This window comes from Bacillus sp. 005/A4HT-01/001 (assembly GCF_004634445.1).
Classification (GTDB): Bacteria; Bacillota; Bacilli; order Bacillales; family Bacillaceae; genus Bacillus; species Bacillus altitudinis.
In genome coordinates this window covers 633038-747898 of sequence record NZ_SEIZ01000001.1, presented here as the reverse complement: position 1 = coordinate 747898, position 114861 = coordinate 633038, and the positions used below count along the sequence as shown (strand labels likewise).

Annotated in this window: 127 protein-coding genes (1 of these 127 running past the window's edge); 93 read left to right on the top strand and 34 right to left on the bottom strand. The window is 42.3% G+C overall.

Going from position 1 to position 114861, the window contains the following annotated elements:
- Positions 1-153: 153 nt before the first annotated feature.
- Both ES896_RS04000 and ES896_RS03995 read right to left on the bottom strand, forming a co-directional pair.
- A complete protein-coding gene (locus tag ES896_RS04000) occupies positions 154-963 on the bottom strand; it encodes a bifunctional hydroxymethylpyrimidine kinase/phosphomethylpyrimidine kinase (protein ID WP_008343648.1) in 810 nt (269 codons plus the stop codon).
- 126 nt (positions 964-1089) lie between these two features.
- Positions 1090-1395: a general stress protein gene (locus ES896_RS03995; RefSeq protein ID WP_060781538.1), complete on the bottom strand. Its 306-nt coding sequence runs from the start codon at positions 1393-1395 to the stop codon at positions 1090-1092.
- Between the two features lie 127 nt (positions 1396-1522).
- Between ES896_RS03995 and ES896_RS03990 the strand changes: the two genes are divergently transcribed.
- Both ES896_RS03990 and ES896_RS03985 read left to right on the top strand, forming a co-directional pair.
- Positions 1523-2350 (top strand): glycosyltransferase family 2 protein, encoded by an 828-nt coding sequence (locus ES896_RS03990; RefSeq protein WP_007497795.1) that lies wholly within the window; start codon positions 1523-1525, stop codon positions 2348-2350.
- Positions 2347-3033, top strand: a complete 687-nt coding sequence (locus ES896_RS03985; protein ID WP_017360124.1) for a uracil-DNA glycosylase — start codon at positions 2347-2349, stop codon at positions 3031-3033. Before ES896_RS03990 ends, ES896_RS03985 begins: the two co-directional genes overlap by 4 nt.
- A 26-nt stretch (positions 3034-3059) precedes the next feature.
- Here ES896_RS03985 and ES896_RS03980 read toward each other — a convergent pair whose 3' ends face one another.
- On the bottom strand, positions 3060-4418 hold the full coding sequence (locus ES896_RS03980; protein ID WP_135226445.1) for an aldehyde dehydrogenase: 1359 nt from the start codon (positions 4416-4418) through the stop codon (positions 3060-3062).
- 172 nt (positions 4419-4590) lie between these two features.
- On the opposite strand from ES896_RS03980, the gene ES896_RS03975 reads away from it, so the two are divergent.
- From ES896_RS03975 to ES896_RS03965, 3 genes are all read left to right on the top strand, one after another.
- Positions 4591-4923, top strand: a complete 333-nt coding sequence (locus tag ES896_RS03975) for a YwdI family protein (RefSeq protein WP_008343634.1) — start codon at positions 4591-4593, stop codon at positions 4921-4923.
- Between the two features lie 33 nt (positions 4924-4956).
- Positions 4957-6267 carry a purine/pyrimidine permease gene (locus ES896_RS03970; protein WP_007497786.1) on the top strand — a complete coding sequence of 437 codons (1311 nt, stop codon included), beginning with the start codon at positions 4957-4959 and terminating at the stop codon, positions 6265-6267.
- A 67-nt stretch (positions 6268-6334) separates the two neighbouring features.
- The gene (locus ES896_RS03965; RefSeq protein ID WP_135226444.1) at positions 6335-6706 is read left to right on the top strand and encodes a DUF423 domain-containing protein; all 372 of its coding nucleotides are present in this window, start codon (positions 6335-6337) and stop codon (positions 6704-6706) included.
- A gap of 42 nt (positions 6707-6748) precedes the next feature.
- Here the strand turns inward: ES896_RS03965 and ES896_RS03960 are convergent, their stop codons facing one another.
- The 3 genes from ES896_RS03960 to ES896_RS03950 all read right to left on the bottom strand — a co-directional run bounded on the left by ES896_RS03960 (position 6749) and on the right by ES896_RS03950 (position 9136).
- Positions 6749-7366 (bottom strand): cupin domain-containing protein, encoded by a 618-nt coding sequence (locus tag ES896_RS03960; RefSeq protein ID WP_007497783.1) that lies wholly within the window; start codon positions 7364-7366, stop codon positions 6749-6751.
- Positions 7367-7497: 131 nt separating this feature from the next.
- A complete protein-coding gene (gene gerQ, locus ES896_RS03955) occupies positions 7498-8040 on the bottom strand; it encodes a spore coat protein GerQ (protein ID WP_007497781.1) in 543 nt (180 codons plus the stop codon).
- A 421-nt stretch (positions 8041-8461) separates the two neighbouring features.
- Positions 8462-9136: a YIP1 family protein gene (locus ES896_RS03950; RefSeq protein WP_048001141.1), complete on the bottom strand. Its 675-nt coding sequence runs from the start codon at positions 9134-9136 to the stop codon at positions 8462-8464.
- A gap of 175 nt (positions 9137-9311) precedes the next feature.
- Here ES896_RS03950 and ES896_RS03945 point away from each other — a divergent pair, with 175 nt between their 5' ends.
- The 12 genes from ES896_RS03945 (at position 9312) to ES896_RS03890 (ending at position 20349) form a co-directional block, all read left to right on the top strand.
- Complete coding sequence (locus tag ES896_RS03945) at positions 9312-10082, top strand: glycosyltransferase family 2 protein (RefSeq protein ID WP_167764445.1); 771 nt, start codon at positions 9312-9314, stop codon at positions 10080-10082.
- A 6-nt stretch (positions 10083-10088) separates the two neighbouring features.
- Complete coding sequence (locus tag ES896_RS03940) at positions 10089-11501, top strand: capsular polysaccharide export protein, LipB/KpsS family (protein WP_099496925.1); 1413 nt, start codon at positions 10089-10091, stop codon at positions 11499-11501.
- Between the two features lie 21 nt (positions 11502-11522).
- Entirely contained in the window at positions 11523-12701 is a 1179-nt protein-coding gene (locus ES896_RS03935) for a DegT/DnrJ/EryC1/StrS family aminotransferase (protein ID WP_135226442.1), read from the top strand.
- Entirely contained in the window at positions 12698-13573 is an 876-nt protein-coding gene (locus tag ES896_RS03930; protein ID WP_135226441.1) for a GNAT family N-acetyltransferase, read from the top strand. The genes ES896_RS03935 and ES896_RS03930 overlap by 4 nt, the downstream gene beginning before the upstream one ends.
- Position 13574: 1 nt before the next feature.
- On the top strand, positions 13575-14699 hold the full coding sequence (locus ES896_RS03925; RefSeq protein ID WP_057078902.1) for an N-acetylneuraminate synthase family protein: 1125 nt from the start codon (positions 13575-13577) through the stop codon (positions 14697-14699).
- Positions 14689-15429, top strand: coding sequence for a cytidylyltransferase domain-containing protein (locus ES896_RS03920; RefSeq protein ID WP_017360114.1), 741 nt, complete (start codon positions 14689-14691; stop codon positions 15427-15429). The genes ES896_RS03925 and ES896_RS03920 overlap by 11 nt, the downstream gene beginning before the upstream one ends.
- A complete protein-coding gene (locus tag ES896_RS03915; protein ID WP_135226440.1) occupies positions 15426-16454 on the top strand; it encodes a glycosyltransferase in 1029 nt (342 codons plus the stop codon). The genes ES896_RS03920 and ES896_RS03915 overlap by 4 nt, the downstream gene beginning before the upstream one ends.
- Positions 16455-16456: 2 nt before the next feature.
- Positions 16457-17197 carry a sugar phosphate nucleotidyltransferase gene (locus ES896_RS03910; RefSeq protein ID WP_079919333.1) on the top strand — a complete coding sequence of 247 codons (741 nt, stop codon included), beginning with the start codon at positions 16457-16459 and terminating at the stop codon, positions 17195-17197.
- Entirely contained in the window at positions 17194-18159 is a 966-nt protein-coding gene (gene rfbB, locus ES896_RS03905; RefSeq protein WP_098680519.1) for a dTDP-glucose 4,6-dehydratase, read from the top strand. Before ES896_RS03910 ends, rfbB begins: the two co-directional genes overlap by 4 nt.
- Before the next feature lie 3 nt (positions 18160-18162).
- Positions 18163-19017, top strand: a complete 855-nt coding sequence (gene rfbD / locus ES896_RS03900) for a dTDP-4-dehydrorhamnose reductase (protein WP_135226439.1) — start codon at positions 18163-18165, stop codon at positions 19015-19017.
- The gene (locus ES896_RS03895; RefSeq protein WP_135226438.1) at positions 19010-19465 is read left to right on the top strand and encodes a dTDP-4-dehydrorhamnose 3,5-epimerase family protein; all 456 of its coding nucleotides are present in this window, start codon (positions 19010-19012) and stop codon (positions 19463-19465) included. The genes rfbD and ES896_RS03895 overlap by 8 nt, the downstream gene beginning before the upstream one ends.
- A 92-nt stretch (positions 19466-19557) precedes the next feature.
- A complete protein-coding gene (locus ES896_RS03890) occupies positions 19558-20349 on the top strand; it encodes an SDR family oxidoreductase (RefSeq protein WP_276320956.1) in 792 nt (263 codons plus the stop codon).
- Positions 20350-20364: 15 nt separating this feature from the next.
- On the opposite strand, the gene ES896_RS03885 is transcribed toward ES896_RS03890, so the two are convergent.
- The 6 genes from ES896_RS03885 to ES896_RS03860 all read right to left on the bottom strand — a co-directional run bounded on the left by ES896_RS03885 (position 20365) and on the right by ES896_RS03860 (position 26466).
- Positions 20365-21558, bottom strand: a complete 1194-nt coding sequence (locus tag ES896_RS03885; RefSeq protein WP_205687761.1) for an aminotransferase class I/II-fold pyridoxal phosphate-dependent enzyme — start codon at positions 21556-21558, stop codon at positions 20365-20367.
- Between the two features lie 17 nt (positions 21559-21575).
- Positions 21576-22997: an alanine--anticapsin ligase gene (bacD, locus tag ES896_RS03880; protein ID WP_135226435.1), complete on the bottom strand. Its 1422-nt coding sequence runs from the start codon at positions 22995-22997 to the stop codon at positions 21576-21578.
- Positions 22998-23011: 14 nt separating this feature from the next.
- Positions 23012-23773: an SDR family NAD(P)-dependent oxidoreductase gene (locus ES896_RS03875; RefSeq protein WP_008343608.1), complete on the bottom strand. Its 762-nt coding sequence runs from the start codon at positions 23771-23773 to the stop codon at positions 23012-23014.
- A complete protein-coding gene (gene bacB / locus ES896_RS03870) occupies positions 23770-24477 on the bottom strand; it encodes a 3-((4R)-4-hydroxycyclohexa-1,5-dien-1-yl)-2-oxopropanoate isomerase (RefSeq protein WP_135226434.1) in 708 nt (235 codons plus the stop codon). The genes ES896_RS03875 and bacB overlap by 4 nt, the downstream gene beginning before the upstream one ends.
- A gap of 1 nt (position 24478) precedes the next feature.
- Complete coding sequence (locus ES896_RS03865) at positions 24479-25084, bottom strand: bacilysin biosynthesis protein BacA (protein WP_008343604.1); 606 nt, start codon at positions 25082-25084, stop codon at positions 24479-24481.
- 149 nt (positions 25085-25233) lie between these two features.
- Positions 25234-26466: an MFS transporter gene (locus ES896_RS03860; RefSeq protein WP_135226433.1), complete on the bottom strand. Its 1233-nt coding sequence runs from the start codon at positions 26464-26466 to the stop codon at positions 25234-25236.
- Between the two features lie 145 nt (positions 26467-26611).
- On the opposite strand from ES896_RS03860, the gene ES896_RS03855 reads away from it, so the two are divergent.
- On the top strand, positions 26612-27091 hold the full coding sequence (locus tag ES896_RS03855) for an Lrp/AsnC family transcriptional regulator (RefSeq protein ID WP_008343601.1): 480 nt from the start codon (positions 26612-26614) through the stop codon (positions 27089-27091).
- A 15-nt stretch (positions 27092-27106) separates the two neighbouring features.
- Here the strand turns inward: ES896_RS03855 and ES896_RS03850 are convergent, their stop codons facing one another.
- Positions 27107-28267 (bottom strand): MFS transporter, encoded by a 1161-nt coding sequence (locus ES896_RS03850; RefSeq protein WP_135226432.1) that lies wholly within the window; start codon positions 28265-28267, stop codon positions 27107-27109.
- 67 nt (positions 28268-28334) lie between these two features.
- Positions 28335-29105 (bottom strand): hydrogen peroxide-dependent heme synthase, encoded by a 771-nt coding sequence (gene hemQ, locus ES896_RS03845; protein WP_046526757.1) that lies wholly within the window; start codon positions 29103-29105, stop codon positions 28335-28337.
- 239 nt (positions 29106-29344) lie between these two features.
- Between hemQ and pta the strand changes: the two genes are divergently transcribed.
- The 19 genes from pta to ES896_RS03750 all read left to right on the top strand — a co-directional run bounded on the left by pta (position 29345) and on the right by ES896_RS03750 (position 43536).
- Positions 29345-30316: a phosphate acetyltransferase gene (gene pta, locus ES896_RS03840; protein ID WP_135226431.1), complete on the top strand. Its 972-nt coding sequence runs from the start codon at positions 29345-29347 to the stop codon at positions 30314-30316.
- Between the two features lie 136 nt (positions 30317-30452).
- Positions 30453-31304, top strand: coding sequence for a MurR/RpiR family transcriptional regulator (locus ES896_RS03835; RefSeq protein ID WP_058213482.1), 852 nt, complete (start codon positions 30453-30455; stop codon positions 31302-31304).
- Between the two features lie 142 nt (positions 31305-31446).
- On the top strand, positions 31447-32118 hold the full coding sequence (locus tag ES896_RS03830) for an RraA family protein (protein WP_081375101.1): 672 nt from the start codon (positions 31447-31449) through the stop codon (positions 32116-32118).
- Between the two features lie 11 nt (positions 32119-32129).
- A complete protein-coding gene (locus ES896_RS03825; RefSeq protein ID WP_135226430.1) occupies positions 32130-33008 on the top strand; it encodes a prephenate dehydrogenase/arogenate dehydrogenase family protein in 879 nt (292 codons plus the stop codon).
- Between the two features lie 43 nt (positions 33009-33051).
- The gene (locus tag ES896_RS03820) at positions 33052-34386 is read left to right on the top strand and encodes a TRAP transporter large permease subunit (RefSeq protein ID WP_135226429.1); all 1335 of its coding nucleotides are present in this window, start codon (positions 33052-33054) and stop codon (positions 34384-34386) included.
- Positions 34387-34399: 13 nt separating this feature from the next.
- Positions 34400-34666 carry a hypothetical protein gene (locus ES896_RS03815; RefSeq protein ID WP_017360098.1) on the top strand — a complete coding sequence of 89 codons (267 nt, stop codon included), beginning with the start codon at positions 34400-34402 and terminating at the stop codon, positions 34664-34666.
- Between the two features lie 174 nt (positions 34667-34840).
- A complete protein-coding gene (locus ES896_RS03810) occupies positions 34841-35239 on the top strand; it encodes a YwqH-like family protein (protein WP_135226428.1) in 399 nt (132 codons plus the stop codon).
- 4 nt (positions 35240-35243) lie between these two features.
- The gene (locus ES896_RS03805) at positions 35244-35522 is read left to right on the top strand and encodes a YwqI/YxiC family protein (protein WP_035389847.1); all 279 of its coding nucleotides are present in this window, start codon (positions 35244-35246) and stop codon (positions 35520-35522) included.
- 11 nt (positions 35523-35533) lie between these two features.
- Positions 35534-37069: a T7SS effector LXG polymorphic toxin gene (locus tag ES896_RS03800; RefSeq protein WP_135226427.1), complete on the top strand. Its 1536-nt coding sequence runs from the start codon at positions 35534-35536 to the stop codon at positions 37067-37069.
- A gap of 11 nt (positions 37070-37080) precedes the next feature.
- The gene (locus ES896_RS03795) at positions 37081-37476 is read left to right on the top strand and encodes a CDI toxin immunity protein (protein ID WP_017360095.1); all 396 of its coding nucleotides are present in this window, start codon (positions 37081-37083) and stop codon (positions 37474-37476) included.
- Between the two features lie 12 nt (positions 37477-37488).
- Positions 37489-37815 (top strand): hypothetical protein, encoded by a 327-nt coding sequence (locus ES896_RS03790; RefSeq protein ID WP_048002985.1) that lies wholly within the window; start codon positions 37489-37491, stop codon positions 37813-37815.
- Between the two features lie 74 nt (positions 37816-37889).
- Positions 37890-38252, top strand: coding sequence for a hypothetical protein (locus ES896_RS03785; protein WP_017360093.1), 363 nt, complete (start codon positions 37890-37892; stop codon positions 38250-38252).
- Between the two features lie 28 nt (positions 38253-38280).
- Positions 38281-38553 carry a hypothetical protein gene (locus tag ES896_RS03780; RefSeq protein ID WP_017360092.1) on the top strand — a complete coding sequence of 91 codons (273 nt, stop codon included), beginning with the start codon at positions 38281-38283 and terminating at the stop codon, positions 38551-38553.
- Positions 38554-38618: 65 nt separating this feature from the next.
- Complete coding sequence (locus ES896_RS03775) at positions 38619-38894, top strand: hypothetical protein (RefSeq protein ID WP_048002983.1); 276 nt, start codon at positions 38619-38621, stop codon at positions 38892-38894.
- A gap of 32 nt (positions 38895-38926) precedes the next feature.
- Positions 38927-39322, top strand: coding sequence for an SMI1/KNR4 family protein (locus ES896_RS03770; protein ID WP_017368244.1), 396 nt, complete (start codon positions 38927-38929; stop codon positions 39320-39322).
- A 233-nt stretch (positions 39323-39555) separates the two neighbouring features.
- Positions 39556-40401 (top strand): octanoyl-[GcvH]:protein N-octanoyltransferase, encoded by an 846-nt coding sequence (gene lipL / locus ES896_RS03765; protein WP_008343563.1) that lies wholly within the window; start codon positions 39556-39558, stop codon positions 40399-40401.
- Between the two features lie 39 nt (positions 40402-40440).
- The gene (locus tag ES896_RS03760) at positions 40441-40926 is read left to right on the top strand and encodes a tetratricopeptide repeat protein (RefSeq protein ID WP_008343561.1); all 486 of its coding nucleotides are present in this window, start codon (positions 40441-40443) and stop codon (positions 40924-40926) included.
- A 103-nt stretch (positions 40927-41029) separates the two neighbouring features.
- On the top strand, positions 41030-43306 hold the full coding sequence (locus ES896_RS03755) for a glycosyltransferase (RefSeq protein WP_135226426.1): 2277 nt from the start codon (positions 41030-41032) through the stop codon (positions 43304-43306).
- A complete protein-coding gene (locus tag ES896_RS03750) occupies positions 43303-43536 on the top strand; it encodes a DUF5970 family protein (protein ID WP_008343557.1) in 234 nt (77 codons plus the stop codon). Before ES896_RS03755 ends, ES896_RS03750 begins: the two co-directional genes overlap by 4 nt.
- Before the next feature lie 35 nt (positions 43537-43571).
- On the opposite strand, the gene ES896_RS03745 is transcribed toward ES896_RS03750, so the two are convergent.
- Positions 43572-44372 (bottom strand): RsfA family transcriptional regulator, encoded by an 801-nt coding sequence (locus tag ES896_RS03745; protein ID WP_135226425.1) that lies wholly within the window; start codon positions 44370-44372, stop codon positions 43572-43574.
- 242 nt (positions 44373-44614) lie between these two features.
- On the opposite strand from ES896_RS03745, the gene ES896_RS03740 reads away from it, so the two are divergent.
- The 3 genes from ES896_RS03740 (at position 44615) to ES896_RS03730 (ending at position 46839) form a co-directional block, all read left to right on the top strand.
- On the top strand, positions 44615-44836 hold the full coding sequence (locus ES896_RS03740) for a YuzB family protein (protein ID WP_003215259.1): 222 nt from the start codon (positions 44615-44617) through the stop codon (positions 44834-44836).
- Between the two features lie 170 nt (positions 44837-45006).
- Positions 45007-46308: an HD domain-containing protein gene (locus tag ES896_RS03735; protein ID WP_007497716.1), complete on the top strand. Its 1302-nt coding sequence runs from the start codon at positions 45007-45009 to the stop codon at positions 46306-46308.
- 30 nt (positions 46309-46338) lie between these two features.
- On the top strand, positions 46339-46839 hold the full coding sequence (locus tag ES896_RS03730) for a YwgA family protein (RefSeq protein WP_024719448.1): 501 nt from the start codon (positions 46339-46341) through the stop codon (positions 46837-46839).
- Between the two features lie 104 nt (positions 46840-46943).
- On the opposite strand, the gene ES896_RS03725 is transcribed toward ES896_RS03730, so the two are convergent.
- From ES896_RS03725 to ssuE, 8 genes are read right to left on the bottom strand one after another with little or no spacing between them, the layout of a single operon-like run.
- On the bottom strand, positions 46944-47687 hold the full coding sequence (locus ES896_RS03725; protein ID WP_041091388.1) for an amino acid ABC transporter ATP-binding protein: 744 nt from the start codon (positions 47685-47687) through the stop codon (positions 46944-46946).
- Positions 47684-48394, bottom strand: a complete 711-nt coding sequence (locus ES896_RS03720; protein WP_024719446.1) for an ABC transporter permease subunit — start codon at positions 48392-48394, stop codon at positions 47684-47686. The genes ES896_RS03725 and ES896_RS03720 overlap by 4 nt, the downstream gene beginning before the upstream one ends.
- Before the next feature lie 16 nt (positions 48395-48410).
- Positions 48411-49253, bottom strand: coding sequence for a transporter substrate-binding domain-containing protein (locus ES896_RS03715; protein ID WP_008343547.1), 843 nt, complete (start codon positions 49251-49253; stop codon positions 48411-48413).
- 17 nt (positions 49254-49270) lie between these two features.
- Positions 49271-50032 carry an amino acid ABC transporter permease gene (locus ES896_RS03710; RefSeq protein WP_008343545.1) on the bottom strand — a complete coding sequence of 254 codons (762 nt, stop codon included), beginning with the start codon at positions 50030-50032 and terminating at the stop codon, positions 49271-49273.
- A 13-nt stretch (positions 50033-50045) separates the two neighbouring features.
- On the bottom strand, positions 50046-50609 hold the full coding sequence (locus tag ES896_RS03705) for a GNAT family N-acetyltransferase (RefSeq protein ID WP_008343543.1): 564 nt from the start codon (positions 50607-50609) through the stop codon (positions 50046-50048).
- 34 nt (positions 50610-50643) lie between these two features.
- Positions 50644-50898, bottom strand: coding sequence for a glutaredoxin family protein (locus ES896_RS03700; RefSeq protein ID WP_135226424.1), 255 nt, complete (start codon positions 50896-50898; stop codon positions 50644-50646).
- Positions 50898-51923: an LLM class flavin-dependent oxidoreductase gene (locus ES896_RS03695; RefSeq protein WP_135226423.1), complete on the bottom strand. Its 1026-nt coding sequence runs from the start codon at positions 51921-51923 to the stop codon at positions 50898-50900. Before ES896_RS03695 ends, ES896_RS03700 begins: the two co-directional genes overlap by 1 nt.
- Complete coding sequence (gene ssuE, locus ES896_RS03690) at positions 51907-52458, bottom strand: NADPH-dependent FMN reductase (RefSeq protein WP_135226422.1); 552 nt, start codon at positions 52456-52458, stop codon at positions 51907-51909. The genes ES896_RS03695 and ssuE overlap by 17 nt, the downstream gene beginning before the upstream one ends.
- 150 nt (positions 52459-52608) lie before the next feature.
- Here ssuE and ES896_RS03685 point away from each other — a divergent pair, with 150 nt between their 5' ends.
- Complete coding sequence (locus ES896_RS03685) at positions 52609-53493, top strand: LysR family transcriptional regulator (protein WP_008343536.1); 885 nt, start codon at positions 52609-52611, stop codon at positions 53491-53493.
- A 38-nt stretch (positions 53494-53531) separates the two neighbouring features.
- On the opposite strand, the gene ES896_RS03680 is transcribed toward ES896_RS03685, so the two are convergent.
- Entirely contained in the window at positions 53532-54860 is a 1329-nt protein-coding gene (locus ES896_RS03680) for an LLM class flavin-dependent oxidoreductase (RefSeq protein ID WP_135226421.1), read from the bottom strand.
- 374 nt (positions 54861-55234) lie between these two features.
- Here ES896_RS03680 and ES896_RS03675 point away from each other — a divergent pair, with 374 nt between their 5' ends.
- Entirely contained in the window at positions 55235-56047 is an 813-nt protein-coding gene (locus tag ES896_RS03675) for a zinc-dependent metalloprotease (protein ID WP_017368236.1), read from the top strand.
- 52 nt (positions 56048-56099) lie between these two features.
- On the opposite strand, the gene ES896_RS03670 is transcribed toward ES896_RS03675, so the two are convergent.
- Positions 56100-56285: a 2-hydroxymuconate tautomerase gene (locus ES896_RS03670; RefSeq protein ID WP_008343530.1), complete on the bottom strand. Its 186-nt coding sequence runs from the start codon at positions 56283-56285 to the stop codon at positions 56100-56102.
- A gap of 107 nt (positions 56286-56392) precedes the next feature.
- Between ES896_RS03670 and ES896_RS03665 the strand changes: the two genes are divergently transcribed.
- Together ES896_RS03665 and ES896_RS03660 are read left to right on the top strand one after the other, a co-directional pair.
- A complete protein-coding gene (locus tag ES896_RS03665; protein WP_135226420.1) occupies positions 56393-57055 on the top strand; it encodes a site-2 protease family protein in 663 nt (220 codons plus the stop codon).
- Positions 57056-57067: 12 nt separating this feature from the next.
- Positions 57068-57586 carry a YwhD family protein gene (locus ES896_RS03660; RefSeq protein ID WP_007497712.1) on the top strand — a complete coding sequence of 173 codons (519 nt, stop codon included), beginning with the start codon at positions 57068-57070 and terminating at the stop codon, positions 57584-57586.
- A 125-nt stretch (positions 57587-57711) separates the two neighbouring features.
- Here ES896_RS03660 and ES896_RS03655 read toward each other — a convergent pair whose 3' ends face one another.
- Positions 57712-59781 (bottom strand): transglycosylase domain-containing protein, encoded by a 2070-nt coding sequence (locus ES896_RS03655; RefSeq protein WP_135226419.1) that lies wholly within the window; start codon positions 59779-59781, stop codon positions 57712-57714.
- Positions 59782-60006: 225 nt separating this feature from the next.
- Between ES896_RS03655 and speE the strand changes: the two genes are divergently transcribed.
- From speE to argS, 5 genes are all read left to right on the top strand, one after another.
- The gene (gene speE, locus ES896_RS03650) at positions 60007-60837 is read left to right on the top strand and encodes a spermidine synthase (protein ID WP_045033908.1); all 831 of its coding nucleotides are present in this window, start codon (positions 60007-60009) and stop codon (positions 60835-60837) included.
- 69 nt (positions 60838-60906) lie between these two features.
- Positions 60907-61779 (top strand): agmatinase, encoded by an 873-nt coding sequence (speB, locus tag ES896_RS03645; protein ID WP_135226418.1) that lies wholly within the window; start codon positions 60907-60909, stop codon positions 61777-61779.
- 76 nt (positions 61780-61855) lie between these two features.
- Positions 61856-62203 (top strand): hypothetical protein, encoded by a 348-nt coding sequence (locus ES896_RS03640; RefSeq protein ID WP_135226417.1) that lies wholly within the window; start codon positions 61856-61858, stop codon positions 62201-62203.
- A 124-nt stretch (positions 62204-62327) separates the two neighbouring features.
- Positions 62328-62750 (top strand): YwiB family protein, encoded by a 423-nt coding sequence (locus ES896_RS03635; RefSeq protein ID WP_008343509.1) that lies wholly within the window; start codon positions 62328-62330, stop codon positions 62748-62750.
- A complete protein-coding gene (gene argS, locus ES896_RS03630; RefSeq protein ID WP_007497706.1) occupies positions 62747-64420 on the top strand; it encodes an arginine--tRNA ligase in 1674 nt (557 codons plus the stop codon). Before ES896_RS03635 ends, argS begins: the two co-directional genes overlap by 4 nt.
- A gap of 643 nt (positions 64421-65063) precedes the next feature.
- Here argS and ES896_RS03620 read toward each other — a convergent pair.
- Positions 65064-66032 carry a S66 family peptidase gene (locus ES896_RS03620; RefSeq protein ID WP_135226415.1) on the bottom strand — a complete coding sequence of 323 codons (969 nt, stop codon included), beginning with the start codon at positions 66030-66032 and terminating at the stop codon, positions 65064-65066.
- 151 nt (positions 66033-66183) lie between these two features.
- On the opposite strand from ES896_RS03620, the gene cls (ES896_RS03615) reads away from it, so the two are divergent.
- The 5 genes from cls (ES896_RS03615) to ES896_RS03595 all read left to right on the top strand — a co-directional run bounded on the left by cls (ES896_RS03615) (position 66184) and on the right by ES896_RS03595 (position 72545).
- A complete protein-coding gene (gene cls / locus ES896_RS03615; protein ID WP_057078924.1) occupies positions 66184-67686 on the top strand; it encodes a cardiolipin synthase in 1503 nt (500 codons plus the stop codon).
- Between the two features lie 105 nt (positions 67687-67791).
- Positions 67792-69507 (top strand): ABC transporter ATP-binding protein, encoded by a 1716-nt coding sequence (locus ES896_RS03610; protein WP_135226414.1) that lies wholly within the window; start codon positions 67792-67794, stop codon positions 69505-69507.
- Between the two features lie 300 nt (positions 69508-69807).
- Positions 69808-70737 (top strand): DUF6731 family protein, encoded by a 930-nt coding sequence (locus ES896_RS03605; RefSeq protein ID WP_135226413.1) that lies wholly within the window; start codon positions 69808-69810, stop codon positions 70735-70737.
- A 36-nt stretch (positions 70738-70773) separates the two neighbouring features.
- Positions 70774-71385 (top strand): hypothetical protein, encoded by a 612-nt coding sequence (locus tag ES896_RS03600; RefSeq protein ID WP_073412998.1) that lies wholly within the window; start codon positions 70774-70776, stop codon positions 71383-71385.
- A gap of 161 nt (positions 71386-71546) precedes the next feature.
- Positions 71547-72545 (top strand): S66 family peptidase, encoded by a 999-nt coding sequence (locus tag ES896_RS03595; protein WP_108611062.1) that lies wholly within the window; start codon positions 71547-71549, stop codon positions 72543-72545.
- Positions 72546-72743: 198 nt separating this feature from the next.
- On the opposite strand, the gene ES896_RS03585 is transcribed toward ES896_RS03595, so the two are convergent.
- From ES896_RS03585 to cls (ES896_RS03575), 3 genes are all read right to left on the bottom strand, one after another.
- A complete protein-coding gene (locus tag ES896_RS03585) occupies positions 72744-72998 on the bottom strand; it encodes a hypothetical protein (RefSeq protein ID WP_008343494.1) in 255 nt (84 codons plus the stop codon).
- Between the two features lie 73 nt (positions 72999-73071).
- Entirely contained in the window at positions 73072-74034 is a 963-nt protein-coding gene (gene uvsE, locus ES896_RS03580; protein ID WP_135226411.1) for a UV DNA damage repair endonuclease UvsE, read from the bottom strand.
- Positions 74035-74046: 12 nt separating this feature from the next.
- The gene (cls, locus tag ES896_RS03575; RefSeq protein WP_135226410.1) at positions 74047-75243 is read right to left on the bottom strand and encodes a cardiolipin synthase; all 1197 of its coding nucleotides are present in this window, start codon (positions 75241-75243) and stop codon (positions 74047-74049) included.
- A 143-nt stretch (positions 75244-75386) separates the two neighbouring features.
- Here cls (ES896_RS03575) and ES896_RS03570 point away from each other — a divergent pair, with 143 nt between their 5' ends.
- The 6 genes from ES896_RS03570 to ES896_RS03545 all read left to right on the top strand — a co-directional run bounded on the left by ES896_RS03570 (position 75387) and on the right by ES896_RS03545 (position 82268).
- A complete protein-coding gene (locus tag ES896_RS03570; RefSeq protein WP_135226409.1) occupies positions 75387-77498 on the top strand; it encodes a (Fe-S)-binding protein in 2112 nt (703 codons plus the stop codon).
- A 102-nt stretch (positions 77499-77600) separates the two neighbouring features.
- Positions 77601-78776, top strand: a complete 1176-nt coding sequence (locus ES896_RS03565; RefSeq protein WP_135226408.1) for an acetyl-CoA C-acetyltransferase — start codon at positions 77601-77603, stop codon at positions 78774-78776.
- Between the two features lie 19 nt (positions 78777-78795).
- A complete protein-coding gene (locus tag ES896_RS03560; RefSeq protein ID WP_058213502.1) occupies positions 78796-79659 on the top strand; it encodes a 3-hydroxybutyryl-CoA dehydrogenase in 864 nt (287 codons plus the stop codon).
- Between the two features lie 11 nt (positions 79660-79670).
- Positions 79671-80783: an acyl-CoA dehydrogenase family protein gene (locus ES896_RS03555; RefSeq protein WP_135226407.1), complete on the top strand. Its 1113-nt coding sequence runs from the start codon at positions 79671-79673 to the stop codon at positions 80781-80783.
- A gap of 16 nt (positions 80784-80799) precedes the next feature.
- A complete protein-coding gene (locus ES896_RS03550) occupies positions 80800-81942 on the top strand; it encodes an acyl-CoA dehydrogenase (protein ID WP_017368220.1) in 1143 nt (380 codons plus the stop codon).
- A 128-nt stretch (positions 81943-82070) separates the two neighbouring features.
- Positions 82071-82268, top strand: coding sequence for a hypothetical protein (locus ES896_RS03545; RefSeq protein ID WP_135226406.1), 198 nt, complete (start codon positions 82071-82073; stop codon positions 82266-82268).
- A gap of 13 nt (positions 82269-82281) precedes the next feature.
- Here ES896_RS03545 and ES896_RS03540 read toward each other — a convergent pair whose 3' ends face one another.
- Positions 82282-82755: a DUF2798 domain-containing protein gene (locus ES896_RS03540; protein WP_370539276.1), complete on the bottom strand. Its 474-nt coding sequence runs from the start codon at positions 82753-82755 to the stop codon at positions 82282-82284.
- A 377-nt stretch (positions 82756-83132) separates the two neighbouring features.
- Between ES896_RS03540 and rpoE the strand changes: the two genes are divergently transcribed.
- Positions 83133-83669, top strand: coding sequence for a DNA-directed RNA polymerase subunit delta (rpoE, locus tag ES896_RS03535; RefSeq protein WP_035389808.1), 537 nt, complete (start codon positions 83133-83135; stop codon positions 83667-83669).
- Between the two features lie 238 nt (positions 83670-83907).
- Positions 83908-85515 (top strand): glutamine hydrolyzing CTP synthase, encoded by a 1608-nt coding sequence (gene pyrG, locus ES896_RS03530; RefSeq protein WP_017360053.1) that lies wholly within the window; start codon positions 83908-83910, stop codon positions 85513-85515.
- A gap of 41 nt (positions 85516-85556) precedes the next feature.
- Here pyrG and ES896_RS03525 read toward each other — a convergent pair whose 3' ends face one another.
- Positions 85557-86087, bottom strand: a complete 531-nt coding sequence (locus ES896_RS03525; RefSeq protein ID WP_008343445.1) for a DUF2529 domain-containing protein — start codon at positions 86085-86087, stop codon at positions 85557-85559.
- 180 nt (positions 86088-86267) lie between these two features.
- Between ES896_RS03525 and ES896_RS03520 the strand changes: the two genes are divergently transcribed.
- From ES896_RS03520 to ES896_RS03475, 10 genes are all read left to right on the top strand, one after another.
- Positions 86268-86642, top strand: coding sequence for a response regulator (locus ES896_RS03520; protein WP_003214681.1), 375 nt, complete (start codon positions 86268-86270; stop codon positions 86640-86642).
- A 178-nt stretch (positions 86643-86820) separates the two neighbouring features.
- Positions 86821-87678, top strand: coding sequence for a class II fructose-bisphosphate aldolase (locus tag ES896_RS03515; RefSeq protein WP_007497678.1), 858 nt, complete (start codon positions 86821-86823; stop codon positions 87676-87678).
- Between the two features lie 111 nt (positions 87679-87789).
- Positions 87790-88428: a fructose-6-phosphate aldolase gene (fsa, locus tag ES896_RS03510; protein ID WP_003215343.1), complete on the top strand. Its 639-nt coding sequence runs from the start codon at positions 87790-87792 to the stop codon at positions 88426-88428.
- A gap of 246 nt (positions 88429-88674) precedes the next feature.
- A complete protein-coding gene (locus tag ES896_RS03505) occupies positions 88675-89964 on the top strand; it encodes a UDP-N-acetylglucosamine 1-carboxyvinyltransferase (protein ID WP_007497673.1) in 1290 nt (429 codons plus the stop codon).
- Positions 89965-89996: 32 nt separating this feature from the next.
- Positions 89997-90962, top strand: a complete 966-nt coding sequence (gene glpX / locus ES896_RS03500; RefSeq protein ID WP_007497670.1) for a class II fructose-bisphosphatase — start codon at positions 89997-89999, stop codon at positions 90960-90962.
- Between the two features lie 365 nt (positions 90963-91327).
- A complete protein-coding gene (gene rho, locus ES896_RS03495; RefSeq protein WP_007497667.1) occupies positions 91328-92611 on the top strand; it encodes a transcription termination factor Rho in 1284 nt (427 codons plus the stop codon).
- 130 nt (positions 92612-92741) lie between these two features.
- Entirely contained in the window at positions 92742-92942 is a 201-nt protein-coding gene (rpmE, locus tag ES896_RS03490; RefSeq protein ID WP_003215407.1) for a 50S ribosomal protein L31, read from the top strand.
- 87 nt (positions 92943-93029) lie between these two features.
- On the top strand, positions 93030-93632 hold the full coding sequence (locus ES896_RS03485; protein ID WP_007497666.1) for a thymidine kinase: 603 nt from the start codon (positions 93030-93032) through the stop codon (positions 93630-93632).
- 279 nt (positions 93633-93911) lie between these two features.
- Entirely contained in the window at positions 93912-95612 is a 1701-nt protein-coding gene (gene malS, locus ES896_RS03480; protein ID WP_061420482.1) for an oxaloacetate-decarboxylating malate dehydrogenase, read from the top strand.
- Positions 95613-95703: 91 nt separating this feature from the next.
- Entirely contained in the window at positions 95704-96660 is a 957-nt protein-coding gene (locus ES896_RS03475; RefSeq protein WP_108611056.1) for an AEC family transporter, read from the top strand.
- Between the two features lie 35 nt (positions 96661-96695).
- Here the strand turns inward: ES896_RS03475 and racA are convergent, their stop codons facing one another.
- A complete protein-coding gene (gene racA, locus ES896_RS03470) occupies positions 96696-97247 on the bottom strand; it encodes a chromosome-anchoring protein RacA (protein ID WP_135226405.1) in 552 nt (183 codons plus the stop codon).
- 210 nt (positions 97248-97457) lie between these two features.
- On the opposite strand from racA, the gene prfA reads away from it, so the two are divergent.
- From prfA to ES896_RS03365, 21 genes are all read left to right on the top strand, one after another.
- The gene (gene prfA / locus ES896_RS03465; RefSeq protein ID WP_008343422.1) at positions 97458-98525 is read left to right on the top strand and encodes a peptide chain release factor 1; all 1068 of its coding nucleotides are present in this window, start codon (positions 97458-97460) and stop codon (positions 98523-98525) included.
- Entirely contained in the window at positions 98515-99402 is an 888-nt protein-coding gene (prmC, locus tag ES896_RS03460) for a peptide chain release factor N(5)-glutamine methyltransferase (protein WP_017368212.1), read from the top strand. The genes prfA and prmC overlap by 11 nt, the downstream gene beginning before the upstream one ends.
- A gap of 137 nt (positions 99403-99539) precedes the next feature.
- Complete coding sequence (locus tag ES896_RS03455; RefSeq protein WP_017368211.1) at positions 99540-100019, top strand: hypothetical protein; 480 nt, start codon at positions 99540-99542, stop codon at positions 100017-100019.
- Between the two features lie 157 nt (positions 100020-100176).
- Complete coding sequence (spoIIR, locus tag ES896_RS03450; protein ID WP_007497652.1) at positions 100177-100827, top strand: stage II sporulation protein R; 651 nt, start codon at positions 100177-100179, stop codon at positions 100825-100827.
- 63 nt (positions 100828-100890) lie between these two features.
- Positions 100891-101334: a GNAT family N-acetyltransferase gene (locus tag ES896_RS03445; protein WP_007497650.1), complete on the top strand. Its 444-nt coding sequence runs from the start codon at positions 100891-100893 to the stop codon at positions 101332-101334.
- A 161-nt stretch (positions 101335-101495) separates the two neighbouring features.
- Positions 101496-102548 (top strand): L-threonylcarbamoyladenylate synthase, encoded by a 1053-nt coding sequence (locus tag ES896_RS03440; RefSeq protein ID WP_081105462.1) that lies wholly within the window; start codon positions 101496-101498, stop codon positions 102546-102548.
- A 60-nt stretch (positions 102549-102608) separates the two neighbouring features.
- Positions 102609-103163: a manganese efflux pump MntP gene (locus ES896_RS03435; protein WP_135226404.1), complete on the top strand. Its 555-nt coding sequence runs from the start codon at positions 102609-102611 to the stop codon at positions 103161-103163.
- 63 nt (positions 103164-103226) lie between these two features.
- On the top strand, positions 103227-103685 hold the full coding sequence (locus ES896_RS03430; RefSeq protein ID WP_017360042.1) for a low molecular weight protein arginine phosphatase: 459 nt from the start codon (positions 103227-103229) through the stop codon (positions 103683-103685).
- A 141-nt stretch (positions 103686-103826) separates the two neighbouring features.
- Positions 103827-104276 (top strand): ribose 5-phosphate isomerase B, encoded by a 450-nt coding sequence (rpiB, locus tag ES896_RS03425; RefSeq protein WP_003214714.1) that lies wholly within the window; start codon positions 103827-103829, stop codon positions 104274-104276.
- 12 nt (positions 104277-104288) lie between these two features.
- Positions 104289-104828 carry a TIGR01440 family protein gene (locus ES896_RS03420; RefSeq protein WP_041091410.1) on the top strand — a complete coding sequence of 180 codons (540 nt, stop codon included), beginning with the start codon at positions 104289-104291 and terminating at the stop codon, positions 104826-104828.
- A gap of 177 nt (positions 104829-105005) precedes the next feature.
- Positions 105006-106253 (top strand): serine hydroxymethyltransferase, encoded by a 1248-nt coding sequence (gene glyA / locus ES896_RS03415; protein ID WP_024718755.1) that lies wholly within the window; start codon positions 105006-105008, stop codon positions 106251-106253.
- A gap of 146 nt (positions 106254-106399) precedes the next feature.
- Positions 106400-107029, top strand: a complete 630-nt coding sequence (gene upp / locus ES896_RS03410; RefSeq protein WP_003214553.1) for a uracil phosphoribosyltransferase — start codon at positions 106400-106402, stop codon at positions 107027-107029.
- Positions 107030-107527: 498 nt separating this feature from the next.
- Complete coding sequence (locus tag ES896_RS03405; RefSeq protein ID WP_007497639.1) at positions 107528-107911, top strand: ATP synthase subunit I; 384 nt, start codon at positions 107528-107530, stop codon at positions 107909-107911.
- Between the two features lie 7 nt (positions 107912-107918).
- Positions 107919-108653 carry a F0F1 ATP synthase subunit A gene (gene atpB / locus ES896_RS03400; protein WP_017360038.1) on the top strand — a complete coding sequence of 245 codons (735 nt, stop codon included), beginning with the start codon at positions 107919-107921 and terminating at the stop codon, positions 108651-108653.
- Between the two features lie 48 nt (positions 108654-108701).
- The gene (atpE, locus tag ES896_RS03395; RefSeq protein ID WP_003214968.1) at positions 108702-108914 is read left to right on the top strand and encodes a F0F1 ATP synthase subunit C; all 213 of its coding nucleotides are present in this window, start codon (positions 108702-108704) and stop codon (positions 108912-108914) included.
- A gap of 120 nt (positions 108915-109034) precedes the next feature.
- A complete protein-coding gene (gene atpF / locus ES896_RS03390; protein WP_017360037.1) occupies positions 109035-109556 on the top strand; it encodes a F0F1 ATP synthase subunit B in 522 nt (173 codons plus the stop codon).
- Positions 109553-110098 carry a F0F1 ATP synthase subunit delta gene (locus ES896_RS03385; protein WP_007497632.1) on the top strand — a complete coding sequence of 182 codons (546 nt, stop codon included), beginning with the start codon at positions 109553-109555 and terminating at the stop codon, positions 110096-110098. The genes atpF and ES896_RS03385 overlap by 4 nt, the downstream gene beginning before the upstream one ends.
- Positions 110099-110114: 16 nt before the next feature.
- On the top strand, positions 110115-111623 hold the full coding sequence (gene atpA, locus ES896_RS03380; RefSeq protein ID WP_008343398.1) for a F0F1 ATP synthase subunit alpha: 1509 nt from the start codon (positions 110115-110117) through the stop codon (positions 111621-111623).
- A gap of 88 nt (positions 111624-111711) precedes the next feature.
- On the top strand, positions 111712-112578 hold the full coding sequence (locus ES896_RS03375; protein ID WP_007497628.1) for a F0F1 ATP synthase subunit gamma: 867 nt from the start codon (positions 111712-111714) through the stop codon (positions 112576-112578).
- 24 nt (positions 112579-112602) lie between these two features.
- Positions 112603-114024, top strand: a complete 1422-nt coding sequence (gene atpD / locus ES896_RS03370) for a F0F1 ATP synthase subunit beta (protein WP_008343395.1) — start codon at positions 112603-112605, stop codon at positions 114022-114024.
- Between the two features lie 24 nt (positions 114025-114048).
- Positions 114049-114444: a F0F1 ATP synthase subunit epsilon gene (locus tag ES896_RS03365; RefSeq protein ID WP_008343393.1), complete on the top strand. Its 396-nt coding sequence runs from the start codon at positions 114049-114051 to the stop codon at positions 114442-114444.
- A gap of 42 nt (positions 114445-114486) precedes the next feature.
- Here the strand turns inward: ES896_RS03365 and ES896_RS03360 are convergent, their stop codons facing one another.
- Positions 114487-114861: the 3' portion of a hypothetical protein gene (locus ES896_RS03360; RefSeq protein WP_035389791.1), read on the bottom strand. 102 nt of this gene lie beyond the right edge of the window; only the last 375 of its 477 coding nucleotides appear in the window; the start codon falls outside the window, past its right edge; its stop codon occupies positions 114487-114489.

Sequence of the window (114861 nt, the reverse complement as noted above, 5' to 3'; positions counted from 1 at the left end):
ATAAAAAGGGAGTTCAACTGTTGATGAATTGTGCAATATTAAAGGAATGACTAGTTTACACATCAATACGCTCTGTAAGTTTTATAAATTACTTTGAAATTTATTTATACATATGGTTTATTGCGTTGCTTCTGTATCCTTTGAGTTTTCAACTTATTTGTCCAAACGATGTGCGGAATGTTTCGTTGGTCCGATGTATTCGTTTAGTTGGAAAGAGCCTTTAATGGCAGCTGTGATGAATTCTTTTGCTGCATAAATGGCTTCTTTCACGTCTGAGCCGTTGGCTAGTTCAGCTGTGACTGCGGCTGAGAATGTGCAGCCTGCGCCGTGTGTGTATTCTGTGTCGATCTTATCTGTTTCAAGGCGTTCGAAGGTTTGTCCATCATAAAGCAAGTCAATCGCTTTATCTGGGCTTAGCTTGCCGCCGCCAGTGATGACCACATATTTTGCACCAAGTTCATGGATGCGTTTTGCGGCTTCTTCCATTTGTTCCATCGTTTTGATCTCGCCAATGCCGCTTAATTGACCTGCTTCGAAAAGGTTAGGTGTGATAACTGTTGCCAGTGGTGTAAGCTTTTCGCGCAATGCTTCAGCGTGCTCTGGATAAAGGACTTCGTTCGCACCTTTACATACCATAACAGGATCAATGACGACATTTTTCAGCTCATATGTTTTGATCGTTTCAGCTGCGAGTTCAATGACGTCAACTGTTGGCAGCATACCTGTTTTTAACGCATCTACACCGATGCCTTCCACGATCGTTGAGAGCTGCGCGCGGATTGTTGATGTATCGATTGGAAACACTTGATGATCCCAGTTGTTATGAGGATCCATTGCAACGACAACGGTTAAAGCTGTCATCCCGTAGACGTTTTTTTCTTGAAACGTTTTTAAATCTGCTTGGATACCTGCACCGCCGCTTGAATCCGAACCTGCGATGGTGAGTGCTTTATTCATAGACATAGTTGCTGAACCTCCAATGTGATGTGTAACAGTTACTGTTCTATCCCTTATTATAATCAGCTTTTCCATTTATCACAATGAAACGGCATAAAAAAGCGTTCCACTCTTCATGGAACGCCTCATTCTTTATCTTTTACAAATCACCAATTTCCCTTTTTTCAGCTCCTCTAAAAGCGTTAAGGCTAATTCTTGATCGGCGCCGGTCGACATGATTTTGGCCATCAGTTCATCATCCCTGGTGCGAATGATATTGGCGATTTGATCTAAAATCCCTTGATCAACAGCTGTCATGCTCTTTGCTTCCGTGTACTCAGTAACGGTATCAGAGCGTTCGGGGTCATACGCAAAAATAAACACATCGTCCTTTGCTGATTGTATCTGTTCAATCGTCTGTTTGGCTTCTTTACTATTCTCAACCGTGAAAAATTCCATCGTCATCACTCCTTTTCATCAAAAATTCCCATTTTATCGATCAATCAAACCGCCTTTTATATCATGAGAAGAAAGCCGATTTATGTTTTAATGAAAAAGACGAATCTATTAAAGGAGTTAGGCCGATATGAAGATTTCTTTACTAATTGTGACACATAACCGGCTGAGCGCATTGTGTGAACTGCTTGAATCCATCTCGAGACAAAGCGTACAGCCTTTTGAAATTGTGGTCGTAAATGATGCAGGAGAGCGAGTGGACGTGATTCAGGAACTCTATCCAGAGCTGCCAATCCGCTTGATTCATTTAGATGAGAATGTCCAGCATGTGAACGCAAGAAATGTTGGGGTGCGGGAGCTGACAGGTGACGTCATTATGCTGAGTGATGACGATGATTATTTTACACCTTGTCATATTGAACGTATGAGCAAGGCGCTGGAAGACGCTGATTTTGTCTTTTCGGATGCGGAAATTGTTTCGTTTGAAGAACGAGGTGCGACTCGTTTTCCAGTATCAAGACGTTTGTTTGCTTATACAGCGGACATTGAGGACATGCGTGTTTTTTCTACATATGTTCCTTCTGGCAGTATGTACAAACGCCGCATACATGATGAGATCGGCTATTTTGATCCAGCGATGCATCACTACTGGGACTGGGACTTTTTCCTGCGTGTTACGCAGCATGCACGAGCCAAACGAGTGCCAGCTGCCAGTGTGATCTATGCGTTCTTTGATGGTGGGGGCAATCAGTCGAGTGATCTTGGTGAAACAAGGAAGAACTATTTAGATGACCTGAGTGAAAAGCATGGGCTCGGTGATTTGCCGACAGCGAACTTTGCTGTCCTATTAGAAGAACCAGCGATGAAAAAACGAGAATCAGAGAGTGAGATTGTATGGGATGGAAAACCGATGATCTCAAGATTGGCACAACAGACAGAAGGAGGACAACCGCAATGAAGCCATTTTTAAATGATAGCTGGTGGGCTGTGATGAAAAGTGAATTTGAACAGCCATATTATCAGGAATTACGTGAGTGGGTAAAGGAAGAATATCGTACGCAGATCGTGTTTCCAAAGCCAGATGACATTTATCGTGCCCTCCATTTGACGTCGTATGAAGATGTGAAGGTCGTGATTTTGGGACAAGACCCTTATCATGGTCCAGGACAGGCACACGGATTAAGCTTTTCTGTTCAGCCTGGTGTCAAGCATCCGCCATCTTTGAGAAATATTTTTCAGGAGCTAAAGGATGACCTCGGCTGTCCGGTCCCTAACCATGGCTCGCTTGTCAGCTGGGCAGAGCAGGGTGTCTTGCTGTTAAACACCGTGCTCACTGTAAGAAAAGGGGAAGCGAACTCGCATAAAGGCAAAGGCTGGGAACGTGTGACAGACCGCGTCATCGACGTCCTGAATGACCGAGATCAGCCAGTCGTTTTTGTGCTTTGGGGCAGACATGCGCAAAATAAAAAAGAACGTATTGATCAAAGCAAGCATTACATCATTGAGTCACCTCATCCAAGTCCTTTTTCCGCAAGAAACGGCTTTTTTGGCAGTCGTCCGTTCTCAAAAGTAAACGCCTATTTAAAACAAATGGGGATCGATGAAATCAACTGGTGTATCAAGGACATCGAATCAAAATAGGACGAGGGAAAATCCCTTCGTCCTGTTTATTTTAAAAATTTGCGGACAATGTCGAGTCCGTTTTTCGCATTTGGATAGCGGAAAGAAAAATCAAAGCGATTGGTCTGGCGCAGGACGCTTTTTTCATGCGTAAAGGTGAAAAAGCTTTCTTTTCCATGATATCGTCCGATACCACTTTCACCAACGCCTCCAAATGGTAAATATGGAGTGGCGACATGCATCAGTGTATCATTAATGCAGCCCCCGCCAAATGAGAGGTTGTCTAGAATATAAGCTTCTGTTTCTTTATTTGTTGTAAATAAGTAAAGAGCGAGCGGCTTCGGTCTTGCCTTAATCATGTCAGCTGCCTCTTGAAGAGAGTCAAATGAGATGACAGGCAAAATAGGTCCGAAAATTTCCTCCTGCATCACAGGGTCTTCCCATGTAATGTGATCTAGAATGGTCGGTGCGATTTTGAGCTCTTGTTCATTGCGCTGTCCACCTGTCACCATCGTGCCATTTGAGAGAAATTGTGAAAGTCGATCAAAATGACGCTGGCTGACATTTTTTCCGAAATGCGGATTTGTTTCAGGCTGGTTCCCGTAAAAGTCACGGATACAGGTCGTCATTTCACGCAATAGGTCCTCTTTGATCGATTCATGAACAAGTAAATAGTCTGGTGCAATGCATGTTTGACCAGCATTTGTGAATTTACCAAAGGTGATTCGTTTTGCAGCGAGCTTGATGTCTGCATCAGGCATGACAATGCATGGACTTTTTCCGCCGAGCTCAAGTGTGACAGGTGTGAGATGTTTTGCGGCCGCTTCCATGACGACTTTGCCGACGGCTACACTTCCAGTAAAGAAAATATAATCAAAAGGCAGTTTCAGAAGCTCTGTGCTGACATCCACACCGCCTTCAACGACCGCTGCAAGATCTTCTTGAAACACGCTTTCCACAATCGTGCCAATCACGTTTGAGACGTGCGGCGTTAATTCTGACGGTTTTAAAGTAACGGCATTTCCCGCAGAAATGGCTCCAACTAATGGCGAAAGGGCCAATTGGAAAGGATAGTTCCAAGGGGCAATAATCAGAACGCTTCCGTACGGTTCCTTAATGATCATACTTTTTGATCCGATATGGGTCAGAGGTGTTTTCGCGCGAGATGGTTTGGCCCATTTGTGAAGATGTTTGACGGTATGATTGATCTCTTCATATACCATGCCAATTTCTGTTGTATAGGCTTCCTGTTCGGATTTATGTAAATCATGGGCTAAGGCTTGTAAGATGTCCTTTTCATGATGTTTAATGGCTTTTTTTAAATCGTTAAGAAGACGGATTCGATCTTGAACCGCTGGTGTTTGCACGTTTTTTTGTTTGTGAATGAGTTCAGTGAGTTTGCTCATCTTTCAGTCCTTTCAAAGACGATATTGTTTCTTTTTTATTATGTGTGAATCTTGGGTAAGGGTCAAATAAGAGGAACAGAAGCACACAGCTTTGAAAAAATGAGCCCATTCGGTTTGTTCATTTGGTAAAATAATGTTGGAAAACGAATTTTTTAGATTGGAGGGTCTACCCTTGAATATTCATATATCAAGTCTGCTTCAAAAAATGGAGGAAGCCATTCAAAAAGCAAAACAAAGTGGAAATGATGAAGAGGTGAAACGTCAAGCGGCGGTCATCTCTTCACTATGTGATGTCATTCTCGACACGTCATCACAGGTGCAAATGCCGCAGTCTTCGGTCATTTCACCACCTCCATCTATACAGACACCATCTGCACCGGCTGTGTCTACGGATCAAGCCATGCTAGAGAAATTGATGGGCACTAGCGGTGCAAAGAAATTTCAGCATAAAGAAGAGGGTCAACAAGAGAAAGATGGCAACGGTGACTCTATTTTTGATTTTTAATGGTCTTGTCACGACAAAGGGAAGGTGATCGGGTTGAAACTATTTTTGGGCGCCATTCAGTGGATGGCATTTTTTATCGCAGCTTCTATTGCTGTGCCGATTGCGATTGCACAAGCATTTGAATTAAATCAAGTGCAGTCGGCGGAACTGATTCAGAGTACATTCTTTTCACTTGGACTTGTGGCGATGGTGCAGTGTTTATGCGGTCATATGCTGCCGATCAATGAAAGTCCAGCAGGGCTGTGGTGGGGGGTATATACCCTTTATGCAGGCATGACAGGGACGATTTTTGCTACATATCCTGAAACCTTGCAAGCGTTACAAGGGGCGTTAATTTTTAGTGCTGCGTTCTTTTTTATTTTTAGTCTTTTTAAAATCATTAATTGGCTTGCGTCTTTATTTACGCCGGTTGTCACAGGTATTTATTTGCTGCTGCTTGTTGTGCAGTTAAGTCAGCCAATCATGAAAGGGCTGATGGGGATCGGCTATCGGGGAAATCAGGTAGATGGGCTTGTGTTTTGTCTATCGATCTTGATTATTGTCATCACCTTCATGATCAGCCGCTCAAAATGGCATTATTTAAGACAGTTTTCTGTGTTATTCGCACTTGCAGGCGGCTGGCTGTTATTTGCTTTACTCGGACTAGCGAAGCCTGTTCGCATTCCTGAGCAGATCATTGAGTTTCCAAAGCTGTTTCCGTTTGGCATGCCGGTCTTTGACAGTGGACTACTTGTTACGTCCTTTTTTATTACGATCTTACTCATAGTGAATATGCTGGCAAGTATTCGAATTGTGGAAAGTTCCGTCAAGGCATTTGGTGAACTGCGTGAGCGGAAACGAGCCAGACCGGCTGGTTTTGTCGCCGCATTTGGTCATTTGCTGAGCGGACTGATTGGTGCGATTGCGCCTGTCCCTATTTCAGGGGCAGCGGGTTTTATACAAACAACCAAAATTCCATCGAGAAAGCCATTTTTCCTTGGCAGTCTGCTCATTGTCCTCATTAGTTTATTTCCATTATTGATGAGCTTTTTCTCTGCATTGCCTTCACCTGTGGGGCTGGCTGTGAACTTTGTGGTGTTCTCTTCTATGATTGGGATTGCTATGTCTGAATTCGATCAGTATGAAAAAGAAGACATCCCGCGCATTCGATTTGTGCTTGGCATCGCTGTTTTAGCAGGCGTGGGCGCAATGTTTGTGCCACAAGGTGCATTGAAAGGCATGCATCCTGTGCTGATTTCTTTATTGAGCAATGGTCTTGTGCTTGGCACGCTGATTGCGATTGTGGTCGATCAAGTGCTACTGCGAAAGAAGAAGAAATCCGACAATCTCGTGTCAGCATCATAGGAAAGTTGAATGTTGGATATGACCCGAGCTATGATAAACATAATTGATGAGATAAGGAGAATGACGAATGAAACTATTTTTCATATTAGGTGCCATTAACGCCATGCTTGCGGTTGGTCTTGGAGCCTTCGGTGCACATGGACTGGAAGGGAAAATTCCTGAAAGGTATATTGAGATATGGAATAAAGGGGTTCAATATCAGATGTTCCATGCCATTGGCCTATTTATTGTCGCCTTTCTGGCAGATAAGCTGTCAGGTGTTTCTCTAGTGCCGACCGCTGGCTGGGTGATGCTGGCAGGCATTCTTTTCTTCTCAGGAAGCCTTTATGTGCTTGCCTTGACTCAGGTGAAGATTTTAGGTGCTATTACGCCAATTGGCGGAGTGGCGTTTATCGCTTCTTGGATCATGCTAGTGATTGCAGCAGCAAAAAATTTATAAGCCAGAAAAACCGATGCTCTCATAGGGGCATCGGTTTTTTTCTTAACTCCAATAAGGAGAATAGTTCGGAGGTGCTTGATAATAAGGTACATAGTGAGAAGGCGGGACAGGGTGCGTTTGTGCCTCTTCCTCCCGGTGGCAGAAAGGTCCGATAAACACACCAGGCTTCACAGGCTGCGTCGCCTGTTTCCACTGCGTTTCGTTCATGCAATAAGTATGTGCCATGATGTGTGAAGGCGTGAGGGTTAGAAGGTCTGAACCTAAGATGACTTCTGGCGTCGATGCGTTAAAAATGGCTAACAAATGGGTTTTGTCCTGCAAGGCGACTTCATAATGCCACCAGCCTTGTGGCACATTGGCTACCTGCCCAGGGGTAATGGTGTAGGTGGACAGCTTTTTTGTAAAAGGGTTCAACATGGATACAGCAGCAGAGCCGGCGATACAATAAACAAGCTCGGCAGCATTTTGATGATAATGAGGCTCTACTACTTTGCTTTTACTCAAATATATATCCAGCAGAGATACTTGATCGAGCGAATTTAATTGTTTTTTTCCTAAAACATTAATCAGATTGTGTTGATCATATTTCACAAGGGGGCTTTGATTCAAATCAAATGAATATTTAACATTCGGCGATGTATAATCCAGCTCAACAGTCATTGATGTCACCTCTAGGCGTTTAATAAAAACTACTAGGCATCTTATGAGCCTTCCCCCGAAGGTGTGTCAAAAACCTAGACAAAAGAAAAAAGCAAGGGCGTCTGCACCTTGCTGCTAATATGACCTTGAGGTTATCTCGGAGAATACGTAGACATCGAGTATGGATAGTCATATTGAATTTCCCCATCAAACGTAATGTAATCAAGGTAGATTGTTAACAATAAGTATCGTGTCCCCGTTTTGTTATCACTAATGATAATGTGATCACGTCCTGCGGCCTCAATGACTCCTCTAAAAATCTTAGAGTTCCATTCTTTACTTGCCTCAAACGTCATATAGATCGTGGCTACTTTGCCGCGGTTTAATCGTAAAATATTTTCAATATAGGACTGCTCAAGCGGCAGCTGACCGGTGACATTCTGCTGATAAATCGGTCCAGAAGGAATTTGATAGGGCTGCCCGCCACTTTGCCCACCTTGGCCTCCTTGTGAAGTACCAGTAGACGGCATTGGCGAATACCCCTGCTGCATTTGACCTTGCATTTGACCCTGCGTTTGGGGAGGGACTGAATAACCCATCTGCTGCGCAGGATACGGATTTGCTCCATATTGTTGCTGGCGAAAATCTTGACCTTCGAAACCCGAACCTTGCCCAAATTGATTTTTCAATTTCATAACGTTCCTCCTCTTTCCTCATGGTGTTCTAAACAGAAGGCGGAAAAGCGCCTGTTGTTTCCATAGCATTCTTTTTCTCTTTCACACTATGAGACAGGAAGAGAGAATATGTACATTGAACGAAAAAAAGGAACTGCTTTGTGCAGTTCCTCAGCGTGTAGACAAACCCTCGCATTCGGTGTCAGTCCTGCGCTTCGGTGCTCACGAATGTCAAATTCGCTCCGCGCCGATGCTCGTCCTTCCTAGACTGCAAAGGTTTTCTATCACGCTGAAAAGAAGACAAAGGGCTAAAATAAAGTTCATTTTAGCCCTTTGTCAACAATCTGAGGAACTGCTTTGTGCAGTTCCTCAGTATTCAGACAAACCCCATATTCGTACTGCCTAGACTGCAAAGGTTTCCAACAATCTAAGGAATGCCTGTTTACATCAACCAATTCATAGCCCGCTGGACGTCATAGAGAAGGGTCATCGTGAGAAAAAATAAGGCGATCGGTGCGATGGCAATGATAAAGGCCTGCCATATTCTCAGCTTCATCACAGCAACAAGGCCTAAAACAGCCATCCCAAATATCCATGCCTTGGTATACGCATCAACCAGTGGTAAAACGCTGAGATAATACCATACTTCATAGTGCTGGTCTAAATAGGGTGAGATTTTCACAAATGTATACGGACCAAGCAACCCCACAGTAAAAATCCAAGTAAGAGCAAATAAGGTGGAAGGAAAAATGACCGTCAGTGTGCAAGCTTTGAGCACATCTCGGTACGGCGCTTTACTGCCAAAAAACAGTCGTCCTAACCACTGTAAAATGAATGAACCGAAAAATAGAAGAAAATTGCCTACTAAAATACCAAAACCTGCTCCGTGTAACAGAATAAAAGGATATGGAATATGATTGCCCATATACTCACTAAAATACCCTTCGTACATCCAGCTTGTACCAGCGATACTTGCAAGGAGTATCATCAGCCACATGGGAATAGAGGTATGTTCATATGAGCGAATAATCGTTTTTGTCGCGACAAAAATTTTAAAGAATCGAAAAAAACCTTTTGCTTCCTCTTCTTGGGAGAGATCACTCTTCATATATTCCAATGTTCTTTACTCCTTTAATACACATAAATGATTACTTATATTACCAAAATTTTTACGTTTTTCAAAGATAGATCATGAAAAAAATCCAATTTTATAAAAAATAGGTCACTCTACAGTCTCTTTAAGAGGAGACACATATGATAACCATAGTTTAAAAGAGACCGAGGTGAAAACATTGACGAAAGTAACGGTCATTATGACGAGCTACAACAAAGCGGCCTACGTTGGCAGATCAATTGAAGCGGTGTTGCAGCAGACCTTGTCAGACCTTGAACTTTTTATCATGGATGATGGATCAAACGAACAAACCCTTGCTGCTATTGAGCCTTTCCGTAAAGATCCACGCGTCCATTTTATCCAAAGCGGGGTGAAAACGCTGGAGGAAAGAACGGCGAAAACCCGCTATGCCGTCCTCATTAATCAAGCATTAGAACAGGCAAAGGGCGAGTATATTTCCTATGCCACAGATGACAATGTCTACGCACCAGACCGTTTAGAGAAGCTCACGAATTATTTAGATGCTCGTCCGAATGAAGAAATTGTCTATTCTAGTTCAAAAGTTATCTATTTAAATAGCGAAAGAGAGCCAGTAAAGGAAACGATTCGACCTGCGCAAAAGGTGCAGTGGAATGCACCTTGTGCTATTGATCACTGTTCAGTTGTACATCGTGCATCCATTTTAACAAAGATTCGAGCTGAGTTTGGATCCTACTGGGACGAGAGTCCGCATTTTTATCGAATAGGGGATGCCCGGTTCTTTTTTAGATTAAATCACTTTTATCCGTTCTACCCTTTTGATGAGGTATTGGATACAAACTACATCACAGAACAGTCTATTCATTATCAGTTGGCAGAAGAAGAGAAAAGCGATTTTATTCAAGCACTTCCTCCGCAGTCTACCTGCAGGGAGCTCCGCCATATATTAAAACAAAGACATGGGAGGTGACCTTAAGTGTCGCATTATATTCATCATTATTGGCAGGTGTACTTTGAGTATGTGAATCTGATGAAAGACTTATCCTATCGCCACATACCCCTTGGATTAATCAGTAATTTTTATCAATACATCAGTCCTGAAGTGAGGGAACGTATGGAAGATGAAGCGTTTGGTGAAGAGCTGACAACGACTTGTCCAAAGCCGCAAGACATTCAGCCCTTTTTTGATCAGCATAAACAGCAGATCAAGCGTACCCCTTATCGTCCGAGTCATGGAAAGGTGCTTCTTCACTTTGAACACTTGCGTTTTACTGAACAAAATTACACGCGGTTTCATCCGAACCAAACAGTGGTGCTCGCGCGCTGGAAGAAGGCTGATTATTTCGGGTTACCGGTGATCAGCAAGCCGGAATTAGCCGGAGAGGTTAATAAAGAAGCCCATGTTGAATATATTGAAAAAGCAAATGCTCTATTGAAACCTTACGCCCAGCATCCTGTCTTTGGCAATGTCTTTTTTAGAGAAAAGCTTCAGAAGGACATTGTGCAATTTATTGATGTGATTGACCAAATAGAAACGCTATTTGAGATGCAGCCTATTGCAGCTGTTGTTGTTGGTACGACGGAGGATGCTTATAGCCGTGTGCTCGCCTTGCAAACCGTGAAGCGTCATCTCACAAGTATTTGTCTTCAGCACGGTGCGCTCATGGGAGACGAAGCCTTTTTGCCGATTTTCACCACCTGCCACGGGGTGTTTGGAAAATATGAAAAGGACTGGTATGTAGACAAAGGCTGTCAGCTTGAGCAGGTGGAGATCACAGGTCACCCGAGATTTGATTTGGTGCAGGAGCGAACACCGCTTCAACAGGAAATGGTCTTTCGTAAATTGAACTTCAACCCTGCCAAAAAGACTGTACTTGTGGCAACACAGCCGTTTTCAGAAGCCTTTTACGGTGATGTTCTTAAAACAATTGCAAAACGGAAAGACATTCAGCTGATTATGAAGCCGCACCCGTGGGAAATCGCTCGAAATCGTTTAAATGACTATACAGCGATTGAGCGCGCGGGGAACCATGTGAGATTAATTAAAAAAGAGATCGACTTGTATGACCTCCTGCCGTATATGGATATGGTCATTACGCTCACATCAACAGTTGGTCTGGAAGCAATGCTCTTTAAAAAGAGTGTACTGATTGGAAAAATGACAGAAGGCAGAAGATACCCTTATTACGAGTCGCTTGGCAGCTGCCACATGGAAAACCCTATTGAGTTGGCCGAGAAAGCGATCCGTATTTTATCGGATGAACAAGAAATGAAGCTGGCGAAACAGCAAGGTGCTCGTTTCATTCAAGAGCATTATCCGCATGCACAATCGACCGATGTTCTGCTTTCTCTGCTCAAAACAAAAACAGGCGTGGATTTTCAGAGATGAAGATAGGGGTGTGCAAGCGATATGGGACAAAAGAGAGCACAATTTCTTCCTTATGCACTGCCTTTTATTGAACAGGAAGAAATTGATGAAGTCATTGGAACATTAAAGTCCGGCTGGTTGTCCACCGGACCAAAAGTGAGACAGTTTGAAGAAGAGTTTAGGCAGCTGACTGGAGCGAAGCACGCAATAGCAGTCAATTCATGTACAGCTGCTCTATTTTTAGCGTTAAAGGCGAGAGGCATTGGAGCTGGTGATGAGGTCATCACAACGCCTCTGACGTTCTGCGCAACAGCCAATACGATCATCCATACGGGGGCAGCCCCTATTTTCGTGGATATTGATCCGGCGACACTCAATCTAGATGCGAAAAAATTAGAAGCGGCCATTACACCACATACGAAAGCGGTTGTCCCTGTACATTTTGCTGGTCAATCGTGTGATATGGACCAAATTTTAGCGATTGCCAAAAAGTATGATTTGTTCGTGCTGGAGGATGCCGCTCATGCCCTTTATACGACCTATCACGATCAACCGATTGGATCAATTGGTGATGCGACCGCTTTTAGCTTTTATGCAACGAAAAACATAGCGACTGGTGAAGGCGGCATGCTGACGACAAATGATGATGCCCTTGCAGTTAGAATCAGAAGGCTGGCGCTTCACGGGATGAGTAAGGGAGCGTGGAATCGTTATGGAGAAAAGGGAACATGGTATTACGAGGTCGAGGAACCGGGCTATAAAATGAACATGTTTGACGTGCAAGCATCGTTAGGGCTCGTTCAGCTAAGCCGGTTGAAGGAGATGCAGACACGCAGAGAACAGATTGCGAAGACATACAATCAGGCATTTCAACATGAAGCTGGTCTCATCTTGCCGCCTGTACATGATGAGGGAAGACATGCGTGGCATTTATATGTGCTACAAGTTGATCCAAAAGAAGCACTGATCACACGCGATGACATGATTGATCAGCTGCAAAAGGAATATAAAATCGGCACGAGTGTTCATTTTATTCCCGTTCACTTGCATCCATATTATGAGAAGACCAACAACTATTCACCAGAGGATTTCCCTGAGGCACTCACTTATTACAAACGAACGCTTTCGCTCCCGCTCTATCCAAGTATGACAGATGAAGATGTGCAGGATGTCATCACCGCAGTCGTGTCAATTTTAAAAGACAAGAAGGCCTCTTCATGAAAGTCGTTCATGCAATAGACGATCAGGTGCTGGCAGCTTGGCTGAAAACATATGGTCATGAAACGGAACGCATGGCAGGATTCAAGCAGTTTGCTCTTGTCAGCGGCGCTAAGCTCAAAGCAGTGCTGTTATACGAATGGTCCAAATGGGAGAGCGGCATTTTTGACAAGCATATTTTTCATGTGAAGTTTGTGGAAGCTGAATCAGCGCTGCTCTTTAAAGAATTGATGGAGAGATTCATCAATTGGATGAGAACAGAAAAATGTGATTTTTTCTTTTTACGTCTTGAGGCGGCTGATCTTGAAAAAAACCGCATTGTTCAAAAACTATCCCATGTGTATTATGTCGGTGGTCTCACTAGGCTTGAGGCACCGCCTGCTCTCATGGAGATGCCATCATCAGATCAAGATGTGGTGATGGGTGTGCCAGATGAAAAGGATTACGATGAGGCGGTCTTACTAGGTGATCAGGCTTTTGTGAAAAGCCGTTATGCCCTTGATCCATATTTAGACCAGCGTGTTGTTCAGCATTTTTATCAGGAGTGGATGAGAAACAACCTACTCGGACGCGCAGATATCAACCTCGTTGCTAAGGTAAATGATGAAGTGGTTGGCTTGATTCAAGGTATGACAAAGGGGCATGAGATGGGGCTTGAGCTTTTTGCGATCAGACCGGATGTTCAAGGGAAAGGGATCGGAAAAAAGCTGTTTATTGAGATGATGAAAGTGTCTCATCACAGAGGGCATCACTTCATTTCTGCGGGGACACAGCTTCATAATACGACAGCCATCCAGCTGTACGAAAAGATGGGGTTTAGAACAACAAATGCCTTTTTGTATTACCATGTGTGGCCGAAAAAAGGAGAGAGGTAAGATGGCGCATTTCTATATCGGAGATCGCAAAGTGGGAGATGATGCGCCTGTCTTTATCATTGCAGAGGCAGGCATTAACCATGATGGAAAGCTGGATCAGGCACTTGCATTAATTGATGTGGCAAAAGAAGCAGGGGCTGATGCGGTGAAATTTCAAATGTTTCAAGCGGATCGGATGTATCAAAAGGAACCGGGGTTATACGAAACGGCCAAAGGAGAAGAAGTGTCTATTTTTTCTTTAGTGGAACAAATGGAGCTTCCGCCAGAATGGCTGCCTGTCTTATTGACACGTTGTAAGGAAAAAGGACTGATGTTTTTAAGCACCGTGTGTGACGAAGAATCGGCTGATTTATTGAATCAAACGAATCCGCCTGCTTTTAAACTGGCATCCTATGAAATCAACCATTTGCCTCTTTTGCGTCATACGGCTTCTTTTCAAAAGCCGATCATTTTTTCAACAGCTGGAGCCACCATTGCAGATGTTCATGAAGCATACGAAACGATTACGAGCCAGCAAAATAAGCAAGTCGCCATCATGCATTGTGTGGCAAAGTATCCAGCGCCTAGAGCATATACGAACCTGCGGGTGATTCAAACCTTAAGATCCGCTTTCCCTGAAGCAGTCATTGGCTTCTCAGATCATAGTGAACACCCGACGGAAGCGCCAGTAGCCGCTGTGAAGCTCGGGGCAGCAATGATTGAAAAACATTTTACAATAGATAAAACATTACCCGGAGCGGATCATTCCTTTGCTCTTGATCCTGAAGAATTAAAGGAAATGGTTCAGCACATTCGAGCGGCAGAAAAGCAGCGGAATCAAGCAGAAATAGACGTTCATTCATTACCAGAGGAGCTTCTTGGCAGTTCTTATAAAACGACAACAGCCATTGAAGGACAGATTCGAGAATTTGCGTATCGAGGAATTTTTACGACAAAAGGCATTGCAAAGGGTGAGACCCTCACGTCAGAAAATGTAGCCGTGCTGCGCCCCGGACAAAAAAATCAGGGATTGCATCCGCGATATATGCCAATTTTACTTGGCACAAAGGCTGTGAGAGACATCCCAGCTCATACAGGCGTTTCGTGGAAAGACGTACTCACGCAGGAGTCTCATGATGATGCATGATGTGCTTTTTGTCATTCAGGCTAGGATGGGGTCAACAAGACTGCCCAAAAAAGTGATGAAACCGATCGGCGGCATGGCGCTGATTGATTTGATTGTGGAGCGGGTGAAGCAATCAGATGATTACCATCACAACATGCAAAACCTTATGATTGCCACAACGGTCGAGCCAGAGGATGACTATTTGGCTCAATATTGTATGTCAAAGGGCTATAAGGTGTTTCGAGGCAGTGAGGCAGATGTGCTTGAGCGGTTTGCGCAGATTGTCCGCCAATTTGAACCTAAAACGGTCGTACGTTTAACGGGAGACAATCCATTTATAGATCCTTCGCTTTTGTCGAAAATGCTTGAAAAACATAGACAGGAAAAGGCTGATTACACATATACGAACGGAACACCACTCGGTATTTCCGGGGAAATGATTGAAGCATCTATTTTATGTGAAATCGACAAATTTCCCCTCACTTATTCAGAACGTGAGCATGTCACGCTGTATATCAGAAAGCATCCCGAGCAATTTTCCCTTCAATTATTCACACCGCCCAAAGAACTTGCATATCCTGCTTATCGATTCACGATTGATACAGAAGAAGATTATGTGTTTGCTACCCGTTTACTAGAGAAAGCTGGTGGTTCTATTGCTGTGCCGACAGCTGAGCTCATTTCCATCTGTGAACAACATCCAGACATTGTTCGTTTGAATCAATCTGTGAGACAGAAGGATGCTGAATGAACAAAAAAATCATGATTGTTGTTTATGGTGGTTTTTTAAGAGGAATGGGTCATGTCGTCAGAATGAAACGTTTGGCAAAAGAACTGCTTCAAGAAGGGAACGACCTATATTTCTATACAAATGATCAGATTTGTGTCGAAATGCTTTCGCACCCAGAGTGGTACGTTCACATGGTGCATGAGTCGAATGCGCTTCTCCAGGTCCAACAAGACATCAAAAAGCTAAAGCCTGACCTTTTAGTCATAGATGTGCTTGATTGTGATCTTCAGTTTCTTCAAACGATCAAAGACTCCTGCGATAGTGCGAGGCTGGTCTTATTTGAGGAAAAAAGAGAGGAAGCCTGTCAGCTTGCAGACACGGTCATAAACGGCATTTATGGCGGTCTGGACGGGAAGCACGAGCAGCTTAATGGCACGGCTTATTATCATGGAACGCCCTATTTATTGTTAGATCACGAGTTTAAACGATTCAAAGACACATATGAGGTTCGGAAAGAATGTAAAAAGGTGGTCATCAGTCTTGGCGGTAGTGATCCGTGCGGCCTGTTATCAAAGGCTGTATCGGCGCTTCTTCAAACAAATCACCTAGACATTTTAGCGGTCGCAGGAAAAGCCTCTCACATCAAAGAGCAAGTAGAGGCGGAACATATCCAATTCATTCAACATACAGATCAACTACCGGTTCTTTTATCAGAAGCTGATGTGGCTATCGTAGCAGGCGGTATGACGTTATATGAGGTAATTTGTATCGGGGTGCCCAGCATTGTCCTATCGCAAGTAGACCACCAAGCAGTGACAGCGAGCATGTTTGCGCAAAAGGGCGCTTGTTTTCACCTTGGATTAGGTGACCTTGTGGAAGAAAAAGACCTGTTGCAAGCTGTTCAAAAACTGTCTGACAGCTATTTTCTCCGCAGAAGCATTCATCTTAATGGACGTTCACTCATTGATGGAAAAGGAATCGAACGAGTGAAAAACATTCTTATACACCTCATGAATTCACACCAAAAAGAACATAAGGATGTGTAGATGTGAAGGGAGTTATTTTAGCAGGAGGAAAGGGATCACGGCTGGCACCATTAACGAAGATTTTCAACAAACACTTGCTGCCGGTTGGTCCATACCCGATGATTTATTGGTCATTATTCAAACTGAAAGAAGCAGGAATTGTAGATGTGATGCTGATTTCACAGGAAGAACAAATTCCGTTGTTTCAAAAGTTACTGGAAGATGATCGTGAACTTGGGATGAACATTGTGTATCAAGTACAGCCAGAAGCGTCTGGTATTTCCGATGGTTTATCCTATGCAAAGCCCTTTGCTCAAGGGGAAAAATTTGTGCTGATGCTTGGTGATAATGTATTTGAAGATTCATTACGCCCTTTTGTCGACGCCTTTAGGCAACAAGAAAGCGGAGCCAAGGTTTTATTGAAAGAGGTGGCAGATCCAAAACGGTTTGGCATTGCAGAAATTGATCCTGCTCATCATCGAATTTTATCAATAGAAGAAAAGCCAGAGCATCCGAGGTCATCTTACTGCGTCACGGGCATCTATTTTTATGATCAAGACGTCTTTCAATATATCGAGGAAATCTCGCCGTCAGATCGAGGTGAACTAGAGATTACTGATGTGAACAATCTCTACATCTCAAATAGCCAGCTGACCTATGATATGTTAAAAGGGTGGTGGATTGATGCAGGAACACATGAATCTCTCCACGAAGCATCAACAAAAATGTTTGAAACGATGAAGGAAAAAGAGGGATACGAATGACGAAGTCTTATTTAATTACAGGTGGAGCAGGGTTTATTGGACTGAATTTTGTGAAGCTGCTGCTTCAAGAATCCGATGTCCGGCTGACCGTGTTTGATAAATTAACATATGCCAGTCATCCAGAGGAGATGGAATATTTATCAAAGCTGCCTCATGTCCGTTTTGTCCAAGGAGATATCACGCTGCAAGACGAACTAGATCAAGTATTTGATGAAGCCTATGATGCCATCATTCATTTCGCAGCAGAATCACATGTCGATCGCAGTATTGAGTCAGCAGAACCCTTTATCCAAACAAATGTCCTTGGTACCTATCGTATGCTTGAAGCTGTCTTAAAGGGAAAGGCGAATAAACTCATTCATATTTCCACAGATGAAGTATATGGAGATTTGGAGCCGGATGATCCTGCTTTCACAGAACAAACACCACTCTCACCGAATAATCCTTATTCAGCAAGCAAGGCAAGTTCAGACCTGCTTGTGAAATCTTATATCCACACCCACCAACTACCCGCCATGATCACAAGATGTAGCAACAACTACGGACCTTATCAGCATGAAGAAAAATTAATCCCAACCATTATTAGAAAAGCGGTCAATGGTGAAAAGATTCCGATTTACGGAGACGGCCAGCAGATCCGCGATTGGCTGTATGTAGAGGATCATGCGAGAGCCGTAAAACAAGTAGTAGAAAACGGAACAGCCGGTCAGGTGTACAATATTGGCGGCGGCAACGAGAAAACAAATCTTGATTTAACCAAAACCATTCTCACACATCTAGGCATCTCTCATGACCAAATCGCGTTTATTCAAGACCGGAAAGGGCATGACAGGCGGTATGCCATTGATGCCAGTAAGCTAAAAGAAGAGCTCGGCTGGGTGCAGGCAACTTCATTCGAAAAAGGTATCGAAAAAACGATCGATTGGTATCGTGCCAAATATGATCAAAGTGAAGAAGGGTAACCGATGAAAGTTTTAATCACCGGTGCAGGCGGCCAATTAGGGAAAGAATTGACGAAACAGCTGAAAGAAAAAGACATCACCGTCATTGCTTTAACAAGGAGTATGCTGAATATCGCAGATCAACAGGCAGTCAGACATGCAATGAGACATTTCCGTCCGGATATTGTTGTCAGTGCGGCTGCTTATACGTCTGTCGATCAATGCGAAACAGAAACGGAAAAAGCCTATCTTGTGAATGGGATTGGCGCCTACTATACAGCGCTTGAAGCTAAAAACGTAGGGGCTGATGTATTACATGTCAGCACAGATTATGTATTTGATGGGCAAGCGAATACCCCTTACCAAGTTGGTGCACAAGCAGATCCGCAAACCATTTATGGAAAGAGTAAAAAACTTGGAGAAGAATTGATTCATCTTGTGTCAGATGAAGTGAAGATCATTCGGACATCGTGGCTTTATGGACATGAGGGACATAACTTTGTGAATACCATTCTTCGGCTGGCTGAAACGAAGGATCATTTGCGCATCGTCAATGATCAGTTAGGGTCTCCTACTTATACAAAGGATGCCGCAGAAGCTTTGATTCACTTGTTTGACCAGAAAGCAGGTATTTATCATGTCAGTAACCGAGCAAGCTGTTCATGGTTTGACTTTGCGACAGAAATTGTGGCAGCAAGCGGTCTGTCTACGACAATTGAACCCATTTCCACTGAAGAGTATGGCTTCCAAACACCTCGGCCCGCCTACTCTGTGTTAGACCTGCAAGCGATTGAAGCGACTGGCTGGAAGCCAAGACACTGGAAAGACGCACTTCACGAATACTTGCAGAAAGAAGGGAGATTCGAGCAGCATGATTGATGGTGTACAAACGAAAAAACTCATGAAACATTGTGATGATCGCGGCTTTTTCGCAGAGCTTATTCGAGATGACGAACCGATGCTGAAGCGCTTTGGGCAGGCGTCGTGGTCGAAAAGTTTCCCAGGAGTCATCAAAGCCTTTCATTATCATGAAAAACAAGACGATGTTTGGTTTTTCCCAGCAGGTCATGCACAGGTCGTTTTATACGATTTGAGAGAAGATTCTCCGACAAAGGATCAAACCGATGTGTATTATATGGGAGAAGATAATCCGATGCTGCTCCTCATCCCAAAGGGAGTTGCCCATGGCTACCGCGTATTAGGGGAGACGCCGCTGCAGATTGTGTATTTTACAACAGAATCGTACGACCCAAAAAACCCAGATGAGAAGAGAATTGCGTGGAATGATGAGTCGATCGGATTTAATTGGGAAACGACATTTAAATAGAGAAGAGAGGCCTTTCGCAGGAGAAAGGTCTTTTTTTGTTGAAATACATTCTATATGTGTCATTTTATGTATATTGATGAAAAGGGATGTGGATGAGTTTGTCTAAAAGAATTGCATTTGTAACAGGGGCAAGTACAGGCATTGGAAAGGCAATCGCAATAAAACTTGCCGCCCAGAGCGATATGAAGGTGATCATCAACTCTAGAAATATAGCCTCACTTGAACAGACGAAACAGCACATTCAAGATATGACAGAAACAAAGGAACCGCTGTCTCTATTCTGTGGAGATATGTCGGTTGAAGCGGTGAGGTCGGAAGCCTTTGAGAAAATAGAAAAGGAGTTTGGCAGACTCGATGTGCTGATCAATAACATTCCAGGAGGAAAACCAGATACATTTGATTCATGTGAAACTGACCAGATGCTGGCTGCTTTCTCCCAAAAAGCCATCGCCTACGTCGATACAATGAAGCGTGCAGCCGCATTGATGAAAAGACATGAATATGGACGGATCATTCAAATTGTCGGGAACCTGTGGAAGGAACCTGGTGAACAAATGTTTACGAATAGTATGATGAATGCAGCGATTATTAATGCCAGTAAAAATGCAGCGACACAGCTCGCGTCGTCTAGTATTACGGTAAATTGTTTAAATCCAGGTTTTATTGCAACCGATCGGTATGAACAATTTATCGGCAATATGATGACGAATCAGGGATTGTCACGAGAGCAGGCTGTACAAGCTGTCGCATCAGGTATTCCAATGCAAAGAGTGGGCTCAGCGAGTGAGATGGCGTCATTGGCAGCTTTTATGGCATCAGAGGAAGCTTCTTATATCACAGGGCAACAAATCTCCGTAGACGGTGGAACGATGAAAAGTATATAAACTGAAAAAAACCCGCTATAGGCGGGTTTTTTGATGAAATCGAATGGGGAGGATGGACAGGCGATCGATAAAGAGAGCAAGCTCCTCAATCGGGGCAACCATGGAAATGCGTACATGACGGCTTCCATTGGCTCCAAATACTCCTCCAGGCGTGACAACAACATCGCCATGTTCGAGTAAATAGTCAGCAAAGGCATGAGAGTGTTCAAAGTCATCAGGAATCGGAGCCCATAAATAAAAGGCGCCGGGTGGACGTTCGATTGTCCAACCAAGCTTTCTCGCCGCTTGCCGGATGAAGAAATTGATTCGTTCAAGGTATATCGCCTTTAATGATTGAATATGACAGTCATCACTTTGCAAGGCAGCAGTCGCTGCATGTTGAAATCCGCCATACATACTGACAAACACGTGGTCTTGGAAGGTGTTGATGGCTTGGATGATCTCCTCATTTCCAACAGCAAAAGCGACTCTCCATCCTGCCATATTAAAAGTCTTTGATAGAGAATATAATTCCACTCCTACACTTTTCCCGAGAGGAGTATTCATGAAGCTCACGGGTGTTTGTTCATAATGAAATGAACCATAGGCGAAATCATGAATAACATACAGCTCGTGAGCGGCCGCAAAGGTAGCAGCCTCTTCAAAGAATGCCTCATTTGCGACAGCACCCGTGGGGTTATTCGGATAATTCAAGAACAGTACTTTTGCTTTTTTGACTATGTCAGGATCAATTGAGGAGAGATCTGGTAAATAGCCATTTTTCTCTTCAAGTTTGATACTGTATGGCTTGGCGTCTGCCATCAAAATGCCTGAATGATATTCAGGGTATCCTGGATCGGGAACGAGTGCGATATCTCCTGGATCAAGCAGACACTGACTCATGACATACAGCCCCGTTTTTCCGCCAGTGAAAAGAGCAATTTCCTTCTGCGGATCAATCTCAGCACCGAATTCCGATCTATAAAAATCTGCAATGGCTTGTTTGAAAAAGTCAAAGCCTCTAAAAGGGGCATATTGTTGAAATGGCAAAACACCCGCTGACTCCTGTAGGGCACTCACGATATGGGGAGGAGTTGGTAGATCAGGGTTCCCCTGACCTAGATTTATGATGTTTGCTCCGTTTTTTGTCTTTTGAGCTATTTTTTCAAAGACGGTGCCGAATTTCTGTTCAGGCAGCCGTTCAATCATTTTAGATGCTAACATTTTCACCACAGCAGCCTCTCTTTCTATCCCTTCACTAATTCATCCATTAACTGAATCGTTGCCTGTTTCTGAATGTTGCGGATGGACGCGGCAACATCTTGTGAGGATGATCCTTTTAATTCAAGAGATACGATTCCATTAAAAGCTTCAAATAAATCAAGATCCACAATAGTCCCTTTGGCAGGGAATGATTGACTGACAATCGCAGTATCTCCAACGAATGCTTCCTGCGGAATAGACACATGATCAATGGTGATATGTGTGGCTTCAGGTGGTATGTGCCCACTCTCTTTAAAATGCTGAGGGTACAGGTGGCAGTCCGCTACATAAAATGTATGTCCAGAAAGCAGCTGTTTTGGCAGTACAGCCTTTTTTCCCTCAACTAATACATCAATCAATAGCTTGGCCATATCGACGCCAAAGACCTTTTTAATATTCGGGATCATATTCCAGCCAGCGAATCGAGCCGCTGATTCGATCAGTCCAGTTTCTCGATTTTTCATGAGTTTGATTTCTGTATGGGTTGCACAATGTTCAAGACCTAGCCCTTCATTTGCCTTCCTTGCTGCTTCAATGATGATTTGCTTGGCTTCATTGTCTAAGATCGTCGGAGTGATATGAGCCGTTTCTGTAAAGCCGATTTGAGGGGTTTTATCATGTATGACAAAAGGGAGATATTCGCCCTCTACGACCAGCCCTTCTACACTGACATAATCAGCATAACCTTCATCTTGATACCAATCTTCGTAAGCACCCTCTAAATACGTTTCAGCGACAAACGGTGCTTCATACGTGACAGCGTCTGGGACTGGTATGGTTTCCAAATACGATTGTACTTGTAAAAACAAGTCATCACTTCCGGCTTTGTCATGAAACAAGGTGACGCCAATAGAACTGGCTAAATATGTAGGCTTTAAAATGAGCGGTGTTCCGATAGACTCAATGGCTTGTTGGAAATCAGATAAAGTCGTGACAGGCTGAGTTTTCACCGCTTTGACGCCAGAGGCATTGAATGCAGCCCTCATTTGGCTTTTATCACGCGCCATTTCGGCTGCCTTGACACCGGCACCTCGTAGCCCAAGACGTTCAGCGGCCTTTGCCATCGGTGCAATGAATAATTCATTATTGGTCGTGATTGCATCTGCTTTGAAAAAGGAAGCCACTTGAATGAAGTCTTCCACAACCTCTTCTTCTGATTTTGGATAATCATCATGTGCCCAGTAAATAGAATCAGGGTGTTCAAAAGAAGGGTGTGTCTCAAAATAATCACGGTCTTTGATGACCGCAATGGAGTATTTTTCGATTAGCTCGGCATGTCCCTTTGTAATCGCAAAGGGTCTTGGGATATAAGAAACGATATGGTATGATGCCGCCACGCTTTCATAAAACATATGGGGCGGGCACCCTCCTAAGTCAGCAATGACAAGTACAGTTTTTTTACTCAATGAAAGCACTCCTTTTATCTAGCGGTGTAACCGCCATCTGCAGTGACGACACTTCCAGTCATATAGCTGGATAGGTCAGAGGCGAGAAACAGCATCACGCCAGCAATTTCTTCAGGTTTTCCAAGCCGTAGCATAGGATTCACCTTTGCTTTTTCCTTTTTGACGATCTCGAGACTTTCTGTGTGATTGTCTAAAAAGGACTTCTCGTTTAATGGTGTATCAATGATGCCAGGGGCAATACAATTCACCCTGATTTGATGAGCGGCATAGTCGATGGCCATTGATTTGGTGAGCTGAATGACACCGCCTTTTGTTGCGTTGTATGCAGGAATGTCAGGCCAACCCACAAGACCTCCGACAGATCCGGTATTGATAATACTTCCACTCTTCTTTTCAAGCATATGCGGCAATGTATGCTTACTCATGAGAAAGACGCCGGTCAGGTTGACCTGAAGAATACGATGCCAATCCTCCAGTGCCATCTCATGAATGGGTGAGACAATTTCGATGCCTGCATTGTTAATGAGGACATCAATGGCACCGAATCGGCTCAGCACGCTCTGAACGGTTTGGTGACAGTCAGACTCCTTCGTAATATCTGTTTTAAAAAATGCAAGGTGCTCATGCGGTAATGACTCAATGAGTTGGTTGCCGCTGCTTTCATTGATGTCAGCGACAGCTACTTTTGCTCCATGCTCGAGGAAGAGCTTGACAGCAGCAAGCCCAATCCCCGACGCACCTCCTGTAATGAGGACAACTTTTCCGTCTAACTTCATTTCTTCACCTTAGATGCTTTTGGTTTTAAGCGATTATAGCGGGGAGGGAAGAAGAGATTAATAGACTTTGAAGCTTCTGGCTTTGGATTGATGGCCCCGTGATCTTCCCGTGGGTCACAGAAATAGGTGGTGCCAAATTCCATCTTTTCTGTAAAGCCTTCGATTGTCATATCATACCCTCCGCTGATGCAAATGCCGATTTGTTCATTTCTATGTTTATGAAAAGGCATTTCTCCACCGTTTCCAGGGATATTGGCAATCATCAGCTCCATCCAATCCTCCACAAAAAAAGTCACTTCCATGCCAGGGAGTAAATCCCGTGTTTTGAAAATGTCTAAGAAATAAGTGGGGGGAGCTGTATATTCTTCGTCATCCTTTAATCTCTTAATATCAATGGCGATCACTTCTTCATCTGTCAGATTTGAAGCGCCGTGAAGGACAAACGGTGGTGCGATATAGGCTGATTCTAATGGGGTGAGCAGTTGAGTCGATTGGCCGACAGTCATTTGAAGCTCGCCTTTTAATACAATGCCGATTTGTGCTTCGGGATGTTCGTGAGGTTCAATGATCGTGCGGGGAGGGACGTATGAAATTAATACTTCCGTACCACCTCTTACAGTGGAATATTGGATAACGCCATTATCCCATTCTAATTTTTTCGCTTGAGGAAAATATCGTTCTTGCGTCTTTTGTTCAGTTTGCATCTTATATCTCTCCTTTTCCGAATATGGACCAGCTCATGGGTATACTTTTAAACGTTCGAATGAAGATGAGGCCATATGTGGCTCTTGCCACCTCATTCGTTAAAGCAAAATCAAATTCTCCGTCCCTTACTTTCTGCGCGGCAGTACTTGTAGAATTAACAAGTTCAAATTCAGCATTTTGGTGAATGAAATATTGAATTAAATTGACAGGTGCAGGATGTGAGACAATTTTTAAATGGTGGAGCATTTGTTCATGGAATGGGAAATCAGGTCTGACAGCCAAACCATACATGGGCGTGTCACATCTGAAAATTTGTAAAAGCTGTAGATCTGGTCTCATGTAGAAGTGTTTGATGCCTTCATATGCGTGTGGAACGAGAGTAAATTGAAGTGGTTGAGAGAGAGTATGTTCAATGCAAGTTTCGAATGTGTCATAAAGGGATAGTTTCGTATGAGTGCCGAGTGTAGTGGTGGATTGAGAGATGAAATGTTTTGCTGCGTATTCACTGCTTGTCCCCTTAGGGCCTAGTGTGTTGACTGTAAACATCTTGGGTGAAGGGCTAGGCTCTTCTTTGAAATGAAACACATCATCATTCTTTAGGATCATGTTTACCATCCAATCTTTTTCAAATTTTTACTAGATTATAAAATTTAAAATTGGCAATTGTCAACAAATTTTAAAAAAAATGTAATATACGATGATATTAAAAATTGATCTAAAAAACTGCACATATCGAGATGTGCAGTGAAATGTGCTTACGTTTCAAGAGTAGTTGGCTGTTTTTTCTGTAAGGCACGTTCTCGTTTATAGCTGCCAAAGCTGATGATAAAACCAACAAGCGTAATGAGTGCACAGACAAGACCTACCGTATGATATCCGAAATGGACATAAACGGGTCCCATCAGTGCGGAACCGAGCATAACAGCAAGGTTGGAGGCCAGGCTGTAAAAAGCCATCACTTTGCCGCGATGGGTTTGAGAGCAGTCGCTTAGAACGGTGCTTAGAAGCGTGACAGATAAGCTTTGCATAGCCCCCCAAATAAATAGGGCGAAAATCAGCAACATCCACGAGAATGGCGCATAAGGAAGCAAGGCTAGAACAAGCGCAATTCCACCCAGCACAAAGACAAGGGAACGGGTTTTACCGAACCAGTCTGCTAATTTTCCAGTAAACATACTCATAGAAAAGCCGACGCCATAAGCCATAATAAGAAGTCCAGCTGTTGATTGTCCGCCATCAAACAGACTTTGCAAATAAGCACCTAAAAACGAGTACATGCCGTAAAATCCAAGCATATTGCAAAACGTCACAGTCAAATAGGCAGGCACGTGATCAATTTTCAAAGCTCCCCATAAAGAGCCTGTTTTCTCTCTAGCTTGAGGTGCCTTCGGATCAGCTGCTCTGACTTGTTTTCTTGATTCAAGGATGACGAGTAGCAGGACAATGAGACTCATCATAGCGAAGATCCAAAACGTCCAGCGCCAGTTTAAACTCTGGCCGATAAAGGCGCCAATGGGCACACCAAGGACAAGAGAAAGAGACCAGCTCGATACAATGAGTCCCATCACTTTGCCGCGGTATTCGTATGGAACCCGGTCGCCCACAAGAGCATAGGCTGTTGGCACGAATACACCAGTTGCCAGCCCTGAAATAGCACGGCCTGCAAAAAACACGGCCAAATTTGGGGCAGCAGCACACATCACTGTTCCAATTAAAAAGAAGGACAGCCCAATTATCAAACACAGCTCTCTTGAATATCGGTCCCCTAAAGGAACGAGTAGCGGAGCTCCAACCAGCACAGCTAACCCATAAATGCTGATGGAAAGAGCGAGAACATCAAGAGAGTGCTGAAAGGAGTTTGATAAATCAGGCAGCAGTGGTGAAATCACCAGTTCCTCCGATCCCGCCGCAAAAACGCCAAGTGTGAGTGCAATGGCAAGTGTGATGGGAAAAGTTTTAGAAGCCTGGCTGTCTAAAGATTCTTTCATCAAGTGATCCCTCCATACTTGCTTTTTCATTCAATTCCGTTAAAATAAATTCTACCATTATTTAGTTTTATTTTACATTTCGTATCATAAGTATCATCATAAAATACTTTTCAAATGGAACGATTTTGGGATAGGAGCGTAACGAATGAAAATCACCGATGTGGATGTGCATATTTTAAACGAATTGAGAGAAGATGCCCGCTTATCAATGAGGGAATTGTCCAAACGAGTGAATTTATCGGCGCCTGCGGTAGCAGAAAGAGTGCGAAAACTAGAGGATGCAGGGATTATCGAAGGGTATTCTGTTCAAGTCAATTATAAAAAGCTGGGTCTGATGATAGACTGTTTACTGGAAGTCACCGTATTAAATGGGGAGTATCAGCGTTTTGTGACATTTATGAACCAGCATCCACGTGCGTTCTTTGCTTATCGAGTGGCAGGACAGTCCTGTTTTTTCATTAAGCTGTCTGTTTCTTCTCTTGAAGAAATTGAAGCCTTTATTCAAGATGTGTCTGGCTTTACAAAAACGGTCTCCCATATTGTCTTATCAGAGCATTCCTTTACCCATCCCATTCAGGAACGTGTGAAACAAATAGAAGAGCCAGAAATGACCGTGGTGAAATAGAAAAAGGACCTGCCCTCAGGTCCTTTTGATTCGTTTATCTGACTGATAGCTCATGATCGTAATGATCAATCCAATGAATGTCACGCCTGCCGCAAAGAGTGGGACAAGCTGTAAATGAGTGATTTCGATAGCAAGACCGCCAAGCGCTGCACCGCCGGCATTTCCAATATTAAAGGCAGAATGACTGAGCGTTGATGCGAGTGTCGGGGCTTCATGTGCCATGTTCATCGTGCGGTATTGCAAGGTAGGAACGAGAATAAATGAAATAATTCCCCAAACAAAAATCGTCAGCACGGCAGGCACTTTAAAGGCAGATGTATATGTGAATAACAACAGAACAGCCATCAGCAAGATCAATGTGATGATAATACTCGGCATCAGCTTCCAGTCGGCAAGCTTTCCGCCGACTAAATTCCCAATGGTGACCCCAAGCCCAAAGAGGACAAGAATGAGGGTGACCGCGTTTTCCTGAAAGCCAGTCACTTGCAGCAGGATCGGGCTGATATACGTAAAGGCGGTAAACACACCCGCAAAACCAAAAATCGTCATCGCAAAGGAGACGAGGACCTGCGGCTTTTTCAACACCGATATTTCATTTCGAATATCTAATACTTCTTCTTTCGATTGATTTGGTACTAAACTGATAATACCGATTAAGGAAATGAGACCAATGACGGCAATGACGAGAAATGACATGCGCCAGCCGAATTGATTTCCGATAAAGGTACCAAATGGCACACCCAGTACATTGGCTACTGTCAGTCCTGTAAACATGAAGCTGATCGCACTTGCGCTTCGCTCCTTAGGAACAAGCCGTGCAGCCATAATGGCGCCGACACCAAAGAAGGTACCATGAGCAAATGACGTTAAAATACGTGCAGCCATCAACAGACCATAAGAAGTCGATACAGCGGCGACAGCATTTCCCGCCACGAAAAGAATCATTAATAGGATGAGGAGACGTTTTCTCGACATTTTTCCAGTTGATAACGTTAAAATAGGGCCGCCAACTGCGACACCGAGTGCATATCCGGTAATCAGTTGACCTGAAGCAGAAATAGATACATGGAGATCATTTGCGACATTTGGCAAAAGACCCATGATCACAAATTCAGTCATGCCAATCGAAAACGCACCGAGCGTTAACGCAAAAATAGCGATGGGGAAGTTTTTCATGATGAGATCACCTTTCTAAACAAATACATAAAAAGGCTTCGGAGAGATCCGAAGCCTTAAGAGTTTATCATACATGGAAATAAGACGCTAGCTGCTCGTTTGCTAATCGGTTTCCAACAAAGAAGGAACCAAACTCGCCGTAACGTGCACTCACTTCATCAAATCGCATTTCGTAAACCAATTTTTTAAATTGAAGCACATCGTCAGCGAAAAGAGTGACGCCCCACTCATAATCATCAAAGCCAACAGAACCTGTAATGATCTGTTTTACTTTCCCAGCATAGCTTCTGCCAATTAAGCCATGGCTTCTCATAAGGGATTTACGTTCATCCATTGAAAGCATGTACCAGTTGTCATTGCCAGAACGTCTTTTATCCATTGGATAGAAACAGACATATTGAGAAGAAGGAAGCTCTGGATAGAGGCGCGCACGTACATGCGGGTTCTCGTAAGGGTCTCCGCCATCTCCGCCTCCTGCTAAGTAGTTGCTGAGTTCAACAACTGACACGTAAGAATAAGCTGGAATCGTAAACTCTGCTAGTCGTGTCTTGTTGAATTCAAGTTCAATTTCACCTAGTTCTTCCATGGTCGGACGTAAAATCATGAGCATAATATCTGCTTTTTGGCCGACAATACTATAGATTGTTTGGCTTCCAGCCTGATTGTGCTCGGCTGTTTTCCATTTTTCTAATAGACCTGTGAACTCATGAATGATGGCTTGACGCTCATCGCTTGTCAGCAGCTTCCAAGCCGTCCAGTCGATCGTTCTAAAATCATGCAGCGCATACCAGCCATCTAGTGTTTGAGCTGCTTCATTTGTTGTATGTTGTTCGCTCATTTCTTTCACTCCTATTTACAGTTTTCCATCTGTTCCAACTATAACATAGTTTGTCCAAATGAAGATGTGATCAAAACTTGAACGACGAAAACGCTTTTCTAGAAATTGATTTAATTAGTTTGAAAAATAAGAATTTAAATTGTAAGCGCTATAATGTAAGTTGGTAGTTTGAATTTATGTAGAAGAAGAGTATGCTTAAAAGAGAACGCTTTTTTTGTAAAATCAAGGAGGGTATTGAAGTGGCAGATATTTTTTCAACAGTTCAGGAAAAGGTTGCAGGTAAAGGAGTTAAGATCGTTTTTCCTGAGGGAATGGACGAACGCATTCTAACAGCCGTTCAAAAACTAGCAGATGGCAAAGTATTGCAGCCAATTGTTGTAGGTAAGAAAGAAGAAGTAGAAGCAAAAGCAAAAGAATTAGGTCTTACACTTGATGGTGTTGACGTGTATGATCCTCATACATATGAAGGTTTTGAAGATCTTGTACAAGCTTTCGTCGAAAGACGTAAAGGCAAAGCGACAGAAGAGCAAGCGAGAAAAGCATTACTGGATGAAAACTACTTCGGTACAATGCTTGTGTATAAAGGTCTTGCAGCCGGCCTTGTAAGCGGAGCAGCACACTCAACTGCTGACACAGTGCGCCCAGCACTTCAAATCATTAAAACAAAAGAAGGCGTAAAGAAAACTTCTGGCGTCTTCATTATGGCTCGCGGCGAAGAGCAATATGTGTTTGCTGATTGTGCGATCAACATTGCACCAGACAGCCAAGATCTTGCTGAAATTGCGATCGAAAGTGCAAACACAGCAAAAATGTTTGACATCGAACCACGTGTAGCAATGCTTAGCTTCTCTACAAAAGGTTCAGCAAAATCAGACGAAACAGACAAAGTATCTGAAGCGGTTCGCATTGCAAAAGAAAAAGCACCTGAGCTTGTTCTTGATGGAGAGTTCCAATTCGATGCAGCTTTCGTTCCTTCAGTGGCAGCGAAAAAAGCACCAGATTCCGTCATCAAAGGCGATGCTAGCGTATTTGTTTTCCCTAGCCTTGAAGCTGGAAACATTGGCTACAAAATTGCCCAGCGCTTAGGTAACTTTGAAGCTGTAGGTCCAATCCTACAAGGTCTAAATCAGCCAGTAAACGATCTTTCAAGAGGCTGTAATGCCGAAGACGTTTACAATCTTGCGCTGATTACAGCAGCTCAAGCACTATAAAATAGCATCTCGACTAGAGCAGTCAGTACGATAGATTCGTGCTGGCTGTTTTTTTATTTTGTCCAAATGTGTACAATAAAGGGTGAAAAGAAAACACGAATCGTAGATAAAGCCGATAGGATAGGCAGGTGCTATAATGGAGGATTTAATATATAAACTTCAGCATAAGGTCGCATTTTTAACCGATGCGCAGAGAAGAATTGCAGATTATATCGTACAAAATCCAATGGAAGTCGCTTTTTTAACTGTCGATAAATTGGCGTCAAAAGTCGGGACGAGTACAGCAACGATCATGCGATTCTCTGCTGCGATGGGGTATTCCGGTTTTTCTGAGTTCCAAAAAGAGCTTCAGTCAGCTATGAAGCATAAAGCCGACCCTCAAACGAGACTTGAAGCGAATCTCAAGCATTCAAATAAGAATAAGCTCCTGCATGACCATGTAGAACTTCAATTTCAAAATATCCAGTACGCACTGGACAATATCACGGAAGAAACCTTTCAGCAGATTGTTGGGAAAATAGCCAGCGCACGCCACGTTTTGTGTACAAGTGTTCGAAGTGGAAGACCTGTTGGTGAGTATCTGTCACTCGGAATCAATCGGTTATTGGGGAATTGCCAATACATTGATGCAGACAAAAGCGACTGGGTGGATGATTTGGTTCATTTCGACTCGGGTGATTTCATTATAGCTGTCAGCTATCCGCGCTATGCAAAGCGTATGAAAGATTTGATGGAAGCAGCGAAGTCTTATGGGGTGGAAGTGCTTTTAATCACAGACAGCTACAGCTCTCCATTAACCAAATATGCACAATATGTATTACCATGTTCCTCTGCAAGTGTAGGCTCTCATAACTCTGTCGTATCTGCTATCTTTATCGTCGATTACATTTTAAGTGCCTTAGCGATGAATGATCCTGAAAGAACAAAACCACGTTTAGATCAAATCAATCATATGTTAACGAAAATGAGTTACCACACAACACATTAGTCGTGTGGAACTCATTTTTTTATTTTTTGAAAGCGCTTTACTAATTGAAAATGAGGTGGTATGATCATATCACAAAAGTAATAAATATTACTTTAATAAAAATAAGTGTAATGAATATAACTCAAAGGGGATGATGGAAACAATGAGTACTGTTCATTTCGTGTCAAATGATCTTATCGCTAGGGCAAAAAAGCTTAACTCGACCTTGCTGTCAGACGTAATGGGATGCACCGGCGCGATGGATCATCAAATCAAACCAGTTGCGAAAGGCATGAATGTAGTCGGCACAGCTTTTACTGTTAGCTTACGGCCAGGGGATAATTTATTTCTTCATCAAGCGATCTACTCTGCTAAAGAAGGAGATGTACTGATTGTGGATGGAAAAGACCATAAGGGTCATGCCTATTTAGGGGAATTGATGGCACATTCAGCAAAGGCTGTAGGAATAGAAGGAATCGTGATTGACGGGCTTGTTCGCGACAAACTCTCTTTAGAGGAGCTGGCTTTTCCAATCTACAGTAAGGGATTTATGCCAAACGGACCTTATAAAGATGGTCCTGGGGAATTGAATCAAACCATCTCGTGCGGCGGTGTCAAAGTAGCCCCAGGTGATCTAGTCATTGCTGACGATGATGGAGTCGTCATCGTTCCAAAGGAAAAGGCGGAACACCTGCTGACACTAGCGGAAGAGAAACAAGCGTATGAACATCAGAGACTAAAAACGATTCAACAGTATGTGGACGAAGGAAAGCATGACATCAGCCTCTTAGCACCGGCATGGCTGGAAGGCAGAATGAGAAAATTTCAAGGATAGGGGAATCGGTGATGAAAATAGGCTTTATCGGATATGGTGAAGCAGCATATGAGCTGTCAACGGGATTGAAAACAGAAGGATTAAATCAATTTTATGCGTATGATGTCCTATTACAAAGTGAGAAATTAGCTGGCTCATTGAAAGAAAAAGCATCGCAAACAGGCGTTCAATTAACGAGCAGTATTAGCGAAGTCATTGAGAAATCTGATCTTGTGATTGCAGCTGTGCCAGCGAATAAAACCTTAGAAGTGGCACAATCCGTATCGGGAAGTTTGAAAAAGAATCAATTATATGTAGATGTATCGGCATCAACACCAGACATCAAAAAACAAGTAGCAAACGAAATTGAAAAGCAAGAAGCGCTATTTGTAGATGCCGCCATGCTAGGGCCTCTTCCAATCAACAAACACAAGGTTCCGATCACGGCAAGCGGCAGTGGAGTTGACCAATTCATGAAAGTGATGAAAGCTTATGGCATGAATATCACAAAAATTAGTGACCAGCCAGGAGATGCTTCGGCACTAAAGCTAATCAGAAGCATTTATATGAAGGGGATTGTCGGTCTCTTGATTGAATTTTTGGAAATTTCCAAAAAATATAATGTGGAACATCAAGTGATTTCTTCACTAAGCGATACAATCGATAGCAAAAGTTTTGAAGAGACCATGAACCGTCTTGTGACAGGGAGTGCATTGCATGCAAAAAGACGGGCGATTGAGCTGCTTGGCTCTATTGAAATGCTAGATGAAGCAGAGATTGATGCCAGTATGTCTCGGGCAGCACAACAGAAGCTTGAGAGATTAGCAGACTTTCACTTTGCTGAACGATTTGACGGGGTAAAACCTGCTAGCTGGGAAGAAGTCATTGACGGGATGCAGCAAGGGGAATAAATTGTAAGCGTTTTATTTAATGAAGGGGAGGCGAAGAAACGATATGGGTTTTATTGCGTTGATTGTGTTCATAGCTGTCATCATTATATGGAATGTTATGGTGAAACGGAATATGGGAGAAGCCATGCTACTAGGCTTTATTGCGACCACATTATTTGGCGGATGGGATGCGTTAAGACTTTTCTGGGATGGTTTAATCTTTGCATCCACATATGAGGTGCTTTATGCAGCTGTCGCATTTGTATTCATGGCCTATTTAATCGAAAAGTTGGAATTAATTCATGCACTCTTACGAATCCTAAATTCGGTTGTAGGCAAACTTCCTGGCGGAGCGGCTTATATGAGTACGTTAGGTTCAGCAGTGTTAGGCGCTCTTTCAGGTTCAAATTCTGCAAACACAGCTGCGACTGGCTCTATCACCGCCTCTTGGATGATTAAATCCGGGTGGAGCCGGACCCACACGGCCACGATTCTAGCAGGGAATGGTGGACTTGGAGCGGCACTGCCTCCGAACTCTTCCATGTTTATCATGCTTGGGTTTGCCCCGGTTGCCGCCCTTGTATCTGAGGGAGATTTATATATTGCCCTTCTAATAGGAGGACTGTATCAAGTCGTATACCGATTTATTTTGGTGTATCTTCTGGTGAAAAAGAATAAAATTCAGGCCATGCCGCCAGATGATATTCTTCCTTTCTGGGAAGCGGTGAAACAAGGGTGGAAGTCGATCTTTATTTTTTTCGGTGCATTGATTCCTATCATGATCACCATTGGTCCGTTTGCAAACTACTTAAAAAGTAATCCAAACATCGGACCAGAGGCAATGGATCAAATTTCTTTAATTACGTGGATTCCGATTCTCATGATATTAATTAGTCTAACAATTGGAAGAAAAAGGGCGTCTGCACTTGATTGGTCTCAGTTTTTCAAGTCGGCTATTCCTAAGTTTACAACGATCGGAGCCTTGATGCTGTTTGCAGTGGCTGCTAGTCAAGTGCTTGCTGAATTAGGGCTCGCAGATGATTTGACGCAAATCACATCAGTACTTGCCATTCCGAAATGGCTCATGGTGCTCATTGTGGGTGTTCTTGTCACACTGGTGGCAGGCCCTCTATCTTCAACAGCGACATTAACAGCAGTTGGGCTTGTCTCATTTTCAGCTTTAATCTCAGTTGGAGTGGACCCAGTTGTGGCTGTAGTTGCCATTCTTGCTTTTTCATCAACAGAAGGCGCTTCCCCGCCTGCATCAGGGTCCATATTTATCGCTTCTGGTCTTGCAGGGGCCAGACCAGAAAAAACCTTTATCCCACTGATCCTCTATTATATGCTTCCGATTGTTGGCATTGGCTGGCTCATTGGAATGGAGATACTTCCCGTATAGAAAGGAGAAACAGATGAGAGTATTGATGGAATTCTTATTTAAAGTGCTGCTTGTCCTATTCCTAACGTCAGGAACGTTGTTGGTATTCGGTCAAATACTAGGAATTCTCTTGCAAAAGGGAGATATGATCATTGCTAGTACGAACCTATTTAAAAACCCAACACTGGTGTTAAGTGCCTTTTTTAGCCTTGTCGGGTTTTCACTCCATTATATCCCTGAGAAGAAAGACACCTCATTTAGCGATCATCCATCAGCATCAGCAGGTGATTCGCTCAAATAAGCGTGAAAAGCTGGATTCAGTTGATGAATTCAGCTTTTTTGTGCGTGTGAATTAGGTATAAAAACCCAATACATACGATTCATTTTTTAGTGAATTCGTTTTCAATCATATGCCTCTTGTGCTAGTAAATGGTAAAATAACGGAGGACTATTTGAGGAATAGAGGTGTTTGACGATGTCTGGAGCTATCATCGGTTATACAACAGCCTTGTATTCGTTAAAGGCAGACATATCCATAAAAAAAGAACAAATCATAGAACTGAACATGTGTCGAAAAGAAATAAAAGAAGCGAAGTCTGCTCTGGCAGATGCTAATAAGAAAATGACTCATCCAGATTTGACTTCACATACATGGTTTGGTCATCACGCAGATACGTTTGATGACATTCGAGACGAGATGGCATCCGCCAGTCAAGAGATAAAAAGTGTGCAGCTGACCAATCTAGTGAACCGAATTGATGAGAAAATCAGCGACTTAAAATCAGAGATCCATTCATTAGAACATGAAATTCATTCGGTTGAAAGAAAAATAGAGAAAGAAAAGCAGAAACAATTGGAAGAAAAAAGAGGGTAGTCACATGAGCAGAGAAATTAAAATAGATGCCAGTCAGGTCAAACGAGTATTGCAGCATGCAAAACAATCAGGCGCTCAAATGAATGCAACACTTCCAACAACCATCAAAGGAAGAAATCAGCTCCTGACGGCAGACACATTAGAAAAAATCAATCAGCAGCTGACCGAATTAAGTACATCCTATATAGACATTCTTCAGAAACAACTTGTACAAACAGAACAAGCGGTGAACACCATGATCGAAACGGACAAGGCGCTTGCTTCCAGCAGTAAAAGAAAATAAAGGAGAACGCAATGAAAACCCTTGATGCTTTTGCGCTAATAAACGGAATTGACCAAACGCTGAATACATTAAAGCAGCAATCACAACAAATTAGCTCCATAGAAAAACAAATCCAACAGATCATCTCACTTGATGGCGCACTAAAGGGAGAGGCGGGACAAGCCATCCGCTCCTTTTATACAGAATGCCATATTCCCTTCCTGCAATTTTTTCAGGTTGTCATTGAGGAATACAGCTCTGCGCTCAAACAAACAAAGCAGGCACTTCATACCCTTGAATCAAATCAGCACGGTTTTATATCACAAGCATTTATTGAACACGAACTTGATCAAGGCTTAAAAAAAGCGGAGCGAGCGATTTCTGACATTGTTTCAGATGTGAGCCAGGCGATCGGCAGGGTCAGTCATATCGTTCACTTGCCTCACGTAGACGAGTCTGCTTTTCAACAGAGCTATCAAAAAGCGTGGCTTGAGACATCCAGAACCATTGGACTGCTCCATGCCTTTGACAGAGAACAAACAAGTGCTATGAATGAAACAACAAGTGCATTGCAAACAATGAAGCAATACATCAACACGCTAAGCACCATGTTCACCAGTCCAAAAATCGACATCACGAGCTATCAAAAAGGGTCTATTTTCAAAGACACAAAAGAAGAAAAAGTAAGCAGCACGATCAGCGGATTGAATGACAAAATAGACAATCCGAAAGACAATCCGATGATGATCATGCTGAAGAAATTGAATGAGAAAGAACAGGCGAATGTGGATACGGTGGTTCGAGAAATGTCGTCTAGTAAAATTAATCAAACCACCGTAACCTTAAATGGAAAAGTATACAAGTTAAATGAGTACAAAAAGATTAACTTCGAAAATGCAAAGACGGTTGAAGTCATGAGAGATGGAATGCTGTATCGGTTACGGATATCAGAAAAAAACAAAGTAACGATTGAGAGCGTTAAACCGATTTCTGATGTGAAAACAGGCGATCAACCCCAAAATATTTTAAATGCAGCAGTTGAATTTACAGGAATAAACGACGCGATTCGGGTTATTACAGGAAGAGATCCAATAACAGGTGATAAAGTCGCAGGTATGGATCGTTTGGTATCAGGGGTGTACATGGTTCCAAGCGCTAACATTGTTAAAGTGGGGAAATATGTTTTTAAGATTATTAAAGGGGAGAAGGTAGCTAAGAGGGTTGAGAAGAGTGCAAAGGGTATTGGAAGAGGAGAACAAATATTAGATAAAGTTAAAACCTATGAACAAGCCAGAAATAAGACAGTAGACTTAGTTGGAGACCTAGGACCCAATGTACAACCATATACAGGTACGCTTAAGTCGAGTGCTGGGTATGGTAAAGTTGTTGGTAGGCAGTCTGCTGACGGAAAAGTAAGATGGAGATTAGATTATGATCCTAATAAGGGACCACATATAAATATTGAAGATTTTCGTAATGGCAAAGGAGCTAATGCAAAGAAAATCGCTATACCATTTGAAGGTAACGAAGGTACTTTTAAATCTTTATTAAAACATCTGAATAGATAAGGAGATTTTATATGAGTTTATTTGAAGAATGTATTGAGGCACTTGGTGAGAATGTACACGTTTTATATGATAATAGTAGGGAGAAAATATTAAGCCATTTTGAAAGTTCATTTCCATTTTCTGATTGGGGGCAAATTGAATGGAAAAATTTATCTTCTTATGCTGAAGTGAATACGTTTGATGAGATACAATCCTTTTTAAATCAAAAAATGGATGAGTATAATGATGTTGTTTATATCATTTGGGATGAAGGGACGTTACCAATTATTCAATCTACTTTAGATAAAGTTTTTGAAGCTATAGATGATGTTACTGCAGTCAGTTTTGATACATGGATTTTTTCACCATCTTCTGGTTATGTTATTGAAATATTTCATGATGGTGAAGTGAAAGTAGGATTAAAGTAGGGATGTAATAGAATGATGAATAATGATTGGATAACTGTTCAGGAAGTTGAAGATGATACTCAAATATGGGCCGGAACCGTAGTTAGAGTTTTTACGGAGGAATTAAATAAGGATAACCTAGAAGGTAATTTCTATGATTACATCGTTTCTTTTATTTATGATAACAATGAATATTTACAATTAACCTGTCTTACTCAAGGTGAGGGTGGAAATATTGTTTGTGTATTGCAAACAGAACCAGATTCTAATTATTCATTAGGTAAGGAATTAAAAAGAATGATGGATGATGGTACAAACTCTGTTTTTGTGAAATTTTCACCTGAATGTATCGTTAACTGAACCTCTAATAGGAGTGGGAAAGACCAGGTTCTTTTCGAAAAAAATGAGAATAAGTGATAGAAAAGGTGACCGTATTGAAAATAAAAAAAATAAACTGGATTTCACAAGAAGCCTCAGAAGCTGAAGTGATTGTAACAGATGGCGAACTGGAAATAATGTGTTTTGCTCAACCATTAAATTACCTTGAAGAAAATGAACTATTAGAACCTATTTATTGTTTAGATGTGTCAGACTTAGTGAAAGCTGAATTGTCAGAGTATAGAATTGAAAAATTAGATGATAATTTCAGTTATAGTTTTTTAGGACAATTAATTGATAAGCGTGATGAAAAAGTGAAGGTAGGCGGACTTTTATTAGAATTAGATTACAATATACCGGGAGATATAAATGAAGGCGATTTTATAAGTTTTAATTGTCAACGGTTAGATATTTATTAGTATGAGCCGAAGTCTTAAGGAGCATTAAATGCACAAAAAACAAGAACTAACGAAACAAATCCAAACGGTCATCAACATCCTAGAAAAAGAATATTCGCAAGAGATCCATCAAGGTGTACTTGAATTAATATATAGAAGATACAAGAATGCCCAAAGAATCATGCAAGCCAATGATGATCTCCAAAAGATCTTTATCATTGGCGGAGTTAGGGCTTACTTGGATAGTCATAATGACTATCTAAATCCATTCTTAGATGAATTACATAAAGCGGAAAGTCTACTAAAAGAACTGTTGTATTGATTATATAGTGATATGTAGAAGTCTTTCTATTAGAAAGCGATACAAAAACACAGAAAGGAATTCGTATGAATCAGAAAAAACACATCAACAAAAAAACAGTCAATTGGCTATTAAGCATCAGTGTTCTTCTCGTCATTGGGACAGCTTTTATGAGAGGGGTTTATGTCCCACATGCCGGTTCGGTTTATCGGGGTTTTCCCATTGATTGGCTAGTCCTGCATTCAAATTATGGTGTTGAATTTCTATTTTTTGGTTTTATACTCGATGTCATCATTTTCTATTTTCTATTAAAGGTGCTCCTGCGGGTGTATAAAATGATTATGACAAAATCAGCTGAATAAACGCTAGTTCAACCTTTTAGGAGGCATTCAAAATGATTCATTTTTCTCAGATTCCCAACTTGGTCATGAACGAACCAGCAAGTGACATACATATCAAAGAGGCAGAAGCTGAACTAAATATGATGTTTCCTCATGCCCATCAAGTCTTACTGAAACAATCAAATGGATGTTCCATTGGAGGCGACCTGCTTTTATACGGAACTGAAGACATAGTAGAACGCAATAAAACATGGGAAGTCCATCATTATGCCAGCGGCTATGTAGCCATTGGTGACGATGGCGGCGGGCGAGTATTTCTTATGCGGCAGGCAGAAGAAGAGAAAAAAGTGTGGATCGTCGATGCTGGTGTGATGGACCCTCAGCATGCGGAATTGGTGGCTGAAGACTTGTTAAGCTGGGTAAGTCACGGCTGTTTCATAGAAGTTTAGTCTATTAAGGAGATGATCGATTTGCCGTGGAACACATTGATCGCTGCATGCCTCGTGGTTGGGGTTCCTGTCGTTTTGATTGTAGCTGTTTATTTCATTTCGAAAAGGAAGAACAAGAAAACCAAATCCAGTTGAAAAGCTCTGTGACGTTCCTTGTCATAGAGCTTTTTTCTCTCTCATTCTCCCTCCATGTTATAATAAACACAGTTTATGAACGAGAGGATATGCAGGACATGAAAAATGAACCTATTGAGTTATTGACGCAGCCGACATGGCGAATCATAGATCAATCGAGCCTTGGTCTCTATGTAGACCCAAAGCAATCTTTTGCGATGGATGATACGCTTTGTGCGTCGGTCGGGAAAGGACTCTCACCAGCGACAGCGCGTTCTTGGGTGCACCACAATACGATCGTTCTTGGGATTCAGGATACAAGACTTCCATTTCTCCAAGATGGTGTAAAGCTTCTTGCGAAAGAGGGATATCGCGTGATTGTGCGCAATTCAGGCGGTCTTGCTGTTGTGCTGGATGAAGGCGTACTGAATGTGTCTTTAATCTTTGCGGAACAAAAGAAGGGCATTGATATTGACCGAGGATATGATGCGATGGTGGAATTGATCCGCCGGATGCTGTCGCTGTATGAGGTGGACATTGAAGCTTATGAGATTGTCGGATCTTATTGTCCGGGCAGCTATGATCTAAGCATCAATGGAAAGAAATTTGCCGGCATTTCTCAGCGTAGATTACGCGGAGGGGTCGCTGTGCAGATCTATTTGTGTGCAGATGGAAGCGGCCGGGAACGAGCTGATTTGATTCGCCGTTTTTATGAGGCGGCCTTAAAGGATAAACGGCATGAGGTGAAAGCGGTATTCCCTGATATACAGCCTGATACGATGGCATCCCTATCAGAATTAACTGGAGAACCCATTGACTGTGCGCTTCTCATGCGTCTTTTACTAGAAGAACTTCAAAAGCTGAGCGAGCAACTGACCGCTTCAGGGTTGACCACCGAGGAACAACTGGAGTTTGAGAAGAACATGACACGGATGATTGAGCGGAATGAGAAAGTGTTCTCGTAAACATATCTTTCCAGCCATCTTAAAAATAGGGGTGATGTAATGGAAACGAAACTTCTGAAAGCGATTGAACTTCGAGAAAGTGGACATCTTCAAGAATCCAATGACATGCTCATCCGTCTTGTAGAAGAGTATCCAGATCATGCCTCCATTCACTATCAATGTGCTTGGAGCTATGATGTGTTAGGGAAGGAAAAACAAGCTGTCTTTTTTTATGAGAGGGCGCTTGAGCTAGGTTTGTCTTCAGAAGAAAGAGAAGATGCTTTTTTAGGATTAGGAAGTACATACAGAACCATAGGGGAATATGAACAGTCAAAACAGATATTCCTCCATGCGATGGAAGCTTATCCGCATAATAAAGCCATTCAAACGTTTTATGCCATGACTTTGTATAATTTAAATGAACATAACAAAGCCATGGAAATATTACTGAACTGTTTAACTGAAACGACAAACGATCCTGCTATTTTGAGTTATCGAAAGGCCATTGATTTTTATTCAAATCAGTTAGATCGATTGTGGAAATGATTTATATAGACATGGAGGGGCAATGTAATGGAAGAATCCCCTCCTTTGCTATGACATTTTATATGTGATAGTCCTTTATGACATAAGAAAGAAGGAAAATGTTTTGTCATTCATCACCACGTATTACCCGCTGTTTATGCTTTGTATTTTGTCTCTGTTGTATATGATATATCGTATCCAGCCAATGGCCTCTACTGTGAAAAAAGTCATCATTGTGCTATGTGTGTTAACAAATGCTGCCTATATTTGCTGGCGCCTCTTCTTTACATTGCCGCATGAAGGTACTTTTAATGTTGTCATGGGCATTTTGCTTGTTGCCTGTGAATGCATTGGGTTTATCCAGTTGCTTGTGTTTTATACACTGGTTTGGAAGCCTTCAAATCGGAAACAAGTCATGATTAGTGATCTTGACAGGCTGCCAACAGTTGATATTTTCATAGCTACATATAATGAACCAATTGAGGTGCTGAAACGTACTGTTGCAGGTTGTTTGAATCTCTCTTATCCGAAGGAAAGCGTTCAAATTTATTTATGTGATGATGGCAATAGGGAAGCAGTAGAGCAGCTTGCTTCTGAGTTTGGTGTTCATTATCTGACAAGAACAGATAACAGATTTGCTAAGGCAGGTAATTTAAATCATGCGATGTCTCAAACGGATGGAGAGCTGATTCTGACACTTGATGCAGATATGGTCCCTCTTCCTTCATTTTTAGAAAAAACAGTGCCCTATTTTCATGATGGGGCAACTGCGTTTGTTCAAGTTCCACAGGCGTTTTATAACGAAGATCCTTTCCAATATAATATGTTCTCGAAAGATCGAATTCCAAATGAGCAGGACTTCTTCATGCAAACTCTCCAAGCTGGTAAGGATCGGTTTAATGCCGTCATGTATGTTGGGAGTAATACGGTATTTAGAAGAACGGCATTAGATGAAATTGGCGGATTTGCTACAGGAGTAATTACAGAAGACATGGCAACAGGAATGCTTCTTCAGGGGAAATTCAAATCTGTGTCTGTCGGAGAAGTATTAGCCGTCGGTCTGGCACCTGAAAGCTGGCTTGATCTGTTAAAGCAGAGAGATCGCTGGTCGAGAGGGAACATTCAGTGTGCCCGTAAGTTTAATCCATTGAAGGTTCGCGGCTTAACGCTGATGCAGCGTGTTCTTTATTTAGATGGCATTGTGTATTGGTTTAACGGTTTGTTTAAAATGATTTATATTCTCACACCGATTTTGTTTTTATTGTTTGGTATTCAAAGTTTCTGGGCAGATTTCCAGTCCGTTTTCATGTTTTGGCTGCCGGCGTTCTTTAGCTCGTATTTAGCATTTAAACTTGTGTCGAATCAAAAAAGAAGTATGTTTTGGAGTCATATTTATGAAAGTTCAATGGCATTCCACTTAGCTGGTGTGGCACTCAGTGAACTGTTCTTGAAGAAACGTGTTGAATTTCTGGTGACACCGAAGGGAATTCAAACGGACAAAAGGCATTTTCATTTGAAAACGATGATTCCCCATCTGATCTTCTTGCTGCTCTCATTGCTTGCCCTTGTGAAAATAGGTTACGATGTGAAGGTAAATGGGACGATGAACGCTGATCTCATGTTGATTAATATTTTTTGGGTGCTTTATAACGGTGCAGGCCTATTCATGGCACTGCTTGTGGCGTTTGACCGTCCGCGTTATCGGAAATCAGAGCGATTTATCATTGAAAAAGAGGGGCATCTTCGTTCTGATCATCAAGATCAGTCGCTTGCTTGTTTTCTACTAGATATGAGTGATTCAGGTGCGCGTCTGTCCATTCCATTGGACCAAGCGTCTTCTCTTTATCAAGGACAAACGCAATTATTTTTTTCAGAGAATGAAAGCGTGTCGTGTGACGTGGTTTGGAGCTATCCAGAGGGAGACCAGCTGATGGTTGGTGTTGCTTTTACTGACACACAAAAATCAGAGTATTTATCACTGATCCGTTTCTTATTCACACGAGAGCATGTAGCGATGACGGATCGTGAGAAAAAATCGTATGCTGTTCGGACGTTTCTCCGCTTTTTAAGAGAAACGGAGAAGGTACCAAAGGCTCTGCGTCGCAAATGGATGAGAAGGCCATTGCAAGGTGTGACAGGCACGATCGCCTATGAGGACCGACTAGAAGAGAAGGTGCCGGTGATCATACATGATATCAGTTTATCTGGGTGCAAAATTGAGTTTGAAGATTCAATTGAATTAAATGGGCAAGTGCTGATCACCATTGACACAGAATCTCTAACGGATCAGCCGGCGATTGCGATTTGGACATCACAAAAACGCAGACGTACAATGGCTGGACTCAAGTTTGTTCAGCCTGAAATCAAGCAGATAGAAGAAAGAGAGGGAGTGGTTTCTTGAAATCTAAAAATGGCGGTTACCTCTATTTACTATGGCTTCCTGTCATCATAGGAGCCGGTTACGGCATTTCGCTTTTCGTGCCGTTTCTTCAGCCTGTACTGACGCTTGGTATCGCAGGGCTTTATATTTTTATCTTTGGTGATTTTCAGGTGAGGCAAGTTAGGTACATTTTTATGTTCGTCTTCTTGATCAATGTCCTTTTTAGCGTGATGCTATTTTTGGATATTTAAAAAAGTGCTTCCCGCAGATGGGGAGCACTTTTTGGTTATTCAGCCATTTTTTCAAGGTTGCCGTTCCGGTCCATTTTAAAGGTTGGTGCGGCACTGTCGTCCTCTTCAAACAAAACTAGTTTTCTTGCACGGTTCATGATTTTGACGAGTGTTTCATAATCTTCTTGAATGGTGAGCTGATCCTTTTCAAGCTTTTTCACTTCAGCTTCTAGTTGAGACACTTTATGTGAAAGTTCGTTGTTTTCTCGTTTTAACCGGCTGTTTTCCATGCGTAAGGCAGAAGATTGCTGTCCATCGCCTTCATAGCGGCGTAAGAAATCAATGATATCCTCAATGGTTAACTCTTGGCGCTGCCCAAATGGATTGGTTTCTGGCTTTTTCTCTGTCACTTGAGAAGCCTGTGACAATAAATGTGATAAACTAGCTAACTCTTCATTGTAGCTTTGATCCACAAATTGAAGCTGTTCGGCTGTTTCGGCTGCAGGTGCAAACGTTTCTTCTTGCGCAGGTTCCAGTTCTTGAGAGAACTCTTCCTGTGTGATCGTTTCTTCAACTTGCGGCTGATAGAGCAAACGTTTTTTCGCAGGCTGTCCATTGCCGAGAGCACGCATGCGTTGTTTACGCTGTTTTTTGGCAAGTGCCAATGCTTTTTCATATTGATGCCTCACGACAGCATTCCATCTAAATCCGCATGCCGCTGAGGTACGGTTTAGCTTGTCTCCCACTTCTTCAAATGCGTTAAGCTGTGTACTGCCCTCTCTGACGTGACGTAAGACGGTTTCTGCCAGAAGGAGATCATTTTCCTCTGACCAAGCATCTTGTCTTTGTTTTGACATGTGTTTAAACCCCCATAAGATTTGATGGTATTAGATTAGCCAAGTTGAAGAAGGTTTATACAAGTTTGCTAAAAGGATAGTGGAAAATACTAGCTTTTATGTGAATACGTCTCTGTGCTGACAATGCTTCTTGCAACTCCAGTCGCTTCGATGTACAATGTTGGGTGGTATATTATTCACTCTTAGTTGTCCAACTGTTTCATATAGAATGAAGTTTCATCATTGAAAGGAAGCGTAAGAACATGGCTAATGAGTTTCGCGTATGTGACGATTGTGATGCGACGAACCTAAAAACGTTATTGCCTCGACTTAAATCGGTTGACCCTGATGCAAAAATTGAGATTGGCTGTCAATCGTATTGCGGTCCAGGACGAAAAAAGGCTTTTGCGTTTGTGAACAATCGCCCATTATCCGCACCAACAGAAGATGAGTTACTCGAAAAGGTTCAAAAAAAAGTCAAATAAATGTCACTGAATGTGTTCAGTCGACCTAAAAAGAGGTCCGTCCCTGTCAGGTCGGGCTTTTTACGTCCGTTCAATCTATGAGAACACATTCGCCAGCAAATTCAAGGATGTTTTCGGGAAAAGTTACCCGATATAATAGAAACACGTCTTAAAAAAAGAGGGACGAAACGATGGCGTATCCAAAAGGGAAATTATCCGAAGAAAAGGTATTTAAAGATCCTGTGCACCGCTATGTTCACGTACGGGATGCATTGATATGGGATTTAATCGGAACGAGAGAGTTCCAGCGCCTTAGACGAATTAAACAGCTAGGCACCACTTATTTAACGTTTCATGGGGCAGAACACAGCCGATTTAATCATTCACTCGGTGTATACGAGATTGTCAGACGAATTGTGGATGATGTGTTTAAAGGAAGACCCGAATGGGATGAAGGGGAGCGTGAGCTTGTACTGAGTGCCGCCCTGCTTCATGACCTTGGACATGGTCCGTTTTCTCATTCCTTTGAAAAGGTCTTTCATTTAGATCATGAATCGTTTACAAGAGATATCATTTTAGGGCAGACGGAAGTAAATGAAGTGCTGCGCCGGGTCAGTGACGATTTTCCAAAGCATGTAGCAGAAGTCATTGCCAAAACGTATCAAAACAAACAGGTGGTCAGTTTGATTTCAAGTCAAATTGATGCCGACCGAATGGATTACTTGCAGCGGGATGCTTACTATACAGGCGTCAGCTATGGTCACTTTGATATGGAACGTATTTTACGCGTAATGCGTCCAAGAGAAGATCAAATTGTGATGAAACAGAGCGGGATGCATGCTGTAGAGGATTATATTATGAGCCGCTATCAAATGTACTGGCAAGTCTATTTCCATCCAGTGACACGCAGTGCGGAAGTCATTTTAACAAAAATTCTCCATCGTGCAAAAGAGCTGCATGAAACGGGCTACATTTTTACACATGCCCCGGTTCATTTTTATTCAATTTTTGAAGGAAATGTCACCACAGAGGACTATATTAAGCTAGATGAATCCATTGTCTTATTTTATTTTCAGGCGTGGGAAGATGAAGAAGATCACGTGCTGGCTGATTTGTGCCGCCGTTTTATGAACCGCCGTTTATTCCAATATACAGAGTTTAATCCAAATGAAGAAATGACGAAATATTTCAAGCTGACGGCTTTGTTCAAAGAAGCAGGAATTGATCCTGACTATTATTTAGTGGTCGACTCTTCCTCTGATTTGCCTTATGACTTCTATAGACCGGGCGAAGAAGAAGAACGGCTGCCGATCCATCTCTTGACGCAAAGTGGTCATATTAAAGAACTGTCGAGACAGTCAGATATTGTTGACGCCATTTCCGGTAAACGAAGAACCGATCATAAACTTTATTTCCCGATGGACTTAATTGTAGATATGTCGGAAAAAGCTGAAGAAAAGAAGGCGATCATGAAGCTGCTTGGATTGGGATAAGGAAGTACTGAAAAAGGAGATGTCGGGAATTTGTTGAAAGAGCATGCAAAGTTGATGAAGGTGTTCTCTGAATCTGGGGAAATCGTTGGACGGAAGAAGCTGCAAAAAATGATTTACATAGCAAAAAAGCTAGATTTGCCTTTTTACGAGAAATACGATTTTCATTTTTATGGCCCCTATTCAGAGGAGTTGACGCTCAGAATTGAAGAGCTGTGCAACCTTGGATTCTTGGACGAAATGAAGGAAAAAAAGGGCGGATACTTTCAATATCGCTATTCGCTGACGGACAATGGGAAAGAGTTTCTCGATCAGTGTGAAGTGGACATGCCTGACCTCAAAGTGCTGACGCAGCAGATGAATGAGCAATCGTCTCGTTTTCTAGAGCTTGTCTCAACGATTTTATACTTTGATGATCTGCCAAAAGATGAGGTAAAGGAAAAGGTCTTCACCATTAAAAGCAAGCAGCGCTATACGGACGAAGAATTTGAGGCAGCCCTTGCTTATATTGATCAGTTGAAGGAATTGAACTAACGACAAGAACCAGTTTGTGATAGCCAATGGCTAGAACAGACTGGTTTTTATTTTGCACGCATATAGAAACAGAAACAAGTCGACCTCATGGATCGACTTGTTTTTTAGGAATGATGATAAGAAAATCTCGCTAAAAATTGTTTTGTCCGTTCTTCCTTCGTCTGTTCAAAAACTTCTACTGGGGTGCCTGATTCAACAATGACCCCATCTTCCATGAAAATGACCCTGTCGGCAATATCATAGGCAAAGCTCATCTCGTGGGTGACGATGATCATGGTGACTCCGGTTTGTGCCACTTGTTTAATGACGTCAAGTGTTTCACCTACAAGCTCGGGATCTAAAGCGGAGGTCGGCTCATCAAACAAAATGACTTCCGGATTCAATGCAAGTGCTCTTGCAATGCCTACTCGCTGCTGCTGTCCGCCAGATAATTGATGCGGATAGGCATCTTTTTTCTCTAGTAACCCTACTTTTGTGAGCAAATGGAGGGCTGTGTCATAGGCATGGTCTTTCGGTTGTTTACGGGCAATGACTAAGCCTTCCATGACATTCTCAAGTGCTGTCTTATGAATAAACAGGTCGTATTGCTGAAAGACCATGGCTGTTTTTCTGCGAATTGCTAGAATGTCTTTCGGTTTTGCTTGATTGAATGTGACACTGGTGTGATCAATGCTGATCTCGCCTTGATCCGCACGCTCAAGAAAATTTAAGCATCTGAGAAATGTTGATTTCCCAGAGCCGCTCGGACCTAAAATGACAACGACTTCGCCTTTTTCTACCGTTAAATCAATTCCCTTTAGAATCTGGTTTTGACCGAATGCTTTATGCACTTGTTTGATGTGAATCATGCCAATCGCCTCCTTTTGTTTTTGTGTCCATATTTCTCATATCCGGCTGTAATGGCTTCAATAGAGGCACACAGCGCCCAGTAAATAAGGGCAACAGCAATGTAGGCTTCAAGATAACGATAGTTCACATTGGCTTTGATTAAAGCGCCGTTTAAAATATCGACCACAGATACCATAGAGACGAGAGAAGAGGCTTTGATTAAACTGATGAGCATGTTGTTCAGTAAAGGAAGAGAGATGGGAAAGACTTGTGGAATGATCACTCTTCGCAACACCTGTCTGCCTGTGAAACCAACGGATAGAGCGGCATCAAATTGGCCCTTTGGGATGGACGCAAGAGAGCTTCGAAATATCTCTGATAACCCGCTGACGGCATATAAAGAAAGGGCGAAAATGGCAATCCATCGTCTATCTAAATCGCTAAAACGGATGGGCAGCGAAAGAGATGCAGCCAATTGATCGAGCGAATCGGAAAAAATAAGATAAGATACGAGCAAGATTAATACAACAGGAATGGCTTTAAAAATCGCCACAAACCATTTGAACAATGGAGACAATATAGGCACTTGATAAAAACGAATAAGGGCAATGCCAAAGCCAAACACGGAGCCGAATAATAGCGGGAGAAAACCTAATAGCAGCGTCGTTGGCAAATAATGAAGTGCGGCTAGAAAGGCCTGAAACATAAAAGCAACGTCAAAATCCACTCAGATCGCTCCTTTCTTATGATGTAGTAAAGTCTCCGCCCAATATTTTTTTAGACAATTCAGCGAGCTTGCCGTTATCGATCAGTTTTTGCAGGGCTTGATCAATGTCTTTTTGAAGTTTTGTATTGTTTTTTTGATATAGATAATACGTTTTAGATACGTTTACAGGCTTTCCGGATGTCACAAGATGAGCATTGAACTGTTTGTTTAGCTTATTGACGTCATACTTTGTGAGTAAGGCAGCATCGACCGTGCCATTCTGCAGGTTTTTGACTAAAATTTCGTTCCCGCCATCCCCGTAGACAATGTCAATTTTCCGATCATGCTTTGCGTTATATTGCTCTAGCAGATAAGCGAAATTACTTCCTGTAGAGGTGTGCACTTTGTGTCCAGCTAAATCGTCCAGGCTTTGAAAGTCATGACCGGATGCTTTATTCACCACCACATAACTTGTATAATCTGTATAGCCAACTTTTCCAAATAGATATTTCTTCTGACGCTCGTCATTGATTTCATATTGGTGTGCAGCGAGATCAACTTTACCGGCATCTAAAGCAGGCAGAATATTTTTAAACTCAAAGGATTCATATTTAAACTTATATTGTGGCAGCAGCTGATCCACTTCATCTAATACAGCCTTCTCGTAGCCTGTTAATTTGCCGTTTTCATCTAAGTAAACGAAGGGTTGATAGGCGTTCCCTGTCCCGATGACGATTTCTTTTGCATCTGGGTCATTATTGTTTGCTTCTGCTTTGATTTCATCCGATTGCTCATTATTTCCGCAGGCGGCAAGGAGCAATGAACCAAGTAGAAGCAGACCGATGATGTAATGATTACTGAATATTCTGTTATTTTTCATGTAAATTCCTCCTTAGTTTATTTTGCGCGTTTTTCTACAGTAAAGGCCGCTTCGGCTCTTTTTAAGGGAAGCAATGCCGTCTGACGCTGTTTTTTTGTTTTCGGTGTATTGATCCGTTTTTCCAATAGGTCAAATGATTTTTCTAACACCATACTTAAAATGATAAATATAACGGCAGCAATAAAGTATCCTTCTAATACGCGATAGTATAAAGCCCCTAATGTTTGAACCTTTCCGATCATGTCCATCACACCTAATGTAAAGGCGAGGGAGGTATTTTGTAATAAGTTGACAATGGCCACGCCGATATTAGGTAGGGCGATTCTCCCTGCTTGAGGAATAAGCGTTCTTCTATAAATCTGCCATTTCGTCAGTCCAATCGAGGCGGCCGCTTCATATTGAGATGCTGGGACACTCGATAGGGCAGATCGGAATATTTCTGAAAAATACCCAGCTGTATTGAGTCCATATGTAATATACAGAAAGATCAATTTGTTCCACATGGAGATATCAAGCCCTATTGTTGCAAGCACACCAGGCAGGCCATAAAACACAATAAACATTTGCACAAGGATAGGTGTTCCACGAATAAATGAGACATAAATTGCACTGAGCTGATGCAGGATGGGAATACGCTCAATTCGAAAATAAGCAAGAATGAATCCAAGAAAACTGCCAATCAAAGTGGCAAATAAAACGATCAGTAAGGTTGTTGGAAGGGCTGACAATACTTTAGGGAAGAGTGTGACGACATACTCCCATTTGAAAAACTCCCCCATGTTGAATCACCTCCTATGTTGAAGTCGTTTGGACTTTTTCTTCTGAGGGCGGTGCGCCTAATATGGCGGCATCGAACCGTTCAGGGATGAGGACTTTATACATTAATACACCTAAGTCGCCATTATCGGCTTCACGTTCAATATATGCTGTATAGCCTTTTCGTTCGTACATCTCTAGAAGCCAGGGGTGCTTTCGGCCAGAAGTGCCCAGTGTGTATGCTGGTGCTTTAAATGTCTGCCGGAGCAAGGTGTTTTCTACATAATCGAGCAGCTTATTTCCGATCCCTTGACCGGCTAAATCAGGAGCTGTGGCAAACCACCAAACAAATGGATAGCCTGAGACCGGTTGAGTACTCTCCCACGGAAAACGTATGGTGATGGTTGATATGAGCCGCCCGTCTCGTTCTAACACAACAGCAACGGATTGTTTGATGTTTTCTGTGACCATTTCAAGTGTGGCGTTCGTGGATGGCCAATCAATGCCCATTTCTCCAAGCGGTTTAAATGCACTGGACAGCAATTCTAGAAAAGCCGGTGCATCTTCTTCGGTAGCGATGCGAAAAATATCTCGACTCATGACAAACCTCCAATCAAAAGGGTAGTGTGTAATGTCAGCTCAACGCTTTTCGTAAAGTATCGATATCTGGATTCAGCAATGCTTGATACACGTGGGGATCACGGCTGATTTCTACTACTGGCACGTAACGGACGCCGTATTTTTCTTCTAAAATATTTCTGTAATGATCATGTTCTGTTACATCAATGGTTGAATAAGTAATGTGCTGTTCGTTGAAATAGGACTGAATGTCCTGACAATAGCTGCATCCTTTTTTGCTCCATAAAATGATTTTTTGATTATTTGACATTAGACGCTCACCTCTTGGTTTATTTGTTTTTTGGCTGTTAGTTCATGATCAAATGCTTCTTTTAATAATGTGATAGACGCTATTCTTGCCTCAATGTCTACAATCGGAGATAGCACAATGAACTCGTTGATCTCATATGTCTCGGCTAGTTCAGTCAGCCGGTGATGAACGGTTTCTTTTGTGCCAGCGGTATAACCGGTTTTTTGAACGTGAATGTTGTAGTGTTCTTTTTTTGTTCCTTTCACCAGCTTTTCTGCATCTTCTAGTGACGTCACATTAAGCTTTCTTCCATCGGAAAAGGAGACCTTTACTGTTTCCTTTTGCTTGATGTACGAGATGGCTTGTTTGTGGTCTTCCGCTACAGATACGGTGATGGCGAGAAGAAATTGCTGGTGCGTGTTCTGTGTCTTGAATTTTTGAAAAGTCTCTCTTGCTTCTTTTAATAATGCGTCATCCCCGTTAATAAAATAGGCAAACACAAAGGATATCCCAAGTTTTGCTGCGAATTCCGCGCTCTCAATACTGCCGCCTAGAAGGAACATGTCGGGTGATACGCTAGGAATTGGCTGAGCATTTAATTCATTTGCTTGTTCAGTAAGATACGTTTTGAGATCCACTAATTTTTGAGAAAAGTCTTTCCGTGACGCTTGATAATCTTCCTGAAGCGCTTGTGTCGAGAGGTTCAACCCTCCCGGTGCTTTCCCAACGCCTAAATCGACTCTGCCAGGCGCTAGTGATGCCAGTACATGAAATGTTTCAGCCACCTTAAACGGGCTGTAATGCTGAAGCATGACACCGCCAGACCCAATTCGCAAATGGTTCGTTTTTGCTAAAAGATAACCAGCGAGGGCTTCAGGGGATGATCCTGCCACTTGAGAATTATTGTGATGTTCAGACACCCAAAACCTGTGATAACCAAGCTGATCTGCTGCTTCAGCCAATCTGACAGTATGCTGAATACCCGTCTCTGCTTTCTCGTTTTCACTGACGAGGCTTTGATCAAGAATACTAAGGGTGAGCGACATTGGCTGTTCCTCCTATTAGACTTTGATATTGAGATAGTGCGAGGTTTAATCTGTTTGTGGCATCTGGATCAAGCACATAGCTATCTGAATCCTGCTTTGAGACCTGTTGATCGACAACATACACGCCAGATTGAACGACGGTTGCACCGAGTTGATGAATGATCGGTTTAAGTGCATATTCAATGACGAGCAAATGTCCGTATGTTCCTCCTAAAACACAGGGGAGAACGGGTTTATCTTGTAATGCTTTCTGGGGAAGTAGATCTAAAAAAGTTTTTAAAATACCGGAAAAAGACGCTTTGTAGACAGGTGTTAACACAATGACACCGTCGCTCTCATTCACAAGTTCAATGGCTTTGACAATGTCTTCGTTTGAAAAATCTGCTCCTATTAAGGCACCACTAGGAAGCTGGTGGACTTGAATGACATGAACATCAATCCCATGGAACGCCAAACGATGATGGATCTGCTGCAGGACACCGGTTAACCGAGATTGGACAGAATGCCCGCCTGCTATAATCGTTACTTTTGCCAATTCGTCTCCTCCATTTCTGATAATTCCTTCTAAACAACTTGGAATAGTTGATAATATAAATTATAATAAGGCAAACCAATAGAAAAGTATAATTAGTAATCATAAATACACGATTCAGATATTTAAAATACAGGGAGAAGAGGGGTTTTCATGGAGATTCGAGCGATACGCACCTTTGCCACGATCGTGAAATACGGAAATTTTTTAAAAGCAGCAGAAGCGCTGAATTATTCTCAGCCAACCATCACTTTGCACATCAAACATTTAGAAGAGGAAATTGGAGAGAAGCTTCTAGAAAGAGGGAAGACCTTAAAGTTAACAGCATCAGGACAGCTTTTTTATGAAAGAGCCAATTCTTTACTCAATGAATATGAGAAATTGACGAAAACACTCCAAGATTTAGAAGTGGGCATTGCGGGGTTCATTCGCATCGGTGTTTCTGAGCCCACTGCCAGCTTAGAATTTCCTGCCCTTATTGCAGAATTCAAGGAAAGGTTTCCGAATGTAGAATTTTCTGTGCAAGTAGCGGATGCGAATACGTTGAGTTCCTTACTTTCTCATGATGAGATTGATTTTGCGATTTGCGGAGCACCAGAAGCTTCGATGGAGAATAGCTATAAGCCTCTTTTTCAAGATGATATCGTGCTGCTCGTCCCGTCTTCCCATCGATTAGCGGAAAAAGGGGTAGTGGAGGTGACCGATTTAAAGGATGAGACCATTTTATTCACGCCACACAATTGCCCCATCCGTATTCAAATCGAACAACAAATCGTCGATGTCATTGGGACCAATTACAATAAGTTAGAGATTACGAGCAGCATGTCCCATAAACATTATGTTCAGGCTGGATTAGGTGTCTCTCTTTTTACACGAACTGCTCATTCCTTTACTCTTCCAGGCACCAAGGTATTAGAAATAAAGGGCATTCATGTTTCCCCGCCAGTTGGTCTATTGAGGAAAACAAATGATTCGCCAGGAAGAGCCGTACTTCAATTCATTGATCTCATCGAAAATCGACTGCATCAACCAACATGAAAAGAGGGGTAGCCTTTGAGCTAACCCCTCTTTCATGTTTATTTCACTGTTTGTTTAAGAAACTGATTCTTCTTGATAGGCAGACCCAAATTTTCACGAAGGGTATGAGCTGGATAATTCGGGTCGTAATATCCTCTTTCTACTAATATCGGGATGACGTGCTCCGTCCATTCAGATAAACCGCTTGCTAGAATAGGCGCGCCAAAAATAAATCCATCTGCGGCATCTTCTTCGATCCATTGGATCAGCTGGTCTGCCACTTGTTCATAAGTACCGAAAAAAGCACTTTTGGGAGTGGTTACTCGTAGAGCGACTTCTCTTAAGGTCAAGCTTTGTTCTTTCGCCATTTTTTTAATCGATTCAGTTGTGGATTGAAAGCTGTTTGAACCGGCATCACCGATATCAGGAAATGGCTCATCAAGTGGAAATTGACTGAAGTCCAAGTGATCAAAGAACCTGCCCAGGTAATGAAGGGCTTCTTCAATAGAGACCAGATGTTGAATGGCTTCATATTTTTCTTCTGCTTCTTCGACTGTTCTCCCTGTAATCGGGTGGATACCGGGGAAAATTTTGATGTCAGATGGATTTCTGCCCAGCGCTGCGGCTCTATTTTTCACGTCGCGGTAATATGCTTTCGCTTTCTCAAGTGAGTCTGCATTCGTAAATACTGCGTCCGCTTCTTTTGCGGCTAGATCCTTTCCTGCCTCTGACGCACCTGCCTGGAAAATCACCGGTTGCCCTTGTTCAGATCGTTCGATATTCAAAGGACCTTTGACAGAAAAGTGTTTGCCATGATGGTTTAATGTGTGCAGTTTATCCCGATCGAAGAAAACCCCTGTTGATCGATCTCTTATAAAAGCATCCTCTTCCCATGAGCTCCATAGGCCGTTCACTACTTTTAAGTATTCTTCTGCAATTTCATACCGAAGTGAATGGCTAGGATGCGGACGAATGATGTGGTTTTCAGCAGAGCCTTCAAGTGGAGAAGTCACAACATTCCATCCGGCCCGCCCTTTACTTAATTTATCTAGGGATGCAAATTGCCGTGCAATGGTAAAGGGCTCACTGTAGGAAGTGGATACAGTGCCCACAAGTCCAATCTGTTTGGTGACCGCAGCAAGAGCGGATAAGATGGTTAATGGTTCAAATCGGTTCAAGAAATGAGGAATTGAATGTTCATGAATATATAAGCCATCTGCGACAAAGACAAAACGGAAACCCGCTGCTTCTGCCTTTTTTGTCATTGCTTGATAATAATCAATGTTCACACTTGCATCTGCTGGAACGGATTCATCCTTCCATGCATTCATATGACCTCCTGGACCATGTAACATCAATCCAAATTGTATGTGCTTGTTTTCAGACATGTGGATCGTCCCTTCTGTTTTGAAATAGCATTGTTTTTATGTTCTTCATCATAAGGGAGAATCGCAAAGAAGTATAATTCGTATCAGTAAAGTCTGAATTTATCTTTTCTAATATCAATTTTTGCTTCTTTATATGGTGTGGCTGGGTCTATAACAGCACTTTAGAAAAAGATGGATGTTTACTAAGCGAATGTCCCAGATCAAAAGTTCTGCTTTTTGATAAAATGTGTGTCAAAATATCCGAAAAATTAGTGAAAATGACATGTTTCGACTTTCTTCCTGTATATCCAATTCCCTGTTTTTGACTGAATAGAAGGAAAATGGTGAATTTTCAGTGAATATATAACCTTGTGAAAAACAAAGGAGGGATAGGAATGAAAAAGCGTTCAGTCTTTTTGTCATTTTTATTGGTAGGTAGTTTGTTACCGGGGGTAAGTTCAGCTTCAGCACCAGTTGCAAGTGCAGGTCATGGGCATGATCATGGTCATGCGCCGTTCGAAACACATATTAGTGAAGGGTTGCCAAAGGCAAACGATTTTAAAGATTTGACGAAGGCACCTCCTATTGAAAGAGATGTGACAACAAAAATTTTAGACGAGTCTGGTAAACAGGTAGGGTCTAGAACCTTTAAAGCAAATACAGGAGATTCGATTTCAACAAAAGCTAGTACAGGCAGTCAGAAAGTGACCGTCTATGCAGTAGCTGATGCGCAGTATCGTGCGAAATATAGTGATTGGCAGACGCGCATTGTCAGCATCATTGAGCAAGCGGATGTGACATTTAACCGTGATCATGATGTGGACTTTGTCGTACAAGCCGTAGGATCTTGGACGTCCTCAGGATCAAATTCATCACAAATTTTGTCTAACCTTCAGCGCAGCTTTGATGGCAGAGGATACGATTTTGTCACAGGATTTACAGCAAATCCAAACTTTGATGCTGGCGGAATCGCTTATGTTTACAATAGTGCACCGAGCGGAAGTGCATTCAGTGTCAACCTTGATCAAGGAACAGCGAATACAGCAAAAGCGGCTACACATGAATACGGCCATAACTTTGGTTTGCCGCATGACCCTCAAGGCAGCGGAATTGTCTGCTTAATGAATTATGATTATTCTTACACTGTCGATTACTTCGATGCGGCTCATAAAAATCAAGTGAACCGTAATAAAGCTTGGTACAGATAAGGTAAGAGACAAAAGGACAAACACCGAAAAAGTGTTTGTCCTTTTTATATGCTTACAGGTCGCTCATTCGCTTTCCTGCTACAGCATAATGTTCTTTTTTCATTTCTTCAATAATGACAGAGACTTTTTCTGCACCTGCGCCTGTTGTTTCAACAACGGCATCTGTGACTTTCTCCACAAGAGCTCTTTTCTGCTCATCTGTTCTTCCTTCAAGCATTTGAACGGTGATAATCGGCATGATGGCAACCTCCTTTTTCCTGTAGTGCTACGCTTCCCTTTAGTTTAAGGGACTTCTTATAGTATACTGAATGAAGTAAATCATTGTATAGAAAGAAAGAGGGATTCATGCCTTTGGACCAATTTCTTGTTTATCCATTAGAACTGATTCCATATGTCGCCATTACGCTTGTTGTGGCTTTTACGATGCACGAGCTGGCGCATGCATATGTTGCGTATCGTTTTGGAGATCCGACAGCTAAAAATCAAGGCAGACTGACGCTCAATCCATTGAAGCACCTTGATGTTTTCGGGACGATCTTGATCTTTGTGGCTGGGTTTGGCTGGGCGAGGCCTGTACCTGTGAATCGGTACCATTTCAAAAACCCACGTCTCGCAGGGATATGTGTGTCGATCGCAGGACCTTTAAGCAATTTGGTTTTGGCATTTTTGGGCTTTTGTGTGTATGCGCTTCTTCAGAAATTTGGCGGGGAGTCGCTCATGCGCTTTGAGCCGGGGATCGATTATTTTTTCCAAATCTTTATTAACTTGAACGTGATTTTGTTCCTATTTAACTTATTACCGATTCCGCCGCTGGATGGATATCGTATTATTGAGGATGTTGTCAGTCCCGGCATCCGTGCGAAGATGACGCAGTTTGAACAGTATGGAATCATCATTTTCCTCATCTTCGTCATCACGCCGCTAGGTCAGTTTGTTTTTGTTCCATTGATCGGAATGCGGGATCAAATCATATACTGGTTTAATCTTATTTTGAAGCCGCTGCTTTAGGAGGTTTAATGAATGGAAGGTAAAAAGAAGAAACCAATTGGTTTTAATATCATTAAAAAAACAGATGCAACGGATGGACATGGAGGTTTTGGGGCAGGTGCCCTCAGCCTTGATAATATCTCGCCTGTCATCATTGATGTGGAGGAAAAGGAAGCCGTCATTGATATTGGTGCGATGCATGCAAGAAGTGCCGTCGAAAAAGGAATTAAATTTTTAAAAACCAAAGAAGAGGTACCTAACGGAAAACCGTATTGGCTCGTATGGGTGACGATTGACCGTAGAGAAGAGGGGCCATATTATGCAGGAGTCACAGCTTGTGAAATGACGGTTGACCGCTCGATCCGCAGAGGATATAAATCACTTCCTGAGCATGTGAATTTAATGGATAAATCCATGAAGCGTAAAATCGTTGTCAGTCATATGGATGATGGTTCGAAAAAGGTGCTCGCTGATTTCTTGAAGAGTCACAATGAAGCGTTATGGGAAGCATCTACAGATGAATTAAAAGAAGGATTGGCTGTTCCTGAGTAATTGTGAAATTTTTGTGAAGAATGATGAATGGATACCAATTCCAAGCGTTTTTTCAGTAAACTGGTGTTAAAGCTAGGACATGGAGAATCCCGAGATGCAGATCTCGGGGTTTTTCATGTCCATTTTTAACGTTTCAGCCACTTTTCCCACCATTTCTTAGGCTGTTGATCTTGAGCTTTGTCTTGCTCAGAAGCTTTGTTCTCGGCACCATAGCAGACACCGGTCGGCTCCGTTCCTTCTATAAAATAGGTAAATACCTTTGATTCGCATCCTGGGCCTGCGAGATCACCGGTTTTTGGATTGATATATACGCCTTTTACACCGTCTGGCGGCATGAAGGAGGAGGCTGGCTGATTCGAGAGGGCTGATTCCATAAAGGAAGCCCATATCTTCTTCGCATAGGCGGTTTCTTTGACCGAGTCTATGGTGCGTCCTTTATCGTAGCCGGTCCACACACCTGTGACGAGCTGGGGAGAGAAGCCGATCATCCAGCTGTCAGCACCTGTCGTCCCCGATTTCCCTCCATACGTTCTGGTAAGATCTTTTGAAATGGTACGACCTGTGACACTTGTATAGCCATTTAATTGATGATTGAACATCCCTGACATCATGTCAGTGGTGACAAATGCTGCTTTTTCATCTAGTACTTGCTCTCGTTTTTGTTTCTCCTCAAATAGTACGTTGCCCTTTGCGTCCGTTACTTTCGTAATAAAGGTTGGCTTGACGCGTTTTCCTCCATTGACCAGCATCGCGTAAGCATTGGTCATTTCGATTGGTTTGACAGGTGAAGTACCTAGCGCAAGTGAAGGCACTTGATCTAGTTTTTCGTGAATCCCGAACGTTTTACCTGCACGTACAAGCTGTTCCATTCCTAAAAATAGATGGGTTTTGACCGCATAAATGTTATCAGATAGAGCCAAAGCCTGAAGCATCGTAATACCGTCATTGGCGTAATAGCCATGATAGTTGCTTGGTGAATAAGCGGCGCCGCTTCCTTGCTCATCGAGTTCAAAAACAGTTTCTTCACTGCGCATCACGGTTGCTGGTGTAAACCCATTTTGCAAAGCCATGTAATAGAGAAGTGGTTTCATTGTTGAACCCGGCTGTCTTTTTGCTTGTGTGACACGATTGAATGGGCTTTTCTCGTAATCTCTCCCGCCTATGAGGGCGAGTACATGCCCTGTTTGGGGATGGATGGCAGCAAAGCCGATTTGGATATCTGATTCAGCATCCATGATGTTGGTTAAAGTCTTTTCAGCGATTTTTTGTAATTCAGTTTGTAAGGTCGTTTCGATATGAAGACCATACGTTTCAATTTGTTCCTCGGTTAAGCCCAGCGTTTGTTTCAGTTCGCGAATCACATCATCATAAAAATACGGGGCCTGCTTTGCTTGCAGCTGCTTTTGTTTGAGCGGGCGATAGGACAGCTTTTCCTTGCTGGCATCAGCAGCTGCTTTTTTCGTAATCATGCCATCCTCTTGCATTTGCCTCAGAATCATATTCTTTCTTGCGCTGGCTTTCTCCTCATTCACATAAGGGGAGTAGAGAGAAGGCCCCTTTGGAATCCCGGCAAGCAAGGCAGACTCAGCTAAAGTTAAGTTCTTCGCTTTTTTTCCAAAGTAAAGGCGGGATGCCGCTTCCACGCCGTATGCGCCGTGGCCATAATAAATGGTGTTCAAGTATCCTTCTAATATCTCATCTTTTGTATAGTTTTGTTCTAAGCGGATCGTGTAAAAGGCTTCATTCCACTTCCGCTTCCATGTTTTATCATGATCTAAATATAAATTTCGTGCGTATTGCTGGGTGATCGTGCTGGCGCCTTGTACCTTTGCCATTGCACGAATATCTGCCACCGCAGCACCTGCCATTCGTTTCACGTCAAAGCCGTGATGCTGATAAAAGGTTTTATCCTCAATCGCGACCACTGCTTGCTGTATATGAGGGGACATGTCCTTTAACGGAACCCAGTATCTCTTTTCTCCAAAGCTCGATTCGCCAAGTTTAGACCCATCGGCTGCATAAATGGTCGTGGATTGGGGAACTTGAACAGAGGGAGCGCCTTGCCACTTAGCTAGTAAAAGAATCGTCAAAAAGACTGTGCCAGCAAATAGAAAAGCGAGCAAGCCGATAAAAAAACAGGCCCGAATCGTTTTCACGGTCATGCGGATTTTTTTATTACTCATGATTGTGTCCATGCAAAGCCCCCATTTTGACGGTTTTTTATCAGTATGGGACAAAGAAAACCGTTTTAAACAGGCGACTGCAAGGGTGTGCTTTAAAAATGAAGTTATCTCATGCGGTTCTTTACAATTTGATACGAATCCACTATACTTTTTTCTTGGACAATCGATATAGTCATAGCCGATAAAAGGCGCTAACAATAGATGTTTGTTTATTATTGGATGAGAGGAAGATGAACAATGAGTGAACTTTGGTATACAGAGAAGCAAACGAAGAATTTTGGCATTACATTGAAGGTAAAGAAGACCCTTCACACAGAACAAACAGATTTTCAGCATTTAGAAATGGTGGAAACAGAAGAGTTTGGTAATATGCTGTTTTTAGACGGTATGGTGATGACATCAGAGAAAGATGAGTTTGTATACCACGAAATGGTGGCACATGTTCCTCTTTTCACTCATCCAAACCCTGAAAATGTTCTTGTCGTAGGCGGAGGAGACGGTGGTGTCATTCGTGAAATCCTGAAGCATCCAAGTGTGAAAAAAGCGACACTTGTTGATATTGATGGCAAGGTCATTGAATACTCGAAGAAGTTCCTTCCTTCAATTGCTGGGAAACTAGACGATCCTCGTGTAGAGGTGAAAGTCGGAGACGGCTTTATGCACATTGCGGAAGCCGACAACGAATATGACGTGATCATGGTTGACTCAACTGAGCCAGTTGGACCAGCTGTGAACTTGTTCTCTAAAGGTTTCTATGCAGGAATCTCAAAAGCACTCAAAGAAGACGGTATTTTCGTTGCACAAACGGACAACCCTTGGTTCACACCTGAGTTAATTACAAATGTACAGCGTGATGTAAAAGAAATTTTCCCGATTACCAAGCTATACACAGCGAATATCCCAACATATCCAAGCGGTCTTTGGACATTTACTATCGGTTCTAAGAAGTATGATCCACTTGCTGTAGAAGACAGCCGCTTCTTTGATATCGATACGAAATATTACACAAAAGAATTGCACAAAGCGGCATTCGTTCTGCCGAAATTTGTGAGCGACTTAATCAAATAAATCAAGCGAAGTGGAAATGCGCAAATGACCGTTTGCGCATTTTTTGAAGCGTAAAAGGAGGAATCTTGTATGAGATTCGACGAGGCTTACTCAGGAAAAGTGTTTATTGGAAGTCATCCGACATGGGAAGATGCGAAAGTCATTTTATACGGGATGCCGATGGATTGGACCGTCAGTTACCGTCCCGGCTCACGTTTTGGCCCGAACCGTATTCGTGAAGTATCCATTGGATTAGAGGAATACAGTCCTTATTTAGATCGTGAACTGCACGAGGTGCCATTCTTTGATGCTGGCGACATCCCGCTTCCATTTGGCAATGCACAGAAAAGCTTAGATTTAATTGAAGAGTATGTCGACAGCATTTTAAAAAAAGGGAAGTTTCCGTTAGGAATGGGCGGCGAGCATCTTGTGTCTTGGCCGGTTTTCCGTGCGATGTATAAGAAATACCCTGATTTGGCAATCATCCATATGGACGCACATACCGATCTTCGTGAGGAATATGAGGGTGAGCCGCTTTCACATTCGACACCGATTCGTAAAGTTGCAGGACTTATTGGACCTGAAAATGTATACTCTTTCGGCATCCGTTCAGGGATGAAAGAAGAATTTGAATGGGCAAAAGAAGTAGGCATGCACATTTCTAAATTTGAAGTGCTGGAGCCATTGAAACAAGTATTACCAAAGCTGAAAGGCCGCCCAGTTTATGTGACAATTGACATCGATGTACTTGACCCAGCTCATGCACCTGGTACAGGAACGGTAGATGCTGGCGGTATTACGTCAAAAGAACTGCTGGCATCTATTCATGCCATTGCTGGTTCTGATGTGCATGTCGTCGGTGCAGATCTTGTAGAGGTAGCGCCTGTATATGATCATTCCGATCAAACGGCGAATACAGCAAGCAAACTTTTACGAGAAATGCTGCTTGGTTTTGTGAAATAACATTGATAGAGGAGCTTGTCATCTCATATGGACAAGCTCTTTTTTTACATTGGTGACATGATAAAGGAGGCAGGTCATGTTTTCTTCTGTATTGATGGTATTACTCGCTTTATGTGTGTTAGCGGCGGGCTTTCTTACGCTGAAAAGAGAGCTTGCAGCGAGTCCGCCTACTTTTACCTCGAAAAAAGAGGCAAAGGATGAGATGGTTCATCTGTTTCAGGATCGAGGCTTTTTCTATCTCACTGGCATCGCGCTGTTGATGCTATTTGTTTATAAGCAAGGGCATCTTCTCCCATTTGATTTCTTTCAGGCATTTTTGGCAAGTTCAGGTATCCAAGCACTGTTTTATCTCATTAATCGAAAAAGCGCAGGGCTCAAGACTGGACTCGTGATAGGGGTGAGCTTCATTTTTCTTTTATTCTAAAGAGACATGTGAAGATCAAAAAGGGGGTTTCATCCACACGAAGATGAGAAATGATGGGATGATAGGCAATCGGGATTATGGTATACTATTTTAGTTAAACGGGTCTTAGCAAAGGAAGTGCAAAATGACACAAAACCAAATTTCAATTCATGTAAAGTCAGTGATGAAACCAGAGACGGAACCGGCTGAAACGATCGAATTCCGAACAACTGGAACGTATCAAGAGAAGAATGACAAAACGTATCTCACTTACCATGAAGAACATGAAATGGGTCAAGTAAAAACTGTTGTCAAAATAAGTGAAAAAGAAATCTTTGTCATGAGATCAGGTGCGATTCAAATGAAGCAGCGCTTTCTCACTGGAGAAACGACCGTGACACATTACACGATGCCATTTGGCACACTTCAACTCGATGTGCACACACATGGTATTGATCTTGATGTAGACAATGGGCTTCTACACATTACGTACGATATGCTGACAGGTGAAGATCAAAAGCATTTACATACATTATCGATTTCATATAAGGAGGATTTACGTTCATGAATATCGCAGAACAGGTCAAAGATGCGTTAAAAGAAGAAATCATTGCGGCAGTCGTCAAAGCAGGACTTGCTGATGAAAGCCAGGTGCCGGATGTTCTTTTGGAAGTGCCAAAAGACAAAACTCACGGTGATTATTCCACCAATATGGCGATGCAGCTGGCACGCATTGCGAAAAAAGCACCTCGTCAAATCGCCGAGGACATTGTGAATGCATTTGATAAAGGCAAAGCGTCAATTGAAAAACTGGATATTGCAGGTCCAGGATTCATCAACTTTTATATGAACAATCAGTATTTAACGAAACTGATTCCGGCAGTTCTTGAGGCAAAAGAGGCTTATGGCGAAACGAATACAGGCGGCGGTCAAAAAGTACAAGTCGAATTCGTCTCAGCCAACCCAACAGGTGACCTTCATCTTGGACATGCCCGCGGTGCAGCTGTAGGAGATTCTCTTTGCAACATCCTTGATAAAGCAGGCTTCGACGTGAGCCGTGAATACTATATCAACGATGCAGGCAATCAGATCAATAACCTTGCTCTATCTGTAGAAGTACGTTACTTTGAGGCGCTCGGTCTTGAAAAAGAAATGCCAGAGGACGGGTACAGAGGAGAAGACATCAAAGGCATCGGACAGAAACTTGCGGATGAATTTGGTGACCGTTTCGTGCATGAACCAGAAGAAGAGCGTATGAAATTCTTCCGTGAGTACGGTTTAAAATATGAACTAGAAAAACTACGTGTCGACCTAGAGAATTTCCGTGTCCCATTTGATGTGTGGTATTCTGAAACGTCTTTATATGAAAACGGAAAAATCGAACCAGCGCTAGAAACACTTCGCGCTAAAGGCTATGTCTTTGAAGAAGATGGCGCAACATGGTTACGTTCAACTGATTTTGGTGATGACAAGGACCGTGTCCTGATTAAAAAAGACGGCAGCTTCACGTACTTGCTTCCAGATATCGCATATCACAAGGACAAATTAGACAGAGGCTTTGACCAGCTCATCAACATTTGGGGAGCGGATCATCACGGCTACATTCCTCGAATGAAAGCGGCGATCCAAGCACTCGGATATCCAGAGGACAAACTGGAAGTCGAAATCATTCAGCTTGTTCACCTTTACAAAAACGGTGAAAAGATGAAGATGAGTAAACGTACAGGTAAAGCCGTCACAATGCGTGACTTGATTGAAGAAGTGGGCTTAGATGCCACTCGTTATTTCTTTGCGATGAGAAGTGCGGCGACACATATGGACTTTGACTTAGACTTAGCGATTTCTACGTCTAACGAAAACCCTGTGTACTACGCGCAATATGCGCATGCGAGAATTTGCAGCATGCTCCGTCAAGGGGAAGAAAAAGGCTACGAGCCAAACCTTGAAAAAGCAGATTTCTCTCACATTCAGTCCGATAAAGAATACGATCTTCTGAAAATCATCGGCAGCTTCCCAGAGGTTGTAGCAGAAGCAGCAGAAAAACGTATTCCGCACCGCGTCACAAACTATATCTATGATCTAGCATCAGCCCTTCACAGTTTCTACAATGCCGAGAAGGTCATTGATGTTGAAAATGAAACAAAAACAACAGCACGCCTATCGCTCATGAAAGCAACACAAATCACGCTTGCGAATGCATTAAAACTCATTGGCGTATCTGCACCGGAAAAAATGTAATGCAAAAAGCCCCGCTCTATTTTATGAGCGGGGCTTCTTTATATAAAAAACCCGCTATTCTCGAGAGATAGCGGGTTTTGAAAAATTAACCAAGCGTATTAATGATGTTAGAAATAGAATCAAATAATTGGCTAAGTACATCAGAGAACATAGAGCATATCCTCCTTTCAGAAAGCATGTAGTATGTGCGTGTCATAGGAATTACCCAAGTGTGTTAATGATGTTAGAAATAGAATCGAATAATTGGCTAAGTACATCAGAGAACATAGTTTGTATCCTCCCTTCGGCAAGCATGTAGTATGTGTGCGTTAATGGGATTATCCAAGTGTATTGATAATGTTAGAGATAGAATCAAATAATTGGCTAAGTACATCAGAGAACATAGTTTGTATCCTCCCTTCGGCAAGCATGTAGTATGTGTGCGTTAATGGGATTATCCAAGTGTATTAATAATGTTAGAGATAGAATCGAATAATTGGCTAAGTACATCAGAGAACATGTTTTTGCCTCCTCTCTTTTCTTTTTACATCTACTTAACGAAGAGGATGAAGGGTTGGATCACTTTTTCTAAAAAAATTTTAAAAACAAATAAAGGCATAGAAAAAGCACCCTCATATGTGGGTGGGTGCTTTTTAGGTTTTATTTATGCATGAACACGCCATTGGATTTGTCCGTCGTAGCAGGATAGCTCGGCACTCCCGCCAATCGGCAAGGTGAAGACTGGCTGTGTATGTCCTATGTCTACATCATAGATCACCGGGATGTGTTTGAGCATTGGATGTTTATCTAGAATGAACCTCAAATGTTCCTCTGTCATCTTGGATTTCTTTTGAAAACGTCCGATGATTAACCCTTTAATGGATTCGGCATGCTGCAAGAGCGAGGCAAGGTCTCTGGCGAAAATTTCAGGAAAGACCAAGTCATCATCTTCTACAAATAAGATGGCATCCTTGATGCGAGGCATAAAGGGTGTCCCTTGCAGTAAGTTCAGTGTACAAAGATTTCCGCCATACAAGGTGCCTTCAGCTGTTCCTTCTTGATAAATCCCCCATGTTGTCGGATGAAACTGCCTATTTGCTTGATCAAGATACCACGCATCATCACTCCACTTTGTAGAAGGGGTGAAATCAAATGGCTCGCTGCTCATCACGCACGCTTGAAACATGGCTGTCTGTTCCTCTTGTCCTTGTTCCATATGGAAACTGGAGAAATGAGGACCTGAGTACGTCACCATGTCACATTTGGCGGTAATGGCGTTTGCAAGTGCGGTAATATCACTGTAGCCGCAAAGAACTTTTGGGTGCTGACGGATCAAATCATAATCTATATAAGGCAAAAGCTCATTGCAGTTAAAGCCGCCGATTGCTGTCAAAATGCCGTCGACTTCATCATTTGAGAATGCCTCATGTAGATCAGATAGACGGTGTTCAATAGAAGAAGAGGAATGCAGATCACATTCAAACACGTGTTGTCCAAAAGAAACAGTGAACCCTATTGCCTCTAAACGTTTTTTCGCCTGAGCCATTCCTTCTTCTGATAAAATGCTGGCACTTCGGCTTGGAGCAATTACCCGAATGTAGCTTCCCTTTTTTAAAGCAGATGGTGTACGCATAAGTCATTCGTCCCTTCCTTCACATATTTTCCATTATATCGGATCAAAACGCTCCAGTCTGTAAAAGCTAAAAGAAAGCAGCAAACCGTGCGTTTCAGACAAGCTGTGCAAAGGGTATGGAAAAGAAAAAGACAGAATGAGGGCGGAGAATGTGAAAAAGAGGAGACTGGAATTTCTATTTTTATATTTCATGATATTCGGGGCATATGTGGTGTTTTGGTGGCCAGTGCCGGCGTGGGGTTTTCAGCTTTACGCAGCTAGTTATATCGCCATCATTTTATTTAGTATTATTTCGCTTATGCTAGAGAACCGGACATCACAGCACACGCTGTTATGGATGTATGTACTGATCTTTTTCCCGATCATCGGCTATATGTTTTATTTGTTCTCAGGACAGCTTTATGTCAAGGGACATTTGTTTAAATCAAAGAGAATGTATAACCGAGAAAAATTACGCAGAATATCAGAGCTTGAGAGTAAACCGGATGAGACGCGTTTAACCGATAATCAGCGTGCTTTTTTTCATTACACAGAAAAAGCAACAGGGATGCATGTAAATACAAATAGTGATATGGAGATTTTAAAGAATGGAGAGGAAACCTTTCCACGTATTTTTGAAGAATTAAAAAAGGCAAAAACGTTCATCCATATAGAATATTACATGTTCAAATCTGATTTCCTCGGTCACCGGATGATGGAGATCCTGATTGAAAAAGTGAAAGAAGGAGTAGAGGTCAGATTCATCTATGATGCGGCTGGCAGTATTCGCTTCTCACGAAAAGATATTAAACGATTGAAGCAGGCGGGGATAAAGGTCGCTCCTTTTCTGCCATTAAAATACGGATTCTTTAATCAAAAATTCAATTTCCGAAATCACCGAAAAATCGTAATTATTGATGGTGAAACAGGATTTGTTGGCGGGCTCAATGTCGGGAAGGAATATGTAGGACGCGATGAAAACATCGGCTTTTGGCGTGACACGCATACGATATTAAAGGGTGAAGCCGTTCAGACACTTCACTCCATTTTTATGCTGGACTGGGAGTATGTATCAGATGAAGTGTTAATTGATGATCCGAAGTATCACACCCCGCATCCTGTGACAGGAAAAGATGTCATTCAGGTCGTGCCGACTGGACCTGATATGAAGGAAAGTATGAGTGATTTATATGACGCACTCATTTCGAATGCACAGCAATTTGTTTGGATTGCGACGCCTTATTTTGTCCCAAATGAATCCATCCGTACAGCGTTAAAAATTGCGGCCACAAGAGGGGTGGATGTGCGTGTGATGGTGCCTGAGATAAACGATGGCTTTCTCACGCAATACGCCACACGATCTTATTTTTCTGAGCTTTTGAAAGAAGGCATCAAGGTGTATCACTATCAAAAAGGCTTCATGCATCAAAAGGTCATGATTGCAGATGGAGAGCTTGCCTCTGTCGGAACGGCAAATGTCGATATGAGAAGCTTCCAGCTCAATTTTGAGGTCAATGTCTTTACAGCGGCAAAGAAGCCGATCGAGCAATTGATGGCTCATTATGAGGAAGATATGAAAGAATGCGAGCAAATGGGACCGGTTCATTTTTATAAAAGGGGCTTAAAGGAACGTTTAAAGGAATCGTTTGCGCGATTGTTTTCAGGTGTATTGTGAGGGTTTCCAGGGAAAGAAATCATTTCCTGATCTAGTATTTCTATGACGATTCCTCTATAATTGAAAATGATTATCAATTATAGAGGAAGTGAGGTTCTTTTACATATGCTAAAACGCTTTTTTGCCTATTACAGGCCTTATCGTGGTCTGTTCTTTTTAGATTTCTTTTGTGCTGTTGCCGTTGGGCTCATGGAACTGGGCTTCCCGCTGATCGTGAATTACTTCATTGATACATTACTGCCGACAGGGAACTGGGCGGTCATTGGCTGGACCGCACTTGCGTTGTTTGTCATTTATGCGATCAGTTCAGTGATGCAATTTATCGTGTCGTATTGGGGGCACATGCTTGGCATTAATATTGAGACAGACATGAGAAAAAAGCTGTTTGATCATTTTCAGCGTCTGTCCTTCAAATTTTTCGATAACAACAAAACAGGCAAACTCATGTCACGGATGACAAATGACCTTATGTACATTGGAGAGGTGGCGCATCACGGACCTGAGGATTTGTTTATTGCGATTATGACCATTCTTGGCGCCTTTGCCGTCATGCTCATGATTAATTGGCAGCTTGCCATTTTAACCTTCTTAATTATGCCAGTCATCATCTGGTTAGCCCTTCATTTTAATAAAAAAATGACACAGGCGATTACACAGCTGAACAATGACATTGGAGACTTTCATGCAAGGGTTGAAAATAATATTGGCGGTATTCGTCTTGTTCAAGCCTTTGCAAATGAACATTTTGAGAAAAAGCGCTTTGCTGAAAACAACAACCGCTTTCGAAAAGCGAAACTTCTTTCCTATAAAATTATGTCGGTCAACGGATCGATCAGCTATATTCTCACAAGGCTTGTGACGCTGTTCGTTCTTCTGGCAGGTACATGGTTTGTCCTTCAAGGTCAATTAACGGCAGGCGGATTTATCGCCTTTGTCTTGATCACAAATGTGTTATTCAGACCAATTGATAAGATCAACACGGTAATTGAAATGTATCCAAAAGGCATTGCCGGTTTTAAAAGCTATGTCGATTTACTGGAAACAGAGCCAGATGTGAAGGATACAGAAGGAGCACGTGATCTTTACGGCTTGAAAGGTGAAATTGAGTATCGAAATGTGACATTTGGCTACGATGAGCACAGTCATGTATTGAAGGATATCAACTTAAAGATCAAACAAGGGGAAACTGTTGCGTTTGTCGGGCCATCAGGAGCGGGGAAATCGACCATTTGCAGTCTGCTGCCTCGTTTTTATGATGTGGACGAAGGAGACATCACCATTGATGGTGTGAGCACAAAATCGATGACCTTGTCCTCTTTAAGACAGCAGATTGGCATTGTGCAGCAGGATGTCTTTTTATTCTCAGGCACCATTCGTGAAAACATTGCGTACGGTAACCTAGAAGCGAGTGATGCAGACATTTGGGAGGCGGTGCGACGTGCCCATTTAGAGGAGCTCGTTCAGCGTTTCCCAGAAGGGTTGAATACGGTCATTGGTGAACGCGGTGTTAAGCTATCCGGCGGTCAAAAGCAACGCCTGTCAATTGCACGGATGTTTTTGAAAAACCCGTCTATTCTTATTTTGGATGAAGCGACGTCAGCACTTGATACAGAAACAGAAAAAGCGATCCAAGACGCACTAAGCGAACTGGCAGTCGGCCGGACGACACTCGTCATTGCTCACCGCCTTGCGACAATTAAACATGCAGACCGAATCATCGTCGTCACAGAAAAAGGCATCCAAGAACAAGGCCGCCATCAAGACTTAATCCAAATGGGCGGCGTCTATAGCAGACTGCATGAAGCGCAGTTTGGTCATTGATTGGATAAAATTTTGGGTTCATCTTTATAGTGCGACTCAGAAATAAGACAAAAGGCTGAATTAAACTATATCTTTTTCTATTTAATACATTTGAAAACTCATCAATTTAAGGAGAAAATGTATCGGTGCGAGGGAATTATGTGAACCTGAAGACTATTTTTCAGTAGAGATAGCAAACGAAATCTGTTTGCAGATAATAATATTTTCTATATATTACAATTTTTTCGTGGTTTAGTGTTTAAATCTAAAAGCATGTACCGATGAAAATAGTGATTGATAAAAATATATAGAGGTGTTTAAGTGGATAAATTAGCGTATTTATACAACTGTTTTGTATCGTTTAATGGACAGAAAACAGATATAGCTCTTGATGATCTTTTAGATAAAATTGTGACTCTAAGGCCAGAAGACAAACTAAAAAGGATAAAGAAAGATGATTATACCAGCCTTAGTATGGTTCCTGAGAATAGTTCAAGAATTAGAAAGATTGGTTTTGGGAAATATAGAAATAAAAAGCCTTATGAAACAGATAAAGGTACTGACATTGTAGAACTTATTAAAAGAGATGTATTAGAGATGAGTTCAGCCGTTTTTATTCCTAATTCCAGATTAGCAATTATAGAATACAATCATTATGGACCTAAAATGAGTGCAATCTCAGATTATTTAACAAGTTTTTTATATAAAGATGATGATAATGTTTGGGAAGTTGAATTTGTGCCGGTTGAAAGTAAACTTGGATGGGAAGATATATCTGCCTCAACTGAAATTAAAAACCTTGAAATAAAGTTGGATATCGGAGGTAAATCAAGACATTTTATTTCAAGGGTTAATAATCCTGAAAGTTTATTTTTTAAATTAATCAAAAATACAGTAACAACACATAATGAATTTGGAGCAAATAAAGCAACTCTAACGTTCAGCAAAGGAAGAAAAGGAACAGGTTTTAATAAAGAAAATTTAATGTCTTTACTAGAATTACTTGAATTAGAGAGTGAACTTTTCGAAACCGTTAAAATTAAATATCTTAGTCCAAAAACGAGAAGAACGGAAACGATCGATTTAAAAAACGAAGGTGTTAAAGGACTATATTTAAAAAATGTAACTATAAATAATAACTGGGAGTTTATATGTAATGAAATTTTAGAGGAGTATCCCAATAACGAAAATTCAACTTTTACAAAATATGGTCCGCTACTTCCCAAAAGAATCTCAGATGTGATAAAATAGAACAAATGTTCCTATTTTAAAGGAGGTCTCTTTTCTATGCATTTTTTAGATCGTCTAGTTAAATATTTAGAAACATGGGGCATATTAATTATTTTGTTTATTGTCACATTGGGTTTAATTTGCTTACTTTATTTTCAAAGAGATCTCACTCTTAACACATTTGAATTCTTTTTAAATGAAAAAGAAGGAGCTTTTCTAACAATAGGGGGTATATTTATTGGGATTTATTTTGCTATTTTCAGCTTTTTTATTGGAATAAAACCCGATTCTGTAATGGCAGATCTTGATGATGAAGATATGCTAACACTGGTTAGATACTTACGAAATAGCTTTATAGGTAGTTTTGTATATATTTTTTTAACCCTCTTGAATTTCCCTTTTTTTACAGGTGTATTTAGAATTTCATTCCATTTCATCCTTGTTGCTTCCTTGTTATACATGCTATTATCAGCGCTTAAAGTGGGCATTTACATGTATCTTACTTTTAAAGGAGATGTAATAAACTTAAAAGACAATATAGAAAATGCAAGAGAAAATTCCTATAAGATTCAAAGAATGTTAAATCATTTTGAAGATTTTCTTGAAGAAGAGAAAAGAAAAGAGCGAGAACTTCGCAATGAGAGAATAAGGAACGAGAGAGAAGATTGAAATATGACTTTAAATGCTCTTATATGAGTAATGATAGAATAATTTAGACTGAAAGCTATCGAAGCTAATAAGAATAAAATGAAGCTTAATCTAGCTTCTAAAAAATCATTGTGCAAAATTTGAAAAAGGTCTTTTTTGCCGTGTAGGAAGGATCTGATGGAATGAAGGGGCTTCGGCGTTTACAGAAGGGCGATAAAATAGGTATTTATTCTCCCTCAAGTCCAGCATCTGCCACCTTCCCTCTTAGGTATGAGCGGGCGAAGGAATGGCTTGAACAAAAAGGATTCAATGTGGTACCAGGATCATTAACAGGGAAAGAGGATCACTATCGTTCGGGAACAATTCAAGAACGAGCAGCTGAGCTGAATGAGCTGATGGCGAGAGAAGATTTGTCTTGTATCATGTCAATGATTGGGGGGACGAACTCGAATAGTTTGCTTCCTTATCTCGACTTTGAGCTGCTGATGAAGCATCCGAAAATCATGATTGGTTATTCAGATGCGACGGCGATTCTTTTAGCGGCTTATGAAAAAACGGGTCTGCCTGTTTTTTACGGGCCTGCACTTGTGCCGTCTTTTGGAGAGTTTGAACCATTTGTCGATCATACATATCAATCTTTCGAGGATATTCTCATTCATCCGCAGCCCATCCCATATCAGGTGAAAAAACCGCCCTTCTGGACGGACGAACGGATCAACTGGGAAGAGAAAATAAGAGACAAAGAAAAACGTCCAAACGAGTGGATGTGCGTCATTGAAGGGCAGGCAGAAGGTAGACTGATCGGCGGGAACCTAAATGCCATGTATGGCATATGGGGAAGTGAATTCATGCCTCAAATCCAAAAAGGCGATATCCTTCTCATTGAAGATTGTATGAAAACCGCCTCCACCGTCGAAAAGAACTTCTCTCTGTTAAAGATAAATGGTGTGTTTGAACGGGTATCTGGTATCCTCTTAGGGAAACATGAGCTGTTTGATGATGAAGGAACGGGCAAAAGGCCGCACGATCTCTTACTTGAAGTACTGGGAGATACAAAGAGGCCGCTCATCGCAGAATTTGACAGTGCCCATACGCATCCGATGCTCACGATGCCAATCGGTACACAAGTAAAAATGAATGCAACGTCAGGCGAGGTTTGGCTGACAGAAGCATGGATATAAGAAAAAGAGCAGCCCTAAGAAACCCTCGCATTCGGTGTCAGTCCTGCGTGCCGGTGCTCACGAATGTGACATTCGCTCCGCGCCGGTACTCGTCCTTCCTAGACTGCAAAGGTTTTTAACTACGCTGAAAAGAAGACAAAGGGATAAAATAAAGTTCATTTTATCCCTTTGTCAGCCTAAGACTGCCTTTCTTTACGATTACGAAGCATTCTCTTTTTCAAATGGCTGAAGGAGGTCTTGTGCCTCTTTTCCTTCTACCACGATTAAATAGTCTGATTCTAAATGAGTGAGCCTAAAGGTTTCTAGCTCTACGATGTTCTTAATGTTGCACATTGTTTTTTTAGAATATACATATAAACGATGCTGAGCGTGCTGGCACTTTTCGTATAGAGAAATAAGCTTATGTAAATTCAATGCTTTCGCAGCAATTCGGATTGAATAGATTTGTGACATCTTCATATCCTCCTGTTAAATACTTTCTCACAATAGCTTTGTTACCCCCGTTGCGATAGAGGTAAACCTTTCTCTACGATTTCCACTCAATGGTGCCTCCGCCCGTCCGCCGATTGCCTCTGATCGCTGACAGTTCCTCAACAAGACGGAGCAAGGCCTGATCCTTTTTCTTTGCCTCAATCATAAAATCCACATCACGACCATACGGCTTTAAAGCTTGAAAAAGTGGCAAAACAAACGACATCTCCACTCCATCCGCATGGCTTCGTATCGCCTTTTCTGATTTAGGTGAAGACAAGTGGATTTTAGGCGGTATGCCAGTGTTTGCCCACGTGTCAAACACTCTTGGCAAAATGTCATCAAGTGCCGCATCATCATCTTTGTTTGCCATGTGATGGTGGTAATCAAATACAAACGGGATGCCATGCTTTTCACAAACATCAAGCGTTTCTAATGACGTGTATGTTTTGTCATCATTTTCAAGCGTCATTCTCGCCTTGATATGTGCAGGAAGCTGCTTTATATTTTCATCAAAACGCTGTAAAGCAGATGCCTTGTCGCCATATGCACCTCCGACATGAATGTTCATATAGCCTTCCTTTTCAAGCTCCATGGCCTCAAGCATTTCATAATGATAGGTCATATCAATGACGGCGTTTTCTGTAATGGCTGGCTTTGGACTTGTGAACAAAGTAAATTGATTGGGGTGAAAGCTCACTCGTAATCCGTGCCGCTTTACGAGTTGACCAATCTCTAGAAATTCTTTGCGAAAGGGTGTCACAAAGTCCCACCGCACCTCAGGATGGGTGGCGAGCGGGACAATCGAGCTTGAAAAACGGTAAAGCGGAATATCATGGGCAATCGCAAAATAAAGCGTTCTTAATGTATTGACGAGGTTGGCTTTCGTCGTTCGCAATAGAGCCTCTGTCCTCTCTTCCTTTGAGAGCTTACTGTATCTTGCAAAGGTCAGCGACTTGGCAGGTGAAGCTTCCCATAAAGTGACGGCGTTGGATACATAACCAAATCGATAACGCATAGGTCAACTCCTTTATAAAAAATACGAGAACAGGGCGCCTATCCACTCAATTGGACGCGTGAGAAGTGGGCGTTGTTTGTATTTTTCTTCAGTCATCAGTTCTGACACTTCCATGTGTTCACGAATCTTTTCCTCTACATGTGCGGTGAAGGCGGGATCATCAATGGCCACATCCACTTCTTCGTTGAAAAACAAACTTCGTTTATCAAAGTTCGCCGTACTGATCATACAACGGCTATGATCGATGAGAATGGCTTTCGCATGATAAAACCCTTTATAAAAACGATACACAAGACATCCAGCAGCAATCAGATCTTTCAAATAATGAAATCCAGCTTCTTTCACAAGCGGGTGATCCGCCTTCATTGGGATGATGATGTCGACAGTCACGCCTCGCTTCCGTGCGTCAAGAAGGGCGCTTAGAAGAGGAGCAGATGGAATAAAATAGGGCGTGCAGATGGTGATTTGCTTTTTCGCCTGTTGAATATCGTGAAGAAATAAGGCCTCTAAAGAAAAACCTGCCGTCGCACGTGTTGTGCACTGTAATGTTCCCGGTTCCAGTGTAGGAAAAACCTCGTATTGCAGCTGTTGAATACCAGATGAGCGGTACAAATCATTCAGAAACACATGCTGGAGGTCTGCGACAACCTGTCCTGTCATGCGCAGGTGATAGTCCTTCCAAATGCCAAACCTACCGTTTTTCCCTACATATTCATCGCCAATATTAAATCCGCCAATGTAGCCGATCTTTCCATCGATCACCGTGATCTTCCGGTGATTTCTCATGTTCAAGCGATAAATGAAAAAAGGAAAACGTGGTTTATTTAAAAAGTAAAATTGAATGCCGCTTTTTTCGAGCATCTGAATGGATGTTTGATCAAATGAATAGGAGCCTAACCGATCTGTGAGCAAAAAAACCGAAACACCTTGCTCTGCTTTCGCTTTAAGTGCTTGCAGAATCCTTTGCCCAATCTTGTCGTTCTTTACAATAAAGAACATCATATGAATAGAAGAAGAGGCTTGCTGTATATCCGTAAGAAGCTGATCAAACAGTGGTTCGCCATCATGATAAAAAACTGCATCGCCGCTTGTTTGGTCAAAAGACCGTTCAAAAGCATGGGTAGAAAAATATTTTCTCCCTATATAAAGATCTAGCCTGACGAGTAGAACAATGACGAAGACGACGAGTAAAATGATCCATGCGATCATGAAGGTTCCTCCTTTTTTACATATGACGATAGTGTACCCAAATGGGCAAAAAATATTGACTGAATACTCATTCATTATTTATGATAGAGGTACAACATGGAAACGGAACAAAGTGGGTCTTGGGGAATGAAAGGGGGAGCAAGATGAATAGCCTTTTAATTGTTAACTTGATTGCATTTGCGGCAGTGACCGCTTACGCTGTGTATTTGTTTATTTATCTCATTCGAACACGAGCGGCGTATATTCGTCTTGGCAAAAAAGAAGAATTTCAAAAATACATGAAAAAACGCTTAGAACGTGTTTGGGTGAATGTGTTTGGGCAAAAGAAACTGCTCAAGGACAAGAAGAGCGGCATCATTCATGTGCTGTTTTTCTATGGATTTATTTTAGTGCAGTTCGGAGCCCTTGATTTTATTATGAAGGGACTTGTTCCAGACAGCGGGCTACCATTAGGTCCGCTTTACGGTGTCTTTACGTTCTTCCAAGAGGTGGTCACACTTCTCATTTTAGTGGCGGTGGTTTGGGCGTTCCATAGAAGATATGTCGAGAAGTTAGTCCGTTTAAAAAGGGGCTTTAAGTCAGGGCTTGTCCTTTTGTTTATTGGCGGATTGATGCTGACCGTATTACTGGGAAACGGAATGAACATCATTTGGCATGGGCACTCACTATCAGCAACTGAGCCAATTGCTTCCGGCATTGCTTTCTTGCTGGGCTGGCTGTCACCACTTGCAGCAACAATTGTGTTCTATGTCGCATGGTGGGTGCATCTTCTTATTTTACTGACGTTCTTAGTGTACGTCCCGCAGTCTAAGCACGCCCATCTCATCGCTGGCCCGGTCAACGTATTTGTCAGCAGATTGGACCCGCCAGGCAAACTGCAAAAAATTGATTTTGAAGATGAGACACAAGAAACGTTCGGCGTTGGGAAAATTGAAGATTTTCGTCAATCTCAGCTGATCGATCTTTACGCTTGTGTGGAGTGCGGGCGCTGTACGAATATGTGCCCGGCGACAGGGACGGGGAAAATGCTGTCTCCAATGGATTTGATTTTACGATTAAGAGATCATTTAACAAATAAAGGGGCTGCCATTACTTCAAAGACACCGTGGGTTCCGCAGCTTGCTTTCAAACAGACGACAGGAAATCAGCTGGCGATGCAGGCAAGAGGAGCTGGAGCGGAAGAATCTGCGGCGAGCGCAATGTATCATCCTTCTCTCATTGGAGAGGTCATTACAGAAGAAGAAATTTGGGCATGCACGACATGCCGAAACTGTGAAGATCAGTGTCCTGTCATGAACGAACACGTCGACAAAATCATTGATATGCGCAGATACTTAGTGCTGACAGAAGGAAAAATGGATGCAGATGCACAGCGTGCGATGACAAGCATCGAGCGACAAGGGAACCCATGGGGATTGAATCGAAAAGAAAGAGAAAACTGGCGTGATCTAAGAGAAGATGTGCACGTACCGACAGTGAAAGAACTGAAAAAAGCAGATCAAACCTTCGACTATTTATTCTGGGTTGGATCAATGGGTGCATATGACAATAGAAGCCAAAAGATTGCTCTTGCCTTTGCAAAACTGCTCAATGAAGCAGGGGTTTCTTTTGCCATCCTAGGCAATAAAGAGAAAAACTCAGGCGATACACCGAGAAGACTTGGGAATGAATTTTTGTTCCAAGAGCTTGCTGCAAAGAACATCGAAGAATTCCAAAAAAATGACGTAACCAAAATTGTCACGATCGATCCGCATGCTTACAATTTATTTAAAAATGAATACCCAGACTTCGGGCTCGAGGCAGAGGTGTACCATCATACAGAATTACTGGCAGAGCTAGTAAAAGAGGGGAAATTAACGCCTATTCATGAAGTGAACGAGGTCATTACTTTCCACGATTCTTGCTACCTAGGCAGATATAACGAGGTCTATGATCCGCCAAGAGATATTTTAAAATCCATTCCGGGTGTGACACTGAAAGAAATGGAACGGAATCGTGAATCCGGGATGTGCTGCGGTGCCGGCGGCGGTTTAATGTGGATGGAAGAAGAGACAGGTACTCGGATTAACACAGCGAGAACGGAGCAGGCCTTACAGGTACAGCCGTCCATCATCAGCTCAGGGTGCCCATATTGTTTAACCATGCTTGGGGATGGGACGAAAGCGAAGGAAGTAGAAGAACAGGTCGGCACATTTGATGTTGCAGAACTTCTTGAAAAATCAGTGTTTGGCGAAACGAGAACGCAGGCTTCATAAAGGTGTCAGGCCGATGGATCGACTGTTCATCGGCCAGTAGACACCGATATTTAAAAGCTGTCTAGCATTTATGTAAGCGGTAACAAACAGGAGGGGAAAGAAATGAGCACGACGGTCATTGTATCTGGAGCGAGAACACCATTTGGGAAACTAGGTGGAACTTTAAGTCGTTTGACTGCTGCAGAATTAGGCGGGATGACGATAAAAGCTGCGCTGGAAAGAGCCTCAAATGTCCATGAAGTGGATGAAGTCATCATGGGCAGTGTGCTTCAAGGAGGACAAGGTCAAATTCCTTCAAGACAGGCAGCTAGACATGCAGATCTTCCTTGGTCGGTTCCGACGCAAACCATCAACAAAGTCTGTGCTTCAGGAATGCGCAGTGTCACGACAGCCGATCAAATCATTCGAGCGGGAGATGCCAATGTGATCGTGGCAGGCGGCATGGAATCCATGTCTCATGCTCCTTATCTTCTGAAAAAAGCACGATGGGGTTACAAAATGGGAGATGGTGCTGTACAAGATGCCATGATTTTAGATGGATTAACCTGTTCGTTTACAGGTGTTCATATGGGTGAGTATGGAAGCATGGCGGCGAAAGAGCTTGGCATCACACGAGAAGAACAGGACCTTTGGGCGTTAAGAAGTCATGAACGAGCCATTGAGGCGCAAAAAAATGGCTTTTTTAAAAATGAGATCATTCCCGTTACCGTCAAGAATAAAAAAGGAGATCAGCTGATTTCAGAAGATGAAGCCCCGAGGCGTGATACGTCATATGAACGTTTGTCAAAACTGATGCCCGTTTTCGATCAGGCAGGTACGATCACCGCTGGCAATGCACCGGGTGTCAATGATGGTGCAAGTGCGCTTCTATTAATGAAAGACACATACGCCATGCAGCAAGGTGAAAAACCTCTGGCAGTTGTGCTTGGGCATGCGCAAGTAGCAGTAGAGGCAAAGGACTTTCCGAAAACACCAGCCTATGCCATCGAAAAAGTGTTAAAGAAAACAGGGAAGCGAGTAGAGGATATCGATTTGTTTGAAATCAATGAGGCTTTTTCAGCGGTGGCATTGGCATGCGAAAAAATGCTTGGGCTGGATCGGCGGAAAATGAATGTGAACGGAGGGGCAGTCGCGATTGGTCACCCGATTGGAGCAAGCGGAACACGTATTATATTGACCTTGATCCATGCACTCAGACAAAGAGGCGGCGGGATCGGCATTGCGGCGATTTGCAGCGGCGGGGGTCAAGGTGATGCGATCATGATCAAAGTGGATTAAAAGGGAGGCGTTCATTGTCATGAGTATAGAAGAGACCGTCATGGTCGTTGGGGCTGGTCAAATGGGCTCGGGTATTGCCCAAGTATTTGCACAGTCAGGTTATACCGTCCTGCTCCATGATACGGAAGAGGAGCAGATTCATCGAGCCATTTCCTCTATGACCAAACAACTGACGAAACGAGCAGAAAAAGGAAAGCTGGCACATCAGGCAGTCCGTGATATTACACAGCGATTGGCTGTTTCAACAGATCTAAAGGATGTACAGCAGACGCATTTAGTGATTGAAGCCGCATCTGAACAAATGAAGATCAAAAAACAAATCTTTGAAACCCTCGATCAATTTGCACCTGATGACACGATATTTGCGACAAATACGTCTTCCTTGTCGATCACAGAATTAGCAGCCGTGACGAACAGGCCAGAGAAAGTGATTGGCATGCATTTTATGAATCCAGTTCCCGTGATGAAACTTGTGGAAGTAATCCGTGCGCTACAAACGGATGATGCCACGTACCAATTTGTTTTTGACACCGCAAAGACATTAGACAAAACGCCAATTGAAGTGGAAGACTTCCCTGGGTTTGTGTCAAATCGCATTTTGATGCCGATGATCAATGAAGCCATTTATACCCTTTATGAAGGCGTGGCAGATGTAGAAAGTATTGACGGCATCATGACGCTTGGAATGAACCATCCAATGGGCCCTCTTCGTCTCGCCGACCTCATCGGGCTCGATACTTGTTTATTTATTATGAATACCCTTCACGAGGGTCTTGGAGATAGCAAATATCGACCTTGTCCTCTTTTGAAAAAATACGTGAACGCAGGCTGGTTGGGCAAAAAGACAAAGAGAGGTTTTTACACTTACCACGACCACTCATAGGGGGAGTCAAGATGGATGTGTTGCTGACAGAAAAACAACGTCTTTGGAGAAAACGAGTAGCAGAATTTGCACGCCAGCATGTATTCCCTGAAATAGAAGCGATGGAACAGGGCGTGTTCCCGAAAACGCTTTTAGCTGAAATGGGTCGGCAAGGCTTTTTAGGCATTCCGATCCCAGATAAGTATCACGGATTAGGGGCAGATTTTACAACCTATATCATGGCGATTCATGAATTATCCAAAGTAAGTGCAACCATCGGTGTCATTGTATCTGTTCATACATCTGTTGTGACGATGCCTATTTTGGCGTTTGGAACAACTGAACAAAAAGAATCCTACGTTCCCAAGCTTGCGTCCGGGCAGAAGCTGGGCGCCTTTTGTCTAACTGAACCGAAGGCAGGATCAGATGCCTCTAGTATTCAGTTGAAAGCAGAGCGCGCAGACGATCACTATGTATTAAATGGAACGAAAATTTTTATCACAAGCGGCGGTGAAGCGGAAGTCTATCTTGTATTTGCCGTGACAGACCCTGCTTCTGCTAAGAAAAATATATCAGCGTTCATTGTGGAGAAGGGGACACCAGGATTTACGATCGGAAAAGATGAGAAGAAGATGGGCCTGCATGGATCAAAAACAGTCACACTTCATTTTGACGGTGTTCGAATTCCAAAAAAACAGCTGCTCGGTGCAGAAGGAGAAGGCTTTAGGATTGCCATGTCTAGCTTAAATGCGGGGAGAATTGGTATTGCGGCTCAAAGCCTTGGCATTGCAGAAGCCGCATTAGCTGAGGCGGTGACGCATTTAAAGCAGCACCCAGCTGGCCTTGAAACGACCATTCGGTTAGGCGATCTAGGCACCAAGCTAGAAGCGGCAAAACTTCTTGTCTATCAAGCCGCCTCTTATAAAGAGGCCAATCGCCCTGTCACGAAGGAAGCGTCGATGGCGAAGTTATTTGCATCTAAAACAGCGGTTGAAATTAGTACAGAAGTCATCCATTTGCTTGGTCTAGCCGGTTACACGAAGCAATACCGAGCAGAGCGGTACTTTCGTGATGCGAAAATTTGTGAGATTTATGAAGGAACAAGTGAAATACAAAGGCTGGTTATTTGTAAACAGCTAATATGAAGTGAGGTGGCTCATGATGCAGTTCCAATTAAGTGACGAACACGAAATGATACAAAAAATGGTGAGAGATTTTGCGAAAAATGAAGTGGAGCCAACAGCAGCAGAGCGAGATGAAACAGAATCGTATGATCCCGCTATTTTTCGTCAAATGGCGGAGCTTGGTTTAACGGGAATCCCTTGGCCAGAAGAAAATGGAGGGATTGGTAGTGATTATTTGGCCTATGTCATAGCGGTTGAAGAGCTCTCGCGAGTGTGCGCCTCAACAGGCGTCACCCTGTCTGCTCACACATCACTCGCCTCATGGCCAATCTATACATTCGGAACAGATGAGCAAAAGGAGACGTATTTAAAGCCGCTTGCAGCGGGTCAGAAGATCGGCGCATACGCACTGACCGAGAGCGGCTCGGGCTCAGATGCCGGCGGAATGAAAACAACAGCAGTAAAAGCAGGGAATGAATACGTCTTGAACGGTGCAAAGATTTTTATTACCAATGGAGGCATTGCGGATTATTATATTGTGTTTGCTGTTACTGACCAGGATGCTTCATCCCGCAATACAACCGCTTTTATTGTAGAAAAAGAGACTCAAGGCTTCTCAATAGGCAAAAAAGAAAGCAAACTGGGCATACGCTCATCGCCAACGACAGAAATCATCTTTGAAGACTGTCGTATACCTGAAAGGAACCGGCTTGGTCAAGAAGGAGAAGGATTTAAAATAGCGATGATGACACTTGACGGCGGCAGAAACGGTATTGCCGCACAAGCTGTTGGCATTGCTCAAGGTGCTCTGGATGCAGCAGTCAATTATGCAAAGGAGCGTAAACAATTCGGCAAACCAATCATTCAGCAGCAAGGCATTGCTTTTAAGTTAGCGGATATGGCAACGGCAATTGAGGCCTCAAGACTGCTCACCTATCAGGCAGCATGGCTTGAAACGAAAGGGCTTCCGTATGGAAAAGAATCAGCTATGTCCAAGCTCTTTGCCGGTGATACAGCCATGAAGGTGACGACAGAAGCTGTACAAATCTTCGGCGGGTACGGCTATACAAAGGATTACCCAGTCGAACGCTACATGCGTGATGCGAAAATCACTCAAATCTATGAAGGTACACAAGAAATCCAGCGGCTGGTCATCTCACGGAAACTGCTAGATATGTAGAAACGAAGTAAAGACCACCTGATATGAGGTGGTCTGTTTTTGTATCAAATGTGAAATCTCTCCAATATGATCTCATATCACCTGATTACTATAGTAAAATTAGGAAAAACAAAATGGAGGTTATCATGATGAACACAACATTTATTGGCATTTTAGGAATCGTCACGATGATCATATGGATTATGGTCTCCACAGAGCTTTCAAAGTCTCCAAAAAGGAAGGGAGAAAAAGAAAACAGCCGCAGAAAACTCATTGTACTCGTGTCTGCGGGCACTTTATTCACCGTACCTTTGGTTTTTTCACTCATTCAGAATATCCAGCTGTAACCTATCCATTCGACTAAACCGCTGCTGTCTGTTTTAATTTCACCCATTTGAAAAAAACAAAACGGACAAGCGGTCCCATAATCAACATCTGCAAAGGGAACGCCAACATGACATTATGACCGAAAATCGTTAAGTAATCAGATAGAATCGATTGTGTTTGAAATCCTGTGCTGATGCTTTGAACGACATATCCGCATAAAGACATGAGACACACCATCCCAAACACGATAAAGATAGAAAGAGTGAGAATAAAATAGATTTTCTTGCCTTTTGGGGCAAAACGGTTGGCTGCTTTTTTTGCTGAAGGCCCAACAATACACATCTCAATCAACAACGTGATGGCAAAACCGATCACATAGGTGAGTACACCTTCTAACCATGTCATATGTCCAAGCCGTCCATTTAGAAATAGGTTATAAAAGAACATCACTGAAAACATACAAAAACACATCAAGACACCAAATTGTATATCTTCTTTTTTTGTCATTGGCAATTCGATCAACCTCTCAAAATTAGTCTATTTATTATAGATTTCTGTTTCAATTCGTCGTAAGTGAACATTTTGTGAAGGAATAATTCCCCTTTTTTAAGAAGAGTAAATGACTTTGTATTCATCAAAAGAGAAGACAAAAAAGCATGCAAAACGTGTGCTTCACACATGAATTATGCCAATTCGGCACAAATGATTGACCGCTAGAGGCTCCTCTTGTGAAAAAATCAAAAATTAACATCAATAAAGGTGGCATAAACTCCCCTAATTTGTTTATAATGAGAGGTATGGTTTGTCGTAAGAATAAGGTATAAATACTTATTATTTCACTGATAAATGGATACATACATGTAATAGAAAGGGAGTGTCTGACCTTGAGTTTGAAAGAATACTCACAGGAACAGCTCAAACAAATGTCTTTAGTTGAACTTGCTTATGAAATTTTCAGAGACAGCAAAACGCCGATTACGTTTTCCGAGTTAATAGATGAAATGGTCCGTTTGCAAGGGATACAAAAATCTGATCTTGATGATCGACTTGCTCAATTTTATACAGACTTAAATATAGATGGCCGCTTTATTTCGTTAGGTGATCAGAGATGGGGACTTCGCAGCTGGTATCCAGTTGATCAAATTGAAGAAGAAGTTCAGCCAGCTGTGAAAACAAAAGCGAAAAAGAAAAAAACAAAAGCAGCTGTCGTTGAAGAAGACTTCGATGATATTGAAGAGGAAGAAGAAATCGACGAGCTTGAAGAAGATCTTGATCTTGTTGAAGACGACGAGGACCTTGACCTAGATGATGAAGAAATCGATGAAGAGATAGAAGACTTCGACGAAGATGATGATGAAGATGATGACGGCTTAACGGAAATTGATGAAGACGATTTAGACGATGATGAGGAAGACAAATAACCCTCACAAACCGGTCCTGAAAACAGGACAAAACCGTCTTGACTTTCCAGAGCGAACTATGTAGTATGTATTTTGGGCTCTCTAAAAAAGAGTACGTAAAGATACGTTCATTTACGCTCCCTTTCATTTATTTGAAAGGGAGCTTTCTTATTTTTCAAGAGATTTAGGGATACACTCTAAAAGGATGAAGCTGTGCATGTCTAGTCATGCAAGGGTAAAAAAGAGAGGAGCATACGAAATGACAAAGTATATTTTTGTAACAGGAGGAGTTGTTTCCTCACTTGGAAAAGGGATCACGGCTGCATCGTTAGGCCGCCTTCTGAAAAATAGAGGGATGGATGTCACCATTCAAAAATTTGATCCATATATCAACGTAGACCCAGGGACAATGAGTCCATACCAGCACGGTGAGGTATTTGTCACAGACGACGGTGCTGAAACAGACCTTGACTTAGGTCACTACGAGCGTTTCATTGACATTAACTTAAATAAGTACAGCAACGTTACAACAGGTAAAATCTACTCTACTGTTTTGAAGAAAGAGCGCCGCGGCGACTACTTAGGTGGAACAGTACAGGTTATTCCCCACATTACAAATGAAATCAAAGACCGTGTGTACCGTGCCGGGAAAGAAACGGGTGCAGATGTGGTCATTACAGAAATCGGTGGAACAGTAGGAGACATCGAATCCCTTCCATTCCTTGAAGCGATTCGTCAAATGAAGAGTGACATCGGCCGTGAAAACGTGATGTACATTCATTGTACTCTTGTTCCTTACATCCGTGCTGCAGGCGAACTGAAAACAAAACCAACACAGCATAGTGTAAAAGAACTTCGTAGTCTAGGTATTCAGCCAAACGTCATTGTGGTCAGAACTGAAATGCCATTGGCACAAGACATGAAGGACAAAATTGCGCTATTCTGTGATATTGATACGAAAGCAGTCATCGAATGTCAGGATGCAGATACCCTTTATTCGATTCCGCTTGATTTACAAAAACAAGGATTAGACAAGCTTGTATGTGAGCACATGAAGCTTGACTGTCAAGATGCGGACATGACGGAGTGGACGGCGCTTGTTGATAAAGTGCAAAACCTTTCAAAACAAGTCACAATTGGTCTTGTAGGGAAATATGTTGAGCTGCAAGATGCATACATTTCTGTCGTTGAATCACTTCGTCATGCGGGCTATGCATTTGATGCGGATGTTCAAATCAAATGGATCAACGCAGAAGAAGTCACAGCAGAAAATATGGCTGATTTCGCTCAAGATGTAGACGGCATTATTGTTCCTGGAGGCTTCGGAGACCGCGGAGTAGAAGGGAAAATCATTGCAACACAATATGCGCGCGAAAACAAAGTGCCATTCTTCGGAATCTGCTTAGGTATGCAAGTCGCATCTATCGAATATGCGAGAAACGTACTAGGTTTAGAGGGAGCACATTCCGCTGAAATTGATCCAGAAACAGCATTCCCAATCATCGACCTTCTTCCAGAACAGAAGGATGTTGATGACTTAGGTGGAACACTTCGCCTCGGCCTATACCCTTGTAAATTAAACGAAGACTCAAAAGCATTTGCTGCATACAATGACGAAGTCGTGTACGAACGCCACCGTCATCGCTATGAGTTTAATAACGAATTCAGACAGCAAATGGAAGCAGCAGGTTTTGTCTTCTCTGGTACAAGCCCAGACGGACGCCTTGTTGAAATCATTGAACTGAAGGATCACCCATGGTTCCTTGCTTCTCAGTTCCACCCAGAATTCATTTCAAGACCAACAAGACCACAGCCGTTATTTAGAGATTTCGTTGGTGCTTCACTACAGGCATCTGAATCAAAATAAAACAAAAAACTGCCGAGAATATCATCTTCTCGGCAGTTTTTTTATTCATATTCCTCAACGATTTCTTTCACAGTAAACGATAGAGCATGGTAGACATATAAGCAGGTCATCAGTGCAGGATAGCCGAACCTTGTTCCATCTTCTGCAGGCACAAGTGGTTTTTTGAGCTGAAAATCAATGTGGACATCACAATGCTCTTCAATAAATGATGTCTCCTTTTGTGCAGGACCGACCCCGACAATAGGTGTACCTTGTTCGTGCAGCTCTTTGACAAGGGATTGAATCTCTTGATCTTCTGGATCTGAATAAAATAAAAGCACCCTGTCACTTGGATGAAGTAAGCTGCGCTCCTTTTGATCCAGCGGCAGAACCTTCGCACCCGGAAACGGTTCCTTGCTCTCAGATGCCTCTAAGGCTACAGCCGCCAGTTCATTCTTGCCATGAAAATACACGGCATGTCCACTGACAACGGCCTGAGCAAGAAGGCGTGCACCGTCTTCGATCGCTTCGGCCTGCTTATCTCCAATACGTGAAAAAATACCTGATAATTGGGTAGTGAAAATTTTTAACAAGACTCATTTCCTCCTTCTGTCAGATCATTTTATAATAGAATATAAAGAGAATATTAGGAAAAATGCTCAGAAAATGTCGTAAAGTAAACTATTATAATTAAAGGAAATGTGAAAATCAAACAGAATTATTTAACAACAGCTCTTTTTATGGCGAAAAATGAAAGCAATGGGGTGTAACAGATGAATGAGAAAATTTTAATTGTCGATGATCAGTACGGTATTAGAATATTGCTGAATGAAGTGTTTCATAAAGAAGGCTATCAAACCTTTCAAGCCGCTAATGGACTACAGGCATTAGATATTGTGAAAAACCATAGACCAAACCTCGTCCTGCTTGATATGAAGATTCCCGGAATGGATGGCATTGAGATTTTAAAACGCATGAAATTAATTGATGAAGACATTCGCGTGATCATTATGACAGCTTATGGCGAACTAGATATGATTCAAGAGTCTAAAGAGCTCGGTGCATTAACGCATTTTGCTAAACCATTTGATATTGATGAAATCCGTGATGCAGTAAAAGAATACTTGCCGCTCGAAACAAATGGCTAGATGGAAATGATTGAATCAAGTCATTCTGTTGCCGATTTGTCGAATAATTGGTATTCTAGATAAGAAGAAGAAAGCGATCTGACTTTGAAAGTTTACATATGGCGAGAAATTCTGGTCATGCTAGGGTGGAGAGCTTTTTTTAGTAAGCAAATTAGCTACATAGGGAGGATTTTTCATCATGCCTTTAGTTTCAATGACAGAAATGTTGAAAGACGCAAAGGAAAAAGGTTACGCTGTTGGACAGTTTAACTTAAATAACTTAGAATTCACGCAAGCGATTTTACAAGCTGCTGAAGAAGAGAAATCTCCAGTTATCTTAGGAGTATCTGAAGGAGCAGGACGCTACATGGGCGGCTTCAAAACAGTTGTCGCAATGGTAAAAGCGTTAATCGAAGAATATAATGTAACAGTTCCTGTTGCGATTCATTTAGATCACGGTTCAAGCTTTGAATCTTGTGCAAAAGCGATTCATGCAGGATTTACTTCTGTGATGATTGATGCTTCTCACCATCCATTTGATGAGAACGTAGCGACAACTGCAAAAGTGGTTGAGCTTGCACATTTCCACGGTGTATCTGTAGAAGCTGAGCTTGGAACTGTTGGTGGACAAGAAGACGACGTCATCGCTGAGGGCGTTATTTATGCTGATCCAAAAGAGTGCCAAGAGCTTGTAGAACGTACTGGTATTGACTGCCTTGCGCCTGCACTAGGTTCAGTTCATGGTCCATACAAAGGTGAACCAAACCTTGGTTTCGCTGAAATGGAAGAAATCGGTAAAACAACTGGACTTCCACTTGTTCTTCACGGCGGAACAGGTATCCCAACTGCTGACATCAAGCGTGCGATTTCACTTGGTACAGCAAAAATCAATGTAAACACTGAAAACCAAATTGCTTCTGCGAAAGCAGTTCGCGAAACACTTGCTGCAAAAACAGAAGAGTATGATCCACGTAAATATCTTGGACCAGCTCGTGACGCAATTAAAGCGACTGTTATCGGCAAAATGCGTGAATTTGGTTCTTCTAACCAAGCATAATTTGATGAGAACCGAAAGCCGCCTGAGTCACAGGCGGTTTTCTCCATATCATGAGAAAGCGCAATCAAATTTACATTTCAGACAATTTATTGATAGGAGAGTGGCACAGTTATGTTATTTTTCGTAGACACAGCGAATATCGCAGACATCAAAGAGGCACACGAGCTTGGCATTTTAGCAGGCGTGACAACAAACCCTAGTTTAGTAGCGAAAGAAAAGGACGTATCGTTCCACGACCGCCTTCGTGAAATCACTGACGTGGTATCAGGTTCAGTTAGTGCGGAAGTCATTTCTCTCAAAGCAGAAGAAATGATTGAAGAAGGAAAAGAGCTGGCTGCTATTGCACCAAATATCACAGTGAAAATCCCAATGACAACAGACGGTCTTAAAGCAGTCAAAGCGTTAACAGACCTTGGGATTAAAACAAACGTCACGTTGATTTTTAGTGCAAACCAGGCACTTCTTGCAGCTAGAGCTGGTGCGACGTATGTCTCTCCATTCCTCGGCCGCTTAGATGACATTGGCCAAAATGGTCTTGATCTCATTAGTGAAGTGAAAACCATTTTTGATGTTCATGGATTAGATACACAAATCATTGCTGCATCCATTCGTCATCCGCAACATGTGACAGAAGCTGCGCTTAGAGGTGCTCATATCGGCACAATGCCGCTGAAAGTCATCAAGCAGCTGACAAAACACCCATTAACGGATGCAGGCATTGAGCAATTTTTAGCAGACTGGAATAAATAAGTGATTGTGGCAGACGGATACGCATCCGTTTGCCGCAGTTTTCCTTAAATACGCTAAGAAATGTTTTGTGCAAAGAAGAGAACATCACAGCCTCGCAAAGCTTCGATTATTTTTCTTCCGACAAATTTCGTTTAACCTGTATTCTTTCTCTTGATATTGGCTAAATTTTGGACAAGACCTTTTAAAGCGCGACATCCACAAACAGTATAACTCCAACAGTGATCTTCTTTAAGAAGGGAGACAAATATGGAAAAGTTAAACATTGCCGGCGGTGACCCCTTGCGCGGGACCGTACATATTAGTGGTGCGAAAAATAGTGCTGTGGCACTGATTCCTGCCACGATTCTCGCTGATTCTCCAGTAACCATTGAAGGCCTTCCGCATATTTCAGATATTGACACATTACGAGATCTGTTAGAAGAGATTGGCGGAAAGGTCACGTTTGAAAAAGGTGAGATGGTTGTCAATCCTGCCTCCATGATCAGTATGCCGCTTCCTAATGGGAAAGTGAAGAAACTACGGGCATCTTATTATTTAATGGGTGCTATGCTCGGTAGATTCAAGCAGGCTGTCATTGGATTGCCAGGGGGATGTCACTTAGGACCTAGACCGATCGATCAGCATATCAAAGGCTTTGAAGCACTTGGAGCCGAGGTGACAAACGAACAGGGTGCGATTTATTTGCGCGCTGAAAAATTAGTCGGAGCCCGTATTTATCTTGATGTTGTCAGTGTAGGTGCGACCATCAATATCATGCTGGCAGCCGTGCTGGCTGAAGGGAAAACAGTGATTGAAAATGCAGCAAAAGAACCCGAAATTATTGATGTAGCGACACTGCTTGCAAGCATGGGAGCTAAAATCAAAGGTGCGGGGACGGATGTGATTCGGATCGAAGGTGTGGAATCTCTTCATGGCTGCAGGCATTCCATCATCCCTGACCGCATAGAAGCAGGTACATTTTTAATTGCAGGTGCAGCGATGGGGGATGAAGTTGTGCTTGATAATGTGATCCCAACTCATTTAGAATCAATTACGGCGAAACTTAGAGAGATGGGGTTCACAATTGAAACAAGCAACGATCAAATGCTGATCGTTGGCAGAAATGAAGGACTCAAGCCTGTCGATATCAAAACCCTTGTGTATCCGGGCTTTCCGACTGATCTTCAACAGCCGATGACGGCTTTGTTAACAAAAGCGAAAGGCACGAGTGTCGTGACAGATACCATTTACTCTGCCCGCTTTAAACACATTGACGAATTGCGTCGAATGGGTGCTAACATGAAGGTGGAAGGAAGATCTGCCATTATTACAGGTCAAACGCAGCTTCAAGGTGCAAAGGTCAAAGCAAGTGATCTGCGAGCAGGTGCTTGTCTCGTTGTTGCAGGGTTAATGGCAGACGGTGTGACCGAAATCACAGGGCTTGAACATATAGACAGAGGATATAGTATGCTTGAGGAGAAGCTTGAAGGCTTGGGTGCAACCATCTGGCGTGAAAAGCTGAATGACCAAGAAATAGAAGAACTTCAAAATTCATAAGGCTTTGACTGTGAGAGGAGATTTGGACAAAAATGGAAAGAAGTTTATCGATGGAACTAGTACGGGTGACAGAAGCAGCTGCATTAAAATCTGCTCGTTGGATGGGTAGAGGTTTAAAAGACGAAGCGGATGATGCTGCAACAAGTGCCATGCGTGATGTATTTGATACGATTCCGATGAAGGGAACTGTGGTCATCGGCGAGGGAGAAATGGACGAAGCGCCAATGCTTTATATTGGGGAAAAGCTTGGAAACGGATATGGACCTCGCGTGGATGTCGCTGTTGATCCATTGGAAGGAACAAATATTGTGGCAAGTGGCGGCTGGAATGCTTTAGCTGTTATCGCTGTTGCTGATCATGGCAACTTGCTGAATGCACCTGATATGTACATGGATAAGATCGCAGTAGGTCCAGAAGCGGTAGGCTGCATCGACATTGAAGCGCCTGTCATTGACAATCTTCGTGCTGTTGCAAAAGCAAAAAACAAAGATATTGAAGATGTTGTTGCGACAATTTTAAACAGAGAGCGACATGAAAAGATCATTGCTGAGCTGAGAGAAGCTGGAGCAAGAATCAAGTTGATCGATGATGGTGACGTTGCAGGAGCCATTAATACAGCATTTGATCACACAGGTGTTGATATTCTATTTGGTTCAGGTGGAGCGCCTGAAGGTGTCCTTTCTGCTGTTGCGCTTAAAGCACTTGGTGGAGAAATCCACGGTAAGCTTCTTCCACAAAGTGAAGAAGAGCTGAGACGCTGTGAGAAAATGGGACTGGATGTTGGAAAAGTCCTCAGAATGGAAGACCTCGTGAAAGGCGATGACGCCATTTTTGCAGCGACAGGTGTAACAGATGGCGAGTTATTAAAAGGTGTTCAATTTAAAGGCTCTGTTGGAACAACACATAGTGTTGTCATGCGTGCGAAATCAGGTACTGTTCGATTCGTCGATGGCAGACACAGTTTAAAGAAAAAACCGAATCTTGTCATTCGTCCGTAATCTGAAAGCGGGTATTCTTTACCCGCTTTTCATATAGGTGTCAAATATATATCATTTTCTTTTTAAAGTTGAATATTCCCTGCAAATGAGGTAAAACTAAAGAGTGCTGCGAAATTTTCTGCGAATTTACTTCTTTTAAGCTTCAACAAGTTTAAATACTGCCGCATCATGACGATATACTCATTATCCTTCTCTATGTTGACAAAGCTCTATTTCACATTGTTCCTATCTTTACGATAAAACGAGTGGGAGCGTTACCATGAGAGCAAGGTCATTCCAACAAAAAACGGAATTAAAAGCTAATCAAATACAATGGTCATGCATTTGTAATGAAATACATTGACTAGAAAAGTGTGGTGTCCATATTGAAAGATGTTTCGATTTCATCTTTGGAAAATATGAAATTAAAAGAGCTGTATGAGTTAGCAAAAAAGTACAAAATCTCTTATTACAGCAAACTAACAAAAAAAGAATTAATTTTTGCCATCTTAAAGGCAAACGCTGAGCAAGAGGATCTCTTATTTATGGAAGGGGTTCTAGAAATTATTCAGTCAGAGGGATTTGGTTTCTTAAGACCAATTAACTACTCCCCAAGTTCTGAAGACATTTATATTTCAGCTTCACAAATCAGACGCTTTGATTTAAGAAATGGTGATAAGGTGTCTGGAAAGGTACGACCTCCAAAAGAGAATGAACGCTACTATGGCCTCCTTCATGTCGAAGCGGTAAATGGGGACGACCCAGAATCAGCTAAGGAACGTGTTCACTTTCCTGCACTCACGCCGCTATTCCCTGATCGTCAAATGATTCTTGAAACACAGCCTAATCACCTGTCTACTAGAATTATGGATATGATGGCACCAGTTGGGTTTGGGCAGCGTGGTTTAATTGTTGCACCGCCTAAGGCTGGGAAAACCATTTTGCTCAAAGAAATTGCCAACAGTATCTCTGAAAATCATCCGGAGGCAGAACTGATTGTTCTTCTTATTGACGAACGTCCAGAGGAAGTAACAGATATCGAACGTTCTGTTGCAGGGGATGTTGTTAGTTCAACCTTTGACGAAGTACCGGAAAACCACATTAAAGTAGCAGAGCTTGTATTAGAGCGTGCGATGCGTCTAGTTGAACATAAAAAAGATGTCATCATCTTAATGGACAGCATCACAAGGCTTGCTCGTGCATACAACCTTGTCATCCCGCCAAGCGGCCGAACGCTTTCCGGCGGTATTGATCCAGCTGCTTTCCACCGTCCAAAACGTTTCTTTGGTGCTGCGCGTAACATCGAAGAAGGTGGAAGCTTGACCATTTTAGCTACTGCACTTGTTGATACGGGATCACGTATGGACGATGTGATTTATGAAGAGTTTAAAGGAACAGGAAATATGGAGCTCCATTTAGATCGTTCTCTTGCAGAAAGAAGAATTTTCCCAGCCATCGACATTCGTCGTTCCGGTACAAGAAAAGAAGAACTGCTTGTGCCTAAAGAGCATCTTGATCGTCTATGGGCGATGAGAAAATCAATGTCAGATACACCTGATTTCGCTGAGAAATTCATGCGCAAAATGAGAAAAACAAAGACAAACCAAGAATTTTTCGATATTTTAACGCAAGAGTGGAAACAAGCAAATATGTCTGCATCAAGAAGATAGCTTCCTGAAAAAATACATTTGCAATCATAGACTTACACTGTTATAATTTTATCATGTGCGTTTCAGAATTTATTCTGAGATATTAACTCTGTTTCCGAATTGGATTCAGGGCGGAAGGAGATGACAGTAGATGAAAACAGGAATTCATCCTAACTACAAAAAAGCTACAGTCAAATGCGCTTGTGGAAATGAGTTTGAAACTGGATCAGTAAAAGAAGAGGTACGCATCGAGATTTGCTCTGAGTGCCATCCTTTCTATACAGGCCGTCAAAAATTCGCTTCTGCTGATGGACGTGTTGACCGCTTTAACAAAAAATACGGTCTTAAGTAATAATAGATACAATAAACAGGCAGGAATCCGTTCTTGCCTGTTTTTTTACGTGGATTGATGGAACTTTAAAACGGGGGAGAAGACCTTATGTATGTGATGAAACAAAGCGGTTGGCTTGAAGTCATCTGCGGAAGTATGTTTTCTGGAAAGTCGGAAGAATTGATTCGGAGAGCCAAAAGAGCCACCTTTGCCAAACAAGAAGTAAAAATATTCAAACCAGCGATTGATAACCGGTATAGCACAAGCTCAGTTGTGTCACATAACGGTTCATCGGTCGATGGGATTGCAGTAACCTCACCAAAAGACATAATAACGCACATATCAGAACGAACCGATGTCATTGGCATTGATGAGGTGCAATTTTTTGATGAGACAATCATTGATATTGTCACTCAATTGGCTGATAAAGGCTACCGAGTCATTGTTGCAGGCCTTGATCAAGACTTCAGAGGAGAGCCATTTGGTGTTGTTCCGCATTTAATGGCATGTGCAGAGCTTGTAACAAAACTTCAAGCAGTTTGTTCGGTATGCGGCTCCCCAGCGAGTAGAACACAACGCTTGATCGACGGTAAACCCGCATCCTATGATGATCCCATTATTTTAGTAGGTGCGCAGGAATCATACGAAGCACGATGCAGACATCACCATGAAGTACCAAAACTAGATGTTGGTACAACACTTGACAATTAAAAAAATAGCAAATGCCGCTGTGTTTCGTTTTTTGAGATTTTGGCTGAACACCCATCATTTGTACTTAAATAAATTAAATAACGCTACGAAAAAATTATCTAATTTTCAACGCTTGCGTTTTGGTATAAGCAGGCATAAAATGACTAACTGTAGTGTAAAGCATTTAAACGAAAAGTTCGATTTCTTGTCATAATTTTTTTGATTAAGGATTTTTCTCCTTGATCGTTCTTTGTATTAATAGTTCACTTTATTTATATTTTAGAAAGAGGGTAGTTTTTGATGAACAACGTGAAGAAAACAAAAGAAGGGTACCTCGAAACCACTTTGACAGGTAAAGATGTATTATCGATTCCAACGTTGAACAAAGGCGTTGCTTTCTCTGAAGAAGAAAGACAAGAGCTTGGACTAGAAGGATTACTTCCTCCAACTGTTCTGACTTTAGAACAGCAAGCAGAGAGAGCATACAAGCAATTTCTAGCTCAGCCAGATCGTCTTCGTCAAAACGTATACTTAAGTGATTTGCAAAACCGTAACGAAGTATTATTCTATAAGCTTCTAACGGACAAGCTTCGTGAAATGCTTCCTGTTGTTTACACACCAACTGTTGGTGAAGCGATTCAAGAATACAGCCATGAATACAGAAGACCTCATGGTGTCTACCTTTCAATCGACAACATTGACGGCATTGAGAAAGCATTTGAAAACTTACATGCAACAGCAGGCGACATCGACCTCATCGTAGCAACTGACTCTGAGAGTATTCTTGGAATTGGTGACTGGGGTGTTGGTGGTATCAACATCGCAATTGGTAAACTAGCTGTTTACACGGCTGCAGCAGGAATTGATCCAAGCCGCGTGATTCCAGTTGTGTTAGATGTTGGAACTAACAATGAAAAATTATTAAATGATCCATTGTACATCGGGAACCACCACAAACGTGTACAAGGTGAAAAATACGAAGAGTTCATTGATGCATATGTAAAAGCAGCACTTAAATTCTTCCCGAAAGCATTGCTTCACTGGGAAGACCTTGGAAACAAAAATGCGCGTAACATCATGAAAAAATACAACGACAACATCTTAACTTTTAATGATGATATCCAAGGTACTGGTGCCATTACTTTAGCGGGTGTTCTTGCAGCTGTCAAGAAAACTGGTACTCAATTGAAAGATCACCGTGTGATGATTTTCGGAGCTGGATCTGCTGGAATCGGAATCGCCGATCAAATGCGTGACACAATGGTTCTTGAAGGTCTAAGTGAAGATGAAGCAAACAATGCATTCTGGACGTTAGACTACAGAGGATTGCTAACAGATCAGTTTGAAGATGAAGTGCTTGATTTCCAAAAACCATACCTTCGTTCTTCTGATGAAGTAGAAGGCTGGGCTCGTGATGAAAAAGGACAAATCTCATTTGCTGAAGCTGTTCGCAGGGTGAAGCCAACCATTCTTATTGGTACATCAGGTCAAGGCGGCGCATTCACTGAAGAAATTATTAAAGAAATCGCAGCTCATACTGAGCGTCCAGTGATCATGCCGATGTCTAACCCAACTCCACTTGCTGAAGCAGTACCGGAAGATCTATTCAAATGGACAGACGGTCGTGCGCTTGTTGCAACTGGAAGCCCATTCGAAAATGTCGAGTATAACGGAATTGAACATGAAATCGGACAATCAAACAATGCGTTCGTTTTCCCTGGACTTGGTCTTGGTTCAATCGTAACGGAATCAAAAATCATCACAAAAGGCATGTTCGTTGCTTCAGCGGATGCGATTGCTGAAATGGTTGATCATGATAAACCAGGTGCTGGTCTACTTCCAAGCATTGATAAGTTACAAGAAGTTTCTATCAAAGTAGCTATTGAAGTGGCAAAAGCAGCAATTAAAGATGGTGTCGCAAGAAAAACACCTGAAAACATTGAACAAGCTGTGAAAGATGCTATGTGGATTCCTGAATATAAAAAAATTGTAAGAGCATAATAAAATGTGTAACGCGGCATTGTTTCGGGTAATGTAAGCAATGCCGCTATAAAATAAGAAACATGTAAAGGATTCAAGGAGGAATAGTAAGATGGACTTTTTAAATATTTTGATCCTCCTAGCACCGATTTTTTTCGTTATCGCGCTGGGTTGGTTCGCAGGGAACTTCGGCAGCTATGACGCTAAATCTGCAAAAGGTGTAAGTACACTTGTTACAAAGTATGCTTTGCCAGCGCACTTTATCGCCAGCATTCTGTCAACACCAAAAGATAAATTCTATAGTCAAATTCCATTTTTCGTTGCATTGATTTTCGGAATCGTAGGCTTTTATATCATTATCCTTTTAGTTACGAAATTTGCTTTTAAATATGATTTAACAGATTCATCTGTTTTCTCATTAAACTCAGCACAACCGACCTTTGCATTTATGGGGATTCCGGTCTTGGGCAGTTTATTTGGGGCTCAAGAAGTTGCAATTCCGATTGCTATTACCGGAATAGTTGTAAATGCATTGCTTGATCCAATTGCTATTATTGTGTCAACTGTCGGTGAAAAAACAAAAGGAAAAGCCAAAGACGGCGAAAGTTTCCTAAAAATGACGACGAAAGCGATTTTGCACGGTTTATCTGAGCCGCTTGCGCTTGCACCGTTAGCAAGTATCATTCTTGTTCTTTTAGGATTTAAACTTCCTGACATCGGACATGAAATGCTAGAGGAAATTGGAAGTGTGACATCAGGGGTTGCGCTCTTTGCAGTCGGTGTCACAGTCGGTATCCGCAAAATTAAACTGAGCTTACCAGCTTTCAGTATCGCATTGCTCAAAGTAGCTGTACAACCGTTACTTATGTATTTCATCGCCATTCTTATGGGTCTTTCGGCGGATGAAATTACAAAAGCTGTATTGCTTGTTGCCTTCCCAGGTTCAGCTGTTGCGGCCATGATCGCCACTCGATTTGAGAAACAGGAAGCAGAAACAGCATCCGCATTTGTGATCAGTGCGATCATGTCACTCATTACACTACCGATCATTATCGCACTTACCGTATAATATAGTAGAAAGGCTGCCTCGTTAGGCAGCCTTTCTTAGCGAAATGAATGAAACAGAGGGAAGAGTGCACGCTTTTTTTTCATTTCGGGGTGTGCCTTTTCCTTTTCTTCTTCTTTTGATGGTTTTGGTTTTGTCAATGTGGCTGTGAGGCGTTCTAATTTTGCAGTTAATTCTTCAATTTCTCTTCTGTGCTGGAGGAGCTGGTAGGAAACGCCTTCATCTGCTTTCTTAGCGAGTTTCCGTTCCATTTCTTGAAAACGCGCTTCAATATGACTGACGTGTGATTGCTCTTGAAGGAGCTGTTTCATTTGTTTTTCTAAGGCTTCTACCCGTTTTGATGAGTCAGAAGTTTCTACAGTAGGTGATAATTGCTGGGCGGTTTCTTCATGGATCGGCAGTCTAATGTCATGGAGAATCACACCTTCGTTCATTTGGTGTTGGACCTCTTTGAGCAGCTGGACAATGTCATCATGAAATTCATAATGTCCTAGTTCATTCCGGGCGACAGGGATGTTGAGCTGTTTGACCCAGCGCTGAATGGTTTTTGAAGATACACCAATTTCCTTTGCAACCTCATTTGTATTCAAACCAAATGCCCTCCCTTTTTTCAATTACAAGTACCATTCTCTTTCGTGAGCATCCGTTCCTTCACGTTAGACAAAACAAGTAACCAATCGCCAAAGATCGTGTTTTCTAGTGAAAAATTGCAGAAAATCAATTGTTTTGGAAATTTTTTTGACTGTCATACCCCGCTATACTATAATTAGACTGTTACGCACAAAACAGAGGTGAAGACCATGTTAGACCGTTTAAAATCAATTGAAGAACGCTATGAAAAGCTAAATGAATATTTAAGTGACCCTGAAGTGGTGAACGACCCTAAGAAGCTTCGTGAATATTCGAAGGAACAATCTGATATTCAAGAAACTGTTGAGGTATATAGACAATATCGTGCGGCATATGATCAGCTAAGTGATGCGAAAGCCATGCTGGAAGATAAGCTCGATGCCGATATGCGCGACATGGTCAAAGAAGAAATTTCAGAGCTCACAGAGGAAACAGAACGTTTAGAAGACGAGCTGAAAATCTTACTCATCCCGAAAGATCCGAATGACGATAAGAACGTTATTGTGGAGGTTCGTGGTGCAGCGGGCGGAGAAGAGGCTGCACTGTTTGCAGGAAACCTGTACCGGATGTACAGCCGTTATGCTGAAATGCAAGGCTGGAAAACGGAAGTCATGGAAGCGAGTGTCACTGGAACTGGCGGTTATAAGGAGATCATCTTTATGATTAGCGGTAAAGGTGCATATTCTAAACTAAAGTTTGAAAACGGTGCACACCGCGTGCAGCGTGTTCCAGAAACTGAGTCAGGCGGCCGTATTCATACATCAACAGCGACAGTTGCTGTATTACCAGAGGCTGAGGAAGTTGAAATTGATATCCACGAAAAAGATATTCGTGTGGATACATTCGCATCAAGCGGACCAGGGGGACAAAGTGTTAATACCACAATGTCTGCTGTTCGTTTGACTCACCTTCCAACAGGTGTAGTGGTTTCCTGTCAGGATGAGAAATCACAAATCAAAAACAAAGAAAAAGCGATGAAAGTTTTGCGTGCGAGAATTTATGATAAATTCCAGCGTGAAGCACAAGCTGAATATGACCAAACCCGTAAATCTGCTGTTGGAACAGGGGATCGTTCAGAGCGTATCCGTACGTACAATTTCCCGCAAAACCGCGTGACGGACCACCGCATTGGATTGACGATTCAAAAGCTTGATCAAATTTTAGAAGGGAAACTTGACGAGGTCATTGATGCATTAATTATGGAAGACCAAGCAAGAAAACTTCAAAATGCAAAATAAAGAGCGAACGATCTTTGAAGCCCTTAAATGGGCTTCTTCTTTGTTAACGGAAGCGGGCAGAGACCAAAACGCAGCAGAGTTAATGTTGATGCATGTGCTTGGATGGAGCAGAAGTGAACTTCTTGCCCGTTTTCATGATCCACTGCCAGAGGAGCAAGATTCACAATTCAGCGAGTTCGTCGCGCAGCACAAGCGTGGAGTGCCTGTGCAGCATTTAACGGGTGTTGAATTTTTTTATGGGCGTCCTTTTGAGGTAAACAAACACGTTCTGATTCCTCGTCCTGAAACGGAGGAAGTGGTGCTGGCGGCATTAAACATGATGAATCGTGTGTTTCCTGATGATCAGCCGCTCAAAGCTGTTGATGTAGGAACAGGTAGCGGTGCAATTGCGATTACGTTAGCTCTTGAAAAAGAATCTCTCACTGTGACAGCGACGGATATTTCACATGAAGCACTTGAAGTAGCAAAGCGAAATCAAGAAGCGCTTGGTGCAGACGTTCATTTTGTCCAAGGGGATTTACTTGAACCGATTATGGATCAAGGCATCAAAGTCGATGTGTTTATTTCTAATCCGCCTTATATTGCGGCAGAAGAAATGGATGGATTATCAGAGGTTGTCACAAAGCATGAACCTGTTAATGCGCTGACAGATGGGCGTGATGGCCTGTGGTTTTATGAGCGTATCGCCTGCGATCTCCACAAGGTACTTCATCAGCAAGCGGTGGTTGTCTTTGAAATAGGACATACACAAGCACAAGATGTAAAAGCGCTTCTTTTGCAGGCGTTCCCTTCAGCTGATGTTCATATCATCAAGGACATCAACGGAAAGGATCGAGCAGTTTGCGCACACATTCAAAACGGAAGTCCGGCTGAATAAAGTCGGACTATTTTATTATGTAAAGATGAAACTTATGGTAAAAGGGAAACGTATATATAGAAGAATGAACATTCTGATCATGATTTTTTACATAAATTTGTTTTGAAGGAGCGAATGGTGTGAACAGAAGGTATGCGATGGTGTTGGTCATCGTCAGTGTACTATTGATTGTGAGTGCTTGCGGTAAACCGAGCTTTAAAAAAGAAGCAGCAGCATTTGGGGAAAACTATAAAAAAGCACAATACACAGTGAATCGAACGGATGACCTATCTGACATGAAGGAGAAGTTGAAGGATTATTTAACCGAGCATGAATATCAAGAATATACACAAGACAGCATGTTTCCAAGTGTATTAGAAGCAGCAAAAGATCAAGATTGTCAAATTAAACTGAAAAAAATTACGTTTACACCTTCAGATGAAAGCGATGACAGTATTGAATTTGACTATGAAATGATCATTCAATTTATTGACCATAAAGGAAAGGTCAAAAAGGAAATCGAGAAAAAAGGCGCAATGACAGTCATCAAAACAGATTCGGGTTTAAAAATCAGCCGAGATTGGGATGGGAGATTGTACCCTTCCGATTACCAATCCTCACTAAAAAGCCGTTCATAAGTTGAACGGCTTTTTGCGTGCAGGAGAAATGTTGATTCGCTCCCCTCATAAAGAGGCTGACCTCATAATCTATTAAAAAAATCATTTTTGCTGTTTACGAGATGCGTTTCCTGGACACAATGTTTGTAGCGAAGAGAAAAAGTGGGGGGAACACATCATGTTCAAAAGTAAAATGATGATTTGTCTTTATATGTTTCTATTATTATGTGGTGCTTTTGCAAACCTTGGAAAAGAGGAGACGGCGGCTGCATCTGCCAATCAGCCTGTTGTGATTCCAGATGAAGCCATTCGGTTACGCATTTTAGCCAATAGTGACCGGTCGGCAGATCAAGATGTGAAACGTAGTATTCGAGATGAGGTCAATGCCAATATAACGGAGTGGGTGAAAGACCTCACATCCATTGAAGAAGCCAGACGTGTGATTCGTTCAAAGCTTCCAGACATCAATCGTATCGCCAAAGCAAAATTAAAGGAACAACACATTGATCAATCCGTATCGGTCAGCTTTCAAAAAGCCTCATTTCCAACAAAGCTTTATGGCAACTTTGTTTATCCTGCTGGGAAATATGAAGCCATTTTGATTACGTTAGGGGAAGGAGACGGAGCCAATTGGTGGTGTGTGTTATTCCCACCTCTCTGCTTTATCGATTTTTCAAACGGAGAAGCGATCGCCTCACCAGAAGGAGATGATAAAGAGCAGGTAGCCGCAGAGCCATCAAATGAATCTGTCAATGAAGTGGTAAAAGAAGAAGAGACGGGTGAAGTGAAATTCTTTCTGTTCGAATGGGTCTCTAGTCTTTTCTCTTAAAAAAGGTCTAAATCTGTTTTTGCCTCATAGAGTTGAAGTAAGAGAACAAAAAGAGGTGAAAGCATGTATTATCAATTAAGAATAGCGACAGAAGAAGATGCCCCGGCCATTAATGCTTTTCTTGAAAAAGGCCAAGCAAAAGGCGGGGTGACGATTGCAGAGCGTACGTCATTTGTGGTCATGGAAGATGCAGACGGTGAGCTTGCAGGCTGTTTAGGCCTTGAACGACTAAATGAACAAGAAGGATTGCTAAGATCACTTGTGATATCAGATAAACTGGGTCAGGGGCATATCGTTTCTCTGTTCCAAAGTGTTCAAACGCTAGGAGAAAAACAAGGTGTGGACACCTTTTATGTTGTAGCCAATCACTCCTCTTCGCATGATTTTTTAGCGCTGATGGGCTTTACGCCTATAGAGGAAATCCCAGAAAGTGTGTGGGTATCTGCGCATGCAAAAGAGTCATTGGGAAAAGAGCAGGCGGTTGTGCTGCAAAAAACAGCGAGTTAATCACAAAACATCGGACTTATTCACATACTTATCCACTGTAAAACAAGCGTTATCCACAAATTGTGGACAACGCTTGTTTTATTTAGCATCATCTTTTATACTTTCAAAAGGATAATTGAGATATATCAACAGTTTTATCTTTTTTAAAAGGAGTTTGTATGATGTTAAATACAAAAAGGTGGTCTGTGGATTTAAAAAAGGATTTATCCACATACTATCCACAAATTGAACAAGCAGCTCTGTTGTTGCGGCAGAATGAAGTGGTCGCTTTTCCGACAGAAACGGTTTATGGACTAGGGGCAAATGCAAAAGAGACAGAGGCTGTGAAAAAAATTTATGAAGCGAAAGGACGCCCAAGTGATAATCCGTTGATTGTTCACATTGCGGACGTTCAACAGCTTCATGAATTTGCGCAAATAGAAAATGAAAAAGTAACAGCGCTGATGGATGCCTTTTGGCCAGGCGCTCTCACCATTGTTCTACCTTGTAAGCCGGGCACATTATCAAAGCAGGTGACGGCAGGTTTAACGACAGTAGGCGTAAGAATGCCTGATCATCCTGTTGCGCTTGAACTCATCCGAGCAGCTGGTCTGCCAATTGCCGCGCCTAGTGCCAACCGTTCGGGAAAACCGTCGCCGACACTTGCGGATCATGTCGCGAGTGATCTTGATGGGAAAATTGCTGGCATTGTCGATGGTGGTTCAACAGGTATTGGCGTGGAGTCAACGGTTGTATCCTGTATAGACGAGATTCCAGTGATCTTAAGGCCGGGCGGTATTACAAAAGAAGCGTTAGAAGAGGTCGTAGGAACGGTCAACATGGATCCAGGGCTGACGAAAAAGGATGAGGCACCAGTATCGCCGGGAATGAAATACACACATTATGCACCTGAAGCACAAATGTATATATTTCATGGAAGTGATGAAGACATGCAGCTGCACATTCAGAAGTACCGAGCTGAAGGGCTAAAAGTAGGTGTGCTGACAACAGAAGAAAAGAAGGAATGGTTTGCGGCAGATGTTATCTTTAGCTGTGGATGGAGAGAAAAGCCTGAAACGGTTGCGGCAAACTTATATCGTGTGCTGAGACAATTTGATGAAACGGATGTAGACTTGATCATTTCAGAAGCCTTCTCAGAGCAGGGAGTTGGTTCTGCGATCATGAACCGTCTGCAAAAAGCGGCAGGAGGGCGCACTCTCTCTTCATTCAAATAGTTCTAACCTCTCTTGGACAAACATAGGTTAAAGGAGAATGCGTGTCCAAGGGGGATTTACATGAATGAACTAGCTGGCGAATTGCTGACACTCAGTATCATGGCTTTTGCACTTGGAATGGATGCCTTTTCGGTTGGACTCGGCATGGGGATGATTCAGCTGAGATTCCGCCAGATCGTTTATATTGGACTTGTCATTGGGATATTTCATATGTTTATGCCTCTTTTTGGCATGCTAACAGGTCAGCTTTTATCTGGCTGGCTTGGGCTCCTAGCAACTTATATAGGCGGGGCGCTGCTTTTGGTGCTGGGTCTGCAAATGATCATCGCTTCTATCCGAAAAGAAGATAAGCCATTTATCGCACCTGTTGGGGCCGGTCTCGTTCTTTTTGCAACAAGTGTGAGTTTAGATAGTTTTTCCGTTGGCTTAAGCCTGGGGATTTACGGTTCTCGGGTGTTGATGACCATTTTATTGTTTGGCTTTTTTAGTATGATGCTCACATGGCTTGGATTATTACTCGGTAAACAGGTTCGGTCATGGGTAGGTTCATACAGCGGGGCGCTTGGCGGGTTTATTTTACTAGCCTTTGGAATCAAATTATTATTTCCGCTCTAGCCAGTCTCCTTACATAACATGTAGAATGAAATGCTATATAATAGAAGAAAAGGAGGTCGAAAGATGAATATCTTATTTGTTTGTACGGGAAATACTTGCAGAAGTCCGATGGCTCAAGCCCTTTTTTCCTCCATTGCAGATGAAAAAGGCTTACAGGTCACTGTAAAATCAGCGGGCATCTTCGCCTCTGATGCAGGGAAGGCTTCTCCTCAAGCAGTCGAAGCATTATTTGAGAAAAGCATTCCACTGAATCACTCGTCGTCTAAACTAACAGAAGAACTTCTTCATGAAGCAGATTATGTCTTCACCATGACGATTCAGCATAAGCAGTTGATTGTGGAGCAATATGCTCATGTGAAAGACAAGGTCTTCACTCTCAAAGAATTTGCGACAGGATCAGAAGGTGACGTGTCGGATCCATTTGGAGGGAGTCTCTCCATTTATCAGGAGACACGAGATGAACTAGAGACGCTATTGTATCAACTTGCTAAAAAGCTTAAACAGGATCACAAATCCTCATAAATGGACAACCTGTAAAACCGTTGCGCAAACGGTTTTTCTGCTTTTGTTTGCAAATGACTAGGTAGAGGTTAAAATATAACTGTAAATAAAAAATGAATGTAAGACATGACAGATTAACTCACCCTTAGGAGGAATTGCCCGATGAAAGTAGCCATTGCATCCGATCACGGCGGAACGAATATTCGTGAAGAAATCAAACAACTAATGGATGAATTAAAGATTGAATACATTGATATGGGTTGTGAATGTGGATCAGGTTCTGTAGACTACCCTGACTATGCTTTTCCTGTAGCCAATATGGTGGCAAACGGGGAAGTCGATCGCGGCATTTTGATTTGCGGGACAGGTATTGGTATGAGTATTTCAGCAAACAAAGTGAAAGGCATCCGTTGTGCACTGGCGCATGATACATTCAGTGCAAAGGCGACGAGAGAACATAACGATACAAATGTTCTTGCGATGGGAGAACGAGTCATTGGACCAGGATTGGCAAGAGAGATTGCTCACATTTGGCTGACAACAGAATTTACTGCAGGACGTCATGCTGTGCGGATTGGTAAAATCGCTGATTACGAAGAAAAGCACCTGTAAGGAGCGCTTAACATGAACATTGGTCAAGATTGGCTTGAGATGTTAAAAGAGTTTCATCAAACAGTTGAACTGCGAGCTGGCCACATTTTAGTGATTGGCTGCAGTACGTCAGAAGTGGCTGGCGAGCACATTGGGACAGCGGGAAGTGAGCAAATTGCTGAAGCTATTTATCAAGAGCTCGATCAACTGAGACGCGAGACAGGAATTGAATTGGCCTTCCAATGCTGCGAGCATTTGAATCGTGCCCTCGTTGTGGAAGAAGAGGTGGCTTACCGGCTTAACTTAGAGATTGTAGCGGCTGTACCTGTCCGTCAGGCGGGTGGTTCTATGGCGGCTCATGCGTATCAGCAAATGGAACACCCTGTGCTGGTTGAATCCATTTCAGCACATGCAGGGATTGATATCGGTGATACATTCATCGGCATGCACTTAAAGCGGGTAGCCGTACCGGTCCGTCTCAGCCGTCATCAATTAGGACAAGCACATGTGACGTTTGCAAAAACTCGTCCAAAGCTGATTGGCGGAGAACGAGCCGTTTATACAAGATCATAGTTCGGATATATTTCTAATATAATGTTGAATGATGAAGACGCTTCACCCTTTGAATATTCGGGTTTTCATAAAAAAGAAGTCGATTTTCCAAAAAAAACTTTTACATTTTACTCAAAAACCGTGTACAATGAGATGGTGAAAACATCGAATGGAAATAGATTGGAGAGGATTTCGCTGATGAAACATTTACCTGAGCAAGACGCACAAGTATTCAAAGCAATTCAACTAGAGCGGAAACGCCAGCAGGACAAAATCGAATTAATTGCATCAGAAAACTTCGTAAGCGAAGCAGTCATGGAAGCGCAGGGCTCTGTCTTAACAAACAAATATGCAGAAGGTTACCCTGGTAAACGCTACTATGGCGGCTGTGAACATGTAGACGTTGTAGAAGATATCGCACGTGACCGCGCAAAAGAAATTTTTGGCGCTGAGTATGTGAACGTACAGCCTCACTCAGGAGCTCAAGCGAATATGGCCGTATACTTTACAATCCTTGAGCATGGCGATACAGTGCTAGGCATGAACTTATCACATGGCGGGCATTTAACACATGGAAGCCCTGTAAACTTTAGCGGCGTACAGTACAACTTTGTAGAATACGGTGTAGATAAAGAAACACAGCATATCGACTACCAAGATGTACTTGAAAAAGCACGTGAGCATAAGCCGAAACTAATCGTAGCGGGTGCAAGTGCTTACCCACGTCAAATTGATTTCAAAAAGTTCCGTGAAATTGCCGATGAAGTCGGTGCTTACTTTATGGTGGACATGGCTCACATCGCGGGTCTTGTTGCAGCAGGTCTTCATCCAAATCCTGTTCCTTACGCTGATTTTGTGACAACGACAACTCACAAAACATTGCGCGGACCTCGCGGCGGAATGATTCTATGCCGTGAAGAGTTTGGTAAAAAGATCGACAAATCGATCTTCCCTGGTATTCAAGGTGGACCACTCATGCATGTGATCTCTGCAAAAGCTGTTTCTTTCGGTGAAGTATTGAACGGAGATTTCAAAACATATGCACAAAATGTGATTGATAACGCAAAACAACTAGCTGAAACCCTTTTATCTGAGGATATTCAGCTTGTATCTGGTGGAACAGATAACCATCTTGTTCTCATCGACTTGCGCTCTCTTGGCATTACAGGAAAAATTGCAGAAAACGTTCTTGATGAAATTGGTATCACGGTGAACAAAAATGCAATTCCATATGATCCAGAGAAACCATTTGTTACAAGTGGTGTACGTGTAGGTACAGCAGCAGTAACAAGCCGTGGCTTCGATCAAGAAGCGATGAAAGAAGTCGGTTCCATCATTGCGCTTGCTCTGAAACATCATGAAGATGAAGCGAAATTAGAAGAGGCGAAAAAGCGTGTATCTGATCTGACAGCTCGTTTCCCTCTATATCAAGAATTAGATTATTAAGATGTAGACCCATTTGCCTATTTTTGGCATGTGGGTTTTTTTGTAGGATTTGCGAATCATATTGAAAGATGATGTCTTTTTATGTAGAATTGTAGGAAGTGTGCAAAGTTCACCGGAAGATGACAGAAAAGGAGTTGTAGCAAGCAATGGCAAAGGTTTATGTATTTGATCACCCGCTTATTCAGCACAAACTTACATATATTCGTGACGTTCATACAGGAACAAAAGAATTTAGAGAGCTAGTGGATGAAGTCGCAACATTAATGGCATTTGAAATCACAAGAGACTTACCGCTTGAAGAGGTAGATGTAGAAACACCTGTACAAGTCGCTAAATCAAACGTGATCTCAGGTAAAAAACTCGGAGTTGTGCCGATTTTAAGAGCAGGTCTTGGAATGGTAGACGGGATTTTGAAACTCATTCCAGCTGCCAAAGTGGGACATGTCGGTTTATACCGTGATCCGAAGACATTAAAGCCTGTTGAATATTATGTGAAGCTTCCATCTGATGTGGAAGAGCGTGAATTTATCGTAGTAGACCCAATGCTTGCAACGGGCGGATCAGCAGTAGAAGCATTAAACAGCTTGAAAAAACGCGGTGCGAAAAACATCCGCTTCATGTGTCTGATTGCTGCGCCAGAAGGTGTAGAAGAAATGCAAAAACATCATCCAGATGTTGATATCTACATTGCGGCATTAGATGAGAAGTTAAACGAAAAAGGTTACATCATCCCAGGTCTTGGTGATGCTGGTGACCGTATGTATGGAACAAAATAAGAATGATTCATGAAAAGCCCACATGCAAACGTGCATGTGGGCTTTTTTGAAAAATATGACAAACGATTGATATCGTTCTTAGAAAAATCAATGTATACTGAACATTAGCAGTTTTTTTGAATGAATGTCACAACTCTCCTAAAGTTTGATGAAATTGTGAACATTTTGTGTGCTCTCTCATTATAGAAAAGTTTTTTAACTTTCAACGGATTGACACATCATAGACGCTATTGTATGCTAAACGAGGGTATTATGGTAAGGTTTTCATAGCCTATAGCACTCTACTAATCCTCATTGTGAACCCTTTAATAATCAGGGTTTGTATCAGCGAATGAAGCAGAATCCCATAGATCTAAAGATTTCAAGTCTGATTGCACAATTAGACCGATGGGTGATTGATTTTTTTCAAATAGGACGGCTTATCATAAGCGTCTTCTACGCAGTTTTCATCACCATTTATCACCTTTTTTACAATATTTTTCATCGGGAGTCAGATGAATGAACGATCCAAACGTCATTTTCCGCAGACAGAGTAAATATATGTTCTATTTATTGGCAATTTTTGTGTTTGGCTATGCCATGCCTGGTTTTAAACCACTGTTTCTTGGTTTCATTATCGGCACAATTTTTGCTTTCTTTAATTTATTCCTGCTTATTCGGAGAATGCATGCTTTTGATCGAGCAGTTAAAAAAGGAAAATCTATTCGTTCAATGGGAAGTACAGCCAGGTGGGCCAACGCAATTCTCGCAGTAGCGATTGCTTGGCGTTACCCTAACGAAGTTCATCTGGCAGGTGTTGTTATAGGATTAATGACAATATATCCTGTCATTATGATAGATTCCTTCATTCAACTTAAACGTTCTACTATGGAAGAGAGGTGAATACTCTTTGGGTCACAGTTCAAAAACTACAGAATTTTTAGGGTTAACGTTCAACTTATCCAATGTTCTCATGATTACGATTGCTAGTATCATCGTTCTTCTCATAGCGGTGCTGACTACTCGTGTTCTGGCTATTCGTCCGACAAAGGCGCAGAACTTCATGGAATGGATTGTTGATTTTGTTCGAAATATCATAGGTAGTTCGATGGACATGAAAACAGGAGCCCCATTTCTAGCGCTTGGCGTTACATTACTCATGTACATATTTGTTTCAAACATGCTTGGACTGCCATTCTCGATTACGGTCGATCACAACTTATGGTGGAAATCACCAACTGCTGATCCTGCAATCACAATGACACTAGCGATTATGGTCATGGGATTGACACATTACTATGGTGTCAAGGCAAAAGGAGTCAAGGAATATACAAAAGACTTTTTCAAGCCAATCCCATATTTAGTGCCGCTGAAAATCATTGAAGAATTTGCAAACACGTTAACACTTGGTTTGCGTCTTTATGGAAATATTTTCGCTGGAGAGATTCTTCTTGGTTTACTTGCAGGACTTGCGACCAATTTCTACACGCAAAACATTGCACTAGGTATTGTTGGTACATTAGGTGCCATCGTGCCAATGATTGTATGGCAGGCATTCAGTTTGTTTGTCGGAACCATCCAGGCATTTATCTTCACCATGCTGACAATGGTGTATATCTCCCATAAAGTCAGCGACGAACACTAAAAAATTGAGAGTCCAAAATGGACGTTATTTTAAAGGAGGAGCTTTTTAATGAATTTAATAGCAGCAGCAATTGCAATCGGTTTAGGAGCACTAGGAGCAGGTATTGGTAACGGTCTAATCGTATCTAAAACAGTTGAAGGAATCGCTCGTCAGCCAGAAGCTGGTAGAGAACTAAGAACACTTATGTTCATCGGGGTAGCTTTAGTTGAGGCACTTCCAATTATCGCTGTCGTTATCGCATTCTTGGCATTCTTTGGTTAATATGTGAGAAGCGTTCTAATATGAATTTTAATGGCGAAGATCAGATTAGTTCGAAACTTCGCCATTCCTTTATGTTTTGTTTCTTAACATATTATTTAAAGAAGGGAGTTGCCGTACTAAATGTCTCAGTTACCAGTGGTTTTAGGAGCAGGGGGCTTAAGTTTTAACGCTGGGGATATGTTGTTCCAGCTAATCGCTATGCTCATCCTGCTTGCACTTTTAAAGAAATTTGCGCTTAAGCCTTTATTAGGGATTATGAAACAGCGTGAAGATTATATAGGAAATGAAATTTCAAGTGCTGAAGAAAAGCACGTTCAAGCTGAAAAGCTTCTTGAAGAACAACGTGTCTTATTGAAAGAAGCACGCGAAGAATCACATACACTCATCGAAAATGCGAAAAAGATTGGTGAGAAACAAAAAGAAGACATCATTCAAGCAGCGCGTCAAGAATCAGAGCGCTTGAAAGAGTCTGCTAGAACTGAAATCGTGAAAGAAAAAGAACAAGCTGTGGCTGCACTGCGCGAGCAAGTTGCATCACTTTCTGTATTAATTGCTTCTAAAGTGATTGAAAAAGAACTTGATGAGCAAGCACAAGAGAAATTGATCCAAGAGTATCTTAAAGAGGCAGGCGAAAGCCGATGAGCGTGACTATTGTCTCTAAGCGTTACGCTTCTGCTCTTTTTGACATCGTTCTTGCTTCTTCGGCAGTAGACGAAACTGAAAAAGAGCTGAATGAGATCAAAAAAGTTCTCAAGGCTGACCAAGAATTAAATGACTTTCTTGTTCATCCGAAGATTACGGCAGACAAAAAGAAACATCTGATTGCAGAAGCTTTCAAAGGTGTTTCGACATATGTTTTGCACACAATGTATTTACTGATTGACCGTGGACGCACGAATATTTTTCCTGAAATGGCGTCTGAGTTTGTGAAACTTGCAAACCGTACGAAACAAATAGACGATGCGATCGTGTATTCAGTGAAACCGCTCAGCGGAGCTGAAATTCAATCTTTATCTGAAGTATTTGCCAAAAAAGCCGGAGTCACATCACTGCGTGTAGAAAACGTGATTGACAAGGATCTAATAGGCGGAGTGAAAATCCGTATCGGAAACCGCATTTATGACGGCAGTGTCAGCGGAAAGCTTTCCCGCATTGAACGTCAGCTTGCAGGCGAAAATCGTTAGAAGGGGTGAAACCTTAGTGAGTATCAAAGCTGAAGAGATTAGCGCGCTGATAAAGCAGCAAATCCAAAACTATCAATCTGAAATTGAAGTAAAAGATGTCGGTACAGTCATTCAAGTAGGGGACGGTATCGCGCGTGTACATGGCCTTGACAACATTATGGCAGGAGAGCTTGTTGAGTTCTCTAACGGTGTAATGGGTATGGCTCAAAACCTTGAGGAGTCTAACGTAGGTATCGTAATCTTAGGACCTTACAAAGATATCCGTGAAGGTGACGACGTAAAACGTACAGGTCGTATCATGGAGGTTCCAGTAGGAGAAGAGTTAATCGGACGTATTGTGAACCCACTTGGTCAGCCTGTTGATGGACTAGGTCCAATTTTAACAAGCAAAACACGTCCAATCGAAAGTGAAGCACCAGGCGTTATGGATCGTAAATCGGTACATGAGCCGCTTCAAACGGGAATTAAAGCAATTGATGCCTTGATTCCAATCGGACGCGGACAGCGTGAATTGATCATTGGGGACCGTCAAACAGGTAAAACATCTGTTGCAATTGATACGATCCTGAACCAAAAAGATCAAGACATGATCTGTATCTATGTAGCGATCGGACAAAAAGAATCAACTGTTCGTGGTGTTGTTGAAACACTTCGTAAGCATGGTGCGCTTGACTACACAATCGTTGTCACAGCTTCTGCATCACAGCCAGCTCCACTTCTTTACCTTGCTCCTTATGCAGGTGTAACGATGGGTGAGGAATTCATGTATAACGGCAAGCATGTGCTTGTTGTGTATGATGACCTTTCTAAACAAGCGGCAGCTTACCGTGAGCTTTCATTATTGCTTCGTCGTCCTCCAGGTCGTGAAGCATTCCCTGGTGATGTTTTCTATCTTCACTCTCGTTTATTAGAGCGTGCAGCGAAGCTTAGTGATGAAAAGGGTGGCGGTTCTATCACAGCATTGCCTTTCGTAGAAACGCAAGCTGGTGATATCTCTGCATATATCCCAACAAACGTTATCTCAATCACAGATGGACAGATCTTCTTACAATCTGACCTCTTCTTCTCAGGCGTACGTCCAGCGGTAAACGCAGGATTGTCTGTATCTCGTGTAGGTGGTTCTGCACAAATCAAAGCGATGAAAAAGGTAGCAGGTACACTTCGTTTGGATCTTGCTTCTTATCGTGAGCTTGAAGCATTCGCTCAGTTTGGATCTGATCTAGACCAAGCGACTCAAGCCAAATTAAACCGTGGTGCTAGAACAGTTGAAGTCTTAAAACAAGACTTGAACAAACCGCTGAAAGTTGAAAAACAAGTAGCGATTCTTTATGCACTGACAAGAGGATACTTAGATGATGTAGCGATTGCTGATGTCAAACGCTTTGAAGCTGAGTTATTCATGTACATTGAAGAAAACCATAAAGACTTGTTTGACACAATCTCTCAAACAGGAAACATGCCTGCTGATGAAGAGTGGAAAGCAGCGATCGAAGGCTTTAAACGTACGTTTGCACCAAGCAACTAATTAGTAATCTTTCCGAGAGAAAAAGATTCTCTTTTTCTCTCTTTTCACGTAAATGAACACGGATTCCTGAAAAAAGGTGGTGAAATCTTTGGCCTCATTACGCGATATTAAGTCAAGGATCACGTCAACAAAAAAATCGAGTCAGATCACAAAAGCGATGCAAATGGTATCAGCTGCGAAACTGAATCGTGCTGAAAATAATGCGAAGTCCTTTGTTCCATACATGGAGAAAATCCAAGAAGTCGTTGCGGCAATCGCAACTGGAACAAGTGCTAAGCACCCAATGCTTCTTTCAAGACCTGTTAAGAAAACAGGGTATCTCGTCATTACATCTGATCGAGGACTTGCAGGACCTTTTAACAGCTCGATTTTACGTGCCGCTTACCAAGCCATTCAATCTCGTCATCAATCTGCTGATGAATATGCGGTGATTGTGATTGGTAAAATCGGACGCGACTTCTTCAAAAAGCGTGGTATTCCAGTTATTTCTGAAGTAACAGGGCTTGGAGACGAAGTAGCGTTTGCTGATATTAAAGAATTAGCAAGCAGTACAGTGCAAATGTTCTCTGATGAAGCGTTTGATGAGCTTTACATGTTCTATAACCATTTCGTCAGTGCCATTTCACAAGAAGTAACAGAGAAAAAATTATTGCCGCTAACGGACCTTTCGGCCGCAGCGACACCAAATAAACGTTCCGCATCTTATGAGTTTGAGCCTTCTGAAGAAGAAATTCTTGAAGTTCTCCTTCCTCAATATGCAGAGAGTTTGATTTTCGGTGCGCTTCTTGACAGCAAAGCAAGTGAACATGCTGCAAGGATGACAGCAATGAAGAGTGCAACAGACAACGCAAAAGAATTGATCGACAGCCTGACACTCTCTTACAACCGTGCTCGTCAAGCAGCGATTACACAAGAGATTACAGAAATTGTCGGCGGAGCAGCTGCCTTAGAATAGAAATAATTGTCAGGAGGGAATGCAATGAAAACAGGACGCATCAGTCAGATCATGGGACCAGTCGTAGACGTTCGTTTTGAAGACGGTCACTTGCCTGAGATTTATAATGCGATCAAAGTTTCGCATAAAGCGGAAAGCGAAAGTGAAGTTGATATCGACTTAACTTTAGAAGTAGCACTACATTTAGGTGATGATACAGTGAGAACCATCGCAATGGCATCAACAGACGGTGTGAAGCGCGGTATGGAAGCTGTAGACCTTGGAAAACCAATTTCAGTACCAGTTGGTAACGTAACACTTGGACGTGTATTCAACGTACTGGGAGATAACATTGACTTAGATGAGCCACTTGGTGTGGAAGCGCAAAGAGACCCAATCCACAGACAAGCGCCTTCTTTTGATCAACTTTCTACAGAAGTTGAAATTCTTGAAACAGGTATCAAAGTTGTTGACCTTCTTGCTCCTTACATCAAAGGTGGAAAGATCGGTCTATTCGGTGGAGCCGGTGTTGGTAAAACCGTTCTGATTCAAGAATTGATCAACAACATCGCACAAGAACACGGCGGTATTTCTGTATTCGCTGGTGTTGGAGAGCGTACACGTGAAGGAAATGACCTTTACTACGAAATGAAAGATTCTGGCGTTATCGAAAAAACAGCGATGGTCTTCGGCCAAATGAACGAACCACCAGGTGCACGTATGCGTGTAGCTTTAACTGGTTTGACAATGGCAGAGCATTTCCGTGATGAACAAGGTCAAGACGTATTGTTCTTCATCGATAACATCTATCGTTTTACACAAGCAGGTTCTGAAGTATCAGCCCTTCTTGGACGTATGCCTTCAGCGGTAGGTTATCAGCCAACTCTTGCAACAGAAATGGGTCAGCTTCAAGAGCGTATCACGTCTACAAACGTAGGATCGGTTACATCGATTCAAGCGATCTATGTACCTGCGGATGACTATACAGATCCAGCTCCAGCTACAACGTTCGCTCACCTTGATGCAACGACAAACCTTGAGCGTAAGTTGACAGAGATGGGGATTTACCCAGCGGTAGATCCACTTGCTTCAACATCTCGTGCCCTTGCACCTGAGATTGTTGGCGAAGAGCATTATGCGATCGCGCGTGAAGTTCAGCAAACATTGCAACGTTATAAAGAATTGCAAGATATCATTGCCATTTTAGGTATGGATGAATTATCTGAGGACGATAAGCTTGTGGTACACAGAGCTCGTCGTGTTCAATTCTTCCTATCTCAAAACTTCCACGTAGCAGAACAGTTCACTGGCCAAAAAGGTTCTTATGTGCCATTGCAAGAAACTGTTAAAGGCTTCAAGGAAATCTTATCTGGTAAATACGATCACCTTCCAGAAGATGCATTCCGCTTAGTCGGCCGCATTGAAGAAGTGGTTGAAAAAGCCAAAGAGATGGGTGTAGAGGCCTAATCTGGTCCTTAGGAGGGTAAAAGCATGAAGACCGTTCAAGTCAATATCGTTACTCCCGACGGCCCAGTGTATGAAGCGGATGTGGAAATGGTCAGTGTAAGAGCAGAAAGCGGTGAGCTTGGGATTTTAGCTGGCCACGTTCCAATGGTTGCTCCGCTAAAAATCGGTGCAGTTCGCTTAAAACATAGTGGATCAACTGAATTGGTTGCAGTAAGCGGTGGATTTGTTGAAGTTCGCCCCGAAAAAGTAACCATTCTTGCTCAGGCTGCTGAAACATCAGACAAAGTTGATGTCGATCGTGCAAAATCAGCGAAACAGCGTGCTGAAGAGCATTTGAACCACCCGAATGAAAGTGATGTACGCAGGGCGGAACTCGCATTAAAACGGGCATTAAACCGTTTAAATGTAGCAGGGAAATAAAACAGAAAATCCTTCTTATCACTGTGATAAGAAGGATTTTTTTTAGGATGACATGAGAGATTGATACATCGACACATAAGGATGAGATGCTTGCTTTTCTAGATATAACTGCTCGCAAAATTGGGTACTGCAATGCCATGTTTTATTATTTCTGCGTAAGCCAAGCGTATATTGGTGCGAAGAGTCCATATAAGGCCGCACGACCCAGTCAGCATCTGAATGATGACGGATGATAACCTCTCCTAAATACACACTCATCATCGCTTCTAATGCATCTATTGGCATTTTCCACTCAGCAAAAAGCTGCTGACGGAAGGCATCGAAGTATAATGACTCTAACTGATAAAGGCTTTCCTCTGAGTAATCCAAAGAAATGTTATGAAAATGACACAATTGTGCTAATTCTTCTAGCTGTGT

Excerpts from the sequence above, each read along its gene's own strand:
- speE (WP_045033908.1), top strand. The coding sequence starts at position 60,007 with ATGAGTGAACTTTGGTATACAGAGAAGCAAACGAAGAATTTTGGCATT.
- ES896_RS03790 (WP_048002985.1), top strand. The coding sequence starts at position 37,489 with ATGATGAATAATGATTGGATAACTGTTCAGGAAGTTGAAGATGATACT.
- ES896_RS03775 (WP_048002983.1), top strand. The coding sequence starts at position 38,619 with ATGAATCAGAAAAAACACATCAACAAAAAAACAGTCAATTGGCTATTA.
- glyA (WP_024718755.1), top strand. The coding sequence starts at position 105,006 with ATGAAACATTTACCTGAGCAAGACGCACAAGTATTCAAAGCAATTCAA.
- ES896_RS03595 (WP_108611062.1), top strand. The coding sequence starts at position 71,547 with ATGAAGGGGCTTCGGCGTTTACAGAAGGGCGATAAAATAGGTATTTAT.
- ES896_RS03805 (WP_035389847.1), top strand. The coding sequence starts at position 35,244 with ATGAGCAGAGAAATTAAAATAGATGCCAGTCAGGTCAAACGAGTATTG.
- rpmE (WP_003215407.1), top strand. The coding sequence starts at position 92,742 with ATGAAAACAGGAATTCATCCTAACTACAAAAAAGCTACAGTCAAATGC.
- ES896_RS03665 (WP_135226420.1), top strand. The coding sequence starts at position 56,393 with ATGCCTTTGGACCAATTTCTTGTTTATCCATTAGAACTGATTCCATAT.
- prfA (WP_008343422.1), top strand. The coding sequence starts at position 97,458 with ATGTTAGACCGTTTAAAATCAATTGAAGAACGCTATGAAAAGCTAAAT.
- ES896_RS03795 (WP_017360095.1), top strand. The coding sequence starts at position 37,081 with ATGAGTTTATTTGAAGAATGTATTGAGGCACTTGGTGAGAATGTACAC.
- ES896_RS03445 (WP_007497650.1), top strand. The coding sequence starts at position 100,891 with ATGTATTATCAATTAAGAATAGCGACAGAAGAAGATGCCCCGGCCATT.
- ES896_RS03990 (WP_007497795.1), top strand. The coding sequence starts at position 1,523 with ATGAAGATTTCTTTACTAATTGTGACACATAACCGGCTGAGCGCATTG.
- ES896_RS03735 (WP_007497716.1), top strand. The coding sequence starts at position 45,007 with ATGGCGTATCCAAAAGGGAAATTATCCGAAGAAAAGGTATTTAAAGAT.
- ES896_RS03565 (WP_135226408.1), top strand. The coding sequence starts at position 77,601 with ATGAGCACGACGGTCATTGTATCTGGAGCGAGAACACCATTTGGGAAA.
- ES896_RS03925 (WP_057078902.1), top strand. The coding sequence starts at position 13,575 with ATGGCGCATTTCTATATCGGAGATCGCAAAGTGGGAGATGATGCGCCT.
- ES896_RS03430 (WP_017360042.1), top strand. The coding sequence starts at position 103,227 with ATGAATATCTTATTTGTTTGTACGGGAAATACTTGCAGAAGTCCGATG.
- atpE (WP_003214968.1), top strand. The coding sequence starts at position 108,702 with ATGAATTTAATAGCAGCAGCAATTGCAATCGGTTTAGGAGCACTAGGA.
- atpD (WP_008343395.1), top strand. The coding sequence starts at position 112,603 with ATGAAAACAGGACGCATCAGTCAGATCATGGGACCAGTCGTAGACGTT.
- ES896_RS03830 (WP_081375101.1), top strand. The coding sequence starts at position 31,447 with ATGAGTACTGTTCATTTCGTGTCAAATGATCTTATCGCTAGGGCAAAA.
- ES896_RS03610 (WP_135226414.1), top strand. The coding sequence starts at position 67,792 with ATGCTAAAACGCTTTTTTGCCTATTACAGGCCTTATCGTGGTCTGTTC.
- ES896_RS03820 (WP_135226429.1), top strand. The coding sequence starts at position 33,052 with ATGGGTTTTATTGCGTTGATTGTGTTCATAGCTGTCATCATTATATGG.
- ES896_RS03680 (WP_135226421.1), bottom strand. The coding sequence starts at position 54,860 with ATGTCTGAAAACAAGCACATACAATTTGGATTGATGTTACATGGTCCA.
- ES896_RS03455 (WP_017368211.1), top strand. The coding sequence starts at position 99,540 with ATGGTGTTGGTCATCGTCAGTGTACTATTGATTGTGAGTGCTTGCGGT.
- ES896_RS03670 (WP_008343530.1), bottom strand. The coding sequence starts at position 56,285 with ATGCCGATTATCACCGTTCAAATGCTTGAAGGAAGAACAGATGAGCAG.
- rfbD (WP_135226439.1), top strand. The coding sequence starts at position 18,163 with ATGAAAGTTTTAATCACCGGTGCAGGCGGCCAATTAGGGAAAGAATTG.
- ES896_RS03935 (WP_135226442.1), top strand. The coding sequence starts at position 11,523 with ATGGGACAAAAGAGAGCACAATTTCTTCCTTATGCACTGCCTTTTATT.
- ES896_RS03475 (WP_108611056.1), top strand. The coding sequence starts at position 95,704 with ATGGACTTTTTAAATATTTTGATCCTCCTAGCACCGATTTTTTTCGTT.
- lipL (WP_008343563.1), top strand. The coding sequence starts at position 39,556 with ATGAAAAATGAACCTATTGAGTTATTGACGCAGCCGACATGGCGAATC.
- ES896_RS03505 (WP_007497673.1), top strand. The coding sequence starts at position 88,675 with ATGGAAAAGTTAAACATTGCCGGCGGTGACCCCTTGCGCGGGACCGTA.
- ES896_RS03520 (WP_003214681.1), top strand. The coding sequence starts at position 86,268 with ATGAATGAGAAAATTTTAATTGTCGATGATCAGTACGGTATTAGAATA.
- glpX (WP_007497670.1), top strand. The coding sequence starts at position 89,997 with ATGGAAAGAAGTTTATCGATGGAACTAGTACGGGTGACAGAAGCAGCT.
- ES896_RS03685 (WP_008343536.1), top strand. The coding sequence starts at position 52,609 with ATGGAGATTCGAGCGATACGCACCTTTGCCACGATCGTGAAATACGGA.
- ES896_RS03865 (WP_008343604.1), bottom strand. The coding sequence starts at position 25,084 with ATGATCCTAAAGAATGATGATGTGTTTCATTTCAAAGAAGAGCCTAGC.
- ES896_RS03385 (WP_007497632.1), top strand. The coding sequence starts at position 109,553 with ATGAGCGTGACTATTGTCTCTAAGCGTTACGCTTCTGCTCTTTTTGAC.
- ES896_RS03560 (WP_058213502.1), top strand. The coding sequence starts at position 78,796 with ATGAGTATAGAAGAGACCGTCATGGTCGTTGGGGCTGGTCAAATGGGC.
- ES896_RS04000 (WP_008343648.1), bottom strand. The coding sequence starts at position 963 with ATGTCTATGAATAAAGCACTCACCATCGCAGGTTCGGATTCAAGCGGC.
- ES896_RS03700 (WP_135226424.1), bottom strand. The coding sequence starts at position 50,898 with ATGTCAAATAATCAAAAAATCATTTTATGGAGCAAAAAAGGATGCAGC.
- ES896_RS03860 (WP_135226433.1), bottom strand. The coding sequence starts at position 26,466 with ATGAAAGAATCTTTAGACAGCCAGGCTTCTAAAACTTTTCCCATCACA.
- ES896_RS03570 (WP_135226409.1), top strand. The coding sequence starts at position 75,387 with ATGAATAGCCTTTTAATTGTTAACTTGATTGCATTTGCGGCAGTGACC.
- hemQ (WP_046526757.1), bottom strand. The coding sequence starts at position 29,105 with ATGAGCGAACAACATACAACAAATGAAGCAGCTCAAACACTAGATGGC.
- ES896_RS03930 (WP_135226441.1), top strand. The coding sequence starts at position 12,698 with ATGAAAGTCGTTCATGCAATAGACGATCAGGTGCTGGCAGCTTGGCTG.
- ES896_RS03660 (WP_007497712.1), top strand. The coding sequence starts at position 57,068 with ATGGAAGGTAAAAAGAAGAAACCAATTGGTTTTAATATCATTAAAAAA.
- ES896_RS03695 (WP_135226423.1), bottom strand. The coding sequence starts at position 51,923 with ATGTCGCTCACCCTTAGTATTCTTGATCAAAGCCTCGTCAGTGAAAAC.
- ES896_RS03895 (WP_135226438.1), top strand. The coding sequence starts at position 19,010 with ATGATTGATGGTGTACAAACGAAAAAACTCATGAAACATTGTGATGAT.
- pyrG (WP_017360053.1), top strand. The coding sequence starts at position 83,908 with ATGACAAAGTATATTTTTGTAACAGGAGGAGTTGTTTCCTCACTTGGA.
- cls (WP_135226410.1), bottom strand. The coding sequence starts at position 75,243 with ATGATCGCATGGATCATTTTACTCGTCGTCTTCGTCATTGTTCTACTC.
- malS (WP_061420482.1), top strand. The coding sequence starts at position 93,912 with ATGAACAACGTGAAGAAAACAAAAGAAGGGTACCTCGAAACCACTTTG.
- ES896_RS03835 (WP_058213482.1), top strand. The coding sequence starts at position 30,453 with ATGGAGGATTTAATATATAAACTTCAGCATAAGGTCGCATTTTTAACC.
- upp (WP_003214553.1), top strand. The coding sequence starts at position 106,400 with ATGGCAAAGGTTTATGTATTTGATCACCCGCTTATTCAGCACAAACTT.
- ES896_RS03435 (WP_135226404.1), top strand. The coding sequence starts at position 102,609 with ATGAATGAACTAGCTGGCGAATTGCTGACACTCAGTATCATGGCTTTT.
- ES896_RS03405 (WP_007497639.1), top strand. The coding sequence starts at position 107,528 with ATGAACGATCCAAACGTCATTTTCCGCAGACAGAGTAAATATATGTTC.
- ES896_RS03585 (WP_008343494.1), bottom strand. The coding sequence starts at position 72,998 with ATGTCACAAATCTATTCAATCCGAATTGCTGCGAAAGCATTGAATTTA.
- ES896_RS03915 (WP_135226440.1), top strand. The coding sequence starts at position 15,426 with ATGAACAAAAAAATCATGATTGTTGTTTATGGTGGTTTTTTAAGAGGA.
- ES896_RS03485 (WP_007497666.1), top strand. The coding sequence starts at position 93,030 with ATGTATGTGATGAAACAAAGCGGTTGGCTTGAAGTCATCTGCGGAAGT.
- ES896_RS03965 (WP_135226444.1), top strand. The coding sequence starts at position 6,335 with ATGAAACTATTTTTCATATTAGGTGCCATTAACGCCATGCTTGCGGTT.
- ES896_RS03985 (WP_017360124.1), top strand. The coding sequence starts at position 2,347 with ATGAAGCCATTTTTAAATGATAGCTGGTGGGCTGTGATGAAAAGTGAA.
- atpF (WP_017360037.1), top strand. The coding sequence starts at position 109,035 with ATGTCTCAGTTACCAGTGGTTTTAGGAGCAGGGGGCTTAAGTTTTAAC.
- ES896_RS03365 (WP_008343393.1), top strand. The coding sequence starts at position 114,049 with ATGAAGACCGTTCAAGTCAATATCGTTACTCCCGACGGCCCAGTGTAT.
- rpiB (WP_003214714.1), top strand. The coding sequence starts at position 103,827 with ATGAAAGTAGCCATTGCATCCGATCACGGCGGAACGAATATTCGTGAA.
- ES896_RS03850 (WP_135226432.1), bottom strand. The coding sequence starts at position 28,267 with ATGAAAAACTTCCCCATCGCTATTTTTGCGTTAACGCTCGGTGCGTTT.
- ES896_RS03995 (WP_060781538.1), bottom strand. The coding sequence starts at position 1,395 with ATGGAATTTTTCACGGTTGAGAATAGTAAAGAAGCCAAACAGACGATT.
- ES896_RS03745 (WP_135226425.1), bottom strand. The coding sequence starts at position 44,372 with ATGTCAAAACAAAGACAAGATGCTTGGTCAGAGGAAAATGATCTCCTT.
- ES896_RS03550 (WP_017368220.1), top strand. The coding sequence starts at position 80,800 with ATGCAGTTCCAATTAAGTGACGAACACGAAATGATACAAAAAATGGTG.
- ES896_RS03710 (WP_008343545.1), bottom strand. The coding sequence starts at position 50,032 with ATGGGGGAGTTTTTCAAATGGGAGTATGTCGTCACACTCTTCCCTAAA.
- ES896_RS03600 (WP_073412998.1), top strand. The coding sequence starts at position 70,774 with ATGCATTTTTTAGATCGTCTAGTTAAATATTTAGAAACATGGGGCATA.
- ES896_RS03545 (WP_135226406.1), top strand. The coding sequence starts at position 82,071 with ATGAACACAACATTTATTGGCATTTTAGGAATCGTCACGATGATCATA.
- ES896_RS03725 (WP_041091388.1), bottom strand. The coding sequence starts at position 47,687 with ATGATTCACATCAAACAAGTGCATAAAGCATTCGGTCAAAACCAGATT.
- ES896_RS03655 (WP_135226419.1), bottom strand. The coding sequence starts at position 59,781 with ATGGACACAATCATGAGTAATAAAAAAATCCGCATGACCGTGAAAACG.
- ES896_RS03810 (WP_135226428.1), top strand. The coding sequence starts at position 34,841 with ATGTCTGGAGCTATCATCGGTTATACAACAGCCTTGTATTCGTTAAAG.
- ES896_RS03780 (WP_017360092.1), top strand. The coding sequence starts at position 38,281 with ATGCACAAAAAACAAGAACTAACGAAACAAATCCAAACGGTCATCAAC.
- ES896_RS03920 (WP_017360114.1), top strand. The coding sequence starts at position 14,689 with ATGATGCATGATGTGCTTTTTGTCATTCAGGCTAGGATGGGGTCAACA.
- ES896_RS03440 (WP_081105462.1), top strand. The coding sequence starts at position 101,496 with ATGTTAAATACAAAAAGGTGGTCTGTGGATTTAAAAAAGGATTTATCC.
- fsa (WP_003215343.1), top strand. The coding sequence starts at position 87,790 with ATGTTATTTTTCGTAGACACAGCGAATATCGCAGACATCAAAGAGGCA.
- uvsE (WP_135226411.1), bottom strand. The coding sequence starts at position 74,034 with ATGCGTTATCGATTTGGTTATGTATCCAACGCCGTCACTTTATGGGAA.
- ES896_RS03640 (WP_135226417.1), top strand. The coding sequence starts at position 61,856 with ATGTTTTCTTCTGTATTGATGGTATTACTCGCTTTATGTGTGTTAGCG.
- ES896_RS03555 (WP_135226407.1), top strand. The coding sequence starts at position 79,671 with ATGGATGTGTTGCTGACAGAAAAACAACGTCTTTGGAGAAAACGAGTA.
- ES896_RS03515 (WP_007497678.1), top strand. The coding sequence starts at position 86,821 with ATGCCTTTAGTTTCAATGACAGAAATGTTGAAAGACGCAAAGGAAAAA.
- rfbB (WP_098680519.1), top strand. The coding sequence starts at position 17,194 with ATGACGAAGTCTTATTTAATTACAGGTGGAGCAGGGTTTATTGGACTG.
- ES896_RS03770 (WP_017368244.1), top strand. The coding sequence starts at position 38,927 with ATGATTCATTTTTCTCAGATTCCCAACTTGGTCATGAACGAACCAGCA.
- ES896_RS03540 (WP_370539276.1), bottom strand. The coding sequence starts at position 82,755 with ATGACAAAAAAAGAAGATATACAATTTGGTGTCTTGATGTGTTTTTGT.
- speB (WP_135226418.1), top strand. The coding sequence starts at position 60,907 with ATGAGATTCGACGAGGCTTACTCAGGAAAAGTGTTTATTGGAAGTCAT.
- ES896_RS03420 (WP_041091410.1), top strand. The coding sequence starts at position 104,289 with ATGAACATTGGTCAAGATTGGCTTGAGATGTTAAAAGAGTTTCATCAA.
- ES896_RS03635 (WP_008343509.1), top strand. The coding sequence starts at position 62,328 with ATGACACAAAACCAAATTTCAATTCATGTAAAGTCAGTGATGAAACCA.
- ES896_RS03960 (WP_007497783.1), bottom strand. The coding sequence starts at position 7,366 with ATGACTGTTGAGCTGGATTATACATCGCCGAATGTTAAATATTCATTT.
- ES896_RS03875 (WP_008343608.1), bottom strand. The coding sequence starts at position 23,773 with ATGAAGTTAGACGGAAAAGTTGTCCTCATTACAGGAGGTGCGTCGGGG.
- ES896_RS03740 (WP_003215259.1), top strand. The coding sequence starts at position 44,615 with ATGGCTAATGAGTTTCGCGTATGTGACGATTGTGATGCGACGAACCTA.
- gerQ (WP_007497781.1), bottom strand. The coding sequence starts at position 8,040 with ATGAAATTGAAAAATCAATTTGGGCAAGGTTCGGGTTTCGAAGGTCAA.
- ES896_RS03705 (WP_008343543.1), bottom strand. The coding sequence starts at position 50,609 with ATGAGTCGAGATATTTTTCGCATCGCTACCGAAGAAGATGCACCGGCT.
- ES896_RS03815 (WP_017360098.1), top strand. The coding sequence starts at position 34,400 with ATGAGAGTATTGATGGAATTCTTATTTAAAGTGCTGCTTGTCCTATTC.
- ES896_RS03855 (WP_008343601.1), top strand. The coding sequence starts at position 26,612 with ATGAAAATCACCGATGTGGATGTGCATATTTTAAACGAATTGAGAGAA.
- ES896_RS03675 (WP_017368236.1), top strand. The coding sequence starts at position 55,235 with ATGAAAAAGCGTTCAGTCTTTTTGTCATTTTTATTGGTAGGTAGTTTG.
- ES896_RS03715 (WP_008343547.1), bottom strand. The coding sequence starts at position 49,253 with ATGAAAAATAACAGAATATTCAGTAATCATTACATCATCGGTCTGCTT.
- ES896_RS03890 (WP_276320956.1), top strand. The coding sequence starts at position 19,558 with ATGAGTTTGTCTAAAAGAATTGCATTTGTAACAGGGGCAAGTACAGGC.
- ES896_RS03825 (WP_135226430.1), top strand. The coding sequence starts at position 32,130 with ATGAAAATAGGCTTTATCGGATATGGTGAAGCAGCATATGAGCTGTCA.
- argS (WP_007497706.1), top strand. The coding sequence starts at position 62,747 with ATGAATATCGCAGAACAGGTCAAAGATGCGTTAAAAGAAGAAATCATT.
- ES896_RS03800 (WP_135226427.1), top strand. The coding sequence starts at position 35,534 with ATGAAAACCCTTGATGCTTTTGCGCTAATAAACGGAATTGACCAAACG.
- ES896_RS03760 (WP_008343561.1), top strand. The coding sequence starts at position 40,441 with ATGGAAACGAAACTTCTGAAAGCGATTGAACTTCGAGAAAGTGGACAT.
- spoIIR (WP_007497652.1), top strand. The coding sequence starts at position 100,177 with ATGTTCAAAAGTAAAATGATGATTTGTCTTTATATGTTTCTATTATTA.
- bacB (WP_135226434.1), bottom strand. The coding sequence starts at position 24,477 with ATGCAAACTGAACAAAAGACGCAAGAACGATATTTTCCTCAAGCGAAA.
- ES896_RS03980 (WP_135226445.1), bottom strand. The coding sequence starts at position 4,418 with ATGAGCAAACTCACTGAACTCATTCACAAACAAAAAAACGTGCAAACA.
- ES896_RS03620 (WP_135226415.1), bottom strand. The coding sequence starts at position 66,032 with ATGCGTACACCATCTGCTTTAAAAAAGGGAAGCTACATTCGGGTAATT.
- prmC (WP_017368212.1), top strand. The coding sequence starts at position 98,515 with ATGCAAAATAAAGAGCGAACGATCTTTGAAGCCCTTAAATGGGCTTCT.